109 protein-coding genes (1 of these 109 running past the window's edge) are annotated in these 111,317 nt (G+C 65.5%); 64 read left to right on the top strand and 45 right to left on the bottom strand.

From position 1 onward, the window contains the following. Positions 1–74: the beginning of a putative Fe-S cluster assembly protein SufT gene (gene sufT / locus G513_RS0110195; protein WP_022976743.1), read on the bottom strand. It extends 475 nt beyond the left edge of the window; only the first 74 of its 549 coding nucleotides appear in the window; its start codon is at positions 72–74; its stop codon lies beyond the left edge, outside the window. A 189-nt stretch (positions 75–263) separates the two neighbouring features. On the opposite strand from sufT, the gene G513_RS0110190 reads away from it, so the two are divergent. From G513_RS0110190 to G513_RS0110180, 3 genes are all read left to right on the top strand, one after another. Next, positions 264–1,007: an SIMPL domain-containing protein gene (locus G513_RS0110190; protein ID WP_022976742.1), complete on the top strand. Its 744-nt coding sequence runs from the start codon at positions 264–266 to the stop codon at positions 1,005–1,007. 148 nt (positions 1,008–1,155) lie between these two features. Continuing rightward, positions 1,156–1,623 (top strand): 5-(carboxyamino)imidazole ribonucleotide mutase, encoded by a 468-nt coding sequence (gene purE / locus G513_RS0110185; RefSeq protein ID WP_051144382.1) that lies wholly within the window; start codon positions 1,156–1,158, stop codon positions 1,621–1,623. Positions 1,624–1,643: 20 nt separating this feature from the next. After that, complete coding sequence (locus G513_RS0110180) at positions 1,644–2,744, top strand: 5-(carboxyamino)imidazole ribonucleotide synthase (RefSeq protein ID WP_084711437.1); 1,101 nt, start codon at positions 1,644–1,646, stop codon at positions 2,742–2,744. A gap of 19 nt (positions 2,745–2,763) precedes the next feature. Here G513_RS0110180 and G513_RS0110175 read toward each other — a convergent pair whose 3' ends face one another. After that, the gene (locus G513_RS0110175; protein WP_022976739.1) at positions 2,764–3,816 is read right to left on the bottom strand and encodes an alpha/beta fold hydrolase; all 1,053 of its coding nucleotides are present in this window, start codon (positions 3,814–3,816) and stop codon (positions 2,764–2,766) included. A 146-nt stretch (positions 3,817–3,962) separates the two neighbouring features. Between G513_RS0110175 and G513_RS0110170 the strand changes: the two genes are divergently transcribed. Further along, positions 3,963–4,931, top strand: a complete 969-nt coding sequence (locus G513_RS0110170; RefSeq protein ID WP_022976738.1) for a C-terminal binding protein — start codon at positions 3,963–3,965, stop codon at positions 4,929–4,931. A 1-nt stretch (position 4,932) separates the two neighbouring features. Here G513_RS0110170 and G513_RS0110165 read toward each other — a convergent pair whose 3' ends face one another. From G513_RS0110165 to dnaA, 6 genes are all read right to left on the bottom strand, one after another. Beyond that, positions 4,933–5,682, bottom strand: coding sequence for a ParA family protein (locus G513_RS0110165; protein WP_022976737.1), 750 nt, complete (start codon positions 5,680–5,682; stop codon positions 4,933–4,935). A 64-nt stretch (positions 5,683–5,746) separates the two neighbouring features. Beyond that, positions 5,747–7,594 (bottom strand): outer membrane protein assembly factor BamB family protein, encoded by a 1,848-nt coding sequence (locus G513_RS22435; protein WP_022976736.1) that lies wholly within the window; start codon positions 7,592–7,594, stop codon positions 5,747–5,749. Positions 7,595–7,713: 119 nt separating this feature from the next. After that, entirely contained in the window at positions 7,714–10,134 is a 2,421-nt protein-coding gene (gene gyrB / locus G513_RS0110155; RefSeq protein ID WP_022976735.1) for a DNA topoisomerase (ATP-hydrolyzing) subunit B, read from the bottom strand. Then, entirely contained in the window at positions 10,131–11,210 is a 1,080-nt protein-coding gene (gene recF, locus G513_RS24865; RefSeq protein ID WP_022976734.1) for a DNA replication/repair protein RecF, read from the bottom strand. The genes gyrB and recF overlap by 4 nt, the downstream gene beginning before the upstream one ends. Before the next feature lie 30 nt (positions 11,211–11,240). After that, entirely contained in the window at positions 11,241–12,341 is a 1,101-nt protein-coding gene (dnaN, locus tag G513_RS0110145; RefSeq protein WP_022976733.1) for a DNA polymerase III subunit beta, read from the bottom strand. A 259-nt stretch (positions 12,342–12,600) separates the two neighbouring features. After that, on the bottom strand, positions 12,601–13,935 hold the full coding sequence (gene dnaA, locus G513_RS0110140; protein ID WP_028475375.1) for a chromosomal replication initiator protein DnaA: 1,335 nt from the start codon (positions 13,933–13,935) through the stop codon (positions 12,601–12,603). 244 nt (positions 13,936–14,179) lie between these two features. Here dnaA and rpmH point away from each other — a divergent pair, with 244 nt between their 5' ends. Genes rpmH through G513_RS25425 form a run of 8 tightly spaced genes read left to right on the top strand, consistent with a single transcriptional unit; the run spans position 14,180 to position 20,237 of the window. Continuing rightward, a complete protein-coding gene (rpmH, locus tag G513_RS0110135; RefSeq protein WP_022976731.1) occupies positions 14,180–14,317 on the top strand; it encodes a 50S ribosomal protein L34 in 138 nt (45 codons plus the stop codon). A 24-nt stretch (positions 14,318–14,341) separates the two neighbouring features. Then, positions 14,342–14,737, top strand: a complete 396-nt coding sequence (gene rnpA / locus G513_RS26455; RefSeq protein WP_169560597.1) for a ribonuclease P protein component — start codon at positions 14,342–14,344, stop codon at positions 14,735–14,737. Then, the gene (gene yidD, locus G513_RS0110125) at positions 14,689–14,904 is read left to right on the top strand and encodes a membrane protein insertion efficiency factor YidD (protein ID WP_022976729.1); all 216 of its coding nucleotides are present in this window, start codon (positions 14,689–14,691) and stop codon (positions 14,902–14,904) included. Before rnpA ends, yidD begins: the two co-directional genes overlap by 49 nt. A 4-nt stretch (positions 14,905–14,908) precedes the next feature. Beyond that, positions 14,909–16,609, top strand: a complete 1,701-nt coding sequence (gene yidC, locus G513_RS0110120) for a membrane protein insertase YidC (protein WP_022976728.1) — start codon at positions 14,909–14,911, stop codon at positions 16,607–16,609. 22 nt (positions 16,610–16,631) lie between these two features. Further along, positions 16,632–17,975 (top strand): tRNA uridine-5-carboxymethylaminomethyl(34) synthesis GTPase MnmE, encoded by a 1,344-nt coding sequence (gene mnmE, locus G513_RS0110115; protein ID WP_022976727.1) that lies wholly within the window; start codon positions 16,632–16,634, stop codon positions 17,973–17,975. Between the two features lie 51 nt (positions 17,976–18,026). Continuing rightward, positions 18,027–18,758 (top strand): hypothetical protein, encoded by a 732-nt coding sequence (locus tag G513_RS0110110; RefSeq protein WP_022976726.1) that lies wholly within the window; start codon positions 18,027–18,029, stop codon positions 18,756–18,758. A 52-nt stretch (positions 18,759–18,810) separates the two neighbouring features. Continuing rightward, complete coding sequence (locus G513_RS26275) at positions 18,811–19,281, top strand: YiiD C-terminal domain-containing protein (RefSeq protein WP_022976725.1); 471 nt, start codon at positions 18,811–18,813, stop codon at positions 19,279–19,281. Positions 19,282–19,286: 5 nt separating this feature from the next. Next, on the top strand, positions 19,287–20,237 hold the full coding sequence (locus G513_RS25425) for an NUDIX domain-containing protein (RefSeq protein WP_022976724.1): 951 nt from the start codon (positions 19,287–19,289) through the stop codon (positions 20,235–20,237). On the opposite strand, the gene G513_RS0110095 is transcribed toward G513_RS25425, so the two are convergent. Beyond that, positions 20,234–21,133: a LysR family transcriptional regulator gene (locus tag G513_RS0110095; RefSeq protein WP_022976723.1), complete on the bottom strand. Its 900-nt coding sequence runs from the start codon at positions 21,131–21,133 to the stop codon at positions 20,234–20,236. The genes G513_RS25425 and G513_RS0110095 overlap by 4 nt on opposite strands. A 187-nt stretch (positions 21,134–21,320) precedes the next feature. On the opposite strand from G513_RS0110095, the gene aceE reads away from it, so the two are divergent. The 3 genes from aceE to G513_RS25765 are packed head-to-tail and all read left to right on the top strand — an operon-like array spanning position 21,321 to position 25,962. After that, a complete protein-coding gene (gene aceE / locus G513_RS0110090; RefSeq protein ID WP_022976722.1) occupies positions 21,321–24,032 on the top strand; it encodes a pyruvate dehydrogenase (acetyl-transferring), homodimeric type in 2,712 nt (903 codons plus the stop codon). Positions 24,033–24,035: 3 nt separating this feature from the next. Then, a complete protein-coding gene (gene aceF / locus G513_RS0110085) occupies positions 24,036–25,745 on the top strand; it encodes a dihydrolipoyllysine-residue acetyltransferase (protein WP_022976721.1) in 1,710 nt (569 codons plus the stop codon). A 43-nt stretch (positions 25,746–25,788) separates the two neighbouring features. Beyond that, positions 25,789–25,962 (top strand): hypothetical protein, encoded by a 174-nt coding sequence (locus G513_RS25765; RefSeq protein WP_022976720.1) that lies wholly within the window; start codon positions 25,789–25,791, stop codon positions 25,960–25,962. A gap of 56 nt (positions 25,963–26,018) precedes the next feature. Here the strand turns inward: G513_RS25765 and G513_RS0110075 are convergent, their stop codons facing one another. Further along, the gene (locus G513_RS0110075) at positions 26,019–27,899 is read right to left on the bottom strand and encodes a M1 family metallopeptidase (protein ID WP_022976719.1); all 1,881 of its coding nucleotides are present in this window, start codon (positions 27,897–27,899) and stop codon (positions 26,019–26,021) included. Positions 27,900–27,965: 66 nt separating this feature from the next. On the opposite strand from G513_RS0110075, the gene G513_RS22420 reads away from it, so the two are divergent. The 5 genes from G513_RS22420 (at position 27,966) to G513_RS0110050 (ending at position 32,172) form a co-directional block, all read left to right on the top strand. After that, a complete protein-coding gene (locus tag G513_RS22420; protein WP_022976718.1) occupies positions 27,966–29,543 on the top strand; it encodes a hypothetical protein in 1,578 nt (525 codons plus the stop codon). Next, complete coding sequence (locus tag G513_RS0110065) at positions 29,543–30,019, top strand: hypothetical protein (protein ID WP_022976717.1); 477 nt, start codon at positions 29,543–29,545, stop codon at positions 30,017–30,019. The genes G513_RS22420 and G513_RS0110065 overlap by 1 nt, the downstream gene beginning before the upstream one ends. Beyond that, positions 30,013–30,555, top strand: a complete 543-nt coding sequence (locus G513_RS0110060; RefSeq protein WP_022976716.1) for a DNA-deoxyinosine glycosylase — start codon at positions 30,013–30,015, stop codon at positions 30,553–30,555. The genes G513_RS0110065 and G513_RS0110060 overlap by 7 nt, the downstream gene beginning before the upstream one ends. A 102-nt stretch (positions 30,556–30,657) precedes the next feature. After that, positions 30,658–31,560 carry a PhzF family phenazine biosynthesis protein gene (locus G513_RS0110055; RefSeq protein ID WP_022976715.1) on the top strand — a complete coding sequence of 301 codons (903 nt, stop codon included), beginning with the start codon at positions 30,658–30,660 and terminating at the stop codon, positions 31,558–31,560. Positions 31,561–31,653: 93 nt separating this feature from the next. After that, a complete protein-coding gene (locus G513_RS0110050) occupies positions 31,654–32,172 on the top strand; it encodes a hypothetical protein (protein WP_022976714.1) in 519 nt (172 codons plus the stop codon). Between the two features lie 75 nt (positions 32,173–32,247). Here G513_RS0110050 and G513_RS0110045 read toward each other — a convergent pair whose 3' ends face one another. Then, positions 32,248–32,859, bottom strand: a complete 612-nt coding sequence (locus tag G513_RS0110045) for a hypothetical protein (RefSeq protein ID WP_156891525.1) — start codon at positions 32,857–32,859, stop codon at positions 32,248–32,250. 130 nt (positions 32,860–32,989) lie between these two features. Between G513_RS0110045 and G513_RS0110040 the strand changes: the two genes are divergently transcribed. Both G513_RS0110040 and G513_RS0110035 read left to right on the top strand, forming a co-directional pair. Further along, positions 32,990–33,397 (top strand): nuclear transport factor 2 family protein, encoded by a 408-nt coding sequence (locus G513_RS0110040; RefSeq protein ID WP_084711435.1) that lies wholly within the window; start codon positions 32,990–32,992, stop codon positions 33,395–33,397. After that, positions 33,378–33,752: an MGMT family protein gene (locus G513_RS0110035; RefSeq protein ID WP_022976711.1), complete on the top strand. Its 375-nt coding sequence runs from the start codon at positions 33,378–33,380 to the stop codon at positions 33,750–33,752. Before G513_RS0110040 ends, G513_RS0110035 begins: the two co-directional genes overlap by 20 nt. Before the next feature lie 7 nt (positions 33,753–33,759). On the opposite strand, the gene G513_RS0110030 is transcribed toward G513_RS0110035, so the two are convergent. The 4 genes from G513_RS0110030 to G513_RS0110015 form a co-directional block, all read right to left on the bottom strand. Then, a complete protein-coding gene (locus G513_RS0110030) occupies positions 33,760–33,951 on the bottom strand; it encodes a hypothetical protein (protein ID WP_022976710.1) in 192 nt (63 codons plus the stop codon). A gap of 150 nt (positions 33,952–34,101) precedes the next feature. Next, positions 34,102–36,150 (bottom strand): M13 family metallopeptidase, encoded by a 2,049-nt coding sequence (locus G513_RS0110025; RefSeq protein ID WP_022976709.1) that lies wholly within the window; start codon positions 36,148–36,150, stop codon positions 34,102–34,104. A gap of 134 nt (positions 36,151–36,284) precedes the next feature. Further along, positions 36,285–37,514, bottom strand: a complete 1,230-nt coding sequence (locus G513_RS0110020; protein ID WP_022976708.1) for a multifunctional CCA addition/repair protein — start codon at positions 37,512–37,514, stop codon at positions 36,285–36,287. Beyond that, positions 37,514–39,502, bottom strand: coding sequence for a lytic transglycosylase domain-containing protein (locus tag G513_RS0110015; protein ID WP_022976707.1), 1,989 nt, complete (start codon positions 39,500–39,502; stop codon positions 37,514–37,516). Before G513_RS0110015 ends, G513_RS0110020 begins: the two co-directional genes overlap by 1 nt. 73 nt (positions 39,503–39,575) lie before the next feature. Between G513_RS0110015 and G513_RS0110010 the strand changes: the two genes are divergently transcribed. Beyond that, positions 39,576–40,364, top strand: a complete 789-nt coding sequence (locus tag G513_RS0110010) for a sulfite exporter TauE/SafE family protein (protein WP_022976706.1) — start codon at positions 39,576–39,578, stop codon at positions 40,362–40,364. Here the strand turns inward: G513_RS0110010 and G513_RS22415 are convergent. The 8 genes from G513_RS22415 to G513_RS0109970 form a co-directional block, all read right to left on the bottom strand. Beyond that, entirely contained in the window at positions 40,339–41,082 is a 744-nt protein-coding gene (locus G513_RS22415; RefSeq protein WP_022976705.1) for an EI24 domain-containing protein, read from the bottom strand. The genes G513_RS0110010 and G513_RS22415 overlap by 26 nt on opposite strands. A gap of 9 nt (positions 41,083–41,091) precedes the next feature. Then, positions 41,092–42,030 (bottom strand): hydrogen peroxide-inducible genes activator, encoded by a 939-nt coding sequence (locus G513_RS0110000; protein ID WP_022976704.1) that lies wholly within the window; start codon positions 42,028–42,030, stop codon positions 41,092–41,094. 104 nt (positions 42,031–42,134) lie between these two features. Then, positions 42,135–43,058, bottom strand: a complete 924-nt coding sequence (gene hemF, locus G513_RS0109995) for an oxygen-dependent coproporphyrinogen oxidase (protein WP_022976703.1) — start codon at positions 43,056–43,058, stop codon at positions 42,135–42,137. A gap of 53 nt (positions 43,059–43,111) precedes the next feature. Continuing rightward, the gene (gene tsaC / locus G513_RS0109990; RefSeq protein ID WP_022976702.1) at positions 43,112–43,669 is read right to left on the bottom strand and encodes an L-threonylcarbamoyladenylate synthase type 1 TsaC; all 558 of its coding nucleotides are present in this window, start codon (positions 43,667–43,669) and stop codon (positions 43,112–43,114) included. 11 nt (positions 43,670–43,680) lie between these two features. After that, entirely contained in the window at positions 43,681–46,173 is a 2,493-nt protein-coding gene (locus tag G513_RS22410) for a DNA topoisomerase I (RefSeq protein ID WP_022976701.1), read from the bottom strand. 146 nt (positions 46,174–46,319) lie between these two features. Then, a complete protein-coding gene (locus G513_RS0109980) occupies positions 46,320–46,787 on the bottom strand; it encodes a Smg family protein (RefSeq protein ID WP_022976700.1) in 468 nt (155 codons plus the stop codon). Between the two features lie 355 nt (positions 46,788–47,142). Further along, positions 47,143–48,276, bottom strand: coding sequence for a DNA-processing protein DprA (dprA, locus tag G513_RS0109975; RefSeq protein WP_022976699.1), 1,134 nt, complete (start codon positions 48,274–48,276; stop codon positions 47,143–47,145). Between the two features lie 33 nt (positions 48,277–48,309). Next, on the bottom strand, positions 48,310–49,506 hold the full coding sequence (locus G513_RS0109970; protein WP_022976698.1) for a LysM peptidoglycan-binding domain-containing protein: 1,197 nt from the start codon (positions 49,504–49,506) through the stop codon (positions 48,310–48,312). A gap of 137 nt (positions 49,507–49,643) precedes the next feature. Here G513_RS0109970 and def point away from each other — a divergent pair, with 137 nt between their 5' ends. Further along, the gene (def, locus tag G513_RS0109965; protein ID WP_022976697.1) at positions 49,644–50,150 is read left to right on the top strand and encodes a peptide deformylase; all 507 of its coding nucleotides are present in this window, start codon (positions 49,644–49,646) and stop codon (positions 50,148–50,150) included. 23 nt (positions 50,151–50,173) lie between these two features. Here def and G513_RS0109960 read toward each other — a convergent pair whose 3' ends face one another. Next, positions 50,174–50,785 (bottom strand): glutathione S-transferase family protein, encoded by a 612-nt coding sequence (locus G513_RS0109960; RefSeq protein ID WP_022976696.1) that lies wholly within the window; start codon positions 50,783–50,785, stop codon positions 50,174–50,176. Positions 50,786–51,167: 382 nt separating this feature from the next. Between G513_RS0109960 and G513_RS0109955 the strand changes: the two genes are divergently transcribed. The 4 genes from G513_RS0109955 to G513_RS0109940 all read left to right on the top strand — a co-directional run bounded on the left by G513_RS0109955 (position 51,168) and on the right by G513_RS0109940 (position 55,889). Then, on the top strand, positions 51,168–53,039 hold the full coding sequence (locus G513_RS0109955; protein WP_022976695.1) for a Tad domain-containing protein: 1,872 nt from the start codon (positions 51,168–51,170) through the stop codon (positions 53,037–53,039). Positions 53,040–53,057: 18 nt separating this feature from the next. Then, positions 53,058–53,486, top strand: a complete 429-nt coding sequence (locus tag G513_RS0109950) for a PaaI family thioesterase (protein ID WP_022976694.1) — start codon at positions 53,058–53,060, stop codon at positions 53,484–53,486. Between the two features lie 119 nt (positions 53,487–53,605). Next, positions 53,606–55,675, top strand: coding sequence for a carbon starvation CstA family protein (locus G513_RS0109945; RefSeq protein WP_022976693.1), 2,070 nt, complete (start codon positions 53,606–53,608; stop codon positions 55,673–55,675). Continuing rightward, a complete protein-coding gene (locus G513_RS0109940) occupies positions 55,656–55,889 on the top strand; it encodes a YbdD/YjiX family protein (RefSeq protein WP_022976692.1) in 234 nt (77 codons plus the stop codon). Before G513_RS0109945 ends, G513_RS0109940 begins: the two co-directional genes overlap by 20 nt. Before the next feature lie 9 nt (positions 55,890–55,898). Here the strand turns inward: G513_RS0109940 and G513_RS0109935 are convergent, their stop codons facing one another. Then, positions 55,899–56,837 carry a homoserine kinase gene (locus G513_RS0109935; RefSeq protein WP_022976691.1) on the bottom strand — a complete coding sequence of 313 codons (939 nt, stop codon included), beginning with the start codon at positions 56,835–56,837 and terminating at the stop codon, positions 55,899–55,901. A 126-nt stretch (positions 56,838–56,963) separates the two neighbouring features. On the opposite strand from G513_RS0109935, the gene G513_RS0109930 reads away from it, so the two are divergent. After that, complete coding sequence (locus tag G513_RS0109930; RefSeq protein ID WP_028475363.1) at positions 56,964–58,418, top strand: TrkH family potassium uptake protein; 1,455 nt, start codon at positions 56,964–56,966, stop codon at positions 58,416–58,418. A gap of 15 nt (positions 58,419–58,433) precedes the next feature. Here G513_RS0109930 and trkA read toward each other — a convergent pair whose 3' ends face one another. Next, a complete protein-coding gene (gene trkA, locus G513_RS0109925; RefSeq protein ID WP_022976689.1) occupies positions 58,434–59,813 on the bottom strand; it encodes a Trk system potassium transporter TrkA in 1,380 nt (459 codons plus the stop codon). Positions 59,814–59,986: 173 nt separating this feature from the next. Between trkA and G513_RS22405 the strand changes: the two genes are divergently transcribed. Further along, the gene (locus G513_RS22405) at positions 59,987–60,829 is read left to right on the top strand and encodes an alpha/beta fold hydrolase (protein WP_022976688.1); all 843 of its coding nucleotides are present in this window, start codon (positions 59,987–59,989) and stop codon (positions 60,827–60,829) included. Here the strand turns inward: G513_RS22405 and glpK are convergent, their stop codons facing one another. The 3 genes from glpK to G513_RS0109905 form a co-directional block, all read right to left on the bottom strand. Next, positions 60,830–62,332 carry a glycerol kinase GlpK gene (glpK, locus tag G513_RS0109915; protein WP_022976687.1) on the bottom strand — a complete coding sequence of 501 codons (1,503 nt, stop codon included), beginning with the start codon at positions 62,330–62,332 and terminating at the stop codon, positions 60,830–60,832. It lies immediately after the preceding gene. Positions 62,333–62,483: 151 nt separating this feature from the next. Further along, on the bottom strand, positions 62,484–63,287 hold the full coding sequence (locus G513_RS0109910) for an anti-sigma factor (protein WP_022976686.1): 804 nt from the start codon (positions 63,285–63,287) through the stop codon (positions 62,484–62,486). A 13-nt stretch (positions 63,288–63,300) separates the two neighbouring features. Further along, complete coding sequence (locus G513_RS0109905) at positions 63,301–63,918, bottom strand: sigma-70 family RNA polymerase sigma factor (protein ID WP_245563096.1); 618 nt, start codon at positions 63,916–63,918, stop codon at positions 63,301–63,303. 130 nt (positions 63,919–64,048) lie between these two features. Between G513_RS0109905 and hemB the strand changes: the two genes are divergently transcribed. The 3 genes from hemB to bla are packed head-to-tail and all read left to right on the top strand — an operon-like array spanning position 64,049 to position 66,783. Next, positions 64,049–65,044, top strand: a complete 996-nt coding sequence (hemB, locus tag G513_RS0109900) for a porphobilinogen synthase (protein ID WP_022976684.1) — start codon at positions 64,049–64,051, stop codon at positions 65,042–65,044. Next, a complete protein-coding gene (gene aroE, locus G513_RS0109895) occupies positions 65,044–65,877 on the top strand; it encodes a shikimate dehydrogenase (RefSeq protein ID WP_022976683.1) in 834 nt (277 codons plus the stop codon). Before hemB ends, aroE begins: the two co-directional genes overlap by 1 nt. A gap of 21 nt (positions 65,878–65,898) precedes the next feature. Then, positions 65,899–66,783 carry a class A beta-lactamase gene (bla, locus tag G513_RS0109890; protein WP_022976682.1) on the top strand — a complete coding sequence of 295 codons (885 nt, stop codon included), beginning with the start codon at positions 65,899–65,901 and terminating at the stop codon, positions 66,781–66,783. 15 nt (positions 66,784–66,798) lie between these two features. On the opposite strand, the gene G513_RS0109885 is transcribed toward bla, so the two are convergent. The 4 genes from G513_RS0109885 to G513_RS0109870 form a co-directional block, all read right to left on the bottom strand. Next, positions 66,799–67,773, bottom strand: coding sequence for a magnesium transporter CorA family protein (locus G513_RS0109885; RefSeq protein WP_022976681.1), 975 nt, complete (start codon positions 67,771–67,773; stop codon positions 66,799–66,801). A 50-nt stretch (positions 67,774–67,823) separates the two neighbouring features. Beyond that, on the bottom strand, positions 67,824–68,261 hold the full coding sequence (locus G513_RS0109880; protein ID WP_156891521.1) for a hypothetical protein: 438 nt from the start codon (positions 68,259–68,261) through the stop codon (positions 67,824–67,826). Positions 68,262–68,394: 133 nt separating this feature from the next. Beyond that, on the bottom strand, positions 68,395–69,384 hold the full coding sequence (locus tag G513_RS0109875) for a malate dehydrogenase (RefSeq protein ID WP_022976679.1): 990 nt from the start codon (positions 69,382–69,384) through the stop codon (positions 68,395–68,397). Between the two features lie 226 nt (positions 69,385–69,610). Continuing rightward, on the bottom strand, positions 69,611–70,360 hold the full coding sequence (locus G513_RS0109870; protein ID WP_022976678.1) for an SDR family oxidoreductase: 750 nt from the start codon (positions 70,358–70,360) through the stop codon (positions 69,611–69,613). Between the two features lie 106 nt (positions 70,361–70,466). Here G513_RS0109870 and G513_RS0109865 point away from each other — a divergent pair, with 106 nt between their 5' ends. Next, positions 70,467–71,384, top strand: coding sequence for a LysR family transcriptional regulator (locus G513_RS0109865; RefSeq protein WP_022976677.1), 918 nt, complete (start codon positions 70,467–70,469; stop codon positions 71,382–71,384). A gap of 9 nt (positions 71,385–71,393) precedes the next feature. On the opposite strand, the gene G513_RS0109860 is transcribed toward G513_RS0109865, so the two are convergent. Beyond that, entirely contained in the window at positions 71,394–72,296 is a 903-nt protein-coding gene (locus tag G513_RS0109860) for an NAD(P)-dependent oxidoreductase (RefSeq protein WP_022976676.1), read from the bottom strand. Between G513_RS0109860 and G513_RS25760 the strand changes: the two genes are divergently transcribed. From G513_RS25760 to G513_RS0109815, 9 genes are all read left to right on the top strand, one after another. Beyond that, positions 72,268–72,465 (top strand): hypothetical protein, encoded by a 198-nt coding sequence (locus tag G513_RS25760; RefSeq protein WP_156891519.1) that lies wholly within the window; start codon positions 72,268–72,270, stop codon positions 72,463–72,465. The genes G513_RS0109860 and G513_RS25760 overlap by 29 nt on opposite strands. Positions 72,466–72,756: 291 nt before the next feature. Then, positions 72,757–74,403 carry a malonate decarboxylase subunit alpha gene (mdcA, locus tag G513_RS0109850; RefSeq protein ID WP_022976674.1) on the top strand — a complete coding sequence of 549 codons (1,647 nt, stop codon included), beginning with the start codon at positions 72,757–72,759 and terminating at the stop codon, positions 74,401–74,403. An 11-nt stretch (positions 74,404–74,414) separates the two neighbouring features. Beyond that, positions 74,415–74,732, top strand: coding sequence for a malonate decarboxylase acyl carrier protein (gene mdcC, locus G513_RS0109845; protein ID WP_022976673.1), 318 nt, complete (start codon positions 74,415–74,417; stop codon positions 74,730–74,732). Further along, positions 74,729–75,655, top strand: coding sequence for a biotin-independent malonate decarboxylase subunit beta (locus G513_RS0109840; protein WP_022976672.1), 927 nt, complete (start codon positions 74,729–74,731; stop codon positions 75,653–75,655). The genes mdcC and G513_RS0109840 overlap by 4 nt, the downstream gene beginning before the upstream one ends. Next, a complete protein-coding gene (gene mdcE / locus G513_RS0109835) occupies positions 75,642–76,376 on the top strand; it encodes a biotin-independent malonate decarboxylase subunit gamma (protein WP_022976671.1) in 735 nt (244 codons plus the stop codon). Before G513_RS0109840 ends, mdcE begins: the two co-directional genes overlap by 14 nt. After that, positions 76,351–77,028 carry a malonate decarboxylase holo-[acyl-carrier-protein] synthase gene (gene mdcG / locus G513_RS0109830; protein ID WP_022976670.1) on the top strand — a complete coding sequence of 226 codons (678 nt, stop codon included), beginning with the start codon at positions 76,351–76,353 and terminating at the stop codon, positions 77,026–77,028. The genes mdcE and mdcG overlap by 26 nt, the downstream gene beginning before the upstream one ends. A 5-nt stretch (positions 77,029–77,033) precedes the next feature. Next, the gene (gene mdcB / locus G513_RS0109825) at positions 77,034–77,903 is read left to right on the top strand and encodes a triphosphoribosyl-dephospho-CoA synthase MdcB (RefSeq protein WP_033417601.1); all 870 of its coding nucleotides are present in this window, start codon (positions 77,034–77,036) and stop codon (positions 77,901–77,903) included. Continuing rightward, positions 77,900–78,868: an AEC family transporter gene (locus G513_RS0109820; protein WP_022976668.1), complete on the top strand. Its 969-nt coding sequence runs from the start codon at positions 77,900–77,902 to the stop codon at positions 78,866–78,868. The genes mdcB and G513_RS0109820 overlap by 4 nt, the downstream gene beginning before the upstream one ends. Continuing rightward, on the top strand, positions 78,865–79,812 hold the full coding sequence (locus tag G513_RS0109815) for an acyltransferase domain-containing protein (RefSeq protein WP_028475358.1): 948 nt from the start codon (positions 78,865–78,867) through the stop codon (positions 79,810–79,812). Before G513_RS0109820 ends, G513_RS0109815 begins: the two co-directional genes overlap by 4 nt. Positions 79,813–79,870: 58 nt before the next feature. Here the strand turns inward: G513_RS0109815 and G513_RS22400 are convergent, their stop codons facing one another. Both G513_RS22400 and G513_RS0109805 read right to left on the bottom strand, forming a co-directional pair. Then, complete coding sequence (locus G513_RS22400; protein ID WP_022976666.1) at positions 79,871–81,058, bottom strand: carboxylesterase family protein; 1,188 nt, start codon at positions 81,056–81,058, stop codon at positions 79,871–79,873. Positions 81,059–81,303: 245 nt separating this feature from the next. Continuing rightward, a complete protein-coding gene (locus G513_RS0109805) occupies positions 81,304–82,218 on the bottom strand; it encodes a LysR family transcriptional regulator (RefSeq protein ID WP_022976665.1) in 915 nt (304 codons plus the stop codon). 182 nt (positions 82,219–82,400) lie between these two features. On the opposite strand from G513_RS0109805, the gene G513_RS22395 reads away from it, so the two are divergent. From G513_RS22395 to G513_RS0109780, 5 genes are all read left to right on the top strand, one after another. After that, positions 82,401–83,858 carry an efflux transporter outer membrane subunit gene (locus G513_RS22395; protein WP_169560595.1) on the top strand — a complete coding sequence of 486 codons (1,458 nt, stop codon included), beginning with the start codon at positions 82,401–82,403 and terminating at the stop codon, positions 83,856–83,858. A 76-nt stretch (positions 83,859–83,934) separates the two neighbouring features. Next, on the top strand, positions 83,935–84,357 hold the full coding sequence (locus G513_RS22390; RefSeq protein ID WP_033417421.1) for a MarR family winged helix-turn-helix transcriptional regulator: 423 nt from the start codon (positions 83,935–83,937) through the stop codon (positions 84,355–84,357). Further along, complete coding sequence (locus G513_RS0109790) at positions 84,354–86,540, top strand: FUSC family protein (protein WP_022976663.1); 2,187 nt, start codon at positions 84,354–84,356, stop codon at positions 86,538–86,540. Before G513_RS22390 ends, G513_RS0109790 begins: the two co-directional genes overlap by 4 nt. Next, positions 86,530–86,730, top strand: coding sequence for a DUF1656 domain-containing protein (locus G513_RS0109785; protein ID WP_022976662.1), 201 nt, complete (start codon positions 86,530–86,532; stop codon positions 86,728–86,730). Before G513_RS0109790 ends, G513_RS0109785 begins: the two co-directional genes overlap by 11 nt. 9 nt (positions 86,731–86,739) lie before the next feature. After that, a complete protein-coding gene (locus G513_RS0109780) occupies positions 86,740–87,615 on the top strand; it encodes an efflux RND transporter periplasmic adaptor subunit (protein ID WP_022976661.1) in 876 nt (291 codons plus the stop codon). Between the two features lie 4 nt (positions 87,616–87,619). On the opposite strand, the gene G513_RS0109775 is transcribed toward G513_RS0109780, so the two are convergent. Further along, the gene (locus tag G513_RS0109775; protein ID WP_156891517.1) at positions 87,620–88,723 is read right to left on the bottom strand and encodes a hypothetical protein; all 1,104 of its coding nucleotides are present in this window, start codon (positions 88,721–88,723) and stop codon (positions 87,620–87,622) included. A 194-nt stretch (positions 88,724–88,917) separates the two neighbouring features. Between G513_RS0109775 and G513_RS0109770 the strand changes: the two genes are divergently transcribed. Beyond that, positions 88,918–89,346 carry an organic hydroperoxide resistance protein gene (locus tag G513_RS0109770; protein ID WP_022976659.1) on the top strand — a complete coding sequence of 143 codons (429 nt, stop codon included), beginning with the start codon at positions 88,918–88,920 and terminating at the stop codon, positions 89,344–89,346. 32 nt (positions 89,347–89,378) lie between these two features. Here the strand turns inward: G513_RS0109770 and G513_RS22385 are convergent, their stop codons facing one another. The 3 genes from G513_RS22385 to G513_RS0109755 are packed head-to-tail and all read right to left on the bottom strand — an operon-like array spanning position 89,379 to position 93,206. Then, positions 89,379–89,999, bottom strand: a complete 621-nt coding sequence (locus G513_RS22385; protein ID WP_022976658.1) for a pyridoxamine 5'-phosphate oxidase family protein — start codon at positions 89,997–89,999, stop codon at positions 89,379–89,381. After that, on the bottom strand, positions 89,996–92,521 hold the full coding sequence (locus tag G513_RS0109760) for an ABC transporter permease (protein ID WP_022976657.1): 2,526 nt from the start codon (positions 92,519–92,521) through the stop codon (positions 89,996–89,998). Before G513_RS0109760 ends, G513_RS22385 begins: the two co-directional genes overlap by 4 nt. Next, positions 92,514–93,206 (bottom strand): ABC transporter ATP-binding protein, encoded by a 693-nt coding sequence (locus G513_RS0109755; protein WP_022976656.1) that lies wholly within the window; start codon positions 93,204–93,206, stop codon positions 92,514–92,516. Before G513_RS0109755 ends, G513_RS0109760 begins: the two co-directional genes overlap by 8 nt. Between G513_RS0109755 and G513_RS0109750 the strand changes: the two genes are divergently transcribed. The 6 genes from G513_RS0109750 to G513_RS22375 all read left to right on the top strand — a co-directional run bounded on the left by G513_RS0109750 (position 93,205) and on the right by G513_RS22375 (position 98,240). After that, positions 93,205–93,870 (top strand): arylesterase, encoded by a 666-nt coding sequence (locus G513_RS0109750; protein WP_211219637.1) that lies wholly within the window; start codon positions 93,205–93,207, stop codon positions 93,868–93,870. The genes G513_RS0109755 and G513_RS0109750 overlap by 2 nt on opposite strands. A gap of 101 nt (positions 93,871–93,971) precedes the next feature. Then, positions 93,972–95,249: an NAD(P)/FAD-dependent oxidoreductase gene (locus tag G513_RS0109745; RefSeq protein ID WP_022976654.1), complete on the top strand. Its 1,278-nt coding sequence runs from the start codon at positions 93,972–93,974 to the stop codon at positions 95,247–95,249. Beyond that, positions 95,246–96,016: a DUF1365 domain-containing protein gene (locus G513_RS0109740; RefSeq protein ID WP_022976653.1), complete on the top strand. Its 771-nt coding sequence runs from the start codon at positions 95,246–95,248 to the stop codon at positions 96,014–96,016. Before G513_RS0109745 ends, G513_RS0109740 begins: the two co-directional genes overlap by 4 nt. 58 nt (positions 96,017–96,074) lie before the next feature. Next, on the top strand, positions 96,075–97,364 hold the full coding sequence (locus tag G513_RS22380) for an SAM-dependent methyltransferase (RefSeq protein WP_022976652.1): 1,290 nt from the start codon (positions 96,075–96,077) through the stop codon (positions 97,362–97,364). 7 nt (positions 97,365–97,371) lie between these two features. Then, positions 97,372–97,734 (top strand): DUF1475 family protein, encoded by a 363-nt coding sequence (locus G513_RS0109730; protein WP_022976651.1) that lies wholly within the window; start codon positions 97,372–97,374, stop codon positions 97,732–97,734. Next, complete coding sequence (locus G513_RS22375; protein ID WP_022976650.1) at positions 97,731–98,240, top strand: DUF2062 domain-containing protein; 510 nt, start codon at positions 97,731–97,733, stop codon at positions 98,238–98,240. Before G513_RS0109730 ends, G513_RS22375 begins: the two co-directional genes overlap by 4 nt. 43 nt (positions 98,241–98,283) lie before the next feature. Here G513_RS22375 and G513_RS22370 read toward each other — a convergent pair whose 3' ends face one another. Together G513_RS22370 and G513_RS22365 are read right to left on the bottom strand one after the other, a co-directional pair. After that, positions 98,284–98,634 (bottom strand): hypothetical protein, encoded by a 351-nt coding sequence (locus tag G513_RS22370; protein ID WP_022976649.1) that lies wholly within the window; start codon positions 98,632–98,634, stop codon positions 98,284–98,286. Between the two features lie 37 nt (positions 98,635–98,671). After that, the gene (locus G513_RS22365; protein WP_022976648.1) at positions 98,672–100,348 is read right to left on the bottom strand and encodes a lytic transglycosylase domain-containing protein; all 1,677 of its coding nucleotides are present in this window, start codon (positions 100,346–100,348) and stop codon (positions 98,672–98,674) included. A gap of 163 nt (positions 100,349–100,511) precedes the next feature. Between G513_RS22365 and G513_RS0109710 the strand changes: the two genes are divergently transcribed. After that, positions 100,512–100,964, top strand: coding sequence for a hypothetical protein (locus G513_RS0109710; RefSeq protein ID WP_022976647.1), 453 nt, complete (start codon positions 100,512–100,514; stop codon positions 100,962–100,964). A gap of 52 nt (positions 100,965–101,016) precedes the next feature. Further along, positions 101,017–101,961 carry a prolyl aminopeptidase gene (gene pip / locus G513_RS0109705; protein ID WP_022976646.1) on the top strand — a complete coding sequence of 315 codons (945 nt, stop codon included), beginning with the start codon at positions 101,017–101,019 and terminating at the stop codon, positions 101,959–101,961. Positions 101,962–101,973: 12 nt separating this feature from the next. On the opposite strand, the gene G513_RS0109700 is transcribed toward pip, so the two are convergent. Beyond that, positions 101,974–102,444 carry an Lrp/AsnC family transcriptional regulator gene (locus tag G513_RS0109700; RefSeq protein ID WP_022976645.1) on the bottom strand — a complete coding sequence of 157 codons (471 nt, stop codon included), beginning with the start codon at positions 102,442–102,444 and terminating at the stop codon, positions 101,974–101,976. 148 nt (positions 102,445–102,592) lie between these two features. Here G513_RS0109700 and phhA point away from each other — a divergent pair, with 148 nt between their 5' ends. From phhA to G513_RS0109680, 4 genes are all read left to right on the top strand, one after another. After that, positions 102,593–103,387, top strand: coding sequence for a phenylalanine 4-monooxygenase (gene phhA / locus G513_RS0109695; protein ID WP_156891568.1), 795 nt, complete (start codon positions 102,593–102,595; stop codon positions 103,385–103,387). A gap of 12 nt (positions 103,388–103,399) precedes the next feature. Further along, positions 103,400–104,470, top strand: coding sequence for a 4-hydroxyphenylpyruvate dioxygenase (hppD, locus tag G513_RS0109690; RefSeq protein WP_028475354.1), 1,071 nt, complete (start codon positions 103,400–103,402; stop codon positions 104,468–104,470). 66 nt (positions 104,471–104,536) lie between these two features. Beyond that, the gene (locus G513_RS0109685) at positions 104,537–105,253 is read left to right on the top strand and encodes a DUF72 domain-containing protein (protein ID WP_033417595.1); all 717 of its coding nucleotides are present in this window, start codon (positions 104,537–104,539) and stop codon (positions 105,251–105,253) included. After that, the gene (locus tag G513_RS0109680; protein ID WP_022976641.1) at positions 105,253–106,383 is read left to right on the top strand and encodes a homogentisate 1,2-dioxygenase; all 1,131 of its coding nucleotides are present in this window, start codon (positions 105,253–105,255) and stop codon (positions 106,381–106,383) included. The genes G513_RS0109685 and G513_RS0109680 overlap by 1 nt, the downstream gene beginning before the upstream one ends. 81 nt (positions 106,384–106,464) lie before the next feature. Here the strand turns inward: G513_RS0109680 and G513_RS0109675 are convergent, their stop codons facing one another. Further along, the gene (locus tag G513_RS0109675; protein WP_022976640.1) at positions 106,465–107,010 is read right to left on the bottom strand and encodes a Spy/CpxP family protein refolding chaperone; all 546 of its coding nucleotides are present in this window, start codon (positions 107,008–107,010) and stop codon (positions 106,465–106,467) included. Positions 107,011–107,206: 196 nt separating this feature from the next. Between G513_RS0109675 and G513_RS0109670 the strand changes: the two genes are divergently transcribed. The 3 genes from G513_RS0109670 to G513_RS0109660 are packed head-to-tail and all read left to right on the top strand — an operon-like array spanning position 107,207 to position 110,336. Then, positions 107,207–107,917: a response regulator transcription factor gene (locus G513_RS0109670; RefSeq protein ID WP_022976639.1), complete on the top strand. Its 711-nt coding sequence runs from the start codon at positions 107,207–107,209 to the stop codon at positions 107,915–107,917. Further along, positions 107,914–109,278 carry a sensor histidine kinase gene (locus G513_RS0109665; RefSeq protein WP_022976638.1) on the top strand — a complete coding sequence of 455 codons (1,365 nt, stop codon included), beginning with the start codon at positions 107,914–107,916 and terminating at the stop codon, positions 109,276–109,278. The genes G513_RS0109670 and G513_RS0109665 overlap by 4 nt, the downstream gene beginning before the upstream one ends. Before the next feature lie 44 nt (positions 109,279–109,322). Next, positions 109,323–110,336 carry a fumarylacetoacetate hydrolase family protein gene (locus tag G513_RS0109660; RefSeq protein ID WP_022976637.1) on the top strand — a complete coding sequence of 338 codons (1,014 nt, stop codon included), beginning with the start codon at positions 109,323–109,325 and terminating at the stop codon, positions 110,334–110,336. Between the two features lie 12 nt (positions 110,337–110,348). On the opposite strand, the gene G513_RS0109655 is transcribed toward G513_RS0109660, so the two are convergent. Then, positions 110,349–111,317, bottom strand: coding sequence for a YVTN family beta-propeller repeat protein (locus G513_RS0109655; protein WP_022976636.1), 969 nt, complete (start codon positions 111,315–111,317; stop codon positions 110,349–110,351).

Raw genomic sequence — 111,317 nt, 5'->3', positions numbered from 1 at the left:
ACCCGCGTGCCGGCAGGAATCAGCACGCCGATCACTTCTCGGCTCAGGATCACGGTTTGGTGCATGTACGACATGGGCAGCTCAGGCTCGGAATCAAACTCAGGCACGCCGGACATCCGGGCGTATCCGTTCAAGTTTAGCCCTTGTCTCCAAACGCCGGGGATTCGGGGACCCGGCGCAGCCTCCAAAGCGCGATCGCGCTTGCCGTTCGCTGCCGGGCGTTGCAGCATCCGGGCTCGTTCCGAAGACTGCCCCGAACTGCCATGCGCCCCATCACTGCTTCCGCGGCCCTGTTGAGCTGCGTCTTTCTCGTTGCCACCTCGCTGCCCTTGTCCGCCGATACCTTGCCGGACCGCCGTTCGGTCAATGTCAGCGGTCGCGGTGAAGTGACCGCCACGCCGGATCGCGCCCGTATCTCGATGCAGGTTGAAACCACCAAGCTCGATCTGCGCGCCGCGCAGGATCAAGTCAGCCGCATCGTTCGTGACTATCTGGCGCAGGTGAAAGCGCTGGGCATCGCCGACGCCGACATCTCGACTGCGGGCCTGAGCATCCAGCCGCAGTACGACTACAGCGCCAAGGGCGGCCGCAAGTTTCTCGGCTACCAGCTGACCCGCGGCATCGAGATCGTCGTGCGCGATCTCGACAAGATCGGCGACGTGCTGCTGAAAGCGACGACTGCTGGCATCAACAACGTGTCGGACCCGCAGCTGGAATCCTCGAAAGCCGAAGCGCTGACTCGCGAAGCGCTGGCCAAGGCGGCCGAAGACGCACGCGCCAAGGCCAAGGTGCTGGCCGATGCGCTCGGTGTGAAGCTCGGCGCCGTCCACACGCTGAATGCCAACGCCGAGTTCGTTCCGGCGCCGATGGCGCAGAAGAGCCGTGTCTTGATGATGTCCGCAGCCGATGCAGCGCCGGAGTCCGGCAACGAGGCACTTGGCTTCTCGGCCGGGCAGATTCGCTACAACGCCAGCGTCAACGCCGATTTCGATCTCGTCGCGCCCTGATTCCAGCGCAATCGTCTCTCACCAGCGTCAGGATGCGGTTTGCCTGCGCCGGTGAAATAATCGCCGCCCTCTTGGTACCAGCCGTCACCGGAATTCCCGCAACGTGTCAGAACCCGCATCCAAGCCCGCGCCGTTGGTGGGCGTCATCATGGGGTCCCGCTCCGACTGGGAGACGATGGAACACGCGGCGCGCATGCTCGGCGAACTCGGCGTGCCCTACGAAACCCGCGTGGTTTCCGCGCATCGCACGCCGGATCTGTTGTTCGACTACGCCGGCAACGCTGCGGCGCGCGGCCTGAAGGTGATCATCGCCGGCGCCGGTGGCGCGGCCCATCTGCCGGGCATGGCGGCTTCGAAGACGCGTTTGCCTGTACTCGGCGTGCCGGTGCAGTCGCGGATGCTGTCCGGTGTCGATTCGCTGCTGTCGATCGTGCAGATGCCGGCCGGTATTCCGGTCGCCACCTTGGCGATCGGCGCGGCTGGCGCCACCAATGCCGCGCTGCTGGCCTGCGCGATTCTCGCGACCGCCGATCCAGTTCTGGCAGCGAAGCTCGATGCCTTCCGCGCTGCCCAGACTGCGAAAGTGCTGAACGACGGCGCGCTGCCGCTGCCCTGATCACCCGCGACCACGCTCCGATGAAAACGGGAATGAAGATCGGCGTGCTCGGCGCCGGCCAGCTCGGTCGCATGCTGGCGCTGGCCGGCTATCCGCTCGATGTCGATTTCGTGTTTCTCGATCCTGCGTCGGAAGCCTGTGCCGCGCCGCTGGGCGAACACATCCACGCCGACTACGGCGACGAGACCGCGCTCGCCGAGTTCTGCTCGCGGGTCGACATCGCGACCTACGAGTTCGAGAACGTGCCGAATGCGGCTGCCGAATTCGTCGCTGCCCGCGTGCCGCTGCACCCGGCGCCGCGGGCGCTGACTGCGGGTCAGGATCGGCTGTCGGAGAAAGCGCTGTTCGTATCGCTGGGCATTCCGGTGCCAACGCACGCTGCCGTCGATTCGCGCGCCGATCTCGATCGCGCCGTGGCCATCACCGGTTTGCCGGCGGTGCTGAAGACGCGGCGCATGGGCTATGACGGCAAGGGTCAGGCGGTGCTGCGCATATCGGCCGATCTCGATGCCGCCTGGGCGTCGATCGGCAGCCAGCCGCTGATCCTGGAAGCCTTCGTGCCGTTCGAGCGCGAGCTGTCCTGCCTCGCGGTGCGGGCGCAGAACGGCCAGATGGCCTTCTATCCGCTGGTCGAGAACGTTCACCGCGCCGGCATCCTGCGCACCGCCACGCCGACCGTGAACGATCCGCTGCAGGCGCAGGGCGAGGACTACGCACGCCGTGTGGCCGAGCATCTGGGCTATGTCGGCGTGATGGCTTTCGAGTTCTTCGTTGCCGACGGCAAGCTGATCGCCAACGAAATCGCGCCTCGCGTCCACAACTCCGGACACTGGACCATCGAAGGCGCGGAAACGTCGCAGTTCGAAAACCATCTGCGAGCGATCGCCGGCCTGCCGCTGGGTTCCACGGCGCTGCGCGGCGCTTCGGTGATGGTCAACTACATCGGCCTGGCGCCCGAGCTGGAAGCGGCGAGTGCGCTGGAAGGCGTGCACACGCACCTGTACGGCAAGATGCCGAAGCCGCAGCGCAAGATCGGCCACGCGACGGTAACCGCTCCGGACGCTGCCGCCCTCCGGCTTCGGCTCGCCAGGCTGCTGGCGATCCTACCGGACGGCGGTTAGGGCCCGTTCGCGAGCCGCTTCACACCGGTGTCGCGAGCAGCTCGGCCAGATGCTTGTCGAGCTGCGGGACGTAGCCCGGGTCTGCGCCGAACAAGGCCAGATGGCCGTCGATCGATTGGATCGGCCGGAACTCCGCACCCGGAATCAATTTCGCTTCGCGCTCGCAGTCGACCGGCGGGAAGAACATGTCGGTGGCAATCGGCATGACGAAGGTTTTCGCCTTGATCCGCCCGAGCGCCGCCGCGAGATCACCGCCGGTGTGGCGGCTGACATCGCCGTTACGCCACTTCCAGGCCATCGCCAGCAGCGCGTTCGGGTCCATGACGCCGAAGAAGCCGTTCATGAAGTTGGTGACGAAGTCGTCGAGCGACGAGAAGCCGATCGCGGCCATGCGGCCCTGGGCGTAGAACTCGGTGCTCCAGCCCATCACGCCCCAGAGCTTCGCGTGGCGGCGCAGGCCATCGCGAACGTCCATGTGCGATGAGTACCAGCCGTTGTTGTAGCCGGGATCGGAGGTGATCGCCTCGCTCAGGGTATCGGCGAACAGCTGATCGTGGATGGTGTTCTTCGCGGTACCGGCCAAGGGTGCCGCGCGCTTGACCATGTCCGGATAGCGCACCGCCCATTCGTAGGTCTGCTGGGCGCCCATCGAGCCGCCGGTGACCAGTGCCAGTTCGGTGAGGCCGAATTTCTCGGTCAGCAGCTGGTGTTGGGCACGCACGTCGTCGCCGATCCGCACCTTCGGAAAGTTGGCCATGCCGGCCGGGAACGGCGTGTTGTGCGGTGACGAGGACAGGCCGTTGCCGATCTGGTTGACGATGACGATGAAGTATTTCGCCGGATCGATCGCCCGGCCGGCGCCGGTGTAGACCTGTTCCATGATCTTCGAGGTGCCCGAAAACCAGGTGGTGATCAGGATCGCGTTGTCCTTGGCCGCATTCAACGTGCCGAAGGTGGCGTACGCGAGCTGGCAGCCGCGGATCGTGCCGCCGTCCTCGAGCGCGAAATTGCCGAGGTCGAAGCTTTCATACGGGCCGTGCACGGCCTGCGAGTAGTACGGGTTGTCGATCATGCGGTCTCCTCCTGATCCGGGTTTTATGGGCTTGCCCTGGTGGCTGAGAGCCTAGCCGAGTGCACCGCTCTGTCGCGCATCGAACGCAGGCTTGAGGGTTTGCCCGCGGCCGTCCGGAACGGTCGCAATCTGCTAGCGTCGCGGCCGTGAAAAAGACCGTGTTCATCACCGACTATCCCTGGCCCGATCTCGACTACGAGCACCGGCTGCTCGAAGCCGCCGGCCATCGCGTCGTCGCTGGCCGCTCGGCTGCGCTGCCGGAGCGCGAGATCGACGCGATCGCCGAACGCGAACGGCCGCAGGCGATCATGACCTGCTGGGCCGAAGTCTCCGCCACCGCGATCGGCCATTGCCGCGATCTGGCGATCGTCGCCCGCTATGGCGTCGGCCTCGACAACATCGCCCTCGACGCGGCCTGGGCCGCCGGCGCCCGGGTCACCAACGTGCCCGACTACTGCGTGGAGGAAGTGTCCGACCACGCGGTGGCCATGCTGCTGGCCTGGTCACGCGGCATCGTCCAGTGGGACCGCGAGGTCAAACGCGGCGTCTGGGACCCCGCGCAGGCCCGTCTGAAGCGCACCCGCGGGCTGACGGTCGGCCTCGTCGGCTACGGCCGCGCTGGCAAGCTTGTCGCCCGCAAGCTGTCGGGCTGGGGCTTGCGGGTGATCGCCTGTGGCCGCACGCCGCCGGCTGGTGATGACGCCGCCCTGGTCGAGTGGATGACGCTGGAGGCGCTGTTGCCGCAGGCCGATGCGGTGATCGCGCTGCTGCCGCTGTCAGCCGTCACCTCGAACCTGTTCGATGCCGATCGTTTTGCGCAGATGAAGCGCGGCGCGCTGTTCATCAATGTCAGCCGCGGCGGGTTGGTCGACAACGCGGCGATACTGGACGCCCTCGATTCAGGCCAGCTCGATGCGGCGGCACTCGACGTGATCGCCGGCGAGCCGAATCCGCCAGCCGCGATCACCGGGCATCCGCGGGTCATCGCGACACCGCACATCGCGTTCTCCAGTCCGGACGCGATCCAGGAACTGCGCGAGCGGACCGTCGAAGAAGTATTGCTGGCGCTGCGCGGCGAGCCCGCGCGCGTGCTGGTGCAGTCGACCGTCCGCTGACTCAACCGCGCCGCAGGTAGTTGGCGTTCTCGGCCCAGAGTTCCCGATAGCACTCGGCCGCGTAACTCGAAGGTTCGCTGATCACCACCGGCGCCCGCGTTTCGCCCATGCGTTCGATCGATGAGGCGTAGGGGATCACCGCCTGACAGACATCCTTCATCGCTTTCGGCGGCTGCTCGATCAGGCCCTTGTGCAGCAGGCGGCGACGATCGGCCATCGACCAGAACGGCCGCAACCGGGTGCGCGGCAATTCGTTGGCCTTGAAGTAGTCGATCAAGGTCATCAGCGCACGCAGGGACAGATGCGTCGGCACCGTCGGCACCAGGATGCGATCGACGGCGGCAAAGATGTTGTCGGCGACGTGCGACAGGCTCGGCGGGCAGTCGAGCACCAGCAGCGAGTACTGCTCGGACAGCGGTTCGATCAGGTTCTTCAGCGTGTCGTGGCTGTTGTTGTCCTTGCGCAGCCAGACATCGAGATGGCGCGCTTCCAGATCGGCCGGAATCAGATGCAGAAGCTCGTGATGCGGGGTCTCGACGATGCGCTTGCCGATCGGTGAAGATCCCCGCCAGATCGCCTTGTCCGGTGCCTTGGCACCCTCACCGTGCAGGTACCAGGTGGCAGCCCCCTGGGGATCGAGATCCCAGAGCAGGGTGTGCAGGCCGGACTCGGCCGCGAGATAAGCCAGATTGACCGCAGCGGCCGTCTTGCCGACGCCGCCTTTGACGTTGTAGATCGCCAGCGTTTTCATGCGCGCACTCCGAACAGTGCAGGCAATGTCCCGCAGTTCGGCTGCGGTATCAATGCTGGCGGGCTCAGAACGTCTGCACGTGCGCGGCGACGGCTTTCACCAGCGCTTCATCGAGCGGTGACGGATACAGCTTCGGCATCTTCGATGACGGGTTCTTGATCCATTCGATGGTCTTGTTCAGGTCCTGGCGTTTGGACAAACCCTTCAACGACGGGCCGACACCACCCTCGCCACCGCTACCGTGGCAGGCCGAGCAGACCTTGCTGTAGATCGAGCTGCCGGTTGCCGTGCTGCTGCTGTCCGCGGGTGAAGCATTGGACACCAGCCTGCCTTCGCCCTTGCCGCCGAGCTTGTAGAGAATCACCGTCGGCACGCCGCTGCCGCCGAAGGTGGCACGCGAGACGTTGCCCGACGTCGCCGCCACGTACTGCGTGCCGCCCAGCGCGTAGCTGATCACGCCACCGGCGACCGCACCGCCGGTCTGCGTCTTGTACAGAACCTGGCCGCTGGCGCTGTCGAGCGCGAAGAAGTTGCCGGCCATGTCGCCGCTGAACACCACGCCGCCCGCGGTCGGCGTGACGCCGGCGACGACCGGACCATCGGCCTTGTAGCTCCAGCGGATCTTGCCGTTGTCCGGGTCGACCGAATGCACCCAGCCGTAGGATTCGTCGTCCATCTTCCAGGTGCCGCCGAGCATGAACTGGCCGGGGATGAAGTCCTTCTGCGGCTTCGGCGTGATCGTCGAGCACCAGTCGACGACGCCGACGAGAATCGCCTTGTTCTTCACATCGAAGGCCGGGCCGTTCCATTCGACACCGCCGAGCACACCCGGACAGGTGCGCAGGCCGGCCGTCGTCGCCTGCACGCCTTCGTTCTCGATGCGGGCGATCGGTGTATCGAACACGCGCTTCTGGGTCTCGCGGTTGACGCCGTACAGATGGCCGTTCTTCGAGCCGATGGCGGCGATCGGATGGCCGCCGCTGTCGTGGTAGAGCATCGGCGCGGCACCGAGATCGAGATCGTGACCGTCATTCGACACGATCTGGTGGTACCACTTGAGGGCACCGGTGCGGGCATCGAGCACCAGCATGCTGTCGGTGTACAGATTGGCCCCCGGACGATGGCCCGGCAGGATGTCCGGCGCCGGATTGCCGACCGGCACGAACACTTCGCCGGTCGACATGTCGATCGAGTAATGGGTCCACGAACCACCGCCGCCGTAACGGGCGGTACCGCGCTCGTGCCAGGTTTCGGCACCCGGTTCCTTGCCGCGCGGAATGGTGTTGAAGCGCCAGATCTCGCGGCCATTGGCCTGGTCGTAGGCCATGATCCGGCCTCTGACACCCCAGTCGCTGCCGGCGCTGCCGATGATCAGCAGGCCCTGCCAGACGATCGGCGCAGCGCTGAAGAACTCGCCCTGCAAGGGATCGCCGACCTGCTGCTGCCAGATCGTCTTGCCGGTCGTTGCATCGATCGCCAGCAGGCGGCCATCCGAGGTGCCGCGAAACAGCTTGCCGTTCGCATAGGCAACGCCGCGATTGACCGGGAACACTTCAGGCTGCTCGGGCTTGTAGTGATGGCGCCAGCGCTGCGTGCAGTTGCTGGCATCCAACGCGATCGTGTCCTGCGCTGTGGTCAGGTACAGCACGCCATCGAGCTGAACGAGACCCGTATGGAAAGAACCAGCGTCATCAAGCTTGATCCGACAGTGCTCGGCCAGCTGGCCGGCATTGGCTGGCGTGATCTGCGCCGGCAAGGCATAGCGTTGACCATCCGCCGTGCCGTTGTAGCTCAGCCAGTTGCTGTCGGCGGGCGGAGCCGGCTCCTCAGCGTGCGGCGCTGCCACGATCAATGCCAGCGCCATACCGGCGAGCAGGCGCCACGCCTGCCTCGCGCCTTTCGATTGCGTCATTACCCTCTCCTCGATTCGCGATCAGCAGTTCTTGGACTGCTTGTCTCGCGACTGTAGAGACGGGGCTCCGCTTTGAACAGCGGGGTCAACCCGCGGTTCGGAGCCGCGAGGCCGTCGACTCAGACGTCGAGGTTGCCGACCAGCAAGGCGTGACGTTCGATGAAATCGCGACGCGGTTCCACGTCTTCGCCCATCAGCGTGGTGAACATCTGATCCGCCGAGATGATGTCTTCGACGCGAACCTGCACGAGGCGACGCACGGCCGGGTCCAGCGTGGTTTCCCAGAGCTGTTCGGGATTCATCTCGCCCAGGCCCTTGTAGCGCTGCACGTGCAGGCCGCGGCGGGCTTCGGCGGTCAGCCAGACGTAGGCCTCGGCAAAGCTCGACACCGAGCGCGTGCGCTCGCCACGGCGGGCCGTGGCGCCAGCGCTGATCAGCGTCTTCGCCTCGTTGTTGAAGCGGCAGACCAGCTGATATTCCGGCGTATTGAAGAAATCCTCGCCGAACACGTAACGGTGCGCCAAACCGTGCACGAGCTGGTTGACAATCAAGGAATTTCCTTGCATTTCAACGACGTAGCGCTGAACAGCAACGCCGGCGTTGAGGTTGCCGGCGAACTCCGCGAGCCAGGCTTCGCGGCCGGCTTCAGGCGCGATCGGCGCATGGTCGAACAGCCGTTCCAGCACGTGGCGATCGTAGTGACGCGACAGACGCTCGATCGCGCTCTGGATGCGCGAGGTGTCGCGGACCAGTTGCGCGAGCTTGTCGGTCGGCAGCGCCGGTGCATCGGCCGCTGTGGTAAGCGAGGCTTCGTCGAGCGCGGACTTCAGCAGCCAGTCTTCGAGCTCGTTGTTGTCCTTCACGTACGTCTCGTGCTTGCCGCTCTTCAACTTGTACAGCGGCGGCTGGGCGATGTAGACGTGACCGCGTTCGACCAGCGCGTACATGTGCCGATAGAAGAAGGTCAGCAGCAGCGTACGAATGTGGGCGCCGTCGACATCGGCATCGGTCATGATGATGATGCGGTGGTAGCGCAGGTTCTCCGGCTTCATGTCGTCACGGCCGATGCCGCAGCCGAGCGCAGTGATCAGGGTGCCGACTTCCTGCGAGGACAACATCTTTTCCAGACGCGCCTTCTCGACATTCAGGATCTTGCCCTTCAGCGGCAGGATCGCCTGGAAACGACGATCGCGGCCCTGCTTGGCGCTGCCGCCTGCGGAGTCACCCTCGACCAGGAACAGTTCAGACTTGGCCGGATCCTTTTCCTGACAGTCCGCGAGCTTGCCCGGCAGGCCGGCGATATCGAGCGCGCCCTTGCGGCGATTCAGATCGCGCGCCTTGCGGGCCGCTTCGCGAGCACGCGCGGCTTCGACGATCTTCATCGCGATCGCTTTCGCTTCGCGTGGTCGTTCAAGCAGGAACTCGGCGAGCTTCTTGTTCAGCACGCTTTCCACGGCGCCCTTCGCTTCCGAGGACACCAGTTTTTCCTTGGTCTGCGACGAGAACTTGGGATCGCGCAGCTTCACCGACAGCACGGCCGTCAGGCCTTCGCGGGAATCGTCACCCACCGGCTCGACCTTTTCCTTCTTGGCCATGCCTTCACGCTCGACGAACTCGTTCAGAGTGCGAGTCAGCGCATTACGGAAACCGGTCAGATGGGTGCCGCCATCCTTCTGCGGGATGTTGTTGGTGAAGCAGAAGACATTTTCCTGATACGAATCATTCCATTGCAGCGCCGCTTCAACAGCAATGCCATCGATTTCGGTGTTGATGTACAGCACCGTTTCGTGGAGTGCGGTCTTGTTGCGGTTCAGGTATTCGACGAAAGCCTTGATGCCGCCGATGTACTCGAACACGTCTTCGCGATTGCTGAGTTCTTCGCGCAAGACGATGCGCAGCCCCGAATTCAGGAACGATAGTTCGCGCAGGCGCTTGACCAGAATGTCGTAGTGGAACTCGAGGTTGGTGAAGACCTTGCCACTCGGATAGAAGCGCACCGACGTGCCGCGCTTCTCGGACGGACCGACCACGGCCAACGGCGCCTGAGGCACGCCCATCCGGTATTCCTGATGATGGTGATTGCCATTGCGGTAGATATCGAGCATCAGCACTTCGGACAATGCGTTGACGACGGACACGCCGACGCCGTGCAGACCACCGGAAACCTTGTAACCACTGCCGCCGAATTTACCGCCAGCGTGCAGGATGGTCATGATCACTTCGGCAGCCGAGCGGCCTTCTTCCTCGTGGATATCGACCGGAATGCCGCGACCGTTGTCGGTGACGGTGACGCTGCCGTCGAGCTGCAAGGTGACGGTGATTTCCGTGCAATGACCGGCGAGCGCTTCATCGACGGAGTTATCGACGACTTCGAACACCATGTGATGCAGGCCAGTGCCGTCATCGGTATCGCCGATGTACATGCCCGGGCGCTGACGAACCGCATCCAGGCCTTTCAGCACCTTGATCGCGCTGGCGTCGTAATTGCCGCTGGCAATGTGATTCTGAGTAGGGCTCGGGGCGTCGTGCTGATCGGTCATATCGTCTTCTTCAATGTGATCTCGCCATGTTCCACGTGGAACATGGCATGGTCGTTCGTGGCTTGAAGCAATGGGCTGTAATCGAGTGCGGTGATCACACTTTGGCCCGGCCAGGATTGCAGCTGTGTCAGCAGCCGCTGCTGGGAGTCCATCGACAGCTCGGCTGCAAAATCATCGAGAAGCAGCACAGGGGCATCCTCGTGCTTCTGTCGATACAGCTCGCCCTGGGCCAGCATCAAGCCGGCAATCAACAGCTTCTGTTGACCACGGCTGACTCGTTCCTTCAAGAGTGAATTGTCGCTCAATACGCGAAGCTCTGCCCGGTGCGGACCTTCACGTGTATGACCAGCGTTTCGATCACCCTCAAGCGTGCGGATCAAGGTGTCGGCGTAGCTTTCGCCTTCTCGCCAGCCTCGGACAAAGGCAAGCGTCCAGCCTTTTTCGTCGACCAGGGATTGCCAGTATTTCGGCGCCAATTGGCTCAGCCGATCCAGATAACGCTCGCGCATCGCTGTGAGTGCATCAGCAGTCAGCGTCAGTTCTGGCGACCAACTTTCAATCTCTCGGACGCTGGCCTGGGCACGCAAGGCCGCATTGCGTTGACGCAAGGCGCGATTGAAGCGCCGCCATTGATCGTGGAATTCCTGTTCCATGTGGAACACGCCCCAATCAATGAAGCGCCTGCGGATGCCAGGACCTTCCTCGATCAAGCGGTGCGCGAGAGGATCAATCAGCAAAACAGGCATCCGGCGAACCAGGTCGGAAAGGCCAGCGGATTGGTCGTTGATCCGAACCGCGATTCGGCGATCCTGCCAGCGCACTTCGACCTTGTCGTCCGGACGGCCGTCGACACCGGAGATTCGGGTATCGATCAGAAAAGACGATTGACCATCGGTTGCCAACGTCGAGATGGCACCGCGGTGACTGTCACCGCGCGCGGCGACATACAGCGCTTCGAGGAGACTGGTCTTGCCGGCGGCATTGGCGCCGGTGACGAAATTCAGCCGGGGATGCGGCTCGAAGTCGAAAGCCTGAAACAGGCGAAAGTGTTGCGCCTTCGCCCGGCGGAAACGCATTGCTTCATGAGTCGCCGATCAATACGACGATCAGAGCCGCATCGGCATGACGACGAACTTGCCGCTGGCCTGCGCCGCATCGTGGATCAGGCCGCTGGCGTCTGGGCTGCGCAGCTTGAAGATGAACTCTTCACCTTCGATCGCGTCCAGCGCATCGAGCAGATAGCTCACGTTGAAGCCGATCTCCAACGGCGCGCCGTTGTATTCGATCTCGACTTCTTCTTCAGCTTCTTCCTGCTCCGGATTCTGCGTCTGGATGCGCAGCGTGTCCGCTTCCAAGGTCAGGCGCACGCCCCGAAACTTCTCGTTCGACAGGATCGCCGCCCGTGAGAGAGCAGCACGAACTTTCAGACGGCCGCACTTGATGATCTTGTCGGAATCTTCCGGAATCACGCGCTCGTAATCCGGGAAGCGACCCTCGATCAGTTTCGACGTCAGACGCAGGTCCTCGAGATCGACCTGGATCTGGTTGCTGGTCAGCGACAGCTTGACCGGCGCATCGCTGACGTCGAGCAGGCGCTGCAGTTCGATGACGGTCTTGCGCGGCAGGATCACCTGGGTGTCTTTCTTGGCGCTCAATTCGCGATTCAGTTCAGCCATCGCCAGACGATGACCGTCGGTTGCCACGGTGCGTAGACGGCCCGGACGAATCTCCAGCAGCAGACCATTCAGGTAATAGCGGACGTCCTGCTGGGCCATCGCGAACTGGGTGCGGGCAAGCAGGTCCTTGAGTTCGCGGTTGCTCAGTTCCAGCTGCACATCGGTCGGATCGGTCGAGAAGACCGGGAACTCCTCGGCGGGCAAGGTAGCGAGTGCGAAGCGGCTACGGCCGGACTTCAGGGTCAGCTTGTTGTCGGCATATTCGAGACTGAGCATCGCGCCTTCCGGCAAGCCGCGACAGATGTCGTGCAGCTTGCGCGCCGGGGCGGTGATGCGGCCGGGTGCGAGGTTCTGCACGCGCACCATCCGTTCGACCTGCAACTCCAGATCGGTGCCGGTCAGGCTCAGACGATCATCCTTGGCCTCCAGCAGCAGATTTCCGAGGATCGGCAGTGACTGCCTGCGTTCGACCACGCCAATGACTGACTGCAGCGCCGACAGCAGCTCACCGCGAGAAATCTGGATGTTCATGAGCAGACCAATTGAATAAATGGTTTTAAATCTTGAAAGATCAGTTTTAGTAGTCTGGCACCGAAACTGGGGATAAAATCTGTAATCGCTTTATTATCAAGGCGTTATCCAGTCAATCCTAGTGGCATCGGACACCCGCTAAGGCTGTCGAAATACCGGGATAAACCTGTGGATAAAAAGCCGTCCCAAGGCGGTGAAACGATTATACACAGCTTGTTCTACCGTCCTTTCCACCGTTTTGCAGCGTCCTGACACTGTTTCAGTTAGTCAGCTGGCGAAGCAGATTTTCGTAGTCTTCCTTGAGCCTATCGTCTTCCTGGCACAACTCGGCAATCTTGCGAACCGCGTGGAGCACGGTGGTGTGGTCCTTGCCAAACGCCGAGCCGATCTCCGGATAACTGTGCCGGGTCAGTTCCTTGGACAAGGCCATCGCCACCTGCCGCGGACGCGCCAGGGTGCGGGTACGGCGCACCGAGTTCAGATCGGTCAGGCGGATGTTGTAGTAGGCCGCGACGGTGCGCTTGATGTTCTCCAGGGTCACCGCCCGGTCATAGGACGCCAGCATGTCCTTCAGGGTCACCCGGGCGAATTCGGTGGTGATCGGCGCGCCGGTCAGCCGTGCCGAGGCGTTCAGACGATGCAAGGCGCCTTCCAGCTCGCGAACGTTCGAGCGAATGCGCTGTGCGACCAGCACGGCAACGTCTTCAGGCAGCCGCACACCCAGCACATCGGCCTTGGCCAGCAGAATGGCGATGCGGGTTTCGAACTCGGGTGGTTCGATCGGCACCGACAAACCCCAGGTGAAACGCGACTTCAGCCGATCGTCGAGCGCATCGAGCTCGCGCGGATAACGATCGCAGGTCAGGACGATCTGCTTGCGACCGTCGATCAAGGCATTGAAAGTATGAAAAAATTCTTCTTGGGAATGCTCTTTTCCAGCCAGAAAGTGGATGTCGTCGATCAGCAGCGCGTCAACCGTCCGGTAGAAGTTCTTGAACTCGACCTGCCGGCCGTAGCGGATCGCCGAGACCATCTGGTTGAACCATTGCTCGGCACCGACGTAGACGATGCGGGCATTGGCCTTGTCGGCAAGGATCGCGTTGCCGATGCCATGCATCAGATGCGTCTTGCCGAGACCCGATTCGCCGTAGATCAGCAGCGGGTTGTAGATGCCACCAGGTGCCGAGGCGACCTGCAGACCGGCGGCGCGTGCCTGGGAATTCGATTTGCCTTCGATGAACGATGAAAGCGTGTAGCGCGGGTCCAGCTTGCCGCGGCCGTACGGCATGCTGTCGTCGACGGCGGCCGCATTACCGCCGCCAGTGCTGGCGTTGCGAACCGGCTCGGCATTGTTGACACCGCCAACGGCGATGTTGACGACCACGTCGTAGGCCGCGAGGCTCGACATGGTGCGCTGGATCCGGCCGAGAAAATCGCTCTTGACCCGATCCATGACGATGCGGTTCGGCGCCAGCAGGGTCATCTGGTCTTCGGACATCACCACGCGCAGCGGCCGGATCCAGGTGCTGATCTCCTTTTCGGGAAGATCGGCTTCGAGCCGGGCAATGCAGCGGTCCCACAGGTCTTGATTCAGCATCGGGCGAAAGCGAGGAAGGCGAAGAATGACGACGGAGGGCCCGATCGCGATCGAATGCCGGCCGGGAGCCGGGATCACGTTGGAGGGCCAGTCTATCGCCTGCCCGCCATGCTTATCCACAGGCCCCGACCCAGGCCCGACCAAGGGTCCGTAACGGTCGGCCTGCCGGACGGCAGCCGCTGCGCTTGAAGATTCTGGTCATCAGCGGCTAGAATCGCGGCCCGCTATCGAGTAGACCGTCATGAGCAAACGCACTTTCCAGCCGCACACCCTGAGCCGCAAGCGCACCCACGGCTTTCGTGCCCGCATGGAAACGGTCGGTGGACGTGCAGTGCTCGCACGCCGTCGTGCCAAAGGCCGCGCGCGTCTCATCCCGTAAAGCGGCATCTTCTCGACAGGTCTGGTGCTGGGTCCGGCGAGCTTTCCGCCGTCGGTCCGGCTGCATAAACCAGCCGAGTTCAAGCTGGTTTTCGCGGAAGGACGGAAGCTCCGACGCGCGCCACTAGGTCTCAGCTACAGGCCGAACGGTACCCCGCAGGCCCGGCTGGGGCTGGCGATCGCCAAGAAAGCGGTGGCAGCGTCACACGACCGCAATCGGATCAAGCGCCTCATACGCGAGGATTTCCGGCACAATCGCGCTCGGCTGCCGGCGGTCGATCTGGTGTTCTTCGCCCAGCCCGGCCTCGCTGAACTGAGCAATGCCGCAATGCGGTCTCTGCTCGCCGACTTCTGGACTCAAGTGATCGAACGATGCGCGCGTTCCTCGTCGGCCCCATCCGCGCCTACCAGCGCACCCTGAGCCCCTTGCTCGGGCCGCGCTGTCGTTTTCATCCCAGCTGCTCGCACTACGCGGTCGAAGCGATCGAACGCTTCGGTGCCGCACGCGGCAGCTGGCTCGCCCTCACCCGTATTTGCCGCTGCCATCCATTGAATGCTGGCGGCTTCGACCCCGTTCCGGAGCGCTAGACCCATGGAAACTCGCCGCATGGCACTGATCGCGGTGCTGGGCGTGATCCTGTATCTGATCTACACCGCCTGGATCACCGATCACCCCGCCGCTCCAGCACCGACTTCGGTCAGCGCACCTGCCACTGCGGTTCCGGCCGATCCGACCGCGCCGCCAGTGCCCTCGGTCGCATCGACTGATGCCACCACAGGTGCCGCGCCGACCGTTGCCGCGGCCGCCGCACCTTCGGTCTCGTCGCAGACGATCAAGGTCAAGACCGATCTGATCGATGCCGAGTTCGCGACCGCCGGTGCCGAACTGCGCCGAGTCGAGCTGAAGGCGTTCGCGCTCGACAAGAAGAATCCCGAGGTCAAGCTGCCGCTGCTGAACGACCGCGACGGCGTCATGTTCACCTTGCAGAGCGGTCTGGCGGCGGTCGAAAAGCCGCTGGCCAGTGGCAACACGGTATTCACCACGCCACAGACCAGCTACGAGATGGCGGCGGGTGTCGACAGCCTCGATGTGCCTTTCGAGTACGTCGATGCCAGTGGCTACACGCTAACCAAGACCTATCGCTTCAAGCGCGGCAGCTATCAGGCCGAACTGATCCAGACGATCTCGAACAAGACCGGCACTGCGCTGAACGTCAGCCCTTACGCGCGCTGGTTGCGCAACCCGGTGTCATCGGAGAAAGCGCAAAAATTCATCAGTACCTTCCTCGGCCTGGGCGTGTACGAGCAGAAGCCGGGCACGGCTGAATACCGCTTCAAGAAGATCAAGCTCGGCGCGCTCGACGACAAGCCTTACGAGTCCAAGCAGACCGGCGGCTGGCTGGCGATGATCCAGCACTACTTCATCGCCGCGATCATTCCGCCGGCCGATGAAGCGCTGACCATATCTGGCAAGCCGGCCGGCGGTGGCAACTATCTGAGCCAGTATCTCGGCGCGACCAAGCCGGTCGCCGACGGTGCCGACGCCAGCTACACCACGGGCCTGTACATCGGTCCGAAATCCCAGGGCGCGCTCGATGACGTCGCCAAGGGCCTGGCGCTGACCGAGGACTACGGCATCCTGACGCCGATCGCCAAGCCGCTGTTCTGGACGATGAACTTCTTCCACGGTCTGGTCGGCAACTGGGGCTGGTCGATCATCCTGCTGACCTTGCTGGTCAAGCTGATCTTCTATCCGCTGACGGCTGCGCAGTACAAGTCGATGGCGAAGATGAAGAAGTTCACGCCGCGCATCGCCGAACTGAAGGAGCGCTATGCGGATGACCGCGAGAAGCTCAGCAAGGCGATGATGGATCTGTACAAGAAGGAAGGCTTCAACCCGCTCGCAGGTTGCTGGCCGATCCTGGTGCAGATGCCGGTGTTTTTCTCGCTGTACTGGGTGCTGGTGGAAAGCGTGGAACTGCGCCAGGCGCCGTTCATGCTCTGGCTGCAGGACCTGTCGGCGGCTGATCCGTTCTACATCATGCCGGTACTCTACGGCGCCTCGATGTGGCTGCAGCAGCGCATGTCCGGCCAGACCGCGACCATGGACCCGATGCAGGCCAAGATCATGAATGTGATGCCGATCGCGTTTACCGGCATGTTCCTGTTCTTCCCGGCCGGCCTGGTCGTCTACTGGTTCGTGTCCAACGTCATCGGCATCGCCCAGCAGATGTTCATCACCAAGCGCATCCAGGCGGCGGACAGCAATCGCCAGGAACTGAAAAAGGCCTGAGTCCGCTGACCGGGATTCGACGATGAGCCGCAGCGACACGATTGCGGCCATCGCCACGGCACCGGGCCGTGGCGCGGTCGGCATCCTGAGAGTGTCCGGTGTCGACGCGCTCAAGATCGCAACGGCGCTCTGCGGCGATCTGCCGAAAGCCCGCAGCGCCGGCCTGCGCCGGTTTCGCGAGGCGGACGGCAGCATCGTCGACGAAGGTCTGGTGCTGGTCTTTCCCGGCCCTAACTCGTTCACCGGTGAAGACGTCGTCGAGCTGCAGGGTCACGGCGGCCCGGTGGTGCTCGATCTGATGCTGAAAGCAGCCTGCACCGCAGGCGCGCGTCCGGCCCGGCCCGGTGAATTCTCCGAACGCGCGTTTCTCAACGGCCGGCTCGACCTCGCCCAAGTCGAAAGCATTGCCGACCTGATCGATGCCGGCAGCCAGGCTGCCGTGCGGGCTGCCAGCCGGTCGCTGCAGGGGGAGTTTTCGCGACAGATATTGGCACTGGTCGAAACCCTGATCGCGCTGCGTGCCGATCTCGAAGCCGCGTTCGATTTCGCCGATGAAGACGTGCCCTGGCTCAACGGCCCGCAATTGCAGGCGAGGCTGAACGACATCAGCGCGCAGCTGAAAGCGCTGCTGAAACAGGCCACGCAAGGCCGGCGTCTGCGCGAGGGGCTGACCATCGCGATCGCCGGCCAGCCGAACGTCGGCAAATCGACCCTGCTGAATCGCCTGGCCGGCGCCGATGCCGCGATCGTCTCGCCGGAAGCCGGCACCACCCGCGATGTGCTGCGCGAGCATCTGGTGCTCCGAGGCTTGCCGTTGACCGTGCTCGATACCGCCGGCCTGCGCGATACCGACAACAGCATCGAGCGCGAGGGGGTACGCCGCGCCTGGGCGGCCTTGTCGCAAGCCGAACTGGTGCTGTTCGTCGCCGATGATCGCCACGGCCTGACGCCGGCCGATCAGACCTTGCTCGCCCAGTTCCCGGTAGCCCTGCCGGTGCTGCTGTTGTTCAACAAGTGCGATCTCAGCGCGCGGCCGGCGGGGCGTTTCGAGATCGACGGCCACCCTGCAGTACGCATTTCGGCCGCGGCGGATCTCGGCATCGACAGCCTGATCGAGCTGATCTGCGAACATGCCGGCCTGGTCGAACCCGAGGCTCAAGCATTCACTGCGCGGACGCGGCATCTCGAAGCCTTGCGCGCTGCCGATGCTCACCTCGACACCGCCAATCGGCTGGCCTTGTCGGCGCCTGAACTGATCGCCGAAGAGCTGCGTCTGACGCAAGTTGCGCTCGACGAAATCACCGGCCGCTTCAGTTCCGATGACCTGCTCGGCCGCATCTTCAGCACCTTCTGTCTGGGCAAGTAAGATCGCCGTAAAAGTTCGACTTCTAGCTTTCAACCCGTGGAGAACTCAACCATGTTTCTGACCAAGCTGCGCCCCGTCACTGCTGCAGCGGTTCTGCTGACCGCGACCTTCGCGGCCGGTTCGGCCAGCGCCTTGAGCTTCGATATCACCACGCCGAACCAGCAGGATTTCCGCTCGGTCGCTGAAGATCTCACCGCTGCACTCGATTACAAGGCGCTCGGCGGCGCCGAACCCGGTGGCCTGCTCGGCTTCTACATCGGTACCTACGGCAGCTACACCAGCACCCAGAGCAGCGATGCCTGGTCGCGCCTTACTGGCAAATCGGTCGACGGCCTCGGCACTGTCGGCCTGCGCGCCAGCAAGGGTCTGCCGTTCGGCTTCGACGTCGGCGGTTTCTACAGCCGCGTGCCGGGGTCCGATGCGTCGGTCTACGGCGGCGAACTCCGCTACGCGATTCTCGACGGCAGCGTCGCCACCCCGGCACTCGCGGTGCGCGGCACCTACACCCGGGCCAGCAACACCGGCGATTTCGACTACAGCTCCTACGGTACCGATCTGTCGATCTCGAAAGGCATCCTGTTCCTGACGCCGTACGCCGGCATCGGCTACGTGCACTCCGACACCAAGGCCGCTTCCAGCTTCGCGCTCGACAAGGAATCCTTCGGCCAGGCCAAGTACTTCGTCGGCACCAGCTTCAGCCTGCTGCTGATCAGCGCCACGCTCGAGTACGAGCGGCTGGGCGACAACAATGTCTACAGCCTGAAGGGCGGCATCACCTTCTAAGGTCTGGCACGCAGCAATGACGGGCTCATGAGCATCCGCTAAGGTTCCGCGCATGAGCCCCGAAGAACTGACCGCCTACCTCCACATCCACATCCCGCTGACGGCCGCACTCGGTGCCCGGGTGCTGTCGTTCGACAGCCGCCAGATGGAGATCGCCGCACCGCTGGCGCCTAACCGGAATCATCGCGGCACGGCCTTCGGCGGCAGTCTGGCGACGCTCGGCATCCTCGGCGGCTGGAGTCTGCTGAATACGGCGCTGGAGCGGCAGAATATGGTCGCGAAGATCGTCGTCCAGCACAGCGACTGCGAGTTCCGCGAGCCGGTGGCGGCGGATTTCATCGCCCTGTCGGTATTGCCGGAAGCCGAGTGGCCGCACTTCCTCGCCACCTTGCGCCGCCATCGCCGGGCCCGCATCGCGATCGAAACGCGCATCCGCGCCAACGGCCGCGCCGTCGTCACTCATCGCGGCCGCTACGCCGCCTTTCTCGAATCGGCGGACGATTCGACAGCTACCGAACTCTGAACGCCATGAGCCGTTTCAAGTATTGCCCGCAATGCGCCAAGCCGCTGGAACTGGCCAACCACGGCGAGATGCAGCGCATCGCCTGTCCGGACCGCGTCTGCGGCTATGTGCATTGGGACAACCCGGTGCCCGTGGTCGCGGCGATCGTCGAGCACGAAGGCGAGATCATCCTTGCCCGCAATGCCGCCTGGCCGCCGAAGATGTTCGCGCTGATCACCGGCTTTCTGGAGAAGAACGACCCGCACCCGGAATCCGGCGTGCTCCGTGAAGTCGAGGAAGAACTTGGCTTGAAGGCGCGCATCGGCGAGTTCATCGGTTTCTATCCGTTCGAGCGGATGAACCAGGTGATCATCGCCTACCACGTGATCGCCGAAGGCACGGTGAATCTCGGCGAGGAACTGATCGAATGGAAGAAGTTGCCGCTGGAGCAGATCAAACCCTGGCCGGCCGGCACCGGTTACGCGGTGCGCGATCTGCAGATCCGCCGCGGCTTCACGCCGCCGCCGTTCGATCTGAACATGCTGCGCAAGCCGCGCAACTGGCACGAGATCGGTGAAAAGCTGCTGACCGCTGGCCAGCCCAGCGCCGAAGAGTTCAAATCTTTGCGGGCGATCGGCTCGGAAGTGGTGATCAACCTGTCGCTGCCGACCTCCGACCATGCGCTGGCCGACGAGGACGACATCGTCCGCGGTCTTGGCCTGCGCTATCACCACATTCCGGTGGTTTTCGAAGCGCCGACGCTCGACGACTTCGACCGCTTCTGCGCCGTGATGCAGGACGAGGACGGCCACACGATGTTCATCCACTGCGCGGCGAACAAGCGGGTCTCCGTGTTCGTCTATCTGTGGCGGGTGCTGAAGAAAGGCGTGCCCCGCGAAGTCGCCGAGCGTGATCTGCATGCGGTCTGGAAGCCGGATGCGGTCTGGTCGGCGTTCATCGCCGCCGCCCTGAGCTAGAGACCCATCGCCAGCGCCACGCTGCGCGCCAGCGCGACCATGTTGCGCACCGTCGCCGATTCGTCGTCACGCCGATAGACCAGGCTCATTCGGGCTTTCGGCGCGTCGCCGATGATGGTCCGGTAGGCCACGCCGTCGGAGTGGATCTGCTGCATCGACGCTGGCACCAGCGACACACCGAGACCGGCGGCGACCAGGTTGACGATCGAGGTCACCTGCGAAGCTTCCTGGCCGATGCGTGGACTGAAACCAGCGCGGCCGCAGGCGGCGAGGATGTCGTCATACAGGCCGGAGCCGACCGGCCGCGAAAACAGCACGAACGGTTCGGCGCGCAGCTGTGCCAGGTGCAGTGCCGGCGCGGCCGCCAGCCGATGCGCCTGCGGCAGCGCTACCAGCACTTCCTCGTCGAACAATGCTTCGGTGACCAGGCCGGGCTCGTCGCCGAGCAGCGGGCGAACGAAGGCGATGTCGAGCTGATCGGCGAGCACCGCGGCAGCCAGCACCGGCGTCGAGTTCTCGTCCAGCGACAGCGCCACGTCCGGATACTGCTGGCCGTATTCGCGCAACACTCGCGGCACGAAGGGATGAAACGGCGCCGAGTTGATCATGCCGACGCCAATGCGGCCGAGATTGCCGCGTGCGACTCTTCGGGCGTGATCGGTGGCGCGCTGCACGTGGGCGAGGATCTGCCGGGCGTCGTCGAGAAACACCTGGCCGGCGTCGGTCAGGGTCACGGTTCGGGCATGACGATGAAACAGCGGCGTGCCGATCTCGGTTTCCAGCGCTCGAATCTGCTGGCTCAGCGGCGGCTGTTCCATGCCGAGTTTCTTCGCGGCCCGCGTGAAGTGCAGCTCGTCGGCCACGGCGAGGAAGTAGCGAAGATGGCGCAGTTCCATGGAAGGTACTTTTCAAGTATCGAAATTCAATATTTCATATATTGGACGTATCAATGCCCCGGGTCTAATGTTTGCTGCTATTGGCCTGCAGATGTGAGCGTCGCTCGTTAGGCGGCACTTGTGCATCATCGATCCACAGCACCGGACAGGCCGGCCAGCCCCCGAACCGCACCCGAGACGTACCGCCATGACTGGACCTATCGCCGCCACGCCGCCCGTTGTTGCCGAATCCGATCTGAATCGGGACGTCGATCCGCAGGAAACCCGCGAGTGGCTGGAAGCGCTCGCCGCCGTGCTCGAACGCGAAGGCCCGGAGCGCGCGCATTTCCTGCTCGAAGCGATGCAGGAAAAGGCACGCCTGAGCGGTGCCTATATTCCGTTTTCGCCGAACACCGCTTACGTCAACACCATTCCGCCGCACCTCGAAGAGCGTTCGCCTGGCGATCACGCGCTGGAATGGAAGATCCGCTCGATCATCCGCTGGAACGCGATGGCGATGGTCATCAACGCCAACCGCGAGCACTCCGGCATCGGCGGCCACATCGCCAGCTTCGCGTCGGCCGCCACCTTGTACGACGTCGGCTTCAATCATTTCTGGAAAGGCCCGGAGCACGCCGACGGCCCCGACCTCATCTACTTCCAGGGCCACTGCACGCCCGGCATCTACGCTCGCGCCTATCTCGAAGGCCGCCTGAGCGAAGAACAGATCCGCCATTTCCGCATGGAGACCGACGGCAAGGGCCTGCCGTCCTATCCGCATCCCTGGCTGATGCCGTCGTTCTGGCAGTTCGCGACGGTCAGCATGGGTCTGGGCCCGATCCAGGCGATCTATCAGGCGCGGCTGATGAAATATCTGGAGCATCGCGGCCTGATGAAGGCCACCGGCCGCAAGGTCTGGTGCTTCTGCGGTGATGGCGAGATGGACGAGCCGGAATCGCTCGGTGCCGTCGACATCGCCTCGCGCGAAAAACTCGACAACCTGGTGTTCGTTGTCAACTGCAACCTGCAGCGGCTCGATGGCCCGGTCAGAGGCAACGGCAAGATCATCCAGGAGCTCGAAGGTGTGTTCAGGGGCGGCGGCTGGAACGTCATCAAGGTGATCTGGGGCGGTGCCTGGGATGCCTTGATCGCGGCCGATCGCAGTGGCCAGCTGCAGCGCATCTTCAACGAGACTGTCGACGGCGAGTACCAGAACTACAAGGCCAAGGGCGGCAAGTACACGCGCGACAACTTCTTCGCCAAGCACCCGGAAACGCTGAAGCTGGTGTCGACGATGTCCGACGAGGATATCGGCCGGCTCAACCGCGGCGGCCATGATCCGCACAAGATCTACGCGGCCTACGCAGCGGCTTCGAAGCATGAGGGCACGCCGACGGTGATCCTGGCCAAGACCGTCAAGGGTTACGGCATGGGCGAAGCCGGCGAAGGCCAGAACATCACCCATCAGCAGAAGAAGATGGGTGAAGAAGCGCTGCGCGTGTTCCGCGATCGCTTCAAGCTGCCGATCTCCGACGACCAGATCAAGGACACGCCGTTCTACCGGCCGGCCGAGGATTCGCCGGAAATCACCTACCTGCGCGGCCGCCGTGCCGCGCTCGGCGGTTCGCTGCCGAGTCGCAAGACCACTGGCGACGCGCTGGAAATCCCGCCGCTGGCGATCTTCGATCGTCTGCTGCAAGCCAGCGGCGAGCGGGAAATCTCGACGACGATGGCCTTCGTCCAGGCGCTGCAGATCCTGTTGCGCGACAAGAAGATCGGCAGCCGCATCGTGCCGATCGTGCCGGACGAAGCGCGCACCTTCGGCATGGAAGGCATGTTCCGCCAGCTCGGTATCTATTCGGTGGTCGGCCAGAAATACACGCCGCACGATTCCGATCAGCTCGCCTTCTACAAGGAAGACGTCAAGGGTCAGGTGCTGGAAGAAGGCATCACCGAAGCTGGCGCGATGAGTTCCTGGATCGCGGCGTCGACCAGCTATTCCAGCCACGGCGTCAGCCTGTTGCCGTTCTACATCTTCTATTCGATGTTCGGCTTCCAGCGCATTGCCGATCTCGCCTACGCCGCCGGCGACATGCGCGCGCGCGGCTTCCTGCTTGGCGGCACCGCCGGCCGCACCACCCTGAACGGTGAAGGCCTGCAGCACGAGGACGGCCACAGCCATCTGTTCGCGGCGACCATCCCGAACTGCCGCGCCTACGATCCGGCCTACTCCTACGAGATCGCGGTGATCCTGTCCGAAGGCATGCGCCGCATGTATCCGGCCGAGGGTGGCGTACAGCACGACGAGTACTACTACCTCACGCTGCAGAACGAGAACTACACGCACCCGGCGATGCCGGCCGGTGTCGAAGCCGGAATCATGAAGGGCCTTTATCTGCTCACGCCCTGCGCGAAGCCGGCGAAGAAGCATGTGCAGCTGCTCGGCTCCGGTTCGATCCTGCGCGAAGTGATCGCCGCAGCCGAATTGCTGAAAGCTGACTGGGGCGTGACCAGCGACATCTGGAGCGCGCCGAGCTTCAACGAACTGGCGCGTGATGGCCGCGATGCCGAGCGCTGGAACCTGCTCAATCCCGATGCCGAGCCGCGCAAGGCGTACGTCGCCGAAGTGCTGGCCGACAAGAGCGGCCCGGTGATTGTCGCCACTGATTACATGAAGGCCTATCCCGAGCAGATCCGTCCGTTCGTGCCGATGGCCTATCACGTGCTCGGCACCGATGGTTACGGCCGCAGCGATACCCGTGAAAAGCTGCGCCACTTCTTCGAGGTCGATCGCAACTGGATCACCATCAAGGCCCTGCAGGCGCTGGCCGACGAAGGCAAACTGCCGCGCAAGAAAGTTGCCGAAGCGGTCGAGAAATACGGACTCGATTCCTCCAAGCCAAACCCGGTACAGGTCTAACAAATGGCGACAGAACTCAAGGTCACGGTGCCGGACATCGGTGACTACCAGGATGTGCCGGTCATCGAAGTGCTGGTCAAGGTGGGCGACACCGTCGAGAAGGACGCCGCACTGGTGACGCTGGAGTCGGACAAGGCGACGCTCGACGTGCCGGCCCCGGAAGCCGGCGTGGTCAAGTCGATCAGCATCAAGGCCGGCGACAAGGTGTCGATGGGTGCAGCGGTGCTGGTGCTGGAAACCGGCGGTGATGCCGCGGCAGCGCCTGCGGCCGAGGAACCGAAGGCCGAGTCGAAGCCGGAATCGGAGCCCAAGGCCGAGAAGCCAGCGAAGGCTGAAGCACCTCCTGCCGAGGCTCCCGCCGCCGAGAAGAAACCCGCGCCTGCCAAGGCCGCCAAGTCATCGGCCTCGGGTGCGGCCGTCACGGTCACCGTGCCCGACATCGGCGACTACCAGGATGTGCCGATCATCGAAGTGCTGGTCAAGGACGGCGACACGGTCGAGAAGGACCAGACCTTGATGGTGCTGGAATCGGACAAGGCAACGCTCGACGTGCCGGCGCCATCCGCTGGCGTGGTCGGCGGTTTCAAGCTCAAGGTCGGCGACAAGGTGTCGAAGGGCACCACCGTCTGCACTCTGGCCGGCGCCGCCGGTGACGAGCCGGCGGAAGCCGAGCCTGAAGCCGCAGCGGCACCCGCCGAAGCGAAGGTTGAAAAAGCGCCAGCCAAGGATGACGCCGAGCCGAAAACCAAACCGGCCACGGCGCCGTCGGAACCTGCTGCCGCAGTGGCGAGCAGCAGCGACGTGGTGCCCTACGCCAGCCCGTCGATCCGCAAGTTCGCCCGCGAGCTCGGTGTCGATCTCGCCAAGGTCAGTGGCTCGGGTCAGAAAGGCCGGATCACCCAGGAGGACGTGCAGAGCCACGTCAAGACGGCGCTCGCCGCACCGCCGGCCACGGCTCGTGCTGCGGGGGGCAGCGGCATTCCGGCGATTCCAGCTGTCGACTTCTCGCAGTTCGGCGAGATCGAGACCAAGCCGCTGGCGCGCATCCGGAAGATTTCCGCTGCGCATCTGCATCGGTCTTGGCTGAACGTTCCGCACGTCACCCAGACCGATGAAGCCGATATCACCGAACTCGAAGCCTTCCGCAAGGAAGCTTCGGACGAAAGCGCCAAGGGCGGCGGCCCGAAGCTGACCCTGCTGCCGTTCGTGATGAAGGCGGTGGCCAAGGCGCTCGATGCTTATCCGGAATTCCGCGCTTCGCTGTCGCCGGACGGCGAAAGCCTGATCCACAAGCACTACACGCACATCGGCTTCGCGGCCGACACGCCGAATGGCCTGATGGTGCCGGTGGTGCGCGAGGTCGACAAAAAGGGCCTCGTGCAGCTGGCGATCGAAACCGGCGATCTGGCCAAGAAGGCGCGTGACGGCAAGCTGTCCGGCACCGACATGAAAGGCGGCGTGTTCTCGATCTCCAGCCTCGGCGGCATCGGTGGCAGCCACTTCACGCCGATCGTCAACGCGCCGGAAGTCGGCATCTTGGGCGTGTCGAAAGCGGTGATGAAACCGGTCTGGGACGGCGCGGCTTTCCAGCCGCGATTGATGGTGCCGCTGTCCCTGAGCTACGACCATCGGGTCATCGATGGCGCTTACGCGGCGCGCTTCATCGTCACCCTGGTCAAGTTGCTGGGCGACATGCGCCGCCTAGCGCTCTGAGATCCATTCGAGTGCTCATGGCATGCAGCGTTAGAATGCTTCCATGAGCACCGAACCCCCGAAGAAGAAAACCAGCGCCCAGGTGCTGAAGGAAGCGCTGGCAGCGAAGAAGGCGGCCGGCCCGAATGGCGGCGGCAAGCTGCGCCCGGACATGGGTAACAGCAAGGGCAACAAGGACGCCGAGCGTCTGCGCGGCATGTCGCGCAAGGTTCACTGAGCTGTTTCGCTGCCCTCAGCCTCGCGTGAGACTGACGGCAGCATTCGGTATTTCGATCAGCTGCCCTTGAGGATCCGCTCCACGGTCTGCTGCGCGATCGGGTGATAGCCGCTGCTCACTTTCTTGTAGATCGCCTTGGCCTGCGCCTTGCCGGCTTCGGTTGCGGCCAGTGCGCGGTAGATCGGGCTGATCAATTTCATGCGGCCGACATGGCCGAGGTAGGCCTCGATCTGCGGCATCAGCGCCGCCGCCTGGCCTGAGTCGATCGCCAGCTTGTACCAGTCGCTGGCGATGATCGCGTTCGGCGAGCCAGTGAGCTTGAAGCGGGTATCAAGCGCTTTCAGCTGCGCGGCGGTCGCCGTCTTCGGGAAGCCTTCGAAGAAGTGCTCCCATTCCTGAACCGACCATTTCTCGGCGCCGATCGCATCGAGCGTGGTGGTGCCGGCGAGCCAGGCATCGCGGCCGGCATCGACCTTGGTCAGCGCGTCGGACGTGGCATAGACCGCATCGGCCGGCAGCGCGGGCTGCGAAATCCAGGCGTCGATCTGCGCAGCACTCACCTTGCCCGGCTGCGCCTTCAGCAGCTTGTCGTTCAGGTAGGCGATGAACTGCGGCGTGGTCGCGCTCTGGAAGGCGTGATCGTCGAACCAGCTGCGCAGGAAGCGATCGAAGGTTTCGCGGCCGAACTTCGATTCCAGCCAGACCAGGAACAGCGCGCCGCGCTCGTAGGGAATGCTGCTGAACACTTCGTCTGGATCCTTGGCCGGAAACGCGCGGACCAGCTTGCGATCCTCGTCGGACTTCGCCAGTGCGAAATCGGTCTTCAGACTGGCCACGCCGATGATCCGCTCCATGTCGCCGCGGGCCTTGCCGAACTGCGCTTCGGTCAGGCGGTAGGTCAGGTATTCGGTGAAGCCCTCGTTGAGCCAGAAGTCTTCCCAGGTCGCATTGGTCACCAGATTGCCGGACCAGCTGTGCGCCAGCTCGTGGGCGATCAGCGAGACCAGCAGGCGGTCACCGGTGATCACCGTCGGCGTGACGAAGGTCAGACGCGGGTTTTCCATGCCGCCGAACGGAAAGCTCGGTGGCAGCACCATCAGGTCATAACGGCCCCAGCGATACGGCCCGAACAGCTTTTCGCAGACCGCCAGGGTGGTTTCGGTTTCGGCGAACTCGTAAGCCGCCGCTTTCAGCGTTGCCGGTTCGGCATAGACGCCGGTGCGCGGCCCCATGCTCTGGAAGGCGATGTCGCCAACGGCCAGCGCGATCAGATAGCTCGGAATCGGCTGCGGCATCTTGAACGTCCAGCGGCCGGCGGCATCGGGCTGGTCCGACATCTCGGCGCTCATCACCGCGCGGAGGCCTTTCGGGGTCTTGACGCTCGCCTCGTAGGTCGCCCTCACCGCGGGTGAATCCTGCAGCGGCAACCAGCTGCGGGCGTGGATCGCCTCGGACTGCGAGAACAGGAAGGGCTGTTTCTTGCCGGCGGTCTGCGCCGGTTTCAGCCATTGCAGGCCGGTGGCTTCAGGCTTGGTCGAGTAAACGATGCGGACGCGCGTCGCGCCCGTCGGCAAGCTCACAGTCAGCGATTGGCCGAGCACCGCATCATTGGCGCCGAGCACGAACTTGGTTGCCGCCCAGGCTTTGCCGTCGGCACTGGCTTCGGCCGAACGCACGTCGAGCGCACGCGTATCGAGCACGATGCGATCGGCATCCGGCTTGAGCTTCTCGAACTGCAGTTCGGTGACGCCTTTCAGGCGGCGCTTGGCGAAATCGACATCGAGATCGATGACCAGATGCGTGGTCCGCACCTCGGCGCTGTTGGCGTAGGAATGGGTGTCGACGACTTCAGCAGCCAGTACGGGATTCATCGGCGACAGGATCAGGACGGCAATGGAAGACGCCGCCAGCGCGGCACGACTCAGGAAGGAGGACATGGGTTTACGAGCCTCGGAGGACCGGCCCATGATACGGAACTCCCCCGCTTCAACAATTTCCATCCGATGCGTTTTTCCCTGTGCCGACTGCTCTGCCTGCTGTTGATGACCTGTTCCGTGCAGGCTGCGGATGCGGCCGATGAAGGTGCCCAGGAAGCTGCCGTGCCCGCACTGAACATGAACCAGATCGGCCACGCCTATGTGCGCCTGGTGCTCGCGCTTGGCGAGCACGACCCCGACACCGTCGATGCTTATTACGGCCCGACCGCGGTGCGCGATGAGGTCAAGCGCGCAGCACTCGCACCGGCCCAGATCGAAGCCGAAGCGCAGGCGCTGCTGCTGCAGGTCGATGCCGCTCCGCAGTCGCAGACGCAGCAGGAGTTGCTTAGCCAACGCCGCGAGTACCTGAAGAAACAGCTCGCCGCACTCGTTGCCCGCGCGCAGATCGTGCAGGGCGAGAAGTTCAGCTTCGACGACGAAGCTCGCGCGCTATACGACACAGCAGCGCCCTACTACATCGAAGCGGATTTCGCGCCGGTGCTGGCGCGCATCGAAAAGCTGCTGCCGCGCCAGGCTGGCGATGCGCAGCGAACGCTGGCCGCGCGCTACAACCGCTACATCGAGCGTTACGCCGTGCCGCCGGCCAAGCTGCAGGCGGTGATGACACTGGCGATCAACGAAGCGCGTGCGCGCGCCGCGAAGCATCTGCCGCTGCCAACTGGCGAGCGCTTCGAGCTGAGCCTGGTCAAGGACAAGGCCTGGAGCGCCTACAACTGGTATCAAGGCGGGCTGACGAGCCGCATCGAGGTCAATACCGATCTGCCGATTCCGGTATCGCGGATCATCGAGCTGGCCTCGCATGAAGGCTATCCGGGCCATCACGTCTACAACACGCTGCTCGAAAGCGGCCTGGTCATCGGCCAGCAGTGGCCGGAATACACGGTCTACGCGCTGTTCTCGCCGCAATCGCTGATCGCCGAAGGCACGGCGGATTACGGCGTGGGCCTGGCTTTCCTCGGCAAGCAACGGCTGGCCTTCACGAAAGAACTTTTCACGGCCGCCGGGCTGAATCCGAAGGATGCGACGCGCTATCTGGAGATCGTCAACGCCGCGCGAGAACTGGTGCCGGCCGGCATCGAAGCGGCGCGCCGCTATCTCGATGGCCAGGTCACGGCCGCAGACACCTCGCAGTGGATGCAGCGCTTCCTGCTGTACTCGCCGGAGCGCGCCGCGCAGCGGCTGAAGTTCATCGACAAGTACCGCGCCTACATCATCAACTACAGCTGGGGCGAGGCGCTGGTGGGCAACTACATTCGCGCGAACGGCGGCGACGTCGCCGGTTCGCCCGAGCAATGGCAGCAGTTCTTCCAGCTGATCTCCCAGCCGCGCACGCCGGCGATGCTGGTGGCCGACGAGCCTGATGTCGTGATCGCTGGTGCTGCTGGCGCCGACATCAACGACCTCGCCGACTTCGAAGCCTTCATCGCCACACGGCCGACACTCGATGCCTTCGCCGCCCGCTATCCGGACGTGCTGCTGGTGCGCCCGGGCATGATCACCACGCGCGAATTCCGCAGCGATCGCAGCCGATTCTTTCCGAAGCTCGATGAACAGGGTCGCATCATCGGGGGCGGCTTCATGTGATGAACCCCTACTCGAAGCCAGTAGCGCTGCTGTTCACCCTCGCGCTGGGCTGCGCGCCTGCGAGAAGCGATAACAGCGGCCGGACCCTATACAAGCTAGGGCCAGTCAGTTTCGGCACTCTCTTGGAGTCCGAAGTCGCCAGCGGTTGCGGTTGCGCATTTCGTTCACCCAAACAGGCGGAAGGCATTGATTATCTGCTGCAGTGGGAGCTCGAAGAACCCGCAACGATGTTCGTGAATGGTGAGGTTGTCCGCCTGAAGGTCGAGACGTCATCGTTCTACGCGAAGCGCATCGGAGAAAAATCCGACATCAAGCTAAGTTCGCCGACCGTGTCGGCACGAGGTTCGATGATCAGCACCTGGGTCTGCCCACGGAAGCAGGAATTTTGCGAACTCAGCCGCTTCAAAGGCCAGTTGTCCGTCCAGACCCCGAAGGGCCGCGCAATCCTGCCGTTGGTGGGTTACTGCGGATGCTGAAAGCGCGGCAGGAGTCAGCTTTCGTACCTTGCGGCGCCCTTGTCGAAAGCTTCGCGCCGCTGGAACCGCCCGGTGCGCGGCTGCTGATTCTCGGCTCGATGCCGGGCATCGCGTCACTGCGCGCGCAGCAGTACTACGGCCATCCGCGCAACCAGTTCTGGCCGATGATGGAGACACTGTTCGGCGTGCCGGCGAGTGCTGCCTACGCCGAGCGCATCGCCGGCCTGCAGGCGCAGGGCATCGCGCTATGGGACGTGCTGCGCGCTTGCGAGCGGCCTGGCAGTCTCGATTCCAGCATCGTTCGCGGCAGCGAGCAGGCCAACGATATCGCCGGCTTCCTTGATCGCCATCCGCAGCTGAAAGTGATCGCACTGAACGGCGGCACGGCGCGTGATGCCTTCCGTCGCCATGTGCTGCCGATGCTCGGCGAGCGCCTGTCGGCCATCAAGCTGATCGCCTTGCCTTCAACCAGCCCGGCCAATGCCAGCGTCAGCGCGGCAGCGAAGCGCGCTGCCTGGGCCGCGTTGCTGGAGTAGGCCCGTCGCTGTGCAGTTCCACGTAGAACTGCGGTGGCCTGCGCCGAGTCACGGGATCGCGCTAAGGTTTCGTCCGCGCATTCACCTGTCTCTTCGATCGCCATGAGTTCCCACCTCCAGTTCCACACCCTCGACGTCTTCACCGAGCAGCGCTACGGCGGCAATCCGCTGGCTGTCGTGCTGGCTGCCGACGGTCTGAACACGCGGCAGATGCAGACCATCGCCCGTGAATTCAATCTGTCGGAAACCGTGTTCGTGCTGAAGCCGACGGCGCCCGGTGCCGACTTCAAGGTGCGCATCTTCACGCCGCAAATCGAGATGCCATTTGCTGGCCATCCCACGGTCGGCACGGCTTGCCTGCTCGCTGAACTTGGTCTGGCGCCGCAGGGTGACGATGTGCGCTTCGTGCTCGAGGAGAACGTCGGCCTGGTGCCGGTGCGGGTGCGCCGTGACGCCGGCCGCGCGCCTTACGGCGAGCTGACTACGGCGGTGCTGCCGCAGCGCGGACCTGATGCGCCGTCGGCCGCGGCATTGGCGACGATGCTCGGGCTCGAAGAACAGGACATCGGCTACGCCGAGCAAGCTGCCGCGCTGATCAGCTGCGGCGTGCCGTATGTGCTGGTGCCGCTGCGCTCGCCGGAATTGATGGCCGGCATCAGCTTCGATCTCCCGTGCTGGCGTCAGCATCTGGCTGGCGGCTGGGCGCATCAGGTCTACGTCTATGCACGCGGTTACGAAGGCGAGTTGCGCGCCCGCATGTTCGCGCCCGGTGCCGGGGTTCAGGAAGATCCAGCCACCGGCTCGGCCGCCGTGGCGCTCGCCGGTCGGCTGGCGATGGACGCACCGGAGGCCGATGGCTGCTTGGCCTGGACCATTCATCAAGGGTTGGAAATGAACCGGCCGAGCGTGCTGCAGATCGAGGCCGACAAGCAGGCTGGCGCGGTGATTGCTGTGCGAGTCGGGGGCCATGCGGTGACGGTGCTGTCCGGCACCTTGCCGCTGTAACCGGTACGGCGGACCGCGCCGCTATACTTCATTCAGCGTTATCAACAGGCTCCAGGCGCCGGCCGGCCTTCACGAATTCACGGAGATGCATCGATGAGCGAATCATTCCGCCGCCTTGCGCGGCTGGACGAGCAGTTCCACGGCTTGCTCGCGGCCTTCAAGCCCGCGCTGAAAGGCCTGATTCCGGACGACGTCAACTTCACCGAAGATTCCTACGACGAGCTGTTCATCATCCTGGCTTCGGCGGCGTACTACGCGCGTGATCCGAAGCTGCGAAAGCTGTCGGCCGACCGCACTGGCGGCAATCCGAAGCTGGTCAGCGTGATCATGGACGAAGGCCCGAAGGACAAGGATCTGGCGCTGCTCGAACGCCTCCTCGATCGCATCGCGCCGTATGTGCCGGTGTCGGTGCTGCTGGCGTCGCTGAAGACCATGCATGCCGACGGCAGCCCGCTGTTCAAGAGCTATCACGCGGCGATCGAGCGGATCACCGCCGATCTGTTCCGCATCGCCGCCGGCTTCGCACCAGCCGAAGCCTGCCCGGCCGTGCTGGTGAAGTGGGCGTCCGGCCCGCTGCGTGCAGAGATCTACGCGCAGCTGCATCAGGGCTAAGTCGCCGCCTTCCGGCGGTGCAACGAAAAGCGGCCGGTCACGCGAGTGACCGGCCGCTTTTCGTTGCCCTAGTGCTTACTGACCGGCGCTGGCACCGGCCTTGACGTTGACGTCGACATTCGCCGCACCGGCCGCCGCATTGGCGCCGTTCTTCACCGCAGTGCCGGTGGCCGACGCTGCGCCGCCGACCGCGTTCTTGGTGCCGACTGCAGCGTCCTTGGCGACACCGACACCGGCCTTCGCGGTGTTCTTGGTCGCTTCGGCGGTGCCCTTCACGGCCTTGCCGGTGGTCTGAGCGGCACCCTTCGCGGCGTCACCGGTGGCGCCGGCAACACCCTTCACCGTGCCGCCCACTGCACCTGCCGTGCCCTTGACGGCCTTGCCGAGGCCGAGACCCAGGCCGAGTCCGGCGTTGGCATCAGCCTTCGGATCGGAACCGACTTCGGCGCCGGTGCTGACGCGGGCATCGACGGCCGACTTGGCATCGCTCTGGGCCTCAGCCTTCGCTTTCGCGGCAGCAGCGGCTTCGGCATCGAGCTTGGCCTTGGCATCCGCATCGACATTGGTGTGCAGCCCGCCGGCGTTGACGCCGAGGCCGGCACCCGCATTGACGCCGAGGGCGAACGACGGGCCAGCGGCAGCGATCAGGGTGGCGACGATCACGGCGGGAATCAGGTTGCGGTTCATCAGGTGCTCCAGACAGATCAAGTTTTAGAGAGGTCGACCCTGCCTTGCTGGGCTCGATTCGACCTGCGCAGAATGCCGTCGGCACTCTGAACCCGTCCTGAACGGGTGTTCACAAGGATAATTCTCCTCGATGTCCGGAGACAGCGCGATGACCATGATGCCGACCGATCACGCCTCCGCCCAGCGTTGGGCGCTGAATTGGATCGCCGCCTGGAACGCGCGCGATATCGAAGCCGTGCTACGGCTGTTCGCCGATGACTGCCGCTTCCGCAGCCCGAAGGCAGCGACCATCACTGGCCACGGCACTGTTCGCGGCAAGCCGGCGCTGCGCGCTTATTGGCAGGCCGCGCTGGCCACGATTCCCAGCCTGCAGTTCAGCTTCGAAGCCGCGCACTGGGATCCGGATGCCGGCACCTTGCTGATCCGCTACGTCGCTTCGCTGGGTGGACAGCGTCTGCTGGCAGCGGAAATCTTCGACTTCGACGACCAGGCCTGCGTGGCCTGCGGCACGGCTCTGTATGGCGCGCCGGTCGACTGAACCATCGGCGCCGGTCGACGCCGATGCCGCCAGGATCGCGATCCTGGCAACGATCGCCCGCATCCCGGCCGGCCGGGTCTCCACCTATGGCCAGATCGCCTGGATCGCCGGTTATCCGGGGCGCGCGCGGCTGGTCGGCCGGGTGCTGGGTGGCATGCTCGAAGCTGGTGCCGCCACGCCTTGGCATCGGGTGATCAATGCGGCGGGCCAGATCTCGCTGCCGAAGTTCAGCGAGGAACATCGCGAGCAGAAGCGCCGGCTAGGCGCCGAGGGCGTGCGCTTCGAGAACGACAGGGTCAGCCTGCGCCGCTATGGCTGGCAGGCGGGCGGCGACAGCCCGCTGATCGACCCATGAAAAGTGGTCAGTCCGGATCGAGCCGCCGATGCTGGCGCAGCGCATGCCAGCCCTGCGGCGTCAGCGTGTAGCGATCCTCGGCCTTGGCTTCGATCAGGCCGCATTGGCGCAGACGTTGCGCAGCCTCGGCTTCAAGCGCGCATTGACCCTGTTCGATCCGTGCCAGCGCGGCCCAGTCCTGCGGCGATACGTGGTTCATCGGCTTCTCCTCGCGTGAGCCAATCTTCGGCCCGGTCTTGCGCCGGGCCTGACTTGATCATCGGCGTCGAGCGAGGCCCTAGCAAGCGGCCACGAAAAAGGCCGGTGTCGCCACCGGCCTTCATTCATCGCACAAGCATGTCGCGATGGCTTACCAGATGCTGACTCGCTTCTCCGGGGCGACATACATCTTGTCGCCTTCCTTGACGCTGAAAGCGTCGTAGAAGCCGGCCTGATTGACCAGGGTGGCGTTGCCGCGTACCGACGGCGGCGAATGCGGATCGACGGTCAGGCGGCGAATCGCTTCGGCTTCGCGGTCCTTGCCCTGCCAGACCTGAGCCCAGCCGAGGTAGAAGCGCTGCTCGCCGCTCAGGCCGTCGATCTCCGGCGCCGGCTTGCCGCCGAGGCTGATCTTGTAGGCCTTGTAGGCGATGGTCAGGCCGGAGTTGTCGGCAACGTTTTCGCCCAGGGTCAGCTCGCCGTTGACGTGATAGCCCTTCACCGGCTCGAAGGCCGCGTACTGGGCAACCAGGGCGGCGGTCTTGGCCTTGAAGTTCTTCAGGTCGGCTTCGCTGAACCACTGGCGCAGGTTGCCGTCGCCGTCGTACTGCGCGCCCTGGTCGTCGAAGCCATGGCTGATCTCGTGACCGATCACCGCGCCGATGCCACCGTAGTTCACGGCGTCGTCAGCGGCGGCATTGAAGAACGGCGGCTGCAGGATCGCCGCCGGGAAGACGATCTCGTTCTTCTCCGGGTTGTAGTACGCATTGACCGTCTGCGGCGTCATGCCCCACTCCTCGCGGTCGATCGGCGTGCCGAGCTTGGCCAGTTCGAACTGGTAGGCGTAGGCGTTGGCGCGGGCGACGTTGCCGAGCAGATCGTTGCCGCTGATCACCAGCTTCGAGTAGTCCTTCCACTTGTTCGGATAGCCGATCTTCGGCGCGAACTTGGCGAGCTTGGCCTGGGCTTCCTTCTTGGTTTCCGGGCTCATCCAGTCGAGCGTGTCGATCGACTGCTTGTAGGCTTCCAGCAGATTCTTGACCAGCGCTTCCATGCGCGCCTTGTTGGCCGGCGGGAAGTGCTTCTCGACATAGAGCTTGCCGAGCGATTCGCCGATCGAGGTCTCAACCAGTTCCACGCCGCGCTTCCAGCGCGGACGATTTTCCGGAATGCCGCGCAGCGCCGTGCCGTAGAACGCGAAGTTCTCGTCGACGAAAGCCTTGGGCAGATACGGCGCGAACTCGGCGATCACCTTCCACTTGAAATAGGCCTTCCAGGCGTCGAGCGGCTGGCTCTGCAGCAGCTTGGCGAAGCCGGTGATGTAGGTCGGCTGGCTGACGATCACGTAATCGAGCTTGCCGGCCATGCCGGCACCGGTGAACCAGGCCTTGAAGTCGAAGCCTGGCGCCAGCGCGTCGAGCTTGCTCAGCTCGACCTTGTTGTAGGTCTTCACCGGATCGCGATTGGCGACCTTGTCCCACTGCTCCTTGGCCAGTGCGGTTTCCAGCGCGAAGACCGCCTTGGCTTTCTTGGCCGCGTCCTTGTCGCCCGCCAGCGTCAGCATCTTCTCGATGTGGGCGACGTAACCGGTGCGCGATTCGCGGTACTTGTCGGTGTCCTTCAGGTAGTAGTCACGATCCGGCAGGCCGAGGCCGTACTGGTAGAGATCGACGACGTACTTGGTCGAATCCTTGTTGTCCTGATGCACGAACGGGACGAACGGGGTGCCGACGCCGGTGGTCGACAAGCCAGCCATCAGGCCCGGGATGCCGCTCTTGTCGGCCATCGCGTCAATCGTCGACAGGCTGCTATCGATGGCTTTCAGGCCGGCCGCTTCAACGCCGGCTTCGTCCATGAAGCTCTTGTACAGATCGCCGATCTGCTGCGGTTCGGTGTTCGGCTTCGCTTCGGCATTGGCGGCGGAGGCTTCGATCAGCTCGCGCAGCTGTTGTTCGGCGTCATCGGCCAGCTTGGTGAACGAGCCATAGCGCGCCTTGTCAGCCGGAATCTCGAAGCTGTCCAGCCACTTGCCGTTCATGTGCCGGTAAGTGTCGTCCTCGGCACGGACGGCGGTATCCATGGTCGCCGGATTGATGCCGGAGGTCGGTGCCGCAACGGCCGCAGGTGCCGCGGCTTCGGTCTTCGGAGCGTCGGCGGACTTGCCGCAGCCATACAGCAGTGCGGCGCCCGCCGCGATCATGAGAATGCGATTCAAAGGGATGGACCTCTTGGAATGGAGACGGCTGCTGTCATAGAAGGACGCAGCCTGATTTCCTCAGACTACGCCGGAGACGAAAAGGTTGGAACCAATCGCCGATCGGTTCCAAAGCAGAGTCAGGCCGCTGGTGTCTCGCGCAGCTCCTTCAGCACCTTGAGCCGGCGGTTGCGCAGTTCGACACCGATCGCGGCACCGAGGTAGCCATCGGCGGTGACCGATGCCGGTTCCACCAGCGCAATGCGCCGACGCGCGGCGCGCAGATAGTTCGGCTGCGGATAGTCGCGGTTCTCCAGCCCGGTGCGGCCGCGGGCATCGCAGTCGCAGGCGGTCAGGAATTCCTCGAAGCGCTGCGGCCGGCGCAGGGCGTCGAGCCGTTCCAGCAGCTGCATCAAGGTGCCCGGCGTCAGCTCGCGGGCCTGATGGACCAAGAGATGCTCGCGGCAGACCTGCAGCGCCAGCTCGCGGCAATCGTTCGGCACCTTGAGCCGCGTGCAGAAGGCTTCGACCAGCGGTACGCCGCTCTGCTCGTGGCCGTAGTGGCTGGGCAGCAGATGTTCCGGCGTCAGCGCCTTGCCGAAGTCGTGGCAGAGCGCGGCGACACGCACCGTCAGCGGCGCTTCGATGCTCGCGGCGTGATCGATGGTCAGCATCGTGTGTACGCCGGTATCGATCTCCGGATGATGCTTCGGCGGCTGCGGCACGCCGAACAGGGCATCGACTTCCGGCATCAGGCGCTTCAGTGCGCCGCACTCGCGCAGGGTCGTGAAGTAGATCGACGGTTGCGGCTGCATCAATGCCCGCTCGGTTTCCTTCCAGACCCGTTCCGCGGTCAGGTGATCGACTTCACCGCTGTCGACCATCTGCCGCATCAGCGCCATCGTTTCATCGGCAATGCGGAAGCCGAGGCTGGCGTAGCGCGAATGAAAGCGGGCAATGCGCAGCACCCGCACCGGGTCCTCGGCGAAAGCCGCAGAGACATGGCGCAGCACGCGCGCTTCGAGATCGACACGGCCGCCGTGGGGATCGATCAGCGTACCGTCGTCGTCCTCGGCCATCGCATTGACGGTGAGATCGCGGCGGATCAGATCGTCTTCCAGGGTCACGCCGGGATCGGTGTGGATGGTGAAGCCACGATAGCCGCGACCGTTCTTCCGCTCGGTGCGCGCCAGCGCGTGTTCTTCCTGGGTCTGGGGATGCAGGAACACCGGGAAATCCTTGCCGACCGGCCGGTAGCCGAGCGCGATCATTTCCTCCGGCGTTGCGCCAGTAACCACCCAATCGCGCTCGGCGACCGGGCGCCTCAGCAGCCGGTCGCGTACCGCGCCGCCGACCAGATAACGTCGCATCATGGAATTTCTTCGAGGCCTGCCGGCACCGGCGCCAGCGCGACGGGCTTCAGCCAGTTCGACAATGCTTGCGGCTTGCCCTGCTGGCGCCAGCCGAAGACCATCGAATGCCAGAGCACGCGCTGCACATAGGTGCGGGTTTCGTTGTACGGAATGTTCTCGATCCAGATATCCGCCGACATCGGCGTCGCCGGCAGCCAGCGCGCCGCCGCGTTCGGGCCGGCGTTGTAGCCGGCGATCGCCACCGGCAGCTGGCCGACGAAGCGATCGACCAGATCGCGCAGATGCGCCGCACCGAGCGGCACATTGACCTCGGGATCGAACAGCGCCGCGTGCGTCGGCAACGGGCGCTGCCACTTGCGCGCGGTGCGGGTCGCGGTTTCCGGCAGCATCTGCAGCAGGCCGTAGGCGTTGGCGCTCGATACCGCATCGGCCCGATACAGGCTTTCCTGACGCAGCACGCCGTAGATCAGGTTGTCCGGCAGGCCGGACAGTGCCGCGCCGGTCTTCACCGGCGATTCATAAGGCCGCGGATAGAGCAGCGCGTAATCGGTGAACAGCTTCATCCGGCTGGCGGCGGCCACACCCTGCTCGTACCAGCCCCAGCCCATCGCCAGATGGATAGCCTGGAAGCGTGCGGCTTCATCGAGTGGCTCGAACGCCGCCCAGAACTCGGCGGCCGCCTGATTGCGCAGCGACGACAGGAACAGTTCGCGGGCCCGGACGAAGCCGGCCTGGCTGTCGAGCTTCGCGACGATGGCCGGATCGGCCGCCAAGGGCTGCGGATGTGGCGCGTAGGCAATACCGGACTGCGCGGCGGCGAGCGCCGGATACCAGCCGTCTTCCTGTGCCAGCGAAGTGAGCAGATCGTTCGCCGCTTGATCACCGCCGGCAGCGGCAGCCCGCGCGGCCCAGTAACGCCAGCGCTGTTCGTTGCGCTGGCTTTCGGACATCGCCGAGATCGCTTTCGCCGCCTGCTGCCAGTCGCCAGCCCAGAGTGCGGCGCGCGCCCACCATTCGGCGGACAGGCTGTCGTTGTCGGCCGGCAGCACCTGGGCGAAATAGCCCAGCGTTTCCGGCTTGCGGCTCCAGGCCATGCCCAGCGCCAGCGAGCGTGCAAAAGGGCTGGCCGCGGTGTCATCGAGTGCGCGTGCGCCACGCAGTGCGGCGAAGCGTGCGGCAGCGGCGTCCGGATCCTTGCGGGCCAGGCGCTGCCAGCCATCCTGCAGCGCGGCCAGTTCCACCGCCCGCGACGGATCGGCAATCAGTGCATCGAGTTCGCGCTGCGGCTGGTCGATCAGCGCTGCCCATTGCTTGATCGGCGCGCTGGCTTCCGCCGTCAGCGGCGCTGCGATGGTTTTCGCCAGCGCGCCGTAGCCGTTGCTGACCACCAGCCGCGCCCGCGCCTCGATCAGCGCCGGCGTCAGCAGGTTCTGATCGCGCGCCCAGGTGAACGCTGCATCGCAGGCCGGCAGCGATTTGTCGGCCACCTGCCATTGCTGGATCACCGCCGGCGCCAGGCTGGCGGTCTGGTTCAGCGCGATTCGCGCCGCGAACTGCAGGCAGCGGAAAGTCGTGTCACTGGTCGCCAGCGGCGCCGGCAGCGCTGCGAGATAGCGATCCCAGCGCTTGCGTGCTGCCAGGCTGGTCAGCCAGGCGCGGCGCAGATCGTTGGCGGCCAGGGTTCCGCCCTGAGCCGTGATGAAAGCGGCGACCGCGTCATCGGCACCGCGATCGTCCTCCGGCTTGGCTTGGGCCAGCCGCGCCTTCAGCCGCGCAGCCGTGAGGTAGGGATAGAGCGGATAGGCGCGCAGGCGATCGCTGTCTTCGCCATTGAAGGAACCGGCTTCGGCAGCGACGAAAGCGCCGCTGAATTCGCTGCGCGCGATGGCCAGGGAGTCATCGTCTGCGATGGCCGACAGCGCGAAGAGGCCGGCAAATGCCAGGGCTAGAGAAGCGAGAGACGGGTTGGAGCGTAGGGTCATCATGGAACTCTGACCCTCAGATCGCCTGACGGGTTCGTGTAGCCTTTGCGGCCGTTCAATTGTAAGCCGCCAGACGATGGAAACCCTGCTGATATTCCTGCTGACCGGCGCCGTATCGGGCCTGCTTGCCGGACTGTTTGGCGTCGGCGGCGGCCTGATCGTGGTGCCGGCGCTGGCCTTTCTGCTGCCCACACTCGGTGCTGCCGACGCCATCGTCATGCATTCGGCGATCGGCACCTCGCTGGCCGTCATCGGCCTGACCGGCATTTCTTCGACCCGCGCCCACCACGCCCGCGGCGGCGTGATCTGGCCGGTGTTCTGGAAGCTGGCGCCGGGCATCGTCGTCGGCAGCCTGCTCGGCGCCACGGTGGCGCACCTGGTCAGCAGCGAAGTGCTGAAGCGCTGCGTCGGCATCGGCGCCATGTTGATCGCGATCCAGATGCTGATCGATGCCACGCCGAAAGCGACGCGCAGCACGCCCGGTGCGCTCGGCCTCGGCATCGTCGGCACCCTGATCGGCGGATTGTCGGCGCTGATCGGCATCGGCGGCGGTTCGCTGACCGTGCCGTATCTCAATGCCTGCAATATCGACATGCGCCGCGCCGTCGGCACCTCGGCCGCCTGCGGCATTCCGATCGCCTGGGCCGGCGCCGTCGGCTTCGTGATCAACGGCCTCGGCGTGCCGGGCCGTGCGCCGTGGAGCCTGGGCTATGTCGATCTCGCTGCGTTCGCCGGCATCGCGGTGATGAGCGTGTTCACCGCGCCGCTCGGTGCCCGGCTGGCGCATGGCCTGCCGCCGAAGCTGCTGAAGCGGGCGTTCGCGATCTTCCTGATCGGCATCAGCTTGCGGATGCTGCTGGCCTGAGGCCGAGCGGCCGCTCGGCGCGCAGCTTCTGCAGTTCGGCGAGTGCGAAGTGGATGAAGCTCAGGCCGGAATAGACCGGCGAGATCAGGTTGACGAACGGAATCAGCTGCACGAGTGCGGCGACCACGCCGAGGCCGAACAGCGGTGAGCCGTGGCGGCGCAGGATTTCCTCGTACTCCTCGCGCGTCGCGTGTTCGGCGAGCGCGTCATAGCGGAACACGCGATCGTTGAGATAGCCGGCCAGCGCCACCGGAATCACGAACGCGAACGGCAGGATCAGCCACAGCGGCAGCACCAGGATCCACAGCAGCAGATAGACCAGCAGCGCGCCGAGGCTGTTCAGGATGCTGCCGCTGGTGGTGCCGCCCTTGGCTCGCACCAGCTGCGGATAGTCGCGGGCGGCGATGTGGTCGACCATCATCGGCATCGCGAATACCGAGGTGATGAAGATCGCCGTCGCTGCGACCAGGGTCGGCAGGAAAAAGAAGCTGACGATCAGGGTCAGCGCGCCGACCAGCCAGGACAGTCCCCAGTCGTTCAGGAAGGCATCGACCGGCTGGTACTCGGTCAAGGCCCGCAAGGCACCCATGCCCTGCGACCAGAACACCACCAGCAGTACCGTCCACAGCAGCAGCGAACCGAGCAGTGGCCACAGCACCAGGCCGAGCATGCGGCCCTGGAACTGGCTACGGGTGGCTTCGACGAGCGCTTCGATCACGCAATCACCTCAGGGATGTTGGGGGGCCGCATCCGGCAGCAGGCGCACGCCGTTGATGCCGCAGGCCAGGATGCCCTCGCGCAGTGCGCGGATCGCCGCCAGGCGCGGGAAGCTGCGCCGCCAGACCATGCCGACTTTCCGCGCCGGCGATGGTGCTGCGAACGGCACGGTCGGCAGCGGATTCGGCTCGGCCGGCCGGTTGGCGATCGCTGCGTTCGGCATCACCGTGATGCCCAGCCCCGAGCCGACCATGTAGCGGATCGTTTCGATCGATGAACCGGTGACCGGCCGCGGGCCGTCGCCTTCGGAGTCGACGCATTTCGGGCAGGCAGCGATTACCTGCTCGCGGAAACAATGGCCGGGCCCGAGCAGCAGCAGATGTTCCTCGGCCAGCTTCTTCGCCGGGATGCTCGGCAGCGCCGCCCAGCGATGACCTGGCGACAGCATCACCACGAAATCCTCGTCGTAGATCGGCCAGGCCGACAGGCCCTGCAGGTCGATCGGCAACGCCAGCAGCGCCACGTCGAGCTCGTTGTCGCGCAGCTGTTCGAGCAGCACGCCGGTGAAGTTCTCCTCGATCATCAGCGGCATCAGCGGCGCGGTCTCGCGCATCATCGGCACCAGCGATGGCAGCACGTAGGGGCCGACGGTGTAGATCGCCCCGAGCCGCAAGCTACCAACCAGCTCGTCCTTGCCTTCGCGAGCGATGTCCTCGACCCGCCGCGCTTCGGCGAGCACATGGCGGGCCTGCTCGATGATCCGCGCGCCGACCGGCGTCGGCTTGGCTTCGCCGCGAATCCGCTCGAACAGGGTCACGCCCAGCTCGTCCTCGAGCTTCTTCAGGGCCACGGAAAGTGTCGGCTGCGACACGAAGGAACGCTCGGCGGCGCGCGAGAAATGGCGCTCCTTGTCGAGGTTCACCAGATAGCGGAGTTCGGTCAGCGTCATGGGTTGACCTTCATTGGGTGGTGTCTGCGGGCATCTACTCGGATGCCCGCCCACTCATCGAGTGATGGCCCGATTCTAGACCTTCGCTATCGCGACACGTTCAGTCATAGGTTCAGCCAATCGCGCGCCGGCAGATAGTCGCTGAGGAACGTCGCTTCCGGGCTGCCCGGTTCCGGCTGATGGTTGTACTGCCAGGTGACCAGCGGCGGCATCGACATCAGGATTGATTCGATGCGGCCCTTGCTCTGCAGACCAAACGACGTGCCGCGATCCCAGACCAGATTGAACTCGACATAACGGCCGCGCCGATACAGCTGCCAGTCGCGTTCGCGCTGGGTGTACAGCATCGGATGGCGGCGCTCGACGATCGGCATGTAGGCCTTGATGAAATGATCGCCGACGCTCTGCATCAGCGCGAAGCTGGCCTCGAAGCCGCCAACGCTCCAGTCGTCATAGAACAGGCCGCCGATGCCGCGTGCCTCGTTGCGGTGCTTGATGAAGAAGTAGTCGTCGCACTGGGCCTTGAGCCGGGTGTGCACGTCGGGACCGAATGGCTCGCAGGCGCTGCGCGCGGTCTCGTGCCAGTGCTTGGCGTCGTCGATGAAGCCGTAGTACGGCGTCAGATCGAAGCCGCCGCCGAACCACCAGACCGGCGCTTCACCGGCTTTTTCCGCGATCAAGAAGCGCACGTTCATGTGCACCGTCGGCGCGTAGGGGTTCAGCGGATGGAAGACCAGCGACACGCCCATCGCCCGGAAACCGCGGCCGACCAGTTCCGGTCTCGCCGCCGTCGCCGCCGGCGGCAGTCTGGTGCCGTAGATATCGGAGAAGTTGACGCCGGCACGCTCGAACACCGCGCCTTCGCTCAACACCCGGGTTTCGCCACCGCCGCCTTCGTCACGCTGCCAGGCGTCGTGCAGGAATCTGGCGCGCCCGTCGATGCGCTCGACCTCCGCACAGATGCGGTTCTGCAGGCCACGGAGATAGGCTTCGACGTCGGCGGGACGCGGGGCTTCGTTGGTATTCATCAGCGAAGTCTAATGGCCGCCGAAGTGCAAAAGGCGGGCGGCCACCGCGAATCTCAACGGCGCAGGATGTTGCCGTTCGCCGAGTCACGGATGATCGTCGGCTGATCGAGCCCACCGAGCGCGCCCGGCACCAGCAGATCGAAACGGTTGCGCAGCGCGATGCGGGCATCGCTGGCGCTGCGGGCTGGCGGATCGCCGGCGCGGTTGGCGCTGGTAGAGACGATGGCGCCGCCGAACTCGTCGCAGAGCCGCGCCGCCAGCGGATGCGCGGTGACTCTCACGGCCACGGTGCTGCGCTCGCCGCTGATCCACATCGGGCAGTAGTCGGTGGCCGGGAACACCCAGGTCGATGCGCCGGGCCAGGTGGCCGTCGCCCGTCGCCAGGCCATGCGCGAGGGCATGTCGATGTACGGCTCCACCTGCTCGATGTCAGAGGCGATCAGGATCAGGCCCTTCTGCCACTCGCGGTTTTTCATCGCCAGCAGGCGCATCACCGCCTTGTGGTTCTGCGGATCACAGCCGACACCCCAGACCGCTTCGGTCGGGTAGACGATGACGCCGCCCTGCTTCAGCAGCGCGGCGGCGATCGCGATCTTGCGAGTATTCAGCATCGTTGCTGCGCTCAACCCTTCTTCGCGTAGACAGTCCGTTTGGTCAGCGACGGCGCCCGCGTCGCTTTCTTGGTGGTCTTCTTCGCAGCGGACTTCTTGCTGGCGGCCTTCTTCACGGCCGCTTTCTTCGGCGCGGCGACAGCACCATCGGCCGGCGCGGCTTTCTTGGCAGCCGCCTTCTTCTTGGCGCCCTTCTTCGCTGGTTTCGCGGCTTCGGCTTCCGCCAGATAGGCCTCGCATTCGAAGACGCTGAGCTTCTCGGCGTCCCGGGTGCGCGGGATCGGCGACTTGCGGGTGCCGTCGGTGATGTACGGCCCGAAGCGGCCCTTGATGATGCGGATGCCGGTGCCTTCGAAACTGCGGATCGTCGCGGCGTCGAGCGCGGCGGCTTTCTGCTCGATCAGCTCGATGACTCTCGGCAGTTCGATGGTGTACGGGTCATCGTCCTTCTTGAGGCTGACGAAGGCCTTGCCGTGGCGCGCGTACGGCCCGAAGCGGCCGATGTTGACCTCCACCTCGTCGCCGTTCGGCATCGTGCCGAGCTTGCGCGGCAGCTTGAACAGCTCCATCGCTTCTTCGAGCGTGATCGTGTCGATGCGCTGGTTGCCGCGCAGCGATGCGTAGCGCGGCTTTTCGGACGTGGTGTCGCCTTCCTCGACGCGCGCGCCGATCTGCACGTACGGCCCGTAGCGGCCGAGGCGGGCGCTGACCGGCTTGCCGCTGGCCGGGTCGATGCCGATGCTGCGCGTCTCGGAAACTTCCGAGCGCGACAGTTCCATCTTCTCGTCGACCATCGGCTTGAAGATGCCCCAGAACTTCGCCAGCAAGGGCACCCAGGCTTGTTCGCCGCGCGACACCGCGTCGAGATCGTCTTCGAGCTTGGCGGTGAATTCGTAATCGACGTAGCGGGTGAAGTGCTCGGTCAGGAAGCGGCAGACGATCAGGCCGACGTCGGTCGGCATGAAGGCCTTGCCGTCCAGGCGCACGTAGTCGCGCGCCTGCAGGGTCGAGATGATCGAGGCATAGGTCGACGGGCGCCCGATGTCGTATTCCTCGAGCGTCTTGACCAGCGAGGCTTCCGTGAAGCGCGGCGGCGGCTGGGTGAAATGCTGCTCGGGCAGCAGTTCCAGCAGCTTGACGACATCGCCGACTTCCAGCGGCGGCAGGCGCTTCTCGTCGTCTTCCTTGGCTTCGTTCTCGTCGTCGACGGCAATGCCGTAAGCGGCGAGGAAGCCCGGTTCGATCAGCACCTGACCGTTGGCCTTGAACGCGTGCTCGGCGCCGGCGCGCAGTTCCGCGGCGACGGTATCGAAGACGGCCGGGGCCATCTGGCAGGCGACGGTGCGCTTCCAGATCAGGTCATAAAGCTTGGCCTGGTCCGGGGTCAGATACTTGGCAACCGCTTCCGGCGCGCGCAGGAACGAAGTCGGGCGGATCGCTTCATGGGCTTCCTGCGCGTTCTTCGACTTGACCTTGAAATAACGCGGCTCGGGCAGCGCCGACTTGGCGCCGTAGCGCTTGATGATCGCTTCGCGCAGCTCGGCCAGCGCGTCCTGCGCCAGGTTCACGGCGTCGGTGCGCATGTACGTGATCAGGCCGACGGTCTCGCCACCGATCTCGACACCTTCGTACAACTGCTGCGCCGTGCGCATCGTGCGCTGGGCGGTGAAGCCGAGCTTGCGGTTGCCGTCCTGCTGCAGGGTGGACGTGGTGAACGGCGGCCCAGGCGTGCGGCGACGCTGTTTCTTGTCGACCTTGGCGACTTTCAGTAGACCTTTCGCGGCCGCCTCGATCGCTGCGCGCGCGGCTTCGGCCGAGCCTTCGTTGCCGAGCGAGAACTGCTCGACCTTGATGCCATCGAATTCCAGCAAGCGGGCGTTGAAGGCGGTGCCGTCCTTCTCGGCGCGAGCGTCGAGCGTCCAGTACTCCTGCGGCTTGAATGCGCGGATCTCTTCCTCGCGTTCGCAGATCAGGCGCAGCGCCGGGCTCTGCACGCGGCCGGCCGACAGACCCGGGCCGACCTTGCGCCAGAGCAGCGGCGACAGATTGAAGCCGACCAGGTAATCGAGCGCGCGGCGCGCCTGCTGGGCGTTGACCAGATCCTGGGCAACATCGCGGCCTTCGTCGATCGCACGGGCAACTTCGCGCGGCGTGATCTCGTAGAAAACCACACGCTTGACCGGCTTGTCCTTGATCAGCCCCTTCTCTTTCAGATGCTCGAGCAGGTGCCAGGAAATCGCTTCGCCTTCGCGATCAGGATCGGTGGCGAGAAAGAGGTTATCGGAGCGCTTGAGTTCGGCAATGATCGCGTTGACGTGCTTCGCGTTCTTGTCGATCAGCTGGTACTTCATCTCGAAGCCGCGCGTCACGTCGACGGCGCCATCCTTGGGCACCAGGTCGCGCACGTGGCCGTACGAAGCGAGTACTTCGTAGTCCTTGCCCAGATATTTCTTGATCGTCTTGGCCTTGGCGGGCGATTCGACGATGACCAGATTCTTGCTCATTCCTGCCGCGTGTCCCACAACGTTTCCCGCGCCCCGGCGGCGCGTGGGGGGCAGCTTATACGGCAAAGAGCTTGCCAGTGGCTAGTCAGGCACCTGCCTGAAGCCAGCCCTTGCGCCGTCATCGGGACGGCGACAAGGGCTGCCGATCAGTGCAGGAACTCACCGTGGTAATAGACCATGTCTTCGAGGTGCACGGCCGCTTCCTCGGAGCCGGGCTGGTTGATCAGCACCAGCAGGCAGACCCATTTGACCCGCTCGAGATCGATCTCGTCCTCGAAAGCCAGCAGGCGTTCGATGACCAGTTCGCGGCTTTCGCCGTTGAGGATGCCGAGCTGCTCCAGATAAAGGAGAAAGCCACGACATTCGGCGGACAGCCGTTCCTGCTCCTGCGGCGCATACAGCCGCAAGGTATCGGTTCGGCCTCTCAGGGTTGGCGCATTGCGCTGGTTCGCCAGGCCATCGAGCCAGGCGAAAGCGTGCGCCACTTCTTCATCGGGGAAACCGGCGGCGGACAGCTCTACCCGCAAAGTTTCCTGGTTGTCGGAGTCGGAGAACTCGCCATCCTGGTAGTTCTCGAAGAGGTACATCAGTACATCGAGCAGGGTCTCTTTCATGTTCGCTCTGACGCCAAGACCGGGCGCGTGCAGTCAGGTTTCGGACTGCCTCGGGGGAAAGTGTAGCGCCTCATAGGGGTCTGTTCACAATTACTTTGATCGCTGCGTTGCGAGTCAAAAAGCCGCCGGGCGAGGCGCGAACCGCAGGCCATAGCCTACCTATGGTCAAGGTTCGCAACGAAGTCCCGGCGGCTTTTTGGCCGCAACCCTTCGGGGCGGGATCGCCAATAAAGTTTACTGGGCCCATTGCTGCCTCTCTCGTCGCGTCAATGGGTCGGCCATTGCCCGCTCCTCTTTCGTTGCACTGGGCAAAAACGACCTCCGCCGCAGCGAGCAAAGTAATTGTGAACAGACCCTAGCGATGCAGGCGGGAAAAACAGTCCCCCGGTCGGGCCTCGATCAGCGCCTTCAGTTCCAGAGACAGCAGCGCGGCACCGAGTTCGGCGATGCCCAGTGCCAGGGAGGACGCCAGCTGATCGATGGCCACCGGCTGATCGCCGATCGCCGCCAGAACGCGCTGTTCAAGGCTATCGACCGGCACATCCGCCGTCGGTTCCGCGCTGGCGGTTGCTGCACCCAGCATCGGCTTCAGCTGTGCCGCGAGTTCGACGAGGATGTCGGCCACCGATTCGGTCAGGGTCGCGCCGTTGCGGATCAGTGCATGGCAGCCGCGCGCCATCGGGTTGTGGATCGAGCCGGGCAGCGCGAACACTTCGCGGCCCTGCTCGGCGGCGAGCCGCGCGGTGATCAGCGAACCGGATTCCAATTGTGCTTCGATTACCAGCACGCCGAGACTCAGGCCGCTGATGATCCGGTTGCGGCGCGGGAAATGTTCTGGCCTCGGCACGGTGCCGGGTGGAAACTCCGAAACCAGCAGGCCGCGATCGGCGATCGCCAGCGCCAGTTCGCGATTGCGGGCCGGATAGACGCGATCCAGACCATTGCCGCAGACCGCGATGGTGGTGCCGCCGGCATCGAGCGCGCCGCGATGGGCGGCCGCGTCTATGCCCAGCGCCAATCCCGAGGTGATCACCAGGCCGGCGCGCGCCAGGCCTTCGGCGAAAGCCTGGGCATCGTTTCGGCCTTGGGTCGATGCGGCGCGGGCACCGACGATGGCCAGCTGCGGCTCACCGAGCAAGGCGATATCGCCCAGCGCGAACAGGGCGAACGGCGCCGCGGCGATCTCCGCAAGGCGCGCTGGCCAGGCAGGGTGATCGCCGTCGATGAAGTGATGGCGTGGCGAAGCGGCCAGCCAGCGCAGATCGATTTCGGCACCGGCGTGATCGGGATTGGCGAGGCCTGCAATCTGCCCTTCGCTGCAACCGGCTTCAGCCCAGGCAGTGGCCTTGGCGGCGAGCACGGCTTCCGCCGAGCCATGGCGCTGCAGCAGGCGGCGCAGGCGGTTGGCGCCGAGTCCCGGTGTGCGCAGCAGCGCCAGCAGCGCAGCCGTTGGACCGCTGGCCGCGACAGCCGATTCGGGCGCCGGCATCGGCTTCGTGGAGCAGCGCGGCTCAGGCCCGCGTCACGGCGCGGTCGGCGCCGGTTTGCGGACCTTGTCGAGCACGTGCAGCGGGCGGGTCGCATTCATCACCAGGCCGTAGCTGAGCAGCGGCGTGACCTTGAACATCATCAGCACACCGGCGCGCAGTTCGGGCAATACCACCGGCTTCTTGCCGTAAGGGTCCGGCACGCTGCGCGCGGGCTGGTAGATGTCCAGCACGGTGCCCGGATCGAGGCCGTGCTCGGTGCCGCGGTTCAGCGCCACGATCTGGTACTGCGAAATCTGCGACAAGCCGTCGTACACCGAAATGATCCGGCCGTTGATGTCGGTGGTCGGTGGATGCGGGTAGAAGTTGGCGTCGAAGCTTTCCGCTTCGATCGGCAGCAGGCGGTCGGCGATCAGCACTTCGCGGCTCGACTTGGTGATCCGCATCAGCGCCGGCTGGCCAGGCTCGCGCAGTTCGGCTTCACCGGTGGGAATCGCTTCGTAGCCGATCAGCTTGCGGGTGTCCGGATCGCGATAAGCCTCACCCACCCGAACCACGGCGTAGTTGTAGGCGACCTGGGCCGGCAGGTTCTTCACATAGACGTCGTTGTTGGCACCCACTGCCAGGCGCTCGTCGGCAAAGGCGACGACATAGGGCGCGTGCTGCGTTTCTTCGAGCGTGACCAGACGCGGGCCGCGCAGGAAGTTGCGGATCGCTTCGATAGGAATCGCCGGCAGTGCTGCGTCGAGGTTTTCCTCGCGAATGCGCGGCGACAGGCGATCGACGACGCCGTCGAAAGCGAGCCGCGTCTGGCCGTTCACCCGCACCAGGGTCAGCACATCGCCGGGATAGATCTGGTGCGGATTGCGCACCTGCGAGTTGGTGTACCAGAGCTCCGGCCACTGCCAGGGATCACGCAGGAAATGCTGGGCGATGTCCCACAGGGTGTCGCCCTTCCTCACCGTGTAGCGCAGCGGCGCGTCTTCGCGCAGCGACAGATCGCCGGCGTAGCTGCGGGCACTGTTGGCGTTGGCCAGCGGTTCGACGACGGCAGCTGCGGGACGTCTTGCCACCGGCACTGCGACGGCGACCGGCACCACGGTGGCAGGCGGGCTGCTGCTCGGTGCGCTGGCGCAGCCGGCGGCCAGCATCGTCAGCAACAGGCTGGCGACCCCGAGGCGCGCGATCGAGCGTCGCGGGAGTGGAAATCGCGAGGCGTTATACTTCTGCATGGCTGCGGCTTTCCCTTTTGTGGCCTTTCTGGGCCCCGTTCGGCCCGTTCGGCGGGCGCGGCTGAGTCTGGCATGAACACCTGCTGTTTCGCAGGCTCGTCGAAGGTTTCCAAAGATCAACTGCAGGCCCCGTAACCATGGCGATTCTGCCCATCCTCATTCATCCCGATCCGCGTCTTCGCAAGAAGACCCTGCCGGTGACGGTGTTCGACGACAAGCTTCAGAAGCTGATCGACGACCTGTTCGAAACGATGTACGACGCGCCCGGTGTCGGCCTCGCCGCCAACCAGTGCGGCGTGCAGCTGCGGCTGTCGGTGATGGATTGTTCCGAGGGCAAGACCGAGCCTATGGTCCTGATCAACCCGGAAATCCTGCTGACTGACGAGCGGCAGGAAATGGAAGAGGGCTGCCTGTCGGTGCCCGATATCCGCGACACCATCCAGCGTTTCAACCGCCTGCGGGTGCGGGCGCTGGACCGTCACGGCAAGCCGTTCGAGATGGATTGCGAAGGCCTGGCCGCGCAATGCGTGCAGCACGAGATCGACCATCTCGATGGCAAGCTGTACGTCGATTATCTGTCGAGCCTGAAGCGCGAGCGCATCAAGAAGAAGCTGACCAAGCTCAAGGAAGCGCACGCCGGCTGAAAGGCCGGCGCTGCCGCTGCCACTCAGGCGGCCGAAGCGGCCATGGTCACGAAGCCGGGCGTTGCCGTGATCCTGTCCAGCCAGGCTCGCACAGCGGGATAGCCAGCGAGATCGAAACCGCCTTCGTCGGCGACATGGGTGTAGGCGTACAGCGCGATGTCGGCGACCGTGTAGTTCTCCCCGGCCAGATACGGGGTCTTCGCCAGCTGGGTTTCCATCACGCCGAGTGCCGCATAGCCCCGCGGCATGCGTTCCGCGATCCGCGCCTGATTCGCCTCGGCCGATTTCTCGATCGCCACCCAGTAGCGCACCGTGGCGATGTACGGCTCATGGCTGTATTGCTCGAAGAACAACCACTCCAGCACCTTGGCCCGGGCCCAGCGGTTTTCCGGCAGCAGCGGCGTGCCTTCGGCAAGCCAGCACAGCATGGCGTTCGATTCGGCCAGGTAGCGGCCGGGCTCCGGTTCCAGCAAGGGAATCCGGCCATTGGCATTCTTGGCCAGGAAGGCCGGCGTGCGCGATTCGCCCTTCAGGATGTCGACTTCCCGCCACTCATAGGCGATGCCGAGCTGGCGCATCGCCAGCGCCGGCTTGTAACAGTTGCCGGAACCGGTATAGCCGTACAGGGTGATCATCGATGTAGGCCTCGAAAGCGTGGATGCACAGGCACCACGATAAGCAGCGGCGTCGATGATCGCCAGCGAGCACGCCGCTCGGCGCAGCTTTCCTGCCGCCCATCCGGCATCGGCTCAGGTTCCACGGACAGCGCCTTTCCGCCGTTGTCGTCCAGGCCTTAATCTGCGACACGTGACCCGGAACCGATCCGGACGCGGCACCCCGTGCACCAGCACGGCGCCGCTCCGACTACCCCGGTCGCACCATGATGGTGGCCCCATTCGCTGCTGCTGATCCGCTACCGCTCCGGAGCATGGACCCGTGTCGACCCCGCCCGAACCCCGCTCCCGGCAACAATCTCGCTCACCATCGGGCCGCTTCCGCCAACGCGGCGCCGTAGCGGTGCTGACCGCAGTCTCGCTGCTGATGCTGATCCCGGTGCTGGCACTGGCCATCAACATCGGTCAGCTCTATTACGCACAGCGCGATCTGGAAAAGCAGGCGACCCTCGCGGCGCTGTCGGCGGTGCAGATTTCCAGCGGTTGCGTGGGGGGCACGGGTTTGCCGGCGACGATGGCCGCCATCACCGCTGAAGTAACGAGTGTGATTGCCGCCAACAGCGTCGATGGCGCGAACAGCGTGCAGGGCCTGCTGACCGGCATCAATGGTTCGCCTGCCATCGAACTCGGGCGTATCGAGTCGTCGACCGGCCGCCGCATCTTCGTGCCGCTGACGGCGGGCAATGCCGCGATTTCAGCGGTTCGCATCAATCTCTCTCGTCCACAACCGGTGCCGTTCATCAATCTGTACGGTGGCGGCGGAATGCTCTACGCCTCTGCAACTGCACAGCAGGCGGCGGTTGGCAGCTTTTCCATTGGTACCGGGCTGCTGAGCCTCAACGGTGGCCTCGTGAACGGCCTGCTGGGCGGATTGCTGTGTGCGCCGGGCGATGTTCCCTGCCAGAACTCCATCACCAGCCTCAATGTCGCAAACGGTTTTACCGGGCTGGTCAACACTTCAGTGTCGCTGGGGCAGCTGGGCGTAGCCGTTGGACTGAGCGTTGCCGATCTGTCCAACCCCTTGGTTCTTGGGACCCACACGCCGTTGCTTTCGAACGTGCTGGACGGCCTCGTAGGTGCTTTGAGCGGCACTGCCAACAGCGCCGTGATCGCGACGCTGCAGGGCCTGGCGAATGCCGCCAGCAATCCCAACGAAGTCCCATTGGGGCAGCTGCTGGGTACCGTCAATGGGCTTGGTGGCGATGCGCCGATCATCAATCTGTTCGATCTGCTGATCGCCTTGGGTCAGGCTACGGTCGCCGATGGCGGTGTTACCCCGATTGCTCTGCCGATCGACCTCAACGTGCCCGGCGTCGCCAAGATCAAAACCTTCCTTAAGGTCCTAGAGCCGCCGCAGCTGGGCATCGGCCGGGCTGGACAGGCGGAGGCCAAAACCGCGCAGGTGCGCCTACAGGTGCGGATCGAGGGTGGCAGCCTCATAAATATCTTGCGGACGACGCTCAACACAGTGCTTGGCCCGGTCTTTTTCCTGCTTGGAGGCACCGTAGACGTCTTGCCGGAGGGACTCAATCTGGGAATCGACGCCATCGTCGCTGGCGGTACGGCCACGCTGGCACAGCTTCAATGTCCACGCAGCGGCATCAATGGCGGCAAGCCGATCGCGAAAATCGATGCCAGCACCGCCACGGCCAGAATCGAGGCCGGCACTTTTTCGGGCAGTGCGGACGCGGCGCCTGCCCTCAGCGAGCGGGCAAGCTTGCCGGTTGTTTTCTTGCGCCTTCTTGGTGGCGGCCTCGATGTTGGTCTCGGTTTCACGACCATTGGTGTTGGCGCTGAACCGGCCAGATCGTTGGCGCCGATCACCGATTTCACCGCGATCGGAATAGTTACGCCGGGAATACCGCTGATTTACCGGGCGGATGGCGTACCGCCAGCGGCGGCGGTAACCGCCAATCCGCAAACCATCTCTGCACCGACGACGGTCAGCCTCAACCTGAATCTGACCAGCAAACCATCAGGAAGCGGCTTGGGGGCATTACTGACCGGACTGCTGAGCGGCATCTTGAACGCAGTTCTCGGCGTGCTTAATCCCCTGCTCAGTTTTGTCAACGGTTTGACGACGTCCCTGATCGACCCTTTGCTGTCGCTGCTCGGCATCAAGGTAGGCACCGCCACGGTCACCATGAACTCCGTTCAGATCGGCCAGCCGATTCTGGTCAATACTTGCCTGCCAGGAACCGTCAACTGCCAGTAAGCATCCCGTGATCATCCGATGAGCCGTCCGCTGCAACCGGTGCTCGACGCCGCCGAAGTCGAACGCATCATCTCCGACGGCCTGCCGATGTCCTCGTTCGCGCAGATGGCGGTCACCGAGGTGAAGCCGGGGTCGGCGACGATCCGGATTCCGTTCCGGGACTGGATGATCCGCCCGGGCGGCACCATTGCCGGGCCGGTGCTGATGCTGGCGGCGGACTCCGCGATGTACGCGGTGATCCTGGCCCACATCGGCGATCAGGTGATGGCGGTCACCTCAAGTCTTACCATCAACTTCCTGAGCCGGCCGCGGCCGGTCGATGTGGTCGCCGAAGGCCGCATCCTGAAACTCGGCCGGCGTCTCGCCGTGGTCGAGGTGCTGATCAAGAGCGATGGCGACGACACCCTGGTCGCCCATGTCACCGGCAGCTACGCGCTGCCGTCCTGACGTCCAGTCTTTCGCCGTGGACAATCGGCGCTTGACCCCGTGAGGCGCACCGCCGAATCTTGCGCGCGAGCCGCGCCCGTCCCGGGCCAGCCCTCAATAGATTCGGCAACGATCCCAAGATGAACTCCCTTGCAAGCCGCGTTGGCTGGACGGCGCTGTCGATCTTCGGCGCGGCCTGTCTGGCGGTGGTCGCCTTGCGGCGCGGCGAAACGATCAATGCGATGTGGCTGATCGCGGCCAGCGGTTCGGTGTTCGTGCTCAGCTACCGCTTCTACAGCCGCTATCTTGCGAATGTGGCGTTGAAGATCGATCCGAAGCGCGCTACGCCAGCGGTGCTGCGCAACGATGGCCTGGACTACGTGCCGACCGATCGCACCGTATTGTTCGGCCACCATTTCGCCGCCATTGCCGGCGCCGGCCCGCTGGTCGGCCCGGTGCTCGCTGCGCAGATGGGCTACCTGCCCGGCACCCTGTGGATCCTGGTCGGCGTGGTGTTCGCCGGAGCGGTGCAGGATTTCGTCATCCTGTTCCTGTCGACGCGCCGTGATGCCCGCGGCCTCGGCGACATGATCCGCACCGAGCTCGGGCCGGTGGCGGGTGGCGTGGCGATGGGCGGCATCCTGATGATCACCATCATGCTGATCGCCGTCCTCGCGCTGATCGTGGTCAAGGCCTTGGCCGAAAGCCCCTGGGGCCTGTTCACGGTCGCCGCGACGATTCCGATCGCGTTGTTCATGGGCGTCTATGCCCGTTATCTGCGCCCCGGCAAGGTCGGCGAGGTTTCGCTGATCGGCGTGGCGCTGCTGATCGCATCGGTGCTGCTTGGCGGTCAGGTGGCGGCCGATCCGGCCTGGGCGGCGGCGTTCACCCATGACGGCAAGACCCTGGCCTGGATGCTGATCGGCTATGGCTTCGCGGCCTCGGTGCTGCCGGTCTGGCTGTTGCTGGCGCCGCGCGATTACCTGTCGACGTTTCTGAAGATCGGCACCATCGCCGTGCTGGCGGTGGCGATCCTGATCTCGATGCCCGAACTGAAGATGCCGGCGGTCACCCGCTTCATCGACGGCAGCGGGCCGGTCTGGGCCGGGCCGATGTTCCCGTTCCTGTTCATCACCATCGCCTGCGGTGCGGTCAGCGGTTTCCACGCCATGGTGTCCAGCGGCACCACGCCCAAGATGCTTGCCTGCGAGAGCCACGCCAGACCGATCGGCTACGGCAGCATGCTGATGGAAGCGGCCGTCGCGGTCATGGCGCTGACCGCCGCCTGCATCCTCGAACCCGGCATCTACTTCGCTATGAACGCGCCAGCCGCGGTGCTGGGCACCTCGGCGGAATCCGCCGCGACGGCGATCGCAAACTGGGGCTTCGTGGTCACCCCGGATCTGCTGACGCAGACGGCGAAGGACATCGGCGAAACCACCATCCTGTCCCGCGCCGGTGGCGCGCCAACGCTGGCCGTCGGCATGGCCCAGATCCTTCATCACCTGGTGCCGGGCGTGGCCTCGATGGCCTTCTGGTACCACTACGCGATCCTGTTCGAAGCGCTGTTCATCTTGACCACCATCGACGCCGGCACCCGCATTGGTCGCTTCATGGTTCAGGACTTCATCGGCAGCGTGTACGCGCCGATGAAGAACACCCGCAGCTGGCTGGCCAACGGTGTGGCGACTACCATCTGTGTCGCCGGCTGGGGCTGGTTCCTGTATCAGGGCGTCACCGATCCGCTCGGCGGCATCAATTCGCTGTGGCCGCTGTTCGGCATCGCCAACCAGATGCTCGCCGGCATCGCGCTGATCTTCGCCACTGTGGTGCTGATCAAGATGAAGCGCGAGCGCTATGTCTGGATCGTCGCCGTGCCGATGGTCTGGCTGCTGATCTGCACGCTGACCGCCGGCTGGCTGAAAGTGTTCTCGGCCAATCCGCGCATCGGCTTCCTCGCCCATGCCGACAAGTTCGGCACCGCGCTGGCCAAGAGCGAACTGCTGGCACCGGCCAAGTCGATCGGCCAGATGCAGCAGATCGTCCTCAACGATCGCATCGACGCCGGCTTGGCGCTGCTGTTCATGTCCGTGGTGGTGATCGTCTTCGTGCTTGCCGTACGCACCGCCATCGCCAGCTGGCGTAGCCGCGTGCCGACGGCCATCGAAGCGCCCTACGTGTCGATCGACGATGCGCCGGCCGCGGCCTGAAGCGCCCGATTCCAGCCTGATCGCGCGGCTGCATGCCGCGTGGAAGAAGGCGGCCGAGACCGCCAATCTGGCGGTCGGCGTGCCGGACTACGCCACTTATGTCCGGCACCGCGAAACCACGCATCCGGGCGAACCGGTGATGAGCTACGCCGAGTTCTTTCGCGAGCGGCAGGATGCGCGTTATGGGAGTGCGGCGAATCCGCGTTGTTGCTGAGCGCGGCGCCTACAGCGCCGGCGGCGTCTGCCCACGGTGATGCTCGAGAATTCGTCGATACGGCTCCGGATCCTTGATGTGGACGAGGTCGCCTTCGCGCGGGAAGGTCCAGTCGTACAGGCGGGACAGGTAGAAGCGGAACGCGGCGGCGCGCAGCACCAGCGGCCAGGCCTTGGTCTCGGCGGCGGTAGGTGGCCGGCAGGCGCGATAGGCGGACAGCAACGCGGCCGAGTGGGCGCGGTTGAGGCTGCCATCGGGCTCGGCGCACCAGTCGTTCAGGGTCACAGCCAGGTCGTAGAGCAGGGCGTCGTTGCAGGCGTAGTAGAAGTCGATGACGCCGGTCAGGCGCTCGTCGACGAACAGCACGTTGTCCTTGAACAGATCGGCGTGGATCACGCCTTGCGGCAGCGCGGCGAGATCGAGACGGGACTGCGCTTCGAGTTCATCGGCGATCAATGCGCGGGCATCGGCGGCAACGTGCGGCAGCAGGGTTTCGCAGGTGCTGCGGCGCCATTCCACACCGCGCGCGTTGAAGCAGGTGCCGGTGTAGCTGGCGGTGAGCTTGTGCAGTTCACCCAGCGCATGGCCGACAGCGGCGCACTGCGCGAGCGACGGAAACAGCACGCTCTGGCCGGTGAGTCTTGCAACCAGCGCCGCCGGCTTGCCATTCAGCGCCTTCAGGCTCTGGCCGTCGTTGTCGGCCACCGGCAAGGCGCTCGGGTAACCATGGCGCGCCAGGTGTTCCATCAGGCCGAGGAAGAACGGCAGATCGTCGTAGTTCAGGCGCTCGAACAGGGTCAGCACCCAGCGGCCGCGGCTGGTGTCGACAAAATAATTGGTGTTCTCGATGCCCTCGCCGATGCCGGTGAAGCCGAGCAGCGCGCCCAGATCGTACTGGTGCAGGAAGGCTTCGAGTTCGGCGTGGCTAACTTTGGTGAAGACGGACATGAGCGGCGATGGTCGGGCGGTCGCCGCGCATTTTACGGAAAGCCGCTGCTGCACGGTTTGCCGACCGGGGCGTTGCGGCGCCCGTTGTAAACTGCGGCTGTCCCCCGCTGCCGACCTCAAGCCTTGCTGAAGGATCTGCTCCACGTCATTCGGCCGCTCGGCATTCTGCTGATGGCATTTTCAGTGGCTTTCCTGCCGCCGATCGGGGTATCGCTGTATTTCGACGAAGGCGCGCTGCCGCCGTTCGTGGCCGGTGCCGCGATCAACTTCGCGGTCGGTTTCGTGATGTGGATCGTTGGCCGCTGGCATCGTCGCGAACTGAAATCGCGTGATGGTTTTCTGCTCGTTGCGCTGATCTGGATGCTGGTCGCGGCCACGGCCACGGTGCCGATGATCCTCGGGCTCGGCATGTCGTTCACCGATGCCTATTTCGAGACCATGTCCGGCGTCACCACCACTGGCGCCACGGTGATCACCGGCCTCGATCACCTGCCGCATGCCCACAATCTGTGGCGGCACGAGCTGACCTGGCTCGGCGGCCTCGGCATCATCGGTCTGGCGATGGCGGTGCTGCCGCTGCTCGGTGTCGGCGGCATGCAGGTCTATCGCGCCGAAGCTACCGGCCCGATCAAGGATTCCAAGCTGACGCCGCGTTTCGTGCAGACGGCGCGTTCGATCTGGCTGATCTACACCGGCCTGACCGTGGCCTGCGTGTTCGCGTTCCGCCTGGCCGGCATGAGCTGGTTCGACGCCGTCTGCCACTCGTTCTCGGTGCTGTCGCTGGGCGGGTTCTCGACCCACGACGCCAGCATCGGCTATTTCAATTCGCCGCTGATAGAAGCGATCGCCGCGGTTTTCATGCTGCTCGCCGGCATCAACTTCGCCACCCATTTCGTCTGCTGGCGCGCTCGGTCGCTGCAGCCGTATCTGCGCGATGCCGAAATCCGCACCATGCTGCTGCTGGTCGTCATCAGCAGCTTTGGCCTGGCGTTCTATGTCTGGCTGCTCGGTTCCTACCCCAGCTACTGGACGGCGCTGCGCCACGCGTTTTTCAACGTCATATCGGTCGGCCTGACCTGCGGCCTGGCGAGTACCGACTTCGGCCAGTGGCCGGTGTTCGCCAGCCTGTGGATGCTGATGCTGTCCTGCGTGCTGAGCGCTGCAGGCTCCACCGGCGGCGGCATCAAGATGATCCGCCTGCTGATCCTGTTCAAGCAGAGCGCGCGCGAACTCACCAGCCTGGTGCATCCGAGCGCGGTATCGACCTTGAAGGTCGGTGGCCAGGTGATTTCCGATCGCACCGTGCTGTCGGTGTTCGGCTTCATTCATCTGTACACGATCAGCGTGGTGAGCTTGAGCATGCTGCTGGTGCTCTCCGGCATGGACCTGCCGACCTCGTTCAGCGCCGTGATCGCGTCGATCAACAATACCGGGCCGGGCATTGGGGCGGTCGGCCCTGCCGGCACTTATCAGACGCTGACCGGCTTCCAGACCTGGACCTGCACCTCGGCGATGCTGATCGGCCGTCTCGAAGTGTTCGTGCTCGTGGTGCTGCTGACGCCGACGTTCTGGCGCGAATAGCGCTGCCAGCGGCGTTCAGATGAACGTCAGGCCGACCTGAAACAGCTTCTCGACATCCTTGGTGCGGCGCTTGTCGACGATGAACAGGATCACGTGATCCTCGGCCTCGATGACCACGTCGCGATGGGCAATGATCACGTCGTCGCCGCGGACGATCGCGCCGATCGTGGTGCCCGGCGGCAGCTTCACCTCGTCGAGTCGGCGGCCGACCACCTTCGAGTTATGGCGATCGCCGTGAGCTACCGCTTCGATCGCTTCCGCCGCGCCGCGGCGCAGGGAATGCACCTTGGCGACATCGCCGCGCCGCACGTGGGCAAGCAGCGCCGACACCGTGGCCTGCTGCGGCGACACCGCGATATCGATCGCCCCGCCTTCGACCAGATCGACGTAAGCCAGGCGGTTGATCAGCGACAGAACCCGCCGCGCGCCGAGCCGCTTGGCCAGCATCGCCGACAGGATATTCGCTTCATCGTCATTGGTGACGGCGCAAAAGACATCGGTGTCCTCGATGTTCTCTTCTTCGAGCAACGCCTCGTTGGCTGCATCACCGGCCAGTACGACGACGTGGTTCAGCTGCTCGGACAGATAACGGGCGCGTTCGCCGTTGCGCTCGATGATCTTCACTTGCAGCTTCTTTTCCAGCGCACGCGCCAGACGCATGCCGATGTTGCCGCCGCCAGCGAGCATCACCCGCTTCACCGGGCGATCGGCCTTGCGCAGCTCGGCCATGATCTTCGGGATGTGCAGCTTGGCGCCGACGAAGAACACTTCGTCCTCGGCCTCGATGATCGTCGAGCCTTCGGGAATGATCGGCTTGCCGCGCCGGTAGATCGCCGCCACACGAGCGTCGACGCCGGCTGGCAGATGCGACGGCAGTTCCTTCAGCTCGTTGCCGACCAGCGGCCCGCCGTAATAGGCGCGCACGCCGACCAGCTGGACTTTTCCGTCGGCGAAATCGACCACCTGCAGCGCGCCCGGATACTCGATCAGCCGCAGGATCGCGTCGGTGACCAGTTGCTCGGGGCTGATCCGCATGTCGACGCTCAGCGCGTCGGGCAGGAACAGCCGGTCTTCCTCGTTCAGGTATTCGGCAGCACGAACCCGGGCGATCTTGGTCGGCGTGTGGAACAGCGTCTGGCTGATCCGGCAGGCGAGCATGTTGGTCTCGTCGCTGTCGGTGACGGCGATGATCATGTCGGCATCGTTGACGCCGGCGCGGCGCAGGGTGCTCGGATGCGAGGCGTGGCCGAGCACAGTGCGGATATCGAGGCGTTCCTGCAAGGCGTTCAGCGCCGCGCGGCTGGCGTCGACGACGGTGATGTCGTTCGCTTCACGGGCCAGGTTCTCGGCCAGGGTCGAGCCGACCTGACCGGCACCCAGGATCACGATCTTCATGCCACGTCAGATGCCACGTCATTCCAGGGAAAGGGTCACGGCCGGCAACTTAACCCTGCTTGTTGCACTGCGCAACCGAATGCCAACCGTGCAAAGCGCAGCAATCGCAGACATCGTTGCGCGGGCGTTACAGTAAAGCGGCGCAACTCGCGCCTGTCCCGCCGGAGCCTGTCTTGATCTACGAACTGCGCCATTTCGAGTACGGCGAACATCGCCTGTCCTACGAGGTTCATGGCGCCGGCCCGCAGACCGTGGTGCTGCTGCACGGCCTGCTGCTCGATGCCAACGTCAACCGCGACCTCGGCTGCGCACTGGCCGATGCCGGCTTCAGAGTCGTGCTGCTCGACCTGCTCGGCCATGGCCGCAGTGATCGGCCGCATGATCCGACGTTGCACCGCTTCGATCTCTACGCCAAGCAGGTCATCGCCCTGCTCGACCATCTGCAGGTGCGCCAGGCGGTGATCGGCGGCCTGTCGCTCGGTGCCGATGTCAGCCTGCACGTCGCCGCGCTGGCGCCGAACCGGGTGCGCGCGCTGTTCATCGAGATGCCGGTGATGGAATGGGCGACGCCGTCGGCGGCGATCCTGTTCGCACCGCTGCTGGTCACCGTGCGCCGCGCCAAGCCGCTGGTGCGGTTGTGGGCGAAGTTCTGGCGTGCGATGCCAAGGCCCAGGAACAACACCGGCATCAGCCTGATGAACCTGCTGTCGATGGCGCCGGAAGAGCTCGGCGCGGTGCTGCACGGCATCCTGGTCGGCCCGGTGGTGCCGGAGATCGCCGCCCGCCGCGCGATGACCATGCCGACCCTGATCATCGGCCACACCGGCGATTTCCTGCACCCGTTCGACGATGCCGCCGCACTGGCCCGGCAGTTGCCGAACGCCAAGTTCATCGAAGCCCGATCGATCCTCGAACTGCGCACCAGGCCGGAGCGGATGCTGCCGGAAATCGTCCAGTTCTTTACCGAGAACGGGATGCAGCGACGCGTGGTGTCGAGGGCGAAGTCCGGCGCCTGATCAGGCCGCCGCGGAGCGCGTCCGCGCCACCGCGGCCAGCCAGCCGGCGTACAGCGCATCGGCACGCTTGGCGTCCATCTGCGGCTCGAAGCGGGCGTCGGCGCGCCACAGCGCGGCAATCTCGTCCAGCGATTCGTAGACGCCTGAAGTCAGGCCGGCGAGCAGCGCGGCACCGAGTGCCGTGGTTTCCACCGTCTGCGGACGGACCACGGTGACGCGGACGATATCGGCGAGGAACTGCATCAGCCAGTCGTTGACCGCCATGCCGCCGTCGACTCGCAATTCGGTCGGCGCGATCGCGTCCTTGGCCATCGCGTCGAGCAGATCGCGGGTCTGGTAGCAGACCGATTCGAGTGCGGCGCGAACGATATGGGCGATGCCGGAATCACGGGTCAGGCCGAGGATCGCGCCGCGGGCGCGCGGATCCCAGTACGGCGCGCCGAGGCCGGTGAACGCCGGCACCAGATAGACGCCCTGGGTGTCCGGGATGGTCTTGGCCAGCGCTTCGGTTTCGGCGGCGGAGCCGATCAGGTGCACGGCGTCACGCAGCCATTGCACGGCGGCGCCGGCGACGAAGATCGAACCTTCAAGCGCGTGCGTGGTTTCGCCCTTCAGCCGGTAGGCGACGGTGCTCAGCAAGCGGTGTTCGGACTGCACCGCCTTGTCGCCGGTGTTCAGCACCACGAAGCAGCCGGTGCCGTAAGTGCTCTTGATCATGCCGGGCTGGAAGCAGGCCTGGCCGACGGTCGCCGCCTGCTGATCGCCGACCAGCGCGCCGATGGTCACCGCACTGCCGAGCAGTTCGGCATCGGTCTGGCCGTAGTCGGCAGCGGAATCGCGTACTTCGGGCAGCAGCGAGCGCGGCAGCTTGAAGAAGGCCAGCAGCTGGTCGTCCCAGTCCGCGGTATGCAGGTTGTAGAGCAGGGTGCGCGAGGCGTTGGTGGCGTCGGTGGCGTGCACCTTGCCGCCGGTGAGGTTCCAGAGCAGCCAGCAATCGATAGTGCCGAAGGCCAGTTCGCCAGCTTCCGCACGGGCACGGGCGCCGTCGACGTGGTCGAGCATCCAGGCGATCTTGGTCGCCGAGAAGTAAGGATCGAGCAACAGGCCGGTGCTGAGGTTCAGCTTCTGCTCAAGGAAGGCTGCGCTGTTCTCGTCGCAGAAGTTGGCGGTGCGGCGGTCCTGCCAGACGATCGCCGGGTGGATCGGCTCGCCGGTCTTGCGATCCCAGACCACGGTGGTTTCGCGCTGGTTGGTGATGCCGATCGCGGCGAGATCGCTGGCCTGCAGCTTGGCCTCGGCGAGCGCGCCCTTGGCGCAGGCCAGGGTATCGGTCCAGATGCGCGCGGCATCGTGTTCGACCCAGCCGGAATCCGGGAACGACTGCGGCAGCTCGCACTGCGACACGCCGAGCTTGTTGCCGAGCCGATCGAAGACGATCGCCCGCGTGCTGGTGGTGCCCTGGTCGATGGCGAGCAGCGCGGTCTTCGATCTGGATTCGGTCATGGCGTTTCGGGACAGTTGGTCTTGGGGTTGTTCGCGGCGAACCGGGAAGGTACCGATCAGCGCCGATGGTTGCCAGCGACAGCGCAGGCCGCAAACGAAAGCGGCGCCCTGAAAACTCCGGGGCGCCGCTTTCGATACAGCCTGCCGAGCTTCAGACCGCCTTGATCGCCGGCCCCGAAGTCAGCACTGGGCCGGTCGGCTTGCCGGTCGGTGAACCACCGACGGGTTCGAGGCTGACCGCCAGGGTCAGCTGATCGCCCTTGACGCTGAGCGGCATCTTCATCGTGCCGCTGCCGGTGGTCGGCAGCAGGCCGAGCGATACCGGGCCGGCGTCGGTGATCAACCACAGCTCGAGGCTGTGCTCGCCCAGCTTCGGATACTCGCCACTGGCCACCGCCTTCACTTCATCGGCTTCCGGGCGGACGCTGAGCGTCCACTGCATCGTCGATTCCGGCAGCTTGAGGAGCGATACGTAAACCGTCGACGCGACCTGCGTCGGCTCCGGCGAGGTCGGTGCGGTTGCCACCGGCACCGGCACCGGAGCCGTTCCCGGCAGCGGTACGCGGGTGCCGATCAGCACCGCGACGACCACGGCTGCAGCCGTGGCCAGACCGGCGAAGATGCGCCACATCGGCGCCGGCGGCGAGCTGTCGTTGGCGGCGCGTGCCGGCGTCTTGCCCGGCGTCGGGGCCGGCTTGCGGATCGGCGTCACGGTGCTCGGCCGTTCGGGGCCGATCTGCTGTTCGAGCTTCTGCCAGATCGCCGGCGGCGGCGTCTGCGGCGCGAGATTGGCAGCGAGACCGGCGAGGCGCGTTTCCCAGAAACGGATTTCGGCGCGGGTGGCGGCGTCGGCGCTTGCGAGGCGTTCGAAACGGCGACGCGCGCGCCCGCGCAGCGTGCCGAGCACGTACTCGGCAGCGAGCATCTGGCGCAGCTTGGCGTTTTCGTACTTCATGGCTTGCCGTTGCTCACCGATCCAGACATTCACGAAGGCGCGACAGACCGCGGCGCACCCAGCTCTTCACCGTACCCAGTGGCGCGTTCATCTGCCGCGCCAGTTCCTGATGCGTATAGCCCTCGTAATAAGCCAGCAGCACGCTGCGCTTCTGTTCGTCCTGCAGGTCCTTCATGCATTCGTGCAACTTGCCCATTCCTTCCCGCTCCACGGCCCCATCCTCGGGACTTTGTCCGAGATCGGCGAAGGTCATGGGAGCTTCTTCGCCTTCCTCGGGCATCTCGACTTCCGGCCGCTTCATGCGCAGCAGGTCCAGTGCGCGATAACGCGCGACGGTCAGCAGCCAGGTCAACGGCGCGCCTTTTTCCGGCGCGTAGGTGTCCGCTTTCTGCCAAACCCGCAAGAAACAGTCCTGCAAGGCTTCATCGGCCCAATCCCGACGTTTCAGCATACGGAGCAGCAAGGCGTACAGATGCGAGCTGCAGGCCTGATAGAGCTGCGAAAAGGCGCGCTGATTGCCCGCGCCGGTCTCTGCGAGCAGGCGGATCAGGCGTTCGGGATCGGCGTTGGCAGAACTCATCAGACGTCGGACCTGAAGAAGCGGAGGGGAGTCATTGCCCGAGCATAACAAGCTCGTGCGCCGTTCTGGCGCAACGGGTGACGCGCTGGTGCAAGTATCCGGAAGCCGTCGCCAGCCGGGGCTCAGGTTGGTCGCGATGGCCGGCGACTATAATCCCGCCTCCCCAGCTTGCGAGACTGCCGTGGTCCACAGTGCCTATCCCGCTACCCGTCCGCGCCGCCTGCGCGCTGCCGCGTTTTCCCGCGAGCTGAGCCGCGAAACGCGTCTGGCCGCCGGCCAACTGATCCAGCCGCTGTTCGTCGCCGAAGGAGATCTGCGCGGGCCGATCACCTCGATGCCCGGCCAGGTGCGTCGCAATCTCGATGAACTGGTCGCCGAATGCCGCGAGCTGGCCGCGCTTGGCATCAGCGCCGTGGCGATGTTCCCGGTGATTCCGCCCGCGCTGAAGAATGAATTCGGCAGCGAATCGCTGAACCCGGACGGCCTGATCCCGCGCGCCATTGCCCGCGTCAAGGAAGCCTGCCCGGGCCTCGGCGTGATCGTCGACATCGCGCTGGATCCATACACCAGCCACGGCCACGACGGCATCCTCGATGAAGCCGGCTACGTCGCCAACGACATCACCCTCGAAGCGCTGCGCAAGCAGGCCGTGGTGCTGGCCCGCGCCGGAGCCGATGTACTGGCGCCGAGCGACATGATGGACGGCCGGGTCGGCGCCATCCGTTCGGTGCTGGAGCGCGACATGCGCCACAACACGATGATCCTCAGCTACGCGGCCAAGTACGCCAGCGCCTTCTACGGCCCGTTCCGCGATGCCGTCGGCACCGCCACGGCGCTGAAGGGCGACAAGCGCACCTACCAGATGGACCCGGCGAACAGCGACGAAGCGCTGCGCGAAGTCGGCCTGGATATCGCCGAAGGTGCGGACATCGTCATGGTCAAGCCGGGCATGCCGTATCTCGACATCATCCGCCGCATCAAGGACGAGTTCGGCGTGCCGGTCGCCGCGTATCAGGTCAGCGGCGAATACGCGATGCTCAAGGCCGCCGCCCAGAACGGCTGGCTCGATGAAAAGAAGGTGGTGATGGAATCGCTGCTCTGTTTCCGCCGCGCCGGTGCCGACATGGTGCTGAGCTATTTCTCCAAGCAGGCCGCGCAGTGGCTGAAGGACGCTTGATGTCCAACGTCGATCGTGAAGTCAGCCGTTACGGGGTGCTCGGCCAGCCGGTCGCTCACTCGAAGTCGCCGCGCATCCACGCCGCATTCGCCAAGAGCCTGGGCCAGAAGCTGTTGTACGAGGCTTACGAAATCGCCCCGGATGAGCTTGGCCCGTCGCTGACCCGCTTCCACGGCGAAGGCTGGCAGGGCTTCAACCTGACCTTGCCGCACAAGACCGCCGCCGCGAGCCTGTGCGAAAGCCGTACCGATGCCGCCGAGCAGGCCGGCGCGGTCAATACGCTGATCCGTACCGCAACCGGTTGGCAGGGCGACAACACCGACGGCGCCGGCCTGGTCCGCGATCTGGTCGCCAACCTCGGCGTCGTGGTCAAGGGCAAGCGCGTGCTGGTGCTCGGTGCCGGCGGTGCTGCGCGCGGCATCCTCGCGCCGCTGCTCGCCGAAGCGCCGTCGATCCTCGCCATCTCCAACCGCAATCCCTGGAAGCCGGAAGAGATCGCCGCGGCGATGAAGCCGCTCGGCAACATCGTGCCGCGCACCCATCTGTCGCTGAAGGGCGACCAGTTCGATGTCCTGCTGAACGCCACCAGCGCCGGCCATCAAGGCTCGGTACCGCGTCTGCCACCGGGTCTGTTCGCGCCGGGCGCCATCGCCTACGACCTGAACTACGGGCCGGCCTCCGAGCCATTCCTGGCCTGGGCGAAGGCCGAGGGCGCGTCGAAGCTGTCCGACGGTTTGGGCATGCTCGTCGAACAGGCCGCGGAAGCGTTTCAGCGCTGGCGCGGGACCAGGCCGGAAACGACGGCCGTGCTGGCGGGGCTGCGGGCGGGCTGAAGCCGCCGGACGGGTCAATCCATGGACAGAAGAACTTTCAATCTCCTGGCCGGCCTGGCATTGGCCTCCGCCAGTTACCCGCTCAGTGCCAAGAAACTGAATGGCCTCCAGGCGCGCTGCAAGGCGCTGGAAGCAAAGCTGGGCGGCCGGCTGGGCATGAACTGCCTCGAAGTCGGCAGCGGAAGGATGGTTGGCTACAAGGCCGACGAGCGCTTCCCGATGTGCAGCAGCTTCAAGTGGCTGGCGGCGGCCGTGGTGCTCAGCCGGGTCGATGCCGGTCAGGAGCAGCTGGGGCGGCGCATCCAGTTCAGCCGCGACGAGCTGATGGAGTGGTCGCCGGTCACCGAGCCGCGTCTCGGTGGCGACGGCATGACCCTCGGCGAGCTTTGCGAGGCTGCGATCACCGAAAGCGACAACACGGCGGCCAACCTGATCCTGCGCGAAACCGGCGGCATTCCCGAGTGGAACCGCTACATGCGTTCGATCGGCGATGCCTATTCCCGTCTCGATCGCGGCGAGCCGCTGCTCAACGAAGCGCTGCCGGGCGATGTCCGCGACACCAGCACGCCGGCCGCGATGACCGCCAACCTGCGCCGCTTGCTGCTCGAGGACCAGCTGTCGCCGGCCTCACGCGAACAGCTCACGCAATGGATGCTCGCGACCAAGACCAGCGACAAGCGTTTGCGCGCTGGCCTGCCCGCAGGCTGGCGGCTCGCGGACAAGACCGGAACCGGCTTTTCCGACACCGGCACGGCCGGAGACGTCGGCGTGCTGTGGTCGCCCTCGGGCAAGCCGATCATCATCGCCGTGTACCTGACGCGGGCTCGCGTATCGCGCGCGGAGCAGGAAGCGGCGATCGCCGAGATCGGCCGCTGGGTTCGGGAAGAGCTGCAGAGCGCGGCCTGATCCGCGCCCGCTATCTCAGAACACTTTTCGCCGCTTCAACCAGAACACCAGGCCCGATCCCAGCGTCGCCAGCAGGCCCAGCACCATGAAGTAGCCGTATTTCCAGTGCAGCTCGGGCATGTTGTCGAAGTTCATGCCGTAGAGGCCGGTGATCAGGGTCAGCGGGAAGAACACGATCGAGACTGCGGTCAGCGTTCGGACAATCTCGTTGGTGCGGTGGCTCATCGATGCGAAGTGGAGTTGAACAGCCACTTCCACATCTTTCTGCAGCGCATCGCCATGCACCTGCACGCGGGTCAGGTGCTCGACCAGATCATCGAGCCGCACCCGCTGGTTCTCTGTCAGCTCCACGCGCATGCGACGGCGCCAGGTGCCTATGGTCTGCAGGTTGTGCTCGCAGAGCAGTTCGAACTGGTGGGCCTGCTTGCGGTAGTTGAGCAGTTGCTGCCAATCGTCGAACGGGTCTTTCGGATCGAGCAGGGCGTCCTGCAGGTTTTCGAGCCGGTCTTCGAGCTCGTCGACGATCATCAGGTAGCGATCGACCATGATGTCGAGAATGCTGTGCACCAGCCCGATCGGCGTCGACGGGAAGCGCAGCTTGGTCTCGCAGAATTTCTCCTTCACGCGCTGGAAGGAAACGTTCTCGGCGGCGTGGACGGTGACCAGCAGGCGATCGAACATGAAGAACGCCGCCGACTTGGTGACGATCAGATTGGTCGCCGACTCGCAGGCTTCCGGCGTCAGGCCCCGGAAGATCAGCATGTCGTAGTCTTCGGTGCCGTCGAAGTACGACGGATGATCACCGTTGAAGCTGTCGGTGATGTGAGCGTCGTGGATCTTCTCGCCGCTCAGCTTCTCCGCCCACTTCGGCCAGTCGATGGCATCGCTGCGGGTGAAGTCGAGCCAGATGAAACCCTCCGCCGGCAGCTGCTCGACGTGATCGATGCGCTTCGGAATCTCGCCCTGACGATTCAGCTGGTAGATCTGCATGGGCTCGAGTTCTGAAAGCTATCGCTGCCGCGAAGGAGGGTGCAGCGGGTTTACTCGAAGCCCTGCTGAGGGCTGACCGCCTTCATCTGGGTGAAGAAATCACGCAAGGCCGCATCGAGCTGCGCGCGAATCTGTTCCGGGCCGTCGACGCCGAAGCGCTCCACGGTCTTCACCGGCAGCCAGGCGCTGACCGGATAAGGCTGGCCACCGCTGACCGCCTTGGTCAGCTGCACGCGGTGGAAATAGATCATCTGGCCGGTGATCTTCGAGTCCAGCGCCTTGCTGTAGACGTAGACCTTGATGTTCGAGTCTTCAGGAATGTTCTGACCGATCTCGCCGGCGATCGCGCCGACGGCCGAACGAATGGCTGCTTCGCTGAGCTGCGGATTTTCGCTCTTCACCTTCAGCTCGAAAGCCGAGGCTGGCAGTGCCAGTGCGGCCATCAGCAAGGTAACGGAACAGGCGGCGGCAAGTTTCATGGATTTCATGGGTCTGATCGTCCGGTTAGTGCGCATCCAACAGGCCGCGCGCCGCCACGTCGGATGACGTGTTGCGGCGCGCGGATTCACGGGCAGGCCGGCTTGCGAAGGGTCTTCGCAGGCCGGCCTGCAACGGCATTCCTTACTTCAGCAGCTCTTCGACGGCGGCGCGTTCTTCACGCAGCTCGTTTTCGGTGATGGTCATCTTGCCGCGCGAAAAGTCATCCACGCTCAGGCCCTGGACGATCTCATAACCGCCGTCCTTGCAGATGCACGGATAGCCGTAAACGATGCCCGGCTTGATGCCGTAGCTGCCGTCCGACGGCACGCCCATCGACACCCACTTGCCATTCGAGCCCAGCGCCCAGTCGTGCATGTGGTCGACGGCAGCCGATGCGGCTGAGGCAGCCGACGACAGGCCACGGGCCTTGATGATCGCCGCGCCGCGCTGCTGCACGACCGGGATGAAGTCCTTCTCGCACCAGGCCTGATCGACCAGGCTGGTCGCCTTCTTGCCGCCGATGGTGCAGTGGCTGATGTCCGGGTACTGGGTCGAGCTGTGGTTGCCCCAGATGATCACCTGATCGATGTCATTGCCATGAACGCCGGTCTTCGACGACAGCTGCGACACGGCGCGGTTGTGGTCGAGGCGGACCATGGCGTGGATCTGCTTGGGATCGAGGCCGCCCTTGGCGGCGGCGGTCGCGGCGATCAGCGCATTGGTGTTTGCCGGGTTGCCGACAACCAGCACCTTGACGTTCTTCGAGGCCTTGGCGGCCAGTGCGGTGCCCTGCGGGCCGAAGATGCCGCCGTTGGCGGTCAGCAGATCCTTGCGCTCCATGCCCGGGCCACGCGGACGGGCGCCAACCAGCAGCGCGTAGTCGGTGCCTTCGAAGGCGGTCATCGGGTCCGAGTGCAGCTCGATCGAATGGACCAGCGGGAACGCGCAATCCTCGACTTCCATGATCGTGCCCTTCAGCTTCTCGAGCACTTCCGGCACCGGCACTTCGAGCAACTGCAGGATGACCGGCTGGTCCGGACCGAGCATCGAACCGGAGGCGACACGGAAAATCAGCGAGTAGGCAATCTGGCCGGCGGCGCCGGTAATGGCGACCTTGACGGGCTTCTTCATGGAGGAGGTCCTGTTGTTCGGGTTGGAGTGCTGCTGGGAGGCGGCTTGCTTGGGGCTTGCTTTCGATTTGCTTTTTGGGCGGCGAATTATGCCGTTTATGACCGATGGGGGGCGAATGCCACGCCATCCCGCCGCCGCCGTGGCGGCAGGATGGCTGCTCGGCAACATGGACAAGCGGAGAGCGCCCAGCGTTCAAGCCTGGCCCAAGTCGGCGCCGGCCACCGGCTCACAGCTGACTCATGCCGCCATCGACGATGATCTCGGTGCCGACGATGAACGCCGATTCCGCCGCCGCCAGATGCAGCACCGTCGAGGCGATTTCCTCCGGCGTGCCGAAGCGGCCAAGCGGAATCTGGCTCTGGATCTGCGCGGCCGTCGCTTCCAGCGCGGCGGTATCGAGGCCGAGCTTGCCGTACAGCGGCGTATGCACCGGCCCCGGACTGACCACATTCACCCGGACGCCACGCGGCAGCAGTTCCGCCGACAAGTTCTTGGCCAGCGAGATCAGCGCCGCCTTGCTCGCCGCATAGATCGAGGCATTTGGCATGCCGATGTGGGCGTTGATCGAGCCGTTCAGCACGATCGAAGCACCGCGGTTCAAGCGTGGCAGCAAGGCCTGCACGGTGAAGTACGGGCCTTTGACATTGGTGTTGAAGGTGCGGTCCCAGAGGTCTTCGCCAGCGGTTTCGTACGACGCGAAGTTGGCCATGCCGGCGTTGATGAAGATCGCATCGATAAACACCCCCTGGGCGGTGATCGCTTTGGCCAGCGCCTGGGTCTGCGGCAGATCGCCGGCATCGTGGCGGATGGCCAGCGCGCCGTGGCCGATGTCGGCGACGGCCTGTTTCAGCGCCGCTTCGTCGCGTCCGGTGATCAGCACCTTCGCGCCTTCCGCGGCAAAGGCTTTCGCCGTTGCCAGGCCGATGCCGCTGTTGCCGCCGGTGACCAGCACCGTTTTGCCGTCGAATCTGCTCATCGCATTGCTCCCTGGGTTACGGCGAATGACCGTGCGACCTATGCTGAGGACACGGCCCCGCTTTGCCGTGCCATCAACGCGATGAACTCGTGCGGAGATTCCGAACATGTTGTCCGAGGACGAGCTGGCACTGCTCGAAGCGATTCGCGACAGCGGCAGCCTGTCGCGCGCCGCGGCCAAGCTCGGCAAGGCGCCGAGCACCGTGTCGCACGCGGCGCGGCAACTCGAAGAACGCTTCGACGCCCTGCTGTTCGACCGCCGCCGTTATCGCCTGGAACTGACGCCGGCCGGCGCGCTGCTGGCCAGCGAAGCCACACGGCTGATGCAGGACGTGTCCCGCCTCACTCAGCGGGTCAGGCAGGTGGCCGGCGGCTGGGAAGATCGGTTGCGGATCGTCACCGATGAAGTGCTGGAGTTCGCGACCCTGCTGCCGGTGATCGCGGACTTCGATGCGCTCAAATCCGGCGTCAGCCTGCGCATCACTCATGAAGTGCTTGGCGGCACCTGGGACGCGCTGCGCGACGGCCGCGCAGATCTGGTCATCGGCGCCACCAACGAGCCGCCGCTGATCCCGAAGCTGCGCTGGCAGGAACTCGGCCGCATGGACTGGGTGTTCGCGGTGTCGCCGAAGCATCCGCTGGCCAAGGCACGGCAGCCGGTGGAACGGGAAGCGATCGCCGCCTGCCGCGCAATCGTGGTCGCCGATTCCTCACGCCGGCCGGACGCCCGCAGCTACGGCCTGCTCGGCGGCCAGCCGGTACTCGCGGTGCCGAGCATGCGCGCCAAGATCGCCGCCCAGCGCGCCGGCCTCGGTATCGGCTGGCTGCCGCGCGAACGAGTCGCCGGTTTGCTGGCAGGTGACGAACTGATCGAACTGAACATCGCCGATCCGCGAGAACCGAACACGCTCTATGTCGCCTGGCGTGGCGATCACGATGGCCGGGCGCTGAACTGGTGGGTGGAACAGCTGAAGCAGCCAAGGCTGGCCGCGGCCCTGGTCAGCGGCCGGGATTTTCAGGGCTGAACCACGGCGCTAGCCGTGGTTCAGCCCGGCATCCTCGGCCACCAGCCGGGTAATCACCGACCAATCCAGGTCGCCCGCACCACGCGCCACACCGCCCAGGATGCGGTCATGCACCAGGCTTGCGGCCGGCATCGGCACACCGGCGGCATTGGCTGCGGCCAGCACCAGATTGGCGTCCTTCAGGCCCAGCCGCAGCTTGAAGCCTGGCGGGTCGAAGCGCTCGTTGATCGCGATGTTTCCGTAGTTCTCGTAGACCGGTGAACGCATCAGCGCGCCGTTGACGATGTCCAGCACCTGCCGCGCCGGCACGCCGGCCTTGGCGGTGAGCGCGAAGGCTTCACCGAGCGCTTCGAGCATCGCCATCAACAGGAAATTGCCGGCCAGCTTCACCGTGTTCGCCTGCTCGGGATTCGGCCCGACATGGAAATGCGCCTGCCCCATCGCATTGAACAGAGGTTCCGCCTGCGCCACGTCCGCCGCCTCACCGGCGGCGACGATCGACAGCTTCGCCGCGGCCGCCGCCTCCGGCCGACCGAACACCGGCGCCGCCAGATAGCGGCAGCCAGATGCGACATGCGCACGCGCCATCGCCTGCGCGATCTGCACGCTGACCGTGCTCATCGAGATGTGCAGCCCGCCTCGCGGCAAGCCGGCGAGCAAGCCCTGCTCGCCCAGGGTCACGGCGTCCAGCGCGGCATCGTCGGCAACCATCGTGATGACCATGCCGCCGCTCTGCGCCGCCGCTTCCGCCGGTGTCGCCGCAGTCACGAAGCCATGTTGGGCGAGGTCGGCATCGGTCAGCGGCGTGCGATTCCAGACGGTCACGGCATAACCCGCCGCGACCAGGTTGCGCGCCATCGGGATGCCCATGTTGCCGAGGCCGATGAAAGCGATGATCGGTTTTCTGCTCATGTGGTGCTCTGTTCAGGGCGCGGGACTTGCCGGCGTCCGCCATTGGGGTCGGCAGCACTTCGAGCCGCTGCGGGTAGTCCTTGCAGAATACGATCTCCTCGGCGCTGACATCGCCCGTGATCTCGAAGCCATGGCCGCGATCCCGCTTCCGGCGCGTGCGCAAGCTTGACGGAACAGCACCCGAAAACTTCCAAGCACTGCAGCGGCGCCCGGAACCAGGTGACCGGAAAACCGTTTCGCTGCGAGTAAGGATCCGACGCAGTGCTTAATTGATCGCCAGCGACCTCGCTCGTACCTTGATTCCCCAAGGCACGGCGCTCTTGCATCACCCCCCTTCTTCGAGCGCCTGCAGTCTGAAAGGAACGCTCATGAACCTCGACAACACGCCACGGCTGGCCCTCAGGACCAGCCGATCGAAGGGCCCGCCATCCCACCCTGCAAGCTGCAGAAGGGGGCTCCGATGAACGACTGGAACCGCGCGCAACGCGCACGAAACGTCCGCCTGCAAGCCGGCGCGCGCCATGCCCAGGGCAAGCTCGTCGCAGCCAGCGACGCCACGGCGCTGCTGGAAGCCGTGCTGCAGCCGGGCGACCGTGTCTGCCTGGAAGGCGACAACCAGAAGCAGGCCGAGCTGCTGGCGTCCGCGCTGGCGGCCGTCGACAGCAGCAAGGTCCACAACCTGCACATGGTGCAGTCCGGCGTGGTGCTGCCCGAACATCTCGATGTATTCGAGCGCGGCATCGCCAAGCGGCTGGACTACGCCTACTCCGGCCCGCAGTCGCAGCGCATCGCCAGGATGCTGTTCGGCGGCAAGATCGAGCTCGGTGCAGTGCATACCTACCTGGAGCTGTTCGCGCGCTACTTCATCGATCTGACGCCTCAGGTCGCCCTGATCGCCGCCGTCAGCGCCGACCGCGAAGGCAATCTCTACACCGGCCCGAACACTGAAGACACGCCGACCGTCGTCGAAGCAACCGCGTTCAAGGACGGTGTGGTGATCGCCCAGGTCAACGAAATCGTCGACAAGCTGCCGCGCATCGACATCCCGGCCGACTGGGTGCATTTCGTCGTCGACAGCGGCAAGCCGTTCTATGTGGAGCCGCTGTTCACCCGCGACCCCGCCGCGATCACCGAAACGCAGATCCTCACCGCGATGCTGGCGATCAAGGGCATCTATGCGCCCTACGGCGTCAAGCGGCTCAATCACGGTATCGGCTTCAACACCGCGGCCATCGAGCTGCTGCTGCCGACCTACGGCGAGCGCCTGGGTCTCAAAGGCAAGGTGGCGAGCCACTGGGCGCTCAACCCGCACCCGACGCTAATCCCGGCCATCGAATCGGGCTGGGTCGAGCAGATCCACAGCTTCGGCTCCGAAGTCGGCATGGACGACTACATCCGCGCCCGGCCCGATGTGTATTTCACCGGGCCGGACGGCTCGCTGCGCTCGAATAGAGCTTTCGCCCAGACGGCTGGGCTTTACGCATGCGACATGTTCATCGGCTCGACCTTGCAGATCGACCTGCAAGGCAATTCGTCGACGGTCACCACCGACCGCGTGGCCGGCTTCGGCGGCGCTCCGAATATGGGCAGCGATGCGCGCGGCCGGCGTCATCCGAGCGCGCCTTGGCTGCAGGCCGGCAAGGAGGCCGACCCGGACAGCCCGCCCGCGCTGCGCCGTGGCCGCAAGCTGGTGGTGCAGATCGGCGAGACCTTCGGCGACAAGAACGCGCCGCTGTTCGTCGAGCAGCTCGATGCGCTGCGCCTGGCCGAGAAGCTCAAGCTCGATCTCGCGCCGGTGATGGTCTACAGCGACGACGTGACCCACATCGTCACCGAGGAAGGCATTGCCAACCTGTTGCTGTGCCGCGACCGCGACGAGCGCGAGCAGGCCATCCGCGGGGTCGCCGGCTATACCGAAATCGGCCGCAGGCGCGACGCAAAGCTGGTGCAGCGCCTGCGCGAGCGCGGCGTGATCCGCCGCCCCGAAGACCTGGGGCTGGACCCGATGGACGCCGACCGCCGGATGCTTGCGGCGCGCTCGATCAAGGACCTCGTGAAGTGGTCCGGCGGCCTTTATGCGCCGCCCTCGAAATTCAGAAACTGGTGAGGACTAAATCAATGGAACAACTCAACTTCAGACACCCGGCACGCCAGCGCGCCGCGGGGTCCAGGCCACTCGCCCTCGTCGGCGTGGTGGCCTCCGGCAACCTGGAAGTGCTGGTCGAGCGGCGGCTGCCCGACGGCGAATGCGAAGTCGATATCCGCACCGCGGCCGAAGGCTTCGCCGAGGTCTGGCAGGCCGTGGTTGCCGATTTCGTCGAACGCCGTTCGCCCGGCGGCCTGAAGCTGTCGGTCAACGACGGCGGTGCCCGCCCCGATACGGTTGCGCTGAGGCTCGCGCAGGCGGTGCGCGCGATGGAAGGAGATGCGCCATGAACGCCCTCCTGCATGACGACTCTGGCCTGGCGGCCAGCTGGTACGAAGCCTCCGCTCGCCAGAGAGTGGCTGGCCTGCTCGATGCGGGCAGCTTCGAGGAATTCATCGGTCCGGAGTTGCGCGAAACCAGCCCGCACCTGCCGCTGTTCGATCTGCCGCAGCAGTTCGACGACGGCATGGTCGTCGGGCGCGGCCGGCTCAACGGGGCAGCGGTGCTGGTCGCGGCGCAAGAAGGCCGCTTCATGGGCGGCGCCTTCGGCGAAGTGCATGGCGCCAAGCTCACCGGCCTGCTGCGTGCCGCTCGCGACCTGGTCAAGCTGCCGGTGCTGATCCTGTTCGACACCGGTGGCGTGCGCCTGCAGGAGGCCAACGCCGGTGAACTGGCGATCGCCGAAATCATCCGCGCGCTGCTCGATGCGCGCCTGGCCGGCGTGCCGGTGATCGGCCTGATCGGCGGGCGCGCCGGCTGCTACGGCGGCGGCGGCTTGATCGCCGGCTGCTGCTCGGCGCTGGCGGTTTCCGAGCAGGGCCGCATCAGCGTGTCCGGGCCGGAAGTGATCGAGACCAACCGCGGCGTCGAAGAGTTCGACGCCAAGGACCGCGCGCTGGTGTGGCGGACCATGGGCGGCAAGCAGCGGCGCCTGATCGGTGGCGCGGAGCGCTTCGTCGACGACAGCATGACCAGCTTTCGCGAGGCGGCGGAGGCGCTGGTCAACAGCGCCGCGCTGCTGAGCCTCACCACGCTCGAAGCCGAACAGGCGCGCCTGGAACAGCGCATCGAACGCTTCGGCACCTGCAGCGACGCACTGGACGTCTGGCAGGCGCTGGGCGCCCCACAACCCGCCACCATCCCCGGCATGTCCTTCGAGGCATTCGTCGCCTTGGCCAATCAACTGCAGGAGCCGCGCCATGACGCTCGCTGAAATTCTTGTTTCCCTGTTTCCACGGGGCCACCAGGTGGCGGTCGAAGACGGCCTGCTATCGGGCCAGGGCCCGCGTGCCGACGGCACGCAGATCACGGTCATCGGCGTCGATGGCCGCAAGGCCATCGGCATCGACGAAGCCGCCTGGCTGGCGCGCAAGGTGCTCGATACCGTCAAGGCCGGCGGCACGACCCCGATCCTGGTGCTGATCGACAGCGACAGCCAGCGCATGAGCAAGCGCGACGAGATGCTCGGGCTCAGCGAGTACCTCGCGCATGTCGCCAAGTGCCTGAACCTGGCCGACGCACGCGGTCACGCCACCGTCGGCCTGCTCTACGGCCACACCGCTGCCGGTGCTTTCATCGCCACCGCACTGTCGACGCGAACGCTGCTGGCGCTGCCTGGCGCGGAGCCGATGGTGATGGACCTGCCGTCGATGTCACGGGTCACCAAGCTGCCAATCGAACTGCTGCAGGAAAAGGCCAAGTCCACCCCGGTGTTCGCGCCGGGGCTGGACAACCTGATGCAGACCGGCGCGGTCGCTGCGCTGCTCGATCCACAGCGCTCGCTTGCCGGCCAGCTCGACGCAGTGCTGCGCGACCTGGCAGCGGGCGGCGGTGCCCAGGACCTGCGCGACCAGCTCGGCCAGCAGCGCAACGGTCGACCGAAGGCCGCCGAAATCGCGAGGCGCGTCCATGAACTTGCTCACGCTTCCCGCTGAAGGGCGCTGGCCGCGGCACCGGCTGCTGCGGCTCGCGCCGGCCGCCTGGGCAGCGCTGATCGCCTCACGCAATGACCTGGCCGGCGAGCCGCTGCTCGAAAGCTGGGCGCAACGCGGCTGGCCGCTGATCGTGCGACGGCGCCTGCCGGGCGAGGTACCGACATCGCTGCCAGTCGGACTGCCCCTGCCGCCCAGCGCCGGCAAGCGGCGCATCGCCTTGCAGATACAGGCGGATGACATCGCCTCGGTTGCGGCGCTGCCCCGATTGGCCGAAGTCATCGCCGCAGCACCACAGGACTGGCGGCCGACCTTGCAGCAGCTGGTCGCCATCGGCGAGCGCTTCGGTGTCGAGACTCGCGTCTTCGGCAGTCTCGCCTGGCAATGGCTGACAGGCCTGACCTATATCGGCGCGAGTTCGGATATCGATCTGACCTGGACGCTGCCGCGCAAGACGCAGATCGACGACTTGCTCGCCGCCCTGGCTGCCATCGACGCGGCCGCGCCGATGCGCGTGGACGGAGAATGGCTGCGCGCGGACGGCAGTGGCGTGAACTGGCGCGAACTGCAGGCGCGCAGCGCCGAGGTGATGCTCAAGACCGCCCGCGAGCCGCTGCTGTGCACGCGCGAGGATTTTCTGGAGGCCTGCCCATGAATGCCATCGCATCGGCCTTGCCAAGACCGGCGCCGGCAAGCGCTGAGACCGCGCCCAGCTACGCGGACCAGATCGGCGCACTGGCCGAGCGCAGCCTTCTACTGGAGGTGCGCACCTGGCCGAAGCCGGGCCTGGTCAGTCAGGTCGACACCGGCAGCCACACGGACATGGATGCCGGAACGTTCCATCGCAGCGCGGCGGCGCTCCGGCCGTTCTTTGCCGAACTCGCCGAGGCCGGTCTGCAGAACCGCGACATGAGCGCGCTGCGCAAGATCGGCCTGCGCGCCGAGTCGGCGATGCTGGCTGCGACCGGCGGCGTCAATACCCATCGCGGCGCCATTTTCGGGCTTGGCCTGCTGTGTGCGGCGGCTGGTCTGCGCGCCCGCGGTGACGGCCAGGCTTCGCTGGGCGATACGGTATCGCGCCGCTGGGGGACGGACATTCTGGCCGGCCCGCGGGCCAGCGACAGCCACGGCGAAGTCGTGAAGCGGCGCTACGGTGCGGGCGGCGCAAGGCAGGAAGCAGCCGAGGGCTTTCCCAGTGTCTACGAGATCGGTCTGCCAGCCTTGCGCGAGGGCCTGCGCCTGGCACCGAACGATGCGCAGGCCGCCCGGGTGCACTGCTGCTTTGCCTTGATCGCCACGCTGGCGGACACCAACCTGCTGCACCGCGGCGGTGCTGACGGCCTGCGCTTCGCGCAACAGCGCGCGCAGACGTTTCTCGATGCCGGCGGCGTCGGGCAAGCAGACTGGCAACAGGCCGCCGAACAGGTGCACCGCGACTTCGTGGCACGCCGGCTCAGTCCGGGCGGCGCGGCGGATCTGCTGGCGATGAGTCATTTCGCGATGGCGCTCGAACCGGAGCCGGCACGATGATCGCGATCATCCTGCTGGCGCTGGTGCCGATCTACTTCGTGCTGCTGCTCGGCTACACCGCTGGCAAGCGCGGCGTGATCAACAACACGCACGTCGGCGAACTCAACACCGTGGTCATGACGTATGCATTGCCTGCCTCCCTGTTTGCCGCCACCGCCGCCACGCCGCGCAACAGCCTGCTGGCGCAATGGCCGCTGCTGGTCATCCTCGGCGGCGCGATGATGCTGGTCTATCCGCTGTGGTACCTGCTGCAGCATCGCCTGCTGCGGCGGAGCGCCAGCGAGGCGGCGTTGCAGTCGCTCACCGTGGCGCTGCCGAACTATGCGGCGGCCGGCCTGCCCGTCGTCGTCGCACTGCTGGGGCCGACGCATACGGTGCCGGTGGCGGTCGCTATCGCGGCCGGCTCGCTGCTGCCGTCGCCGGTGACCCTGGCGCTGCTGGAGCTGTCCGCACCGCAAGCCGGCGGCGCTGCAAAGACCGGCGGCAAGGCCGCGCGCTTTGCGCGGGCGATGGGACATGCGCTGATCAAGCCGATCGTGCTCGCACCGGTCGCGGGCATGGTGATCGCGATGCTCGAATGGAAACTGCCGATCATCGCTGCCGCGTCGCTCGGGCAGATCGGCCAAGCCGCGGGCGGCCTGGCGCTGTTCGTCACCGGGCTGATCCTGTCGGCGCAGCGGTTTCGCTTGACCTGGAACACCGCGCTGGCGACCGTGACGGTCACCGTCATCCAGCCCCTGCTGGCGCTGGGCATCGCCAGGGCCATCAATGCGCCGTCGGACATCACCTGCATCGCGGTGCTGATGGCGGCGCTGCCCTCAGGCTTCTTCGGCGTGCTGTTCGGCGCCAACGCCGGCCTGAACTCCGAGGAATCCGGCTCGACGGTGATCGCCAGCACGCTCGCCGCGATGGTCACCGTGGCCCTGACCATCGCCTGGCTTTACGGGCCCGGCAGCCCGCCGTGACGCTCGCCATCCTGTGTCCCGGACAGGGCGGCCAGCATGCCGGGATGTTCGCCTTGACCGGCGACGCCGCCGCATCGCAACCGCTGTTCAACCGTGCCGCCGAGCTGCTCGGCCATGATCCGCGGACCTGGGTGCGCGAGGCCGGCCACGAGGCGCTGCATGCGAACCACACGGCGCAGCTGCTGTGCACTTTGCAGGCCCTGGCCGCTGCGACCGCGCTGGCGGACGTGCTGCCGCCTCGCTGCTGCATCGCCGGCTACAGCGTCGGCGAGATGGCGGCCTGGCAGATCGCCGGCCTGATCACCGCGAGCGATACGCTGGCCCTGGTCGCGGCACGCGCCGACGCGATGGATGCCGCAAGGCAAAGCAGGTCGGGCGAGCAGGGCCTGCTGTTCGTGCGCGGACTGGATCGGACGGGCATCGATCGCCTGTGCGCGAACCGCGAAGCCGCCGTCGCCATCGTCAGCCCCGGCGACGCCTGGGTGCTGGGCGGCATGCGCCAGGCGCTCGCGGAGATCGCCGTGCAGGCGCTGGCGCAAGGGGCGGCGCGGGTCGTGCCGGTCGATGTGCAGGTGGCTTCGCACACGCGGCTGATGGCAGACGCCACGGCCTCGTTCCGACGCACCCTGGCCGGTGCCCGCATCGCCCGCGCACCGCGCCCCGGCGCGCGCCTGTTCAGCGGCATCGACGGCGAGGTGGTGCTGAACGCCGCCCCAGGCGCAGAGAAGCTGGCCCTGCAGATTTCCCAGCCCGTGCAGTGGGCCGCCTGCCTCGAAGCCTGCATCGAAGCCGGTGCCACCGCGTTCTTCGAACTCGGACCAGGACGCGCGCTCAGCCAGATGGTGGCCGGCGCCTATCCGGGTGTCGATGCCCGCAGCCTCGATGATTTCAGAACCCTGCAGGGCGCGCGCGACTGGCTGTTGCGTGCCCAGTCCCTCGCATGAACAGCCGAGCCCCAGCGTCAGACAACTCTGGGGCTCGGCTCGCTCCCGGTTGAGTCAATCAAAGCGCTTGCGGCAGCAGGCGCACGCCGTCGATGGGCCATTCGCCACTCTCGCCGCGCGCGAAATCCGCCCAGACGCGGCGCATGCGCTTGCCAATCGCGTCGATCTCGGCCCAGGCGGCGCCGGCCAGTGTCGGTGCCGAACGCCAGGCCTCGGCGCTGCCGAGCAGGAACGGCAGGTCGATGCAGTGACAGGCGCCGAGTCCGCTGCTGCCCGACTGCCAATCGAAACGGAACAGCGAGGCGCGCTTGCCTTGGGCAAGGATGTTCTGGACCAGGCTGCGCGAGCCGCCTTCGAACAGCACGTTCATTTCGCGCGTGGCGTCCGCAAACCGCGATTCCGTGCCCGGCACCGCAGCGACATGCTGCTGCAGCAACACGAACGGCAGGGCGTCGTCCTTGCACCAGCCGGCTAAGAGATCGACGGCCGAACCGATCGGCGTGTCCGGCGAGATCGGTGCCCAGACGGCCAGCTGGTTCAGCGTCGCCGCCAGTCGGCTCTGGGCCGCGAGGATCGCGTCGACGCTTGCGGTCCTCGGGTCCTGCCCGAGTTCGTCGAGGAACAGCTGCGAGATCCGCTCCCCTTCGCCGCGCGTCCGGGCCATGCCGTTGGCGCCGCTGTGCACGATGGCGCGCTGGAACAACGTCCCGCCATGGCCCCAGGCCAGCATCGCGACGATCGAGAAGCCGCCCGCGGACTGGCCGAAGACCGTCACCCGGTCGGCGTCGCCGCCGAACTCGGCGATATGCGCCTTGATCCATCGCAGCGCGGCGACCTGGTCGGCCATCGCCAGGCTCGGTCCGCTGCTTTTCGGGAACTGGTAATAGCCGAAGACGCCGAGCCGGTAGGTCACCGAGACGACCACGATGTCCTGCTCGGCGGCCAGCTGGTCGCCGTCATGCCAGGGCAGCTCGCCGCCGCCGGTGACGAAGCCGCCGCCATGAATGAAGACCATCACCGGCCGCTTGCCCGTGGTGGCCGGCGTGAACACCGACAGCACCTGGCAATGCTCGTCCTGCTCCAGCGGTGCGAGCGGGCCCTGCACCGATTCGAGACGAGACGGTGCCTGCGGGCAGACCGGGCCTCGCTCGCGATGGCGAACGCCATCCCAGGGCAGCAATTCAGGGGATTCGAACCGGTCTGCCTGGGCGTACCGGATGTTACGGAAGATTTCGACGTGGGTCATGGGGCTTGTCCTTGAAGCGCGATTGGGGGAAGTGGAACCCACGACCGATGGCCGATCCAAGATGAATACGGCATTGCTTTTCCGGTGATCCCGGCCATGCAGGACGCGTGGTTCCTGGCGGAAAACGCTACTGGTAAGGGTTCGCGCAATCGATGACGCTCGGCCGCGGAACGTTAGCCTCAGCGGAACGGTTCGGCGGGTTCCATCGACCCGGCATCAGCGCTTCGGGCGGACCGCAGCGAGGCTCAGGACAGCTCGGCCTTGGCCATGCGGCAGACCGCCAGCAGCGCGAGCAGATTGGGATCGCGCTCCCGCGTGCCGAGGAAACTGAGCCCCAGCGTGTGGCGCATCAGGTACTTCGGCTGTACCGGAATCAGCTGTACCTTCTGAGGCAACATGCCGCGCACGCGCCCTGGCAGCAGCGTGCAACCGATGCCGCCGCTGACCAGATTCATCAGCGAGAAGATGTCGCCGGTCTGCATCACCACATTCGGTGTGAAGCCGGCGAGACGAAATGCCTCCAGAAAGTCGTTCTGGGTGGCAAAGCCGTCTTTCAGGCTGACGAACTTCTCGTCGGTGCAGTCGCTCAGATCGATGCGCTCGTGGCGTGCATGGCGCGATCCCACTGGCACTGCGAAGTGCATGTCGTCATCGAACAGCGGCTGCGAGACGATATCGGCCGCGCCCTCGGGCAGCACCATCAGGGTCGCATCGATCGAACCCTCGCGCAGCTTCTGCAGCAGCTCGGCATTGGAGCCGAGCACCAGTTCGATCTCGAGTGCAGGCTTGCGCGCCTTCATGCGGATCAGCACGGTCGGCACGGCGCGAATGGTCAGCGAGTAGAGCGAGCCGATGCGGATGCGGTCTGCCGCATAGCCGGCCACCGCGCGGGCGGCGCGCACGCCTTCCGCCATCGTCTGCAGCACTTCGCGGGCGGCGTCGGCCAGGGCCTGCGCCGCTTCGGTGGGAAGCAGGTTGCGGCCCTCGTGCCGGAACAGCGCGCAGCGCATCCCGGTCTCCAGAGAATGCAGGGCCCGATGGACGCTGACGGTGCTGACGTCGAGACGTTCGGCGGCACGCGCGAGATTGCCGGTTTCCATGAACGCGATCAGCGTTTCGAGCTTGCGAAAGGTGATCTCTTCGTCGATGCGAGGTTGCATGACCGGCCCTGGGTTGCAGGCTTCCATGCTAGCCATTTCCATAGCCCGCATCGACGCAGGCACGTCGTCGGCTTCGGGCATGACTCGCGATCTGCCGTTCGTCGTCTGTCCCGGCCGGAGGCTTTGACCTTCGCAGGGCATCGTTATATATTTCATTTATGAATTATCTGCATCTGAATCTTATGGCCGCACGTCGCGGCCGCCCGCTGGTCCTCGCCAGTGTCCTGGCGCTGGCCGGTTGCGCGAGCTTCGGCGGCATCGCGCCGCAATCAACCTTGCAGGACGTCGCAGCGCTCGATGCCGGCAAGACGCTGGTCTCGTCTGCGCCCGCGGATTGGCCGGATGCACGTTGGTGGCAGGCCTACGGTGATCCGCAGCTCGATGCGCTGGTCGCCGCCGCGTTGGCCGGCAACCCGGATCTGCGCCTGGCCCGTGCCCGGGTGGCGCAGGCCGAGGGCTACGCGCAGAGCGCCGAGGCCGCGACCTTGCCGCGGCTCGACGCCGAAGCGGGCTTCCAGCGCACCTTCCAGACCCAGCAGGAATTCAGCCCGTCGCCGGAATTTGCGCACACCTACTGGAAGTCCGATCTGCTGTTGCGCGCGTCGTATGCGCTGGATCTCTGGGGCAAGGACGAGAAGGCGCTGGACAGTGCGATCGACACGGTGCGTGCCGGCGAAGCTCAGACCCAGGCCGTGCGCCTGTCGCTGGCCACGGCGGTCGTGCAGGCCTATGTGCAGCTGTCGATGCAGCACTCGCTTCGTGACGTGCTGGTCGCCAATCTCGACCGCCAGCAGCAGTTGCTCGACATCGCCCGCCGTCGCCGCGAGGCCGGGCTGGGCACCGAACTGGAGGTCAATCAAGCGGCAACGCCGTTGCCGGACAGCGAAGCCCAGATCGAGCAGATCGACGAAAACCTGGCGATCGGCCGTCACCAGCTGGCGGCACTGACGGGACAAGGGCCGGGTGCTGGCGACGCGATCAGCCGCCCGCGGCTGGCACTCGATCATCCGGCCGAACTGCCGGCGGCCTTGCCGGCGCATCTGCTCGGCCGCCGGCCGGACATCGTCGCCCAGCGCTGGCGAGTGGAGGCGAGCAGCCGGGACATCGAAGTCGCGAAAACCCGCTTCTATCCCGATGTGAACCTCGCCGCATTTGCCGGCGTCGCCAGCCTGAACCTGAGCACCCTGGTTACCGGCAGCCTCGCAGACATCGGCACCGCCGGCTTCGGCCCGGCGATCAGCCTGCCGCTGTTCGACGGTGGCCGCCTGCGCGGCAATCTGCGCCTGCAAAGCGCGCGCTATGACGAAGCCGTGGAGCGCTACAACGGCGCGGTGATCGGCGCGCTGCGCGAGGTGGCCGACGAGATCAGCCGTCAGCGTTCGATCCAGCAGCAGCTGGTGCTGAACAACACGGCGCTCGACAGCGCCCGGCTCGCCGAGCAGCAGGCCGAGCAGGGCTTCCATGCCGGCCTCACCGACTACCTCAACGTGCTCAACACCCAGAGTGTGTTGCTGCAGCAGCAGCGCAACCGCACGCAGCTGATCGCCCGCCAGCTGGAAAGCCATGCCGCATTGATGGCGGCACTCGGCGGCGGCTATCAGGCCACGCAGGAAGTGGCCGCCCATGGAGAACCGCAGTGACCGACAGCTTCCACGAAGTCGAGCAGCGCATCGCCGTCACCCGCAAGCGTCTGCGCGGCTTCCGCATCGGCAGGTGATGCTGGCGCGGCTGGTTGCCCATGTGCAGAAGCGGCAGAGCGATCTCTGCAATCTGGCGTTGAAGGCCTACGACCTGAACATGGTCACCTACACGGCGCTGATGATGCTGTACGGCTCCCCGAACCAGACGCTGACGCCGTCCGAGCTGAGTCAGGCCACCGGCGAGAAGCCGACCAATGTCACTCGCGTCTGCGATGAGCTGCTGGCCAAGGGCCTGATCGAGCGCAGCGCCGGCACCGAGGATCGGCGCAAGGTGGTGCTGCGGCTGAGCGCGGCCGGCGAGCAGCTGGTCAAGCGCTTTCAGCCGGACATCTGGCAGACGCTGGAACGTCTCTATGGCGGCTTCACCGACAGCCAGACCGAGGCGCTGACCGCGCTGTTGCGCCAGGTGCTGGTCAGGCTCGACCAGACGTCGCCGTGAACGCCATCGCTCCCCAAGCAGCTGCCGCCACCCCGTGGCATGCCGCGCTGCGGGAGTGGCCGGCCGGCGAAGGCCGGGCCTGGATATTCGTTGCCAAGACCATCGTCGCGGCGATGCTGGCGCTGTGGATCGCCTTCCGCATCGGCCTCGACTCGCCGCGCACGGCGATGCTGACCGTGTTCATCGTCGCCCAGCCGCAGACCGGCCTGGTGCTGGCGAAAGGCTTCTACCGTGCTGCCGGCACGCTGGTCGGCTGTGCAGCGACGCTGATCCTGCTCAGCCTGTTCGCCCAGCAGCGCGAGCTGTTCCTCGGCACGCTGGCGCTGTGGATCGGCCTGTGCACCGCCGGTGCGACGCGGGCCCGGAACTTCCGCGCCTATGGTTTCGTGCTGGCCGGCTACACCGCCTGCCTGATCGGCCTGCCGGCGACCCAGCATCCGGAGATGAGCTTCGCGATCGCCGTGACCCGCGTTTCCGAAGTGCTGCTCGGCATCTTCTGCGCCGGCGTGGTCAGCGATCTGCTGCTGCCGCAGACGCTCGGCAGCAGCCTGATCGTCACGGTGCGCGGCAGCTATCGCGACTTCGCGCGCTTTGTCGTCGATGCCCTCCAGGGCCGGCTCGATCACGCTGCGATCGAGCGCGCCCACGATGGCTTTCTGGCCCAGGTCATCGCCTTCGAGGCGCAGCGCGATGCCGCTTATTTCGAAAGCCCGGAGACCCGCCTGCGCAGCAGCCGCTTCCGCTTGCTCAATGCCGATTTCATGACCGCGACCACCGGCATCCATCTGCTCCACCAGTTCACGGAACGCCTGCGCCGCCGACACCAGCAGTCGACGATCGATCGGCTGACACCCTTGTATGCAGCGCTGGCCGAGGTTCTGCTGCCGGTGGATGGCCAGTTGCCGGCGATGGCCGCCGAAGCCCGGCCGCTGCTCGCCCGGCTGGCCGGATTCCTCGAACGGCTGCCGACCTTGATCGCCGAAGCCGGCGCCGGCCTGGACGAGGCCGCGCCCGGTGCCCGCCTCGACTTCGACTGTGCCGCCAACCTGCTGCAGCGCTTCGCCGAAGACATGCAGGCGTATACCGAGAGCTACATCTCGCTGATCTCGCCCGGCGACCGACTACCGCGGCCGGCGCCGCCTTACGTGGCGCATGGCGACAGGATCACCGCGGCACTCGCCGGCTTGCGCGCCACGGCTGTGCTCCTGGTGGTCAGCGCGTTCTGGATCGGCACTGCCTGGCCGAGCGGCATCGGCGCAGTGATCATCGCCTGCACCCTGTGCTGCCTGTTCGCGGCGCTGCCGGCGCCGGTGCTTGCAGCGCGCGGGCTGACGATCGGCTTCGTGGCTGGCCTGGCGGCTTCATTCATCTGCGGCCTGCTGGTGCTGCCGCAACTCGACGGCTTCGCGCTGCTGGTAGCCGGCATGGCGCCGTTCATCATGGTCGGTGCCTGGCTGATCGCCAATCCCCGCACTGCCGGCATCGGTGCCGGCTACTGCCTGATGTTCGGCAGCACCATCGGCCTCGACAACGTTTCCCGCTACGACCCCGCATTGCTGCTCAACGAAGGCTTCGCGGCGCTGCTCGGCGCGCTGATCGCCACGGCGGCGTTCGCGTTGATCGTGCCGGCCGGCACCCGCCGCCTGCGCCTGCACCTGACGCGCAGCCTGCGCCGCCAGGTGCTGCTCGCCTGCTTCGAACCGGAAACCGGCCTGCGCCATCGCTTCGAGAACAGCACGCGCGATCTGCTTGGCCAGCTGCTGGCCGGCGCCGATCGCGGCAGCGGCGAAGACCGCGCCCTGCTGGCGCGGGCGATGGCGGTGCTCGAAGCCGGCCGCGCGGTAATCGATCTTCGCGATGCCGCGACCATCGGCACTCTGCGGATCGATAGCCGCAGCCATCTGAACGCCGCCGTGCGCGCCGTTGCGCGCCTGTTCCAGAAGCCGGACCCGCGCCGCCGGCAGCAGGCACTGGCCGGCATCGACAGCGCCGGAGCGCGCATCGATCAGGCGCTGGATGCCAGCGACCACGACGCCGACGAGCGTCAGGCGCTGAACCGCGGTCGCACTGCGCTGCATCTGCTGCGCGGCCTGCTGCTCGATGACGACAGCTACGCCGCGCTGTCATCGCTGGAATCGTCCCTGGAAACACCCTCGTTGCAAGGAGCTGCCGATGCCACGTGAGATCGATCTGTTCGGCTTCTTCCTGCCGACTCTGTTGCCGATGTTCCTGTTCGCCTTCGGCCTGCAGTGGCTGCTCGATGGCCTGCTCGGCAGCCTCGGGGTCTATGGCCGCGTCTGGCACCCGGCGCTATTCCGTTTCAGCCTGTTCGTCTGCATCTTCGGCGCGCTCGGGCTCGCGCTGTATTCATAGGTCTGCCAAATGAATCCGAGAAACCTGCTGCGCCTGCTGTCGACCGGCCTGATCTTCGCCGCCGCCGTGGTCATCGGCCTGGCACTGTGGCGGCACTATCAGTATTCGCCGTGGACGCGTGATGGCCGGGTGAAGGCCGATGTCATCGCGATCGCACCCGATGTTTCCGGCGCGGTCGTCGAATTGCGGGTCACCGAGAACCAGCTGGTGAAGCGCGGCGATGTGCTGCTGCGCATCGATGCCGAGCGCTACCAGCACGCACTGGCGGAGGCGGATGCCGCCGTCAGCGCCCGCAAGGCCGACTACGACATGAAGCGCAGCGAAGCCGCGCGCCGCGCGAGTCTGTCCGGGATCGTGGTGTCGAGCGAAAGCCGCGAAGCTTCAGCATCGACCGCCTCATCCGCCGCCGCGCTCTACCACCAGGCCCAGGCCGCCCGCGACACCGCAGCGCTGAACCTGAAGCGCACCGAGGTGCTGGCGCCGGTCGATGGCTATGTCAGCAACCTTGAAGTCCACGCCGGCGACTACGCGAATGCCGGCCGGCCGATGCTGGCCCTGGTCGATGCCCACTCGTTCCGCATCAATGGCTACTTCGAGGAAACCAAGCTGCCGTATCTGCACGAGGGCGATGCGGTTCGGGTTCGACTGATGAGCGGTGGCCCGGAACTGCGCGGTCATGTCGACGGCATTTCGCGCGGCATCACCGACCGCGACAACCCGCTCGGCCCGCGCCTGCTCGCCGACGTCAATCCGACCTTCAACTGGGTGCGTCTCGCCCAGCGCGTGCCGGTGCGGATCTCGCTCGATGAAGTGCCGGACGGCACGGTGCTGGTTTCGGGCATGACCTGCACGGTGATCGTCGAACCGGGGGCCGCCGGCGGCTGAGTTCTCAGGGCGCAGGAGCAGGCGTGTTCTGCGCGGTGGCCAGCAGCGCTTCGAGCTTCTGCTGGTATTCCGCGTAGAAGGCAATGTCCTCGGCGGTGACGTCGCTGGCGAGCTTGAAGACGTCGCCGCGGTTCGGCGTCACGTTCTTCAGCAACAGGTTGATGCCGCGCGCACAGTTCAGGTTCGATGGATCGGCCTTCAGGCACTTCTGGTACTGGCGATAGGCCAGACGGCGATCGGTAGAGCTGTTGATCCAGTAGCTGTCGGTGTCCAGTTCGGCCAGATTGAAATAGGTCTTGCCCTTGTAGAGCGCCGGCGTTCCGCTGTTCAGATCGGCAAGCGGCTCGTAGGCCGCGGTGATGCCATTGCGGATGGCAGTTTCGAACGCGAATACCGTCTGATCGTGCGGCGTCTTGCCGAGAATCTTGTCGACGCCGGGGGCCGCGGAATCGCCAGCTGCAAAGATGCGGCCGAGTTCGAGGCAGGTGCCGCCACAGTTGGCCGTGCAGCCGGCACGGGCGATCGCCAGGCCCTTGGCCGGATCCTTCTGGGCCGCCGTCACGCCGTTGCCGTAGACGTAGGCCTGGGTGAGCGTCGTCGCCACTTCGCACATCTGCCAGTTGGCGACCGGATCGCTGCCGCTGACCCACTTCCTGTCGTAGCGGTTGTCGCCATAGGTTTCCAGCAGCTTGCCGCCGGCGATCGCCGCCTTGATCTGCTCGCGGACCGCCTGCTGCTGCTCGGGCGTGGTGTTCGCGTTCGGATACGGCGAGGGGCGGTCGACGCAGGCCTCGACTTCGCAAAGGATCGAGTACTGGCCAGTCGCGAAGCGTTCGCGATCGCTCTCGTGAATCGATGAACTTTCCTCAGCGCTGAACTGCCGGCGCGGCTCGGGCGCATTCCGCTGCAGCATGCCCTCCATCTGCTTGCCGATGGTGGTCACCGAGCTGTAGCTGTTGTCCGGTCCGGTGGACTTGCACTTGCCGTAATCGGACGAGCGCACGTCGTTGTCGGCGTACTTTTCCTTGTCGGTGTTCAGGCAGGTATCGGCGAACGCCGAGGTGGAGAACGCAGCAAAGCACAGCAGGGCGATCAGGATTCTGGACACGGTAGGCATTGGGTTCGATGAAAGAGGACTGCAAGCGAGCGGCACTTTGGCGGCGTTTGCATTGTCTTGATTGTCCCGTTGCCCGCGCACCCCCCATATCGGGGGTGCGTCCCCAGTATCGAAAGATGCCGGGCCGTGACCCACAGGAATCATTGTTCTCGCAGGGCTTCCCTGCTCACCGAAGGAGTTTTCCCATGGCTGCACCCGACAAGGTTGTCTACACCGCCCATGCCCACGCCACCGGTGGCCGCGATGGCCACGCCGTCACCGACGACGGTGTGCTCGATGTGAAGCTGGTGGTGCCGAAGGAAATGGGCGGCCCGGGCGTCGGCGGCACCAATCCCGAGCAGCTGTTTGCCGCCGGTTACTCGGCCTGCTTCCTCGGCGCGCTGAAGTTCGTCGCCGGCAAGAGCAAGAAGACGCTGCCAGCCGACACCAAGGTTGCCGCCGCGATCGGCATCGGCCCGACGGCCACCGGCTTCGCGATCACCGCCGAACTGACGGTGACCATTCCCGGCCTCGATGCGGCCGAAGCGAAGACCCTGGTCGACGCCGCCCACGTCGTCTGCCCGTATTCGAATGCGACGCGCGGCAACGTCGATGTGAAGCTGAAGATCGCCTGAGCAACGCCCTGATCAGGGCTGCAAGGCTCTGGTCAGGGAATCAGCCAGTCCGCCGCCAGGCGGGTGCCGTCATCGCCGTAGCGGAACAGCGCGCGGCGATGGCCGGCGTGATGCAGGTACAGCGCTTCCAGCCGGGTGATCCGCGTTTCCAGCGCCACGAAGTTGGCTGCGCCGTGCTCGCTGTACTCCGGTGTCCAGCGCTCGTCGTCGAGTTCCGGCGGCAGGCCGCCAGTCGCTATCGGGCTGATCGAACTTGGCGGCGCCACGGCGTGATAGATGCGCCGGCTGTTCAGCACCGTGGTTTCCCAGCGAGCGCGGGCAATGTCGTCATCGTGATGGACGATGGCCCGGCCCCACGCGCGGAACTGCAGGCGCGAGGCTTCGTCGTACAAGGTCCAGGCGATTCTGCAATCGGCCGCCAGCTCGGCGATCTTCGGCGAGCGGATATCGGTGTGGCACCAGATGCGCCGGCTGGCGCCATCGGCGCCTCTGAGAATCACCGTGCGCAGATTCGGGCCGTCTCCGCCGATGGTGCCCAGCGTGCCGGCGTGGAACGGCGCGCGGAACGAGCCGCCGCCCGCTTCCAGCAAGGCCCAGGCTTCGGCCTCGATCGCGTCGAGACTGTCCGGTGGCAGGCGCGCTTCGCTGCTCATACATTGCCACCGGCAAGCACGCTGCGCGGCGAGGTCTGCAGCACCTTGCGCAAGCTCAGATAACCGGCAGCGGCGACGATCAGCGCACCGGCAACGGTGCCCGCCAGCCACAGCAGCGGACGGGGTCCATACGGCAGTTCGAGCACCCGCGCCGCCAGCACCCAGGCCAGCGCCTGCGCGGCAAAAGCGGCGACCGCACCGGCCAGCCCACCCAGCACGAGGTATTCGGCGATCAGACCCTGGCGGATGGTCCGCGCCGAGGCGCCGAGCGCGCGCAGCACACCGGTTTCGCGGACCCGGTCGGCGCGCGAGCCTTCGATCACCGCGAGCATCACGATCAGCCCGGCGAGCAGCGTGAACAGGAAGATGAATTCCAGCGCACCGACGATGCGATCGACGATGGTCCGCACCTGATTCAGCGCGGCATCGAGATCGAGCGCGGTGACGTTCGGGAATTCGCGGATCAGCTCGCGCAGCAGCGCGCGCTGATCACGCGGCAGATAGAAGCTGGCGATCCACTGCAGTGGAGGGTTCAGGCCTTCGGCATCGAGCACACCAGGCGGCGTGACCAGGAAGAAGTTCGGCTTGAAGCTGTCCCACTTGATCTTGCGCACCGCACGCACTTCCAGCGTCAGTGGCGTGCCGGCGAAGTCGATGGTGATGCTGTCACCGATCCTGAGCTTCAAGCGTTCGACGGCGTAATCATCGACTGCGAGCCAGGGCTTGCCGCGCGCCTCCTCGCCCCAGGGCTGGCCATCGATGAATTCACTGTCCTCGCCGAAGCGGCTGGTCCAGCTCAGGTTGAATTCGCGGTTGATCCAGCGGCGGGTTTCCGGGTCGTCGAAGCTGTCGGCGGTGACGTCCTCGCCACGCACCGCTTTCAGCCGGCCGCGGACCATCGGCACCGGATCGAGCGTGGCCACGCCGCGTGCCTTGAAGAACGCCTGCAGCGGCTCGCGCTGCTCCGGCAGGATGCCGATCAGGAACTGGTTCGGTGTTTCCGGCGGCAGCTTGTTCTTCCAGGTGGCGAGCAGATCTTCGCGGACCACGGTGACCAGCAGCAGCGCCATCAGCGCCACGCCGAGCGCGACGATCTGTGCCACCGCGGCCCCCTTGCGCCGGGCGATGTTGCCCAAGCCGAATCGCCAGGCGATGCCGCCCCGCGAGCGGATGCCGGCCAGGCCGCGCACCAGGATCCAGGCGAACAGCGCCAGCACGCCAGCCGTGGCCAGCGCGCCACCGAGCACGAACCCGGCGAGCTTCAGATTGCCGGCCTGCAGCCACAGAAGTGCGGCAATCGCGACGATCGCCGCGACCAAGCCCCAGACCGAGCCGCGTTGCGGATCGGCCGCGCGCTGGAACACGCGCACCGGCGCGGTGTTCACCGAAGCCAGCACCGGCGGCAGCGCGAAGCCGGCGAGCATCAGCAGTACCAGGCCAAGCACCGCCGGCAGCGGCAGCCAGCCCGGCGCCGGCAGCGCGATGTTGAGCACCGGCGCGGCGAGGTTGGCGAGCACCGCCTGCCCGGCTACGCCGATCGCGGCACCGACACCACCGGCCAGCAAGCCGAGCAGCAGGATCTGCAGCACCAGTACCCGGCGGATGAAGCCGCGCCGCGCGCCGAGCACTTTCAGCAGCGCCACTTCATCGCGCAGACGAGTGCTGTACTGGCGCGCCGACAAGGCGACTGCCGCCGCCGCGAGCAGGATGGTCGCCAGCACCGCGATGTTCAGGAAGCTGCGGGCGCGGTTCATCGAGTTGCTGATTTCCGGCCGGCCGTTCTCCGGCGTCGTGAACTTGAACTTGTCCGGCAGCTTCAGCGCTTCGGCCGCGGCGAGCTGATCACGCGTGCCACCAAGCTGATAGCTCAGCTGCAGACGGCTGCCCGGGCCGCCGAGTGCGGTGGCGGCCAGGTCATCGGCATTGATGATCAGCGACGGCGCCAGCTCGGCGAAGGCGCCGCTGCGGCCCGGCTCCTCGGCAACGATGCGGCTGACCCGCAGGGTGCTGCTGCCGACCTGCAGGCCGGCATCGAGGCTTAAAGACAGCACCGTCCACAGCCGCTGATCGACCCAGACTTCGCCCGATGCCGGTTGCGGCGGCGCCACTTCGGTCGCGCCGTACGGTTCGCGACTCAACAGCAGCGCTCCGCGCAGCGGATAACCAGCCTCGACGGCCTTGATCGTCGCCAGCTGGGTCTGCTCGCCATCGATCCTGGCGACCACGCTCGGAAAGGTGGTCACGGTAACGATGCGGACGCCGGTCTCGCGCAGCCTGGCGAGTTCGGCTTCGGGCAGCGGATCGCGACCGGTGATGATCGCGTCGGCACCGAGCTGTTCGCCGGCACCGGATTCCAGCGCCAGCCGCACCCGGTCGGTGAACAGGCCGACGGCGATCGCCGCAGCGGCGGCAACCGCAAGAGCGAGTACCAGCACGCGCAGTTCGCCGCTGGTCCAGCCGCGCCGCAGTCTCAACAGGGCGAAGCGGAAGGCGCTGGCAGGCACGGCGGCGGAATCAGACATCGAAGCGGCCCGCGTTCAGGCGCAGCACACGATCGCAGCGCTCGGCGAGCGTCTGGTCGTGAGTCACCAGCACCAGAGTGGCGCCGCGATCGCGGTTCAGGGCGAACAGCAGGTCGATGATCTTGGCGCCGGTAGCAGCATCGAGATTGCCGGTCGGCTCGTCGGCGAACAGGATTTCCGGGCCCGCGGCGAAGGCGCGGGCAATCGCAACACGCTGCTGCTCGCCGCCGGACAGCTGATACGGGTAGTGGCCGGTGCGCGCGGCGAGGCCGACCTGGCTCAGCGTATCGCGGGCCAGCTTCTCGGCGTCGGCGCGGCCGGCGAGTTCGGCCGGCAGCATGACGTTCTCCAGCGCGGTCAAACCGGCAAGCAACTGGAACGACTGGAACACGAAGCCGACACGTCCGGCGCGCAATCGCGCCCGTCCGTCCTCATCGAGGCTTGAAAGTCGCTGGCCGGCCAGCATGATCTCTCCGGAACTGGGGGAATCCAGCCCGGCGAGCAAGGACAGCAAGGTGGTCTTGCCGGAGCCGGAAGCACCGACGATGGCCACCGATTCGCCGGCGGCAATCGCCAGGTTCAGGCCGTTCAGAATCGCGATGCGCTCACCGCCGCTGACGATCTGCTGGACGATGTTTTCAGCCACAATCACTTTCGATTTCGAATCGCTGGCATCTGCGCTCATGCGTATACAACTCCCTGTTCGTCTGTTCCTGATGCTGGCGGGCTGGCTGTTCGCCGGCAGTGTCTGGGCGGCGCCGACGCTGCTGGTCTGGGGCGATTCCCTGAGTGCCGGCTACGGTGTGGATACCCGCAGCGGCTGGGTTGATCTATTGGAGCGGAAGCTCCGAACTCAAGCGGACACCAGCCTGAAGACCTGGAACGTGGTCAACGGTTCAGTCAGCGGCGAAACCACGGCGGGCGGTCTGGCCCGGCTGCCGGCAGCGCTGGCGCGCCACAAGCCGGACCTGGTGCTGCTGGAACTCGGTGCCAACGATGGCCTGCGCGGGCTCGATCTGCAGCAGATGCGGATCAATCTCGAAAAGATGAGCGATCTGGTGCTCGCCGCCGGCGCCAAGCCGGTGGTCTTCGAGATGCGCATTCCGAACAACTACGGCCCGGTGTTCACCGAACGCTTCCGCCGCGCGTTCGCCGATGCTGCCAAGGCCAAGCAGGCGCCGCTGATGCCGTTCTTCCTGGCGACGATTGCCGAGGACCGGCCGCGCTGGTTCCAGGATGACGGCATCCATCCGCGTACCGAGGCGCAGCCGCAGATTCTCGATGCCGTCTGGCCGACGCTGTCGCCGCTGCTGAAAGCGGCTGCATCCTCCGCTGCCCGCAAGCCGTAACTGCAGTGGCTAGTGGTCAGTGGCTCGTGGTCCGAAAAGGCCACACTCAGGTCAGCCATTTACCAGACACTAGCCACTGACCACGGACCCCTGCTTCTCCCATGAAAATCGCTGTCATCGGCTCCGGCATCTCGGGCCTGTCTGCTGCCTATTTCCTTGCGCGCAAGCACGAGGTCACGCTGCTCGAGCAGGACGGCCGCATCGGCGGCCATACCAACACCATCGCCATCAACACGCCGCAGGGGCCGGGCGCGGTGGACACCGGCTGGATCGTCTACAACGGCATCAACTATCCGAACCTGACGGCGCTGTTCCAGGAGCTGGAAGTGGCCACCCGGCCGACCAGCATGTCCTTCGCGGTATCGATCGGCGATGGCCGCTACGAATGGAAGGGCAGCGACCACATGTGGACCGTGTTCGCGCAGTGGACCAACCTGTTCAAGCCCGGCCACATCCGCATGCTGCTGGAGATTCTCAAGCTCAACAAGCAGTGCAATGCGCTGCTGAAAGCCGGCACCCTGCCGAGCGGTTCACTGGGCCAGTTCCTTGACGATCAGGGCTTTTCGCAGGCGCTGCGCCGCGACTATCTGCTGCCGATGGCCGGCATGATCTGGAGCTGCTCGCCGAAGGCCGCCGCCGAGTATCCGGCCGATGACTTCATGCGCTTCTTCGACAGCCACAGCCTGTTCACCGCGACCCAGCAGCCCACCTGGCATTCGGTCATCGGCGGCAGCGACACCTATGTGAAGCGGCTGATGGCCCGCTACCAGGGCGCCCTGAGCCTGAACACGCCGGTGCTCGGCATTCGACGCGCGCCGGACGACGGTGTGCTGCTGCAACTGCCGGGCGGCGAGCAGCGTTTCGATCGCGTGGTCTGCGCCACTCATTCCGATCAGGCGCTGCGCCTGATCGGCGACGCAAGCGACGCCGAACGCGAAGTGCTGGCCGGCATTCCGTACAGCGAATCGAGAGTGGTGCTGCACAGCGACGACAGCTTCCTGCCCAAGCGTCGCGCTGCCTGGGCGAGCTGGAATTACACCCATCCGGTCTCGGAGATTCACGACCAGCGCATTTCCGGCAGCTACTGGATGAATCTGCTGCAGCACATCCCGGGGCCGGTGAACTACATCGTCACGCTGAATCCGCAGCGGCCGGTGGCGGCTGCCAAGATCATCTACGACATCGTCTACCACCACCCGCACTACACCGCGGCCAGCAAGCTGACCCACGCGAAGCTGCCGGCGATCCAGGGCCGCGGCGGCCTGTGGTGGGCTGGTGCCTGGACCGGTTACGGCTTCCACGAGGACGGCCTGAAGTCCGGCTTGCGTGCAGTGCAGGGCATCGATGCGAGCTGTCTGCCGAGCTGGACCGCGCTTTGATCCCGAGCCCGCCGGCCGCGTTGTACCCCAGCCGGGTGATGCACCGCCGGCTGATTGCGCCGCTGTATCGCTTCGTCTACCAGGTTTTCTACGTCGTCTGGGATATCGATCGGATCGACGAAGCCGTGGCGCCGCTGCGGCTGTTCTCGCGCAACCGCTTCAACGTGCTGGCGATCCACGATCGCGATCACGGCAGCGGCCAGCCGGGTGCGCTGAGAAGCTGGGTAGAAACAATGCTGCAATCTGCCGACATCACGCTGGACGGCGGTCGGATTCGTCTGCTGGCCTTCCCGCGGCTGTTCGGTTTCGCCTTCAATCCGATCTCGATGTGGTACTGCGAACACCGCGACGGTTCCCTGCGGGCGGTGATCGCCGAGGTGCGCAACACCTTCGGTGAAAAGCACTGCTATCTGCTCGCATCCGACGGCCAGCCGATGCCGTATGACCACCTGCATGAGAAGGACAAGTGCTTCCACGTGTCGCCGTTCTTCGACCTCGTGGGCCGCTACCGCTTCACGCTCGACGATCCCGGCGAGCGCCTGCGGGTAGTGATCCACGAGACGCGGGACGGGGTGCCGATTCTTGACGCAACGCTGGCCGGCGAGCGGGTACTGCTCACCGATCGCGCCATCGTCAGGCAGGTGCTGAAAATGCCGCTGATGACCTTCAAGGTGGTCGCCGGCATTCATTGGGAAGCCTTGAAGATCTGGTTGCGCGGCGGCCGCTTCCACGGCAAGCCGGCGCCACCGGAACGTGAAATGAGCTGATATCGAGTTCTTCTTGATCAGGCTCGTCAGGCATCATCTGGACACCCTAGCCGCCGCCATGAACAACAACGACAGCAACCACGATCGCCACGAAAATCTGAAGCAGATCATGAGCCGGGACGGCTTCTCGCCCGACCTGCCTGCTGACTTCGCGACTCGTGGCGACAATCGCGGCCTGAGCTGGGGCCTGAAGATCCTGATGTACATGATGTCCGGCGTGAAGGTCGGCACCTTGGACATCGTCCTGCCCAACGGCAGCACCCGCCGCTTTGAAGGACGAGAACCAGGCCCGCACGGCCTCTGGCAGATCAAGAACGAGCGGCTGATGCGCCACCTGCTGACCGGCGGTGAAGTCGGTATCGGCGACGCCTATCTGGACGACTGCTGGGACACGCCGGACCTCACCCGCCTGCTGATGGTCATGTACCTGAACGAGCCGCACTACAAGGGCCCGTTCGAGATGAACTGGATCGGCCGCTTCTTCGGCATGGTCAAGCACAAGCTGAAAGCCAACACCAAGCGCACCGCGAAGAAGAACATCGAGTACCACTACGATCTCGGCAACGAGTTCTACAAGATGTGGCTCGACGAAACGATGGCGTATTCCTCCGGCATGTACATCCAGCCGAACGAAACGCTGATGGATGCGCAGATCAACAAGTTCCGGCTGATGTACGAACGCCTGGAACTGCGTCCCGAGCACACGCTGCTCGAGATCGGCTCCGGCTGGGGCGGCTTCGCGATCTATGCGGCGACGCACTCCGGTTGCCGGGTGCACTCGATCACCCTGTCCAACGAGCAGTACGCCGAAGCGAAGATCCGGGCCGAGAACGCCGGCGTGTCGGACCGAGTCAGCTTCGAGATCCGCGACTATCGCGACGTCACCGAAACCTACGACCGCGTGGTGTCGATCGAGATGTACGAAGCGGTGGGCGAGGAATACTGGCCGGGCTATTTCCAGGCGATCGGCAAGGCGCTGAAGCCGGGCGGCATCGCGGCGATCCAGGGCATTACGATCAACCCGGCGATCTTCGACCACTATCGTTCGAAGCGCGATTTCATCCAGAAGTACATCTTCCCGGGCGGCATGCTGTGCCCGCCGACGCTATTTGAAACGCTGTCGAAGCAAGCCGGCCTGGTGGCCAGCGACGCGCGGTTCTACGCCAAGGATTACGCTGATACGCTCGCCGCCTGGCATCGCAACGTGCTCGGCGTGCGGGAACAGATCGTCAAGCAGTTCGACGAGCGCTTCCTGCGCATGTGGCGCTATTACCTGAGCTACTGCGAATGCGGTTTCCGCACCGGCTCGATCGACTTGATGCACATCACGCTGACCAAACCAAGCTGAGGTTTTGATGAAGTTCGGACTGGGCCTGTTTGCGGTCCTCGCGTTCGCCTCCCTCGTTGGCGCGTCGATCTGGGCCACCGGCCACGTCAGCATCGTGCCGGCGATCAATGACCTGATCGCCAATCCGGCCGCGAACTACAACGCCTGGTTTGTGGCGACGCTGTTCGACACCTTCTACGCCTTCCTGTGGTTCTGGCTGTGGATCGCCTACAAGGAAACCTCGTGGCTGGCGCGGGTGCTGTGGCTGGTTGCGGTTTTGCTGACCGGCAACATGGCGATGGCGGTCTATGCGCTGATCACCCTGGCCAGGCTGCCGCCGAACGCGACCATCGAAGACTTCCTGCTGCGCCGCAAGCCGGCCACTCGGTGAGCGATCCAGCCGCCGTCGTCGTCGCACCGGTTCAATCGTTCTGGCGTCGAAAAATCCTCGGGCCGGTGCTGGCCCAGCTTCGGCAAGGCATCACCCCGGAAAAGATCGCGTTGACCGCCGCGCTCGGCGCCGTGATCGCGGTGTTCCCGATCCTCGGTTCGACCACCGTGCTCTGCGGCCTGGTCGCCTGGGGCCTGCGCCTGAACCAGCCGATCATCCAGCTGGTGAACTACCTCTGCTATCCGCTGCAGTTCGTGCTGCTGCTGCCGTTCTACCGGGCCGGCGAATGGTTCGGAGCGCCGCATGTGACGCTGTCGATTCCCGAAATGATGGCCCGCTTTCAGGCCGGGCCGATGGAGTTCATCGCCGAATTCGGGCTGGTGGCGCTCGGCGGTGTCGCGGCCTGGATGGTCGCCGCGCCGCTGGCGATCGTCGCCTTGTACTTCGGCTTGCGGCCAGCACTGCGCCGGCTGGCGCGGCGCAGCCGCGTGGTGCCGATCGCCTAAGTTGAGTGGCCAGCTCTAACTTCGTACGGCGTGTTCCCTGGGGTCATTCGCAGCCCAAGTTTTCGAGCGCTTCCTGGGCCCCTTTTTGCACAGACTGCCAAGCTGGCAGAGCTAGTAACTGCTCTAGCGACTGTAATCGCTCGCCTATTTCTCTCGCTGTCGCTTCAAAAACGCTATTGAACGCAGCCAGAGCATCGAGCTCTTCCTGAGAAAAAGCACCTTGGAAGACTTCGCTGTCGGGAAGGTAAGCGTCATCAAACCATTGGCAGAACAGCTCCGCCGAAACGTCGGCGATTGGCACTTGACGTTGATACTCAAAGGCGGCTTCTGTTGATGCAAGAAGCTGCAGAGAGCACACGATGAGCTTGCGAAGATCGGCCTGAGTTGGAGTCATTCTTCAGGCCATCGCTAACTTATTTAGCCAAGCCGCCTCAGCCGCGCGGCACCTTGATCGTTGCACCGACCCGCAGCACGTCGGTGTCGCCGAAGCCGTTCAACTCCTGCAGAGCGCCGATCGACGTCCGGTAACGCTTGGCGATCGCGCCCAGGGTCTGGCCGGAACGCACCCGATGGGTGCCGTGCTGGGCAACGACCTTGGCCACCGACACGCTCGACGCTTCCGCCTTGACCTTGACCGGACGCGCCGCGGTCTGCGCCGCCGGCTTGGTGTCGATCACCGCCACCATCAGCTTGTCGTCACCGGTCGGAATCTGCAGGTTCTGGCCCTTGCGCAGCTTGCTGCCGTTGCCGAGGTTGTTGGCGACCAGGATGTCCTTGCTCGATACGCCGTAGCGCTTGGCGATCTTGCCCAGCGAATCGCCGCGGCCGACGATGTGAGTCGAGTAGAGACGGATCTGGCTGTCGTGGCGCTGGTCCGGGGTCAGGGTCGCGTAGGCGATGTCGAAGCGCTGGCCGGCACCGCTCGGCACGCGAATCTCATGGTCCGGCGGCACGCGCAGGCGGCCGTTGACCACTTCCGGACGGAACGCCGGGTTGAGGCGCTGGAACTCTTCGTCATCGGCGCCGGCCAGCTTGCGCAGCGTGTCGTAGCGCACGTAGTCGTGGGTGCGCACGGTGTCGAAGCGCAGCAGCGGTTCGCGCTGCAGTTCGCCGTAGTGGCTGCGGTAGTCGCGTTCGATCTCGCTGGCGGCGATGAACTCCGAGTAGAAGTTCGACGACGCGAAGCCGAAGGACTTGGCCTGGTAGTGCTCGATCAGGTCGGTCAGGGTCGTGCCGTTGACTTCGCGCAGACCCTTGGCGATGCCGCCGCGGCCATGGTTGTAGGCGGTCAGCGCCAGCGGCCAGCTGCCGAGCGCGTCGTAGTCGTCACGCAGATGGCGGGCAGCGGCGTCGGTGGAGGTCCACGGGTCGCGGCGATCGTCGACGACGTTGTTCAGGCGCATGTAGATGCGCGCCGATGACGGAATGAACTGCCAGAGCCCGGCGGCGGCGGCCTTCGAGTAGGCATCGACATTGAAGCTGGATTCGACCAGCGGCAAGCGGGTGAGCCGGGTCGGCAGGCCGTAGCCGGCGAAGATGCGTTCCATCTCCGGCAGATAGCGGCCGGAGATTTCCAGCGCGTGCTGGGTGCGCTCGCGCAGGCCGCGCTGGAAGCGCAGATCCTCGGCGGCCTTTTCGTAGCGCTTCGGGTTCTGATCGTTGCCGAACAGCGCAACGATCTTGGCCTGATCGGCCGGCAGCAGATCCGGGTTGATCACTTCGCCGCCGTCGATGCGCGCCTGCAGACCCAGCAGGTTCTGTTCGAGTTCGGCGCGGGCGGCCTTCTCCTCGCGGCTCTTCTTGGCAGCCAGCTCATTCGGCGACAGCACCGCGGCATCAGCGCGGAAATCGAGCACCGTGAACACCTTCGAGACATCGTCCTTGGTGTGCAGCGCGCTGTTGTGCTCGGACCACTCGGCGAACACCTGCTTCCAGAACTCGACCCTTGGCTTGATCAGGCTCGGCGTCGGGAAATTCGGATCCTCGATCACCACCGGGGCGGCAGCGGGAGCGACGATGGCCGCAGCGGCGGCGCCCGGCGCATCGCTTGCGGCCAGTGGCGCGGCGAAGCTGGCGAGCAGCACCAGGATCAGGGAATTTTTCGACATTGCGTTCGGTGCTCGAGACGGCTTGGGAACTTCAAAAGCGGTGGCTTCCGCAGATGCTATAGCAGCGCCCGATCAGGCGACAATGAATGTGCAAAGACCGTTCCGCCGAAGCGACCGCAGAAGGCCGCCGGCAGGTTCATGCACCTTACTCCGGAGTCGCTCGATGTCCACCGCCGTCACCGCCGAAACCCTGTGCCTGCTCGCCGCCGGCAGCTTCTTCATGACCGGCCTGCTGACCGGCTGGTGGAAGTACCGCTGCATCGCCACAAGCGCCGAAGCCACCGCGCCGGTCTATGTCGACATCGCTCACCGCGCGGCACTGATGTACGCGTTCTCGGCCATGCTGATCCGCGAGTTCGTGCCGTATTCGCCGCTGTCCGCAACCGGCACCTTGCTCGCCGTCGCCGCACCGCTGCTGTTCTTCGCGCTGGCAATCGCCACCTACGTGCTGCACGGCATCCTGCGCGATACCGACAACCAGCTGCGCAATCCGCATCGGCTGGGCAATGGAACGCTGCCCGGTTTCGCGATCCACGGCTTCATGTGGCTGCTGGCGCTGGCCGAGATCGGCGGCTTCGCGGTGCTGCTCTGGGGCTTTCTGAAGTCGATGACCTGAGTGGCTCGGTTAAGCTAATTGCCGTCCCCACCCTGATCCCCTCCCTGCAGCCATGGCCCAGCCTTATCCGCCGATCGAGCCGTACCGCACGCACCGCCTGAAGGTTTCGGAGCTGCACGAGATCTATGTCGAGGAAAGCGGCAACCCCGATGGCAAGGCGGTGGTGTTCGTCCATGGTGGTCCGGGCGGTGGTTGCGAAGCCTGGCACCGCCAGTTCTTCGATCCCAAGCGCTACCGCATCGTGTTGTTCGATCAGCGCGGCTGCGGTCGTTCCAAGCCGTATGCCGAACTGCGCGAGAACACCACCTGGGATCTGGTGGCCGACATGGAAACCATCCGCGAGACACTCGGCATCGACGCCTGGGTGGTGTTCGGCGGCTCCTGGGGCTCGACGTTGGCGCTGGCCTACGGCGAAACCCATCCACAGCGGACGCTCGGCCTGATCCTGCGCGGCATCTTCCTGATCCGCCCGGAGGAGATCAGCTGGTTCTACCAGGAAGGCTGCAACTGGATCTATCCGGATGCCTGGGAGCATTACATCGCGCCGATCCCGGTTTCCGAACGCGGCGATCTGGTCAGCGCCTATCACCGCCGCCTGACCAGCGAAAACCCGGAAGTGCGCCGCGATGCTGCGCGCAGCTGGAGCATCTGGGAAGGCGCGACCTCGAAGCTGATCCCGAGCACCGACATGGTCGCCCGCTACGGCGGCGACGATTTCGCCGAAGCCTTTGCCCGCATCGAATGCCACTACTTCGTCAACGGCGGCTTCCTGCGCCCGAATCAGTTGCTGGACGACGCGGCGAAGCTTAAGAACATCCCCGGCGTCATCGTCCAGGGCCGCTACGACGTGGTCTGCCCGATGAAATCCGCCTGGGACCTGCACCGCGCCTGGCCGGAAGCCGATCTGCAGGTGGTCGCCGATGCCGGCCATGCGGCCAGCGAGAACGGCACGCTTTCTCGGCTTATCGATGCGGCGGATCGTTTCGCGCGGATGTAGTTCAGGGGTAGTTCAAGCGACGAGGGCCAGACCCTCGTCGCGCTTGATCGCTTCCAGCACCAGCGACGAGCGCACGTCCTTGACGCCGGGCAGGCCGATCAGCACCCGCATCGAGAACTCGGCGAAGGCGGCGAGATCGGCTACCTGCACGTGCAGCAGGAAGTCGAGATCGCCGGTCATCACGTAGCAGGCGCGCACTTCCGGCCGGGCGCGGATCGCCGCTTCGAAAGCCTGCGTCGCGTCCTTCGATTGCCGCTCGATCGCGACCCGGACGAAAGCCTCGATGCCGAGACCGAGCGCCGCCGGGTTGAGCACGGCGGTGTAGCGGCCGATGACGCCGGCGTCCTCCAGCTTCTTCAGCCGTCGCTGGCAGGCGGTTGGCGACAGCGCGACCTTGTCAGCCAGCTCGACGACGGCGATACGGCCGTTGCGCTGCAGCTCGTCGAGCATCCGGAGATCGGTACGGTCCAGCTCGGCGCGCATGATTTCCCCGTCATTCAGATGATTCGTGGTGAATCGATGCGTGAATCCTAACGCACACGCATGACTTCGCAGTAAAACGCCGCGGCAAGCGCGCTACGCTGAGTGCCTTGCATCACGCCTCCCGGAGGCCGTCATGGCTCAGCGTTCGCTGCCCGAATCCCTTTACGTTTCGCGTGCGCCTGACGCGCGCGGCGTCGTGGCCTACTCGAAGGCCGAGCACGCGATCTGGTCCGAGTTGTATGCGCGCCAGCAGGCCGCGATCGCCGATTGCGCCTGCCCGGAGTTCCTGCACGGTCTGGAGCTGCTGAAACTGCCGCAGCACCGCGTGCCGCAGTTGTCGGAAGTATCGGGCCGGCTGCAGCGCGAGACCGGCTGGGAAGTGGCGGCGGTGCCGGCGCTGATCCCGTTCTCGGAGTTCTTCGCGCTGCTGGCCGCCAAGCGCTTCCCAGCCGCCACCTTCATCCGCCGCCGCGAGCATCTGGACTATCTCCAGGAACCGGACATCTTTCACGAGCTGTTCGGCCACACGCCGCTGCTGACCAATCCCTGGTTCGCTGCGTTCACTCAGCGCTATGGCGAAATCGGGCTGGCGGCAAGCAAGGAAGACCGCGCGTTTCTGGCACGGCTTTACTGGTTTACCGTCGAGTTCGGCCTGCTTCGCAGGCCAGATGATTCGCTCAGCATCTACGGCGGCGGCATCCTGTCCTCGCCCGGCGAAACCGCCTATGCGCTGGGGCCCGCGCCACTGCACCGCCCGTTCTCGCTGATCGAGGTGCTGCGCACGCCCTACCGCATCGACGTGCTGCAGCCGCTGTACTACGTGCTTGACTCGTTTCGCCAGCTGCACGAGCTGAGCCAGGCCGATCTGCTGGCCGCCGTGGCCGATGCCCGCCGTCTCGGCCTGCATGCGCCGCTGTTCCCGCCGAAATCGCTGGCGGCCTGAATGGAGATACCGATGAACGATCAGACCAACCCGCTGCAGACCGACGGCTTCGAATTCGTCGAATTCACCGCGCCGACGCCGGCCGGCGTCGCTCAGTTGCATACGCTGTTCGAGCTGCTCGGCTTCACCGCCGTGGCGCGGCATCGCTCGAAGGATGTGACCCTGTTCAAGCAGGGCGACATCCACTTCCTGGTCAACGGCACGCCGTACACGCACTTTGCGCAGTTCGCGATTGCCCACGGCCCCAGCGCCTGCGCGATGGGCTGGCGGGTGAAGGACGCGCCCGCCGCGTTCCGCCATGCCGTCGCCCAGGGTGCGGTGCCGTTCGATACCAAGCCGGGTTACATGGAGCTGAACCTGCCGGCGGTCTACGGCATCGGCAACAGCGTTCTTTATTTTGTTGACCGCTACGGCGAGCGCTCGATCTACGACGTCGATTTCGTCCCCATTGCCGGCGCCGATCAGCAGCCGAAAGGCGTCGGCTTGACCACGCTCGACCATCTGACCCACAACGTGGCCAAGGGCAACATGGACGTCTGGTCAAGCTTCTATACCCGCATTGCCAACTTCCGCGAGATCCGCTACTTCGACATCGAAGGCAAGCTGACCGGCCTGGTGTCGCGGGCGATGACCAGCCCCTGCGGCAAGCTGCGGATTCCGATCAACGAAAGTGCCGACGAGAAATCGCAGATCGCCGAATTCATCCGCGACTACCGCGGCGAAGGCATCCAGCATCTGGCGTTGGCCACCGACGACATCTACTCGACCGTCGAAGCGCTGCGCACGCGCGGTGTCGTGTTCATGGATACGCCGGACGCCTACTACGACAAGACCGATGCCCGGGTGCCGAACCACGGCGAGAGTCTGGCGCGGCTGCAGAAGCTGAAAATCCTCATCGATGGCGCGCCCGTTGAGGGCATCCTGCTGCAGATCTTCACCTCGACGGTGATCGGCCCGATCTTCTTCGAGATCATTCAGCGCAAGGGCAACGAAGGCTTCGGCGAAGGCAACTTCAAGGCGCTGTTCGAGTCGATCGAGGAAGATCAGGTCCGGCGCGGCGTGCTGAAGAGCGAAGCGGCCTGAGCGTGATCACGGAAACGGCTCTGGTAAACCACAACTCCTGAACGGCAGCCAATCGAGATGGCGACCATGAAAGCGCAGAAGATCCGAGCCGGGGCGAGTGGTTTTTCCTTCAAGGAATGGAAGGGCAGTTTCTATCCAGAGAAGATCAAGGCCGACGCGATGCTGCAGTTCTACGGCGAGCGCTTGCCGACGGTCGAGATCAACAGCAGCTTCTACGGCATGCCGAAGACCGCGAGTCTGGAGAAGTGGCTGGAGGTCACGCCGAAGACATTCCGCTTCGCGATCAAGGCGCCTGCCGAGATCACGCACAAGGCCAAGCTCAAGGCTGCACTGGCGGCCGAGCCGCTGGCGGTGCTCTATGAAAGGCTGGCCTCACTCCAGACCAAGCGCGGCGCCGTGCTCTTCCAGCTGCCGCCTTATCTGAAGAAGGACCTGCCGCTTCTGAAGGAATTCCTGAGCTTGCTGCCGAAGGATCACCGCGCGGCGTTCGAGTTCCGCAACGACAGCTGGTTCTGCGATGAGACGTACGCGGCGCTGGAAAGCGTGCAGGCCGCGCTGGTGTTGTCGGAGCGGGAAGACAATACGCCGCCGCCGCTGGTCGAGACCGCGCCCTGGGGCTATCTGCGCCTGCGCCTTGAACATTATTCCGAAGCCGATCTGCAGCGCTGGGCGAAGAAGCTCGCCGCAACCAGTTGGCGCGACATCAGTGTCTACTTCATGCACGAGCCCACCGCGCCGGACTATGCGCAAATCCTGATGCGTCAGGCAGCGGAGAAAGAGTGATGAGCCGCAAGTGGATACACATTCCGCACATCGAAGGCCTGGCCTCGCGCCAGGCGCATGCCGATCTGCCGCCCGGCACGGTCGAGCGCGAGATCGGCAAGGACGGCTTCTTCGGCCCGGCGACGCAGATGATCCACCCGCGTCCACCGACCGGCTGGACCAGCTGGGAAGGTCCGCTGCGACCGCGTGCTTTCGATTGCATGCAACTGCAGGCCGATGGCGCTAGCCCTTGGGCGGCCACCACGCTGCTGCATAACGCACATTGCCGGCTGCGTTTCTGGCGGCTTGCCGCGAACATGGATCATCTGGCGCGCAATGCCGATGGCGACGAGCTGCTGTTCGTCCACGCCGGGCGTGGCGAGCTGTATTGCGACTACGGCCATCTGACGATCGAAGCCGGTGATTACGTGCTGCTGCCGCGCGGCACCATGTGGCGCCTTGACGTGCTCGAGGCCCTGCAGCTGCTGCTGATCGAAGCCAGCAATGGCAGCTACCAGCTGCCGGACAAGGGTCTGGTCGGCGAGCAGGCGATCTTCGATCCGGCGATGCTCGATCTGCCGCGCATCGACGAGGCGTTCAAGGCGCAGGCTGCGCGCGTCGGCGATAGTCGCGTGGTGATCAAGCGCCGCAATCTGCTGTCGACGGTCACCTATCCCTACAACCCGCTCGACGCGCTGGGCTGGCACGGTACGCTGCATCCGGTGCGGATCAACGTTCGCGACCTTCGGCCGCTCAGCTCGCATCGCTATCACTTGCCGCCGAGCGCGCATACCACGTTTGTCGCGCCCGGCTTCGTGGTCTGCACGTTTGCGCCGCGCCCGTTCGAGACTGATCCCGGCGCGATCAAGGTGCCGTTCTTCCATTCGAACGATGATTTCGATGAAGTGATCTTCTATCACTCGGGCGACTTCTTCAGCCGCGATCACATCCATCCCGGCATGGTCACCCTGCATCCGGCCGGCTTTACCCACGGCCCGCATCCGAAGGCGCTGAGCCGGATGCACGTGCAGCCGAAACCGATGACCGACGAGTACGCGGTGATGATCGATGCCCGCGAGGCTCTGGAGGTCGCCGATGCGGCGACGGTCGTCGAGTGGGCCGGTTATCACCAGAGCTGGCACCAGAGCTGACGCTCCCGCTGACACACCGCCAGGTCGCCCACGAAAAAGCCCCCGGCATCGCTGCCGGGGGCTTTTTTTCAGCAGCAAGCTTCAGCGACCGCGGAAGCCGGTTTTCTCCGGGCGGGCCGGCGGTTCCGGCAGGTTCTTCAGCTTCTCGGTCAGCGCGGTCTTCTGCGCCGGCGTCAGCATCGCGAAGACCTGCGACTTCAGCGCCGCCTGCTTCTGCACGCGATCACGCGCTTCGTTGGCCTCGGCGTCGGCGAGCTGGTTGACCAGGCCGCTGTAGCCGGGGCTGTCCGGCGCCGCGATCTCGACGTTGCGATGCAGCTGACGCGCTGCCTGGCGCTCGTCACGAGCCGACTGCCACTGGGCCTTGATCGCGTCACGGACGCTGCTGCGCTGGGCGTCGCTGAGATCCAGTGACTTCAGCTCGTGCATGAACGGTCCGCCGCCATGACGTGGACCACCGTCACGGCCTTTCTCGTGCGGCGGGCGATCCGGGCGATCGGCACCCGCTGCGGCATCCGGAGCCGGCGGCTGGGCGTTGGCGAACTGCGGCGCGGCGATCATCAGGCCGGCGCACAGCGCAGCGGCGAGCGCGGTTTTCTTCGAAGTGAGATGGGTCTTGAGATTCATCTTGGGTGCTCCTGTGTTGCTGGGATGTTGTTGCTTGGGGGAGGCCGTGATGGCCTTGATTCCGGTTTGGGCTGCCCGAGCATTGAACGCCTGATGGCCATGGCGAAACGTTGCGTGCTCGTTAAGATCGGTAAAGGCCGGCAAAAGAACGAGGTCTTCGCTTGCGCGCCGGCGGTATGGGCCAGACAGTACCGCCATGACCGCTGCTCACATCCTGATCGTCGACGATGACCGCGCGCTGGCCGAACTGCTGGCCGACTATCTGCGCCACGAGTCCTACAGTGTCGAAACCGTGCACGACGGTGCCGCCGCGCTGGCCCGGCTCAGCGCCGCTGGCACGCGGCCGGATCTGCTGATCCTCGACGTGATGATGCCCGGCCTTGACGGCCTGGAGACCCTGCGCGAACTGCGCCGCAAGCACCCGCTGCCGGTGATCATGCTGTCGGCGCGCGGCGAACCGGTGGATCGGGTCATCGGCCTCGAACTCGGTGCCGATGACTATCTCGCCAAGCCCTGCCTGCCGCGCGAACTGCTGGCCCGGGTTCGCGCTCGGCTGCGCGCTCCGGCCACCGCGGCGGCCGACACCCTGGAACTCGGCAGCCTGCGCATCGAAACGCTGACCCGCACCGCCTTGCTGCACGGCCAGCCGCTGGAGCTGACCGGCGCCGAGTTCTCGCTGCTGATGGCCCTGGCAACGCGGCCCGGCCAGGTGGTCGACAAGGCGGTGCTGACCCGCGAAGGCCTGGGCCGCGAGATCGAACGTTTCGATCGCGCTGTCGATGTCCACATCAGCCGCCTGCGCCGCAAGCTCGCTGACGCGGCAACCGACGCGCCAGGCATCGATGCCGTGCGCGGCCTTGGCTATCAGCTGATCGTCGGCAAGACGGCGGCGCCTGGCTCGACATGAAACTGCCAACCCCGAACCTGTACGCGCGGCTGCTGTTGTGGTTCGTCGCCGCCAACATCGCCACCCTGGTGGTCAGCGTGTTCGTCACCGAGCGCTTCGCGCGCAACGCCTATCGCGGCGAGCCGGACTGGACGGCGATGGCCGAAGCCGCCAACCGCGTCTACATCCGCAAGGGCGTGCAGGGGCTCGATGAATGGCGCGAGCGTCGGCAGCTCGACGGCATCGAAGCCAGCCTGTACGAAGGCGATCGCAATCTGCTGCATCGTCCGACGCCGCCGATCGCGCGCCGCGCGCTCGACCGTTTGCTGAGCGAGGACTCGGTGGTGCTGCGGCCGCGGCCGGAAGTGCTGATCGTCGCCGAGAAGGTGATCGGCAGCGACAGCATCGAACGGCGCCTGATCGCCGTCCGCGGCCCGCGCGCGCCACCGCCGCGCATCGAGCATCTGCTGATGGTGCAACTGGTGCTGTCGATGCTGGTGATCGGCGCGCTCGGCTGGTGGGTGGCGCGCAGCATCGCCCGGCCGGTCGCGGCGATTGCCGACGCCACGCGACGCATGACCGCCGGCGATCTGGCGACCCGGGTCGGCGCGCCGTGGAGCGGGCGCGACGATGAACTCGGCCGCCTCGCCGCCGATTTCGATCGCATGGCCGCGCGCATCGAAGCGCTGATCGCGCACGAACGCGGCGTGCTGCAGGACGTTTCCCACGAACTGCGCTCGCCGCTGGCCCGCCTGCATCTGCTGCTCGATCTCGCCAGCCGCAGCACGCCCGAAGCCGCCGCCAGCCACTTCACCCGAGCCGAGGCCGAGATCACCCGGCTGGACCGGATCATCGGCGAAGCGCTGGCGCTGTCGCGAATGGAAGCGGACCTGCCCGGCATGACCCTGGAACAGGTCGATCTGGCCGCGCTGCTGCAGGCCCGGGCCAGCGCCTTCCGCATCGAGGCTGACACCCGGCAGATCGGCATCGCGCTGCAGGTGACGGATTCGCTGCCGGTCAGCGGCAATCACGGCCTGCTCGAACGGGCCGTCGACAATCTGCTGTCGAACGCCGTGAAGTTCAGTGCCGACGGCGGCCAGATCCTGCTCAGCCTGCGCGGCGAGGATGGGCCGACGCCGCAGACCGTGATCGAGATTCGCGACCACGGCCCCGGCGTGCCCGAAAGCGATCTCGGCAAGCTGTTCCGGCCGTTCTTCCGGGGCGCCAATGCCGCGCGCGCGGAGGGCCACGGGCTGGGTCTGGCCATCGTCGAACGCATTGCCCGCGCGCATGGCGGCAGCTTGTCCGCGGCCAATGCCGAGGGTGGCGGCCTGAGGGTAAGTCTGAGCCTGCCGGCCGCGTTGAGCGGCGGTCTAGAATAGGGTCATCGCCCTCCAAAGGACCGCCGACCACGGCGGAAAACCCGATGAAACTCGCCACCTTGCGTGATGGCAGCCGTGATGGCCGGCTGGTCGTCGTCAGCCGTGACCTGCGCCACGCAGCACCGGTGCCGCAGACCCGAACCCTGCAGCAGGCGCTCGACGACTGGGAGGCCATTGCCCCCGATCTGCAGCTGCTGTCGGACAAGCTCAACGAAGGCGGCATCGCCGGCACCCTGAGCTTCGATCCCTGCGACTGCCTGTCGCCGCTGCCGCGCGCCTATCAGTGGGCGGACGGTTCGGCCTACATCAACCATGTCGAACTGGTGCGTCGCGCCCGCGGCGCCGAGCTGCCGGCCAGTTTCTGGACCGATCCGCTGATCTACCAGGGCGGCTCGGACAGCTTCCTCGCGCCCTGCGCCGCGATCCCGCTGGCCAATGCCGACTGGGGCCTGGACCTCGAAGGCGAAGTCGCGGTGATCACCGGCGACGTGATGATGGGCGCCTCGCCGGAAGCGGCGGCCAGCGCGATCCGTCTGGTGATGCTGGCCAACGATGTCTCGCTGCGCAATCTGATCCCGGAGGAGCTGGCGAAGAACTTCGGCTTCTTCCAGTCCAAGCCCTCGAGCAGCTTCAGCCCCTGCGCGGTGACGCCCGACGAACTCGGTGCCGCCTGGGATGGCGAGCGCCTGCATCGCCGGCTGCTGACCGCCGTCAACGGCCAGAAGCTCGGCGCGCCGAATGCCGGACAGGACATGGTGTTCGGCTTCCCGCAGCTGATCAGCCACGTCGCCAAGACCCGCCCGCTGGTGGCCGGCTCGATCATCGGCAGCGGCACGGTCTCGAACAAGGGCGAAGACGGCGGACCCGGCAAACCGGTCGCCGAGGGCGGCGTGGGCTACGCCTGTCTGGTCGAACAGCGCACCGTCGAAACCCTGCTCACAGGTCAGGCGACGACGCCGTACCTGCAGCACGGCGACGCCATCCGCATCGAGATGCTCGACGACGACGGTGTCTCGATCTTCGGCGCGATCGAGCAGGTGGTGCAGCCTTATCCCTGAGCGGTCAGCTGCTCAGGGCGCCGCCCAGATGAAGTTGCCGAAACCGCGCGGGCCATCGGCTGTCTCGACGCTCGCGGTGATCTTCAGCGTCACCGTATCGATGCGCTGCACGCTGTTCGATTCCCAGTTGACGACCTGGACGCTGCGGCCATCGGCCGAGGCTTCGATGCCTTCGGGGTAGTCGCCGACCTCGATGGTCGCAAGCCTGGCGAAGCTGCCGGTGTCGAACACGCTGACCGTGGCCGCGTACTGGTTGCTGACGAAGGCACGGCCGTTGGCGAGCGCCACGGCGTAAGGACGTTCGCCGACCGCGACGGTGGCGATCGCCTTGGCATTCGGCACGTCGATCACCGTCACGTCATTGCTGCCGACGTTGGCGCTGTAGGCGCGGCTGCCGTCGGCAGACAAGGTAACGCCGAACGGCCGGGCGCCGACCTTGATCGTCGCGCGCACGGTGAAGCTGGCGGTGTCGATGATCGATACCTGATCGTCATCGCGATCGGCACTGAGCAAGGTCCGGCCATCGCGGCTGACCGCCAGGCCGGACGGCGACTGGCCGACCTGGACAAAGCCGGTGACGACGCGGCGGATCGGATCGATCGCGTAGACGCGGTGCTGGTACCAGTCGGCGACATAGACCGGCGCACCGGAAGGCGGAACGACGATGCCGAGCGGGCCGCCGCCGACGTCGATGCGGCCAACCACTGCGCGGCTCGCGGTATCGATGATGGTGACGAACTTGCCTTCCGGGCTGCTGACGTAGGCGCGGCCGGCCTGCTGGGCCACCGCGACGCCGGCCGGCTTGCCGTCGACCGGAATATCGGCGAGCCGCTGCATCGTCGTCAGGTCGATGACGCTGACCCGGTTGGCCACCTGGGCCGGCACGAAGGCCAGCTCATGCGCTTTCACCGAGCCCGAAAACAGCAACGCCGCGACGAGCAGCCTGGCTCGTCGCGGCGTCCGTTGGCGGCCTTCGAACAT

This window comes from Nevskia ramosa DSM 11499 (assembly GCF_000420645.1).
GTDB lineage: Bacteria > Pseudomonadota > Gammaproteobacteria > Nevskiales > Nevskiaceae > Nevskia > Nevskia ramosa.
The sequence above is the reverse complement of the archived record's forward strand: the minus strand, read 5'-3'. Positions and strand labels throughout refer to the sequence as shown.

What these genes read in the sequence shown, in the direction of transcription:
- G513_RS0110190 (WP_022976742.1), top strand. Translation starts at nt 264, where the DNA reads ATGCGCCCCATCACTGCTTCCGCGGCCCTGTTGAGCTGCGTCTTTCTC.
- purE (WP_051144382.1), top strand. Translation starts at nt 1,156, where the DNA reads ATGGGGTCCCGCTCCGACTGGGAGACGATGGAACACGCGGCGCGCATG.
- G513_RS0110180 (WP_084711437.1), top strand. Translation starts at nt 1,644, where the DNA reads ATGAAAACGGGAATGAAGATCGGCGTGCTCGGCGCCGGCCAGCTCGGT.
- G513_RS0110175 (WP_022976739.1), bottom strand. Translation starts at nt 3,816, where the DNA reads ATGATCGACAACCCGTACTACTCGCAGGCCGTGCACGGCCCGTATGAA.
- G513_RS0110165 (WP_022976737.1), bottom strand. Translation starts at nt 5,682, where the DNA reads ATGAAAACGCTGGCGATCTACAACGTCAAAGGCGGCGTCGGCAAGACG.
- G513_RS22435 (WP_022976736.1), bottom strand. Translation starts at nt 7,594, where the DNA reads ATGACGCAATCGAAAGGCGCGAGGCAGGCGTGGCGCCTGCTCGCCGGT.
- gyrB (WP_022976735.1), bottom strand. Translation starts at nt 10,134, where the DNA reads ATGACCGATCAGCACGACGCCCCGAGCCCTACTCAGAATCACATTGCC.
- recF (WP_022976734.1), bottom strand. Translation starts at nt 11,210, where the DNA reads ATGCGTTTCCGCCGGGCGAAGGCGCAACACTTTCGCCTGTTTCAGGCT.
- dnaN (WP_022976733.1), bottom strand. Translation starts at nt 12,341, where the DNA reads ATGAACATCCAGATTTCTCGCGGTGAGCTGCTGTCGGCGCTGCAGTCA.
- rpmH (WP_022976731.1), top strand. Translation starts at nt 14,180, where the DNA reads ATGAGCAAACGCACTTTCCAGCCGCACACCCTGAGCCGCAAGCGCACC.
- yidD (WP_022976729.1), top strand. Translation starts at nt 14,689, where the DNA reads ATGCGCGCGTTCCTCGTCGGCCCCATCCGCGCCTACCAGCGCACCCTG.
- yidC (WP_022976728.1), top strand. Translation starts at nt 14,909, where the DNA reads ATGGAAACTCGCCGCATGGCACTGATCGCGGTGCTGGGCGTGATCCTG.
- mnmE (WP_022976727.1), top strand. Translation starts at nt 16,632, where the DNA reads ATGAGCCGCAGCGACACGATTGCGGCCATCGCCACGGCACCGGGCCGT.
- G513_RS0110110 (WP_022976726.1), top strand. Translation starts at nt 18,027, where the DNA reads ATGTTTCTGACCAAGCTGCGCCCCGTCACTGCTGCAGCGGTTCTGCTG.
- G513_RS26275 (WP_022976725.1), top strand. Translation starts at nt 18,811, where the DNA reads ATGAGCCCCGAAGAACTGACCGCCTACCTCCACATCCACATCCCGCTG.
- G513_RS25425 (WP_022976724.1), top strand. Translation starts at nt 19,287, where the DNA reads ATGAGCCGTTTCAAGTATTGCCCGCAATGCGCCAAGCCGCTGGAACTG.
- G513_RS0110095 (WP_022976723.1), bottom strand. Translation starts at nt 21,133, where the DNA reads ATGGAACTGCGCCATCTTCGCTACTTCCTCGCCGTGGCCGACGAGCTG.
- aceE (WP_022976722.1), top strand. Translation starts at nt 21,321, where the DNA reads ATGACTGGACCTATCGCCGCCACGCCGCCCGTTGTTGCCGAATCCGAT.
- aceF (WP_022976721.1), top strand. Translation starts at nt 24,036, where the DNA reads ATGGCGACAGAACTCAAGGTCACGGTGCCGGACATCGGTGACTACCAG.
- G513_RS25765 (WP_022976720.1), top strand. Translation starts at nt 25,789, where the DNA reads ATGAGCACCGAACCCCCGAAGAAGAAAACCAGCGCCCAGGTGCTGAAG.
- G513_RS0110075 (WP_022976719.1), bottom strand. Translation starts at nt 27,899, where the DNA reads ATGTCCTCCTTCCTGAGTCGTGCCGCGCTGGCGGCGTCTTCCATTGCC.
- G513_RS22420 (WP_022976718.1), top strand. Translation starts at nt 27,966, where the DNA reads ATGCGTTTTTCCCTGTGCCGACTGCTCTGCCTGCTGTTGATGACCTGT.
- G513_RS0110065 (WP_022976717.1), top strand. Translation starts at nt 29,543, where the DNA reads ATGAACCCCTACTCGAAGCCAGTAGCGCTGCTGTTCACCCTCGCGCTG.
- G513_RS0110060 (WP_022976716.1), top strand. Translation starts at nt 30,013, where the DNA reads ATGCTGAAAGCGCGGCAGGAGTCAGCTTTCGTACCTTGCGGCGCCCTT.
- G513_RS0110055 (WP_022976715.1), top strand. Translation starts at nt 30,658, where the DNA reads ATGAGTTCCCACCTCCAGTTCCACACCCTCGACGTCTTCACCGAGCAG.
- G513_RS0110050 (WP_022976714.1), top strand. Translation starts at nt 31,654, where the DNA reads ATGAGCGAATCATTCCGCCGCCTTGCGCGGCTGGACGAGCAGTTCCAC.
- G513_RS0110045 (WP_156891525.1), bottom strand. Translation starts at nt 32,859, where the DNA reads ATGAACCGCAACCTGATTCCCGCCGTGATCGTCGCCACCCTGATCGCT.
- G513_RS0110040 (WP_084711435.1), top strand. Translation starts at nt 32,990, where the DNA reads ATGTCCGGAGACAGCGCGATGACCATGATGCCGACCGATCACGCCTCC.
- G513_RS0110035 (WP_022976711.1), top strand. Translation starts at nt 33,378, where the DNA reads ATGGCGCGCCGGTCGACTGAACCATCGGCGCCGGTCGACGCCGATGCC.
- G513_RS0110030 (WP_022976710.1), bottom strand. Translation starts at nt 33,951, where the DNA reads ATGAACCACGTATCGCCGCAGGACTGGGCCGCGCTGGCACGGATCGAA.
- G513_RS0110025 (WP_022976709.1), bottom strand. Translation starts at nt 36,150, where the DNA reads ATGATCGCGGCGGGCGCCGCACTGCTGTATGGCTGCGGCAAGTCCGCC.
- G513_RS0110020 (WP_022976708.1), bottom strand. Translation starts at nt 37,514, where the DNA reads ATGCGACGTTATCTGGTCGGCGGCGCGGTACGCGACCGGCTGCTGAGG.
- G513_RS0110015 (WP_022976707.1), bottom strand. Translation starts at nt 39,502, where the DNA reads ATGATGACCCTACGCTCCAACCCGTCTCTCGCTTCTCTAGCCCTGGCA.
- G513_RS0110010 (WP_022976706.1), top strand. Translation starts at nt 39,576, where the DNA reads ATGGAAACCCTGCTGATATTCCTGCTGACCGGCGCCGTATCGGGCCTG.
- G513_RS0110000 (WP_022976704.1), bottom strand. Translation starts at nt 42,030, where the DNA reads ATGACGCTGACCGAACTCCGCTATCTGGTGAACCTCGACAAGGAGCGC.
- hemF (WP_022976703.1), bottom strand. Translation starts at nt 43,058, where the DNA reads ATGAATACCAACGAAGCCCCGCGTCCCGCCGACGTCGAAGCCTATCTC.
- tsaC (WP_022976702.1), bottom strand. Translation starts at nt 43,669, where the DNA reads ATGCTGAATACTCGCAAGATCGCGATCGCCGCCGCGCTGCTGAAGCAG.
- G513_RS22410 (WP_022976701.1), bottom strand. Translation starts at nt 46,173, where the DNA reads ATGAGCAAGAATCTGGTCATCGTCGAATCGCCCGCCAAGGCCAAGACG.
- G513_RS0109980 (WP_022976700.1), bottom strand. Translation starts at nt 46,787, where the DNA reads ATGAAAGAGACCCTGCTCGATGTACTGATGTACCTCTTCGAGAACTAC.
- dprA (WP_022976699.1), bottom strand. Translation starts at nt 48,276, where the DNA reads ATGCCGGCGCCCGAATCGGCTGTCGCGGCCAGCGGTCCAACGGCTGCG.
- G513_RS0109970 (WP_022976698.1), bottom strand. Translation starts at nt 49,506, where the DNA reads ATGCAGAAGTATAACGCCTCGCGATTTCCACTCCCGCGACGCTCGATC.
- def (WP_022976697.1), top strand. Translation starts at nt 49,644, where the DNA reads ATGGCGATTCTGCCCATCCTCATTCATCCCGATCCGCGTCTTCGCAAG.
- G513_RS0109960 (WP_022976696.1), bottom strand. Translation starts at nt 50,785, where the DNA reads ATGATCACCCTGTACGGCTATACCGGTTCCGGCAACTGTTACAAGCCG.
- G513_RS0109950 (WP_022976694.1), top strand. Translation starts at nt 53,058, where the DNA reads ATGAGCCGTCCGCTGCAACCGGTGCTCGACGCCGCCGAAGTCGAACGC.
- G513_RS0109945 (WP_022976693.1), top strand. Translation starts at nt 53,606, where the DNA reads ATGAACTCCCTTGCAAGCCGCGTTGGCTGGACGGCGCTGTCGATCTTC.
- G513_RS0109940 (WP_022976692.1), top strand. Translation starts at nt 55,656, where the DNA reads ATGCGCCGGCCGCGGCCTGAAGCGCCCGATTCCAGCCTGATCGCGCGG.
- G513_RS0109935 (WP_022976691.1), bottom strand. Translation starts at nt 56,837, where the DNA reads ATGTCCGTCTTCACCAAAGTTAGCCACGCCGAACTCGAAGCCTTCCTG.
- trkA (WP_022976689.1), bottom strand. Translation starts at nt 59,813, where the DNA reads ATGAAGATCGTGATCCTGGGTGCCGGTCAGGTCGGCTCGACCCTGGCC.
- glpK (WP_022976687.1), bottom strand. Translation starts at nt 62,332, where the DNA reads ATGACCGAATCCAGATCGAAGACCGCGCTGCTCGCCATCGACCAGGGC.
- G513_RS0109910 (WP_022976686.1), bottom strand. Translation starts at nt 63,287, where the DNA reads ATGAAGTACGAAAACGCCAAGCTGCGCCAGATGCTCGCTGCCGAGTAC.
- aroE (WP_022976683.1), top strand. Translation starts at nt 65,044, where the DNA reads ATGTCCAACGTCGATCGTGAAGTCAGCCGTTACGGGGTGCTCGGCCAG.
- bla (WP_022976682.1), top strand. Translation starts at nt 65,899, where the DNA reads ATGGACAGAAGAACTTTCAATCTCCTGGCCGGCCTGGCATTGGCCTCC.
- G513_RS0109885 (WP_022976681.1), bottom strand. Translation starts at nt 67,773, where the DNA reads ATGCAGATCTACCAGCTGAATCGTCAGGGCGAGATTCCGAAGCGCATC.
- G513_RS0109880 (WP_156891521.1), bottom strand. Translation starts at nt 68,261, where the DNA reads ATGAAATCCATGAAACTTGCCGCCGCCTGTTCCGTTACCTTGCTGATG.
- G513_RS0109875 (WP_022976679.1), bottom strand. Translation starts at nt 69,384, where the DNA reads ATGAAGAAGCCCGTCAAGGTCGCCATTACCGGCGCCGCCGGCCAGATT.
- G513_RS0109870 (WP_022976678.1), bottom strand. Translation starts at nt 70,360, where the DNA reads ATGAGCAGATTCGACGGCAAAACGGTGCTGGTCACCGGCGGCAACAGC.
- G513_RS0109865 (WP_022976677.1), top strand. Translation starts at nt 70,467, where the DNA reads ATGTTGTCCGAGGACGAGCTGGCACTGCTCGAAGCGATTCGCGACAGC.
- G513_RS25760 (WP_156891519.1), top strand. Translation starts at nt 72,268, where the DNA reads ATGAAAGCGATGATCGGTTTTCTGCTCATGTGGTGCTCTGTTCAGGGC.
- G513_RS0109860 (WP_022976676.1), bottom strand. Translation starts at nt 72,296, where the DNA reads ATGAGCAGAAAACCGATCATCGCTTTCATCGGCCTCGGCAACATGGGC.
- mdcA (WP_022976674.1), top strand. Translation starts at nt 72,757, where the DNA reads ATGAACGACTGGAACCGCGCGCAACGCGCACGAAACGTCCGCCTGCAA.
- mdcC (WP_022976673.1), top strand. Translation starts at nt 74,415, where the DNA reads ATGGAACAACTCAACTTCAGACACCCGGCACGCCAGCGCGCCGCGGGG.
- G513_RS0109840 (WP_022976672.1), top strand. Translation starts at nt 74,729, where the DNA reads ATGAACGCCCTCCTGCATGACGACTCTGGCCTGGCGGCCAGCTGGTAC.
- mdcE (WP_022976671.1), top strand. Translation starts at nt 75,642, where the DNA reads ATGACGCTCGCTGAAATTCTTGTTTCCCTGTTTCCACGGGGCCACCAG.
- mdcG (WP_022976670.1), top strand. Translation starts at nt 76,351, where the DNA reads ATGAACTTGCTCACGCTTCCCGCTGAAGGGCGCTGGCCGCGGCACCGG.
- G513_RS0109820 (WP_022976668.1), top strand. Translation starts at nt 77,900, where the DNA reads ATGATCGCGATCATCCTGCTGGCGCTGGTGCCGATCTACTTCGTGCTG.
- G513_RS22400 (WP_022976666.1), bottom strand. Translation starts at nt 81,058, where the DNA reads ATGACCCACGTCGAAATCTTCCGTAACATCCGGTACGCCCAGGCAGAC.
- G513_RS0109805 (WP_022976665.1), bottom strand. Translation starts at nt 82,218, where the DNA reads ATGCAACCTCGCATCGACGAAGAGATCACCTTTCGCAAGCTCGAAACG.
- G513_RS22395 (WP_169560595.1), top strand. Translation starts at nt 82,401, where the DNA reads ATGGCCGCACGTCGCGGCCGCCCGCTGGTCCTCGCCAGTGTCCTGGCG.
- G513_RS22390 (WP_033417421.1), top strand. Translation starts at nt 83,935, where the DNA reads ATGCTGGCGCGGCTGGTTGCCCATGTGCAGAAGCGGCAGAGCGATCTC.
- G513_RS0109785 (WP_022976662.1), top strand. Translation starts at nt 86,530, where the DNA reads ATGCCACGTGAGATCGATCTGTTCGGCTTCTTCCTGCCGACTCTGTTG.
- G513_RS0109780 (WP_022976661.1), top strand. Translation starts at nt 86,740, where the DNA reads ATGAATCCGAGAAACCTGCTGCGCCTGCTGTCGACCGGCCTGATCTTC.
- G513_RS0109770 (WP_022976659.1), top strand. Translation starts at nt 88,918, where the DNA reads ATGGCTGCACCCGACAAGGTTGTCTACACCGCCCATGCCCACGCCACC.
- G513_RS22385 (WP_022976658.1), bottom strand. Translation starts at nt 89,999, where the DNA reads ATGAGCAGCGAAGCGCGCCTGCCACCGGACAGTCTCGACGCGATCGAG.
- G513_RS0109760 (WP_022976657.1), bottom strand. Translation starts at nt 92,521, where the DNA reads ATGTCTGATTCCGCCGCCGTGCCTGCCAGCGCCTTCCGCTTCGCCCTG.
- G513_RS0109750 (WP_211219637.1), top strand. Translation starts at nt 93,205, where the DNA reads ATGCGTATACAACTCCCTGTTCGTCTGTTCCTGATGCTGGCGGGCTGG.
- G513_RS0109755 (WP_022976656.1), bottom strand. Translation starts at nt 93,206, where the DNA reads ATGAGCGCAGATGCCAGCGATTCGAAATCGAAAGTGATTGTGGCTGAA.
- G513_RS0109745 (WP_022976654.1), top strand. Translation starts at nt 93,972, where the DNA reads ATGAAAATCGCTGTCATCGGCTCCGGCATCTCGGGCCTGTCTGCTGCC.
- G513_RS22380 (WP_022976652.1), top strand. Translation starts at nt 96,075, where the DNA reads ATGAACAACAACGACAGCAACCACGATCGCCACGAAAATCTGAAGCAG.
- G513_RS0109730 (WP_022976651.1), top strand. Translation starts at nt 97,372, where the DNA reads ATGAAGTTCGGACTGGGCCTGTTTGCGGTCCTCGCGTTCGCCTCCCTC.
- G513_RS22370 (WP_022976649.1), bottom strand. Translation starts at nt 98,634, where the DNA reads ATGACTCCAACTCAGGCCGATCTTCGCAAGCTCATCGTGTGCTCTCTG.
- G513_RS22365 (WP_022976648.1), bottom strand. Translation starts at nt 100,348, where the DNA reads ATGTCGAAAAATTCCCTGATCCTGGTGCTGCTCGCCAGCTTCGCCGCG.
- G513_RS0109710 (WP_022976647.1), top strand. Translation starts at nt 100,512, where the DNA reads ATGTCCACCGCCGTCACCGCCGAAACCCTGTGCCTGCTCGCCGCCGGC.
- pip (WP_022976646.1), top strand. Translation starts at nt 101,017, where the DNA reads ATGGCCCAGCCTTATCCGCCGATCGAGCCGTACCGCACGCACCGCCTG.
- G513_RS0109700 (WP_022976645.1), bottom strand. Translation starts at nt 102,444, where the DNA reads ATGCGCGCCGAGCTGGACCGTACCGATCTCCGGATGCTCGACGAGCTG.
- hppD (WP_028475354.1), top strand. Translation starts at nt 103,400, where the DNA reads ATGAACGATCAGACCAACCCGCTGCAGACCGACGGCTTCGAATTCGTC.
- G513_RS0109685 (WP_033417595.1), top strand. Translation starts at nt 104,537, where the DNA reads ATGAAAGCGCAGAAGATCCGAGCCGGGGCGAGTGGTTTTTCCTTCAAG.
- G513_RS0109680 (WP_022976641.1), top strand. Translation starts at nt 105,253, where the DNA reads ATGAGCCGCAAGTGGATACACATTCCGCACATCGAAGGCCTGGCCTCG.
- G513_RS0109675 (WP_022976640.1), bottom strand. Translation starts at nt 107,010, where the DNA reads ATGAATCTCAAGACCCATCTCACTTCGAAGAAAACCGCGCTCGCCGCT.
- G513_RS0109670 (WP_022976639.1), top strand. Translation starts at nt 107,207, where the DNA reads ATGACCGCTGCTCACATCCTGATCGTCGACGATGACCGCGCGCTGGCC.
- G513_RS0109665 (WP_022976638.1), top strand. Translation starts at nt 107,914, where the DNA reads ATGAAACTGCCAACCCCGAACCTGTACGCGCGGCTGCTGTTGTGGTTC.
- G513_RS0109660 (WP_022976637.1), top strand. Translation starts at nt 109,323, where the DNA reads ATGAAACTCGCCACCTTGCGTGATGGCAGCCGTGATGGCCGGCTGGTC.
- G513_RS0109655 (WP_022976636.1), bottom strand. Translation starts at nt 111,317, where the DNA reads ATGTTCGAAGGCCGCCAACGGACGCCGCGACGAGCCAGGCTGCTCGTC.